95 protein-coding genes and 1 pseudogene (1 of these 96 only partly in view) are annotated in these 115,343 nt (G+C 68.8%); 46 read left to right on the top strand and 50 right to left on the bottom strand.

From position 1 onward, the window contains the following. Positions 1–446: the 5' portion of a GYF domain-containing protein gene (locus E8A74_RS18495; RefSeq protein ID WP_136930341.1), read on the bottom strand. 2,407 nt of this gene lie to the left of the window's left edge; the window shows 446 of its 2,853 coding nt (coding positions 1–446); it begins with the start codon at positions 444–446; its stop codon lies off the left edge, out of view. A gap of 311 nt (positions 447–757) precedes the next feature. Here E8A74_RS18495 and E8A74_RS18490 point away from each other — a divergent pair, with 311 nt between their 5' ends. Beyond that, a complete protein-coding gene (locus E8A74_RS18490) occupies positions 758–1,429 on the top strand; it encodes a ComF family protein (protein ID WP_136930340.1) in 672 nt (223 codons plus the stop codon). On the opposite strand, the gene E8A74_RS18485 is transcribed toward E8A74_RS18490, so the two are convergent. Beyond that, positions 1,426–4,095 carry a serine/threonine protein kinase gene (locus E8A74_RS18485; RefSeq protein WP_269749878.1) on the bottom strand — a complete coding sequence of 890 codons (2,670 nt, stop codon included), beginning with the start codon at positions 4,093–4,095 and terminating at the stop codon, positions 1,426–1,428. The two genes, E8A74_RS18490 and E8A74_RS18485, sit on opposite strands and share 4 nt — an antisense overlap. A gap of 171 nt (positions 4,096–4,266) precedes the next feature. Here E8A74_RS18485 and E8A74_RS18480 point away from each other — a divergent pair, with 171 nt between their 5' ends. The 3 genes from E8A74_RS18480 (at position 4,267) to E8A74_RS18470 (ending at position 6,480) form a co-directional block, all read left to right on the top strand. Next, complete coding sequence (locus E8A74_RS18480) at positions 4,267–5,307, top strand: polysaccharide deacetylase family protein (protein ID WP_136930338.1); 1,041 nt, start codon at positions 4,267–4,269, stop codon at positions 5,305–5,307. A gap of 166 nt (positions 5,308–5,473) precedes the next feature. After that, on the top strand, positions 5,474–6,172 hold the full coding sequence (locus tag E8A74_RS18475) for a hypothetical protein (RefSeq protein ID WP_232379637.1): 699 nt from the start codon (positions 5,474–5,476) through the stop codon (positions 6,170–6,172). Between the two features lie 23 nt (positions 6,173–6,195). Continuing rightward, a complete protein-coding gene (locus tag E8A74_RS18470; protein ID WP_211365388.1) occupies positions 6,196–6,480 on the top strand; it encodes a hypothetical protein in 285 nt (94 codons plus the stop codon). A gap of 3 nt (positions 6,481–6,483) precedes the next feature. Here E8A74_RS18470 and E8A74_RS18465 read toward each other — a convergent pair whose 3' ends face one another. Both E8A74_RS18465 and E8A74_RS18460 read right to left on the bottom strand, forming a co-directional pair. Further along, entirely contained in the window at positions 6,484–7,602 is a 1,119-nt protein-coding gene (locus E8A74_RS18465; RefSeq protein ID WP_136930337.1) for a HupE/UreJ family protein, read from the bottom strand. A 3-nt stretch (positions 7,603–7,605) separates the two neighbouring features. Continuing rightward, entirely contained in the window at positions 7,606–8,979 is a 1,374-nt protein-coding gene (locus tag E8A74_RS18460) for a tetratricopeptide repeat protein (protein WP_232379636.1), read from the bottom strand. 105 nt (positions 8,980–9,084) lie between these two features. Here E8A74_RS18460 and E8A74_RS18455 point away from each other — a divergent pair, with 105 nt between their 5' ends. Further along, the gene (locus E8A74_RS18455) at positions 9,085–10,047 is read left to right on the top strand and encodes a hypothetical protein (RefSeq protein WP_136930336.1); all 963 of its coding nucleotides are present in this window, start codon (positions 9,085–9,087) and stop codon (positions 10,045–10,047) included. A gap of 17 nt (positions 10,048–10,064) precedes the next feature. Here E8A74_RS18455 and E8A74_RS18450 read toward each other — a convergent pair whose 3' ends face one another. Further along, entirely contained in the window at positions 10,065–10,658 is a 594-nt protein-coding gene (locus E8A74_RS18450) for a hypothetical protein (protein ID WP_136930335.1), read from the bottom strand. 81 nt (positions 10,659–10,739) lie between these two features. On the opposite strand from E8A74_RS18450, the gene E8A74_RS18445 reads away from it, so the two are divergent. Beyond that, entirely contained in the window at positions 10,740–11,546 is an 807-nt protein-coding gene (locus tag E8A74_RS18445; protein ID WP_136930334.1) for a hypothetical protein, read from the top strand. A gap of 76 nt (positions 11,547–11,622) precedes the next feature. Here E8A74_RS18445 and E8A74_RS18440 read toward each other — a convergent pair whose 3' ends face one another. Both E8A74_RS18440 and E8A74_RS18435 read right to left on the bottom strand, forming a co-directional pair. Beyond that, a complete protein-coding gene (locus E8A74_RS18440) occupies positions 11,623–13,029 on the bottom strand; it encodes a DUF4331 domain-containing protein (RefSeq protein ID WP_136930333.1) in 1,407 nt (468 codons plus the stop codon). A 34-nt stretch (positions 13,030–13,063) separates the two neighbouring features. Then, the gene (locus E8A74_RS18435) at positions 13,064–14,146 is read right to left on the bottom strand and encodes an SMP-30/gluconolactonase/LRE family protein (protein ID WP_136930332.1); all 1,083 of its coding nucleotides are present in this window, start codon (positions 14,144–14,146) and stop codon (positions 13,064–13,066) included. Positions 14,147–14,407: 261 nt separating this feature from the next. Here E8A74_RS18435 and kbl point away from each other — a divergent pair, with 261 nt between their 5' ends. Then, positions 14,408–15,616, top strand: coding sequence for a glycine C-acetyltransferase (gene kbl / locus E8A74_RS18430; protein WP_136930331.1), 1,209 nt, complete (start codon positions 14,408–14,410; stop codon positions 15,614–15,616). A gap of 66 nt (positions 15,617–15,682) precedes the next feature. Here the strand turns inward: kbl and E8A74_RS18425 are convergent, their stop codons facing one another. From E8A74_RS18425 to E8A74_RS18415, 3 genes are all read right to left on the bottom strand, one after another. After that, on the bottom strand, positions 15,683–16,858 hold the full coding sequence (locus E8A74_RS18425; protein ID WP_136930360.1) for a zinc-binding dehydrogenase: 1,176 nt from the start codon (positions 16,856–16,858) through the stop codon (positions 15,683–15,685). Between the two features lie 95 nt (positions 16,859–16,953). Beyond that, positions 16,954–18,426: a signal peptidase I gene (gene lepB / locus E8A74_RS18420; RefSeq protein WP_136930330.1), complete on the bottom strand. Its 1,473-nt coding sequence runs from the start codon at positions 18,424–18,426 to the stop codon at positions 16,954–16,956. Between the two features lie 60 nt (positions 18,427–18,486). Further along, the gene (locus E8A74_RS18415; RefSeq protein ID WP_136930329.1) at positions 18,487–19,551 is read right to left on the bottom strand and encodes a hypothetical protein; all 1,065 of its coding nucleotides are present in this window, start codon (positions 19,549–19,551) and stop codon (positions 18,487–18,489) included. Positions 19,552–19,659: 108 nt separating this feature from the next. On the opposite strand from E8A74_RS18415, the gene E8A74_RS18410 reads away from it, so the two are divergent. The 4 genes from E8A74_RS18410 to E8A74_RS18395 all read left to right on the top strand — a co-directional run bounded on the left by E8A74_RS18410 (position 19,660) and on the right by E8A74_RS18395 (position 26,575). Next, positions 19,660–20,658, top strand: a complete 999-nt coding sequence (locus E8A74_RS18410) for an NAD(P)H-dependent glycerol-3-phosphate dehydrogenase (RefSeq protein ID WP_136930328.1) — start codon at positions 19,660–19,662, stop codon at positions 20,656–20,658. An 84-nt stretch (positions 20,659–20,742) separates the two neighbouring features. Beyond that, the gene (locus E8A74_RS18405) at positions 20,743–22,140 is read left to right on the top strand and encodes a hypothetical protein (protein WP_136930327.1); all 1,398 of its coding nucleotides are present in this window, start codon (positions 20,743–20,745) and stop codon (positions 22,138–22,140) included. An 88-nt stretch (positions 22,141–22,228) separates the two neighbouring features. Further along, the gene (locus tag E8A74_RS18400) at positions 22,229–24,142 is read left to right on the top strand and encodes a sigma 54-interacting transcriptional regulator (protein ID WP_136930326.1); all 1,914 of its coding nucleotides are present in this window, start codon (positions 22,229–22,231) and stop codon (positions 24,140–24,142) included. Continuing rightward, the gene (locus E8A74_RS18395; RefSeq protein ID WP_136930325.1) at positions 24,143–26,575 is read left to right on the top strand and encodes an endonuclease MutS2; all 2,433 of its coding nucleotides are present in this window, start codon (positions 24,143–24,145) and stop codon (positions 26,573–26,575) included. A 76-nt stretch (positions 26,576–26,651) separates the two neighbouring features. On the opposite strand, the pseudogene nusB reads toward E8A74_RS18395, so the two are convergent. The 9 genes and pseudogenes from nusB to E8A74_RS18350 form a co-directional block, all read right to left on the bottom strand. Further along, positions 26,652–27,071 (bottom strand): annotated as a pseudogene (gene nusB, locus E8A74_RS18390) (transcription antitermination factor NusB); the annotation flags it as partial. Between the two features lie 18 nt (positions 27,072–27,089). Then, the gene (ribH, locus tag E8A74_RS18385) at positions 27,090–27,596 is read right to left on the bottom strand and encodes a 6,7-dimethyl-8-ribityllumazine synthase (protein ID WP_136930323.1); all 507 of its coding nucleotides are present in this window, start codon (positions 27,594–27,596) and stop codon (positions 27,090–27,092) included. 10 nt (positions 27,597–27,606) lie between these two features. Continuing rightward, positions 27,607–28,761: a 3,4-dihydroxy-2-butanone-4-phosphate synthase gene (gene ribB / locus E8A74_RS18380; RefSeq protein ID WP_136930322.1), complete on the bottom strand. Its 1,155-nt coding sequence runs from the start codon at positions 28,759–28,761 to the stop codon at positions 27,607–27,609. A gap of 49 nt (positions 28,762–28,810) precedes the next feature. Next, positions 28,811–29,551 (bottom strand): riboflavin synthase, encoded by a 741-nt coding sequence (locus E8A74_RS18375; protein ID WP_136930321.1) that lies wholly within the window; start codon positions 29,549–29,551, stop codon positions 28,811–28,813. 23 nt (positions 29,552–29,574) lie between these two features. Then, positions 29,575–29,919 carry a PilZ domain-containing protein gene (locus tag E8A74_RS18370; protein ID WP_136930320.1) on the bottom strand — a complete coding sequence of 115 codons (345 nt, stop codon included), beginning with the start codon at positions 29,917–29,919 and terminating at the stop codon, positions 29,575–29,577. A gap of 8 nt (positions 29,920–29,927) precedes the next feature. Beyond that, complete coding sequence (locus E8A74_RS18365) at positions 29,928–32,180, bottom strand: Rne/Rng family ribonuclease (RefSeq protein WP_136930319.1); 2,253 nt, start codon at positions 32,178–32,180, stop codon at positions 29,928–29,930. A 233-nt stretch (positions 32,181–32,413) separates the two neighbouring features. Then, entirely contained in the window at positions 32,414–32,773 is a 360-nt protein-coding gene (locus E8A74_RS18360) for a hypothetical protein (protein ID WP_136930318.1), read from the bottom strand. A gap of 204 nt (positions 32,774–32,977) precedes the next feature. Next, positions 32,978–33,481 carry a hypothetical protein gene (locus tag E8A74_RS52405; RefSeq protein WP_170229213.1) on the bottom strand — a complete coding sequence of 168 codons (504 nt, stop codon included), beginning with the start codon at positions 33,479–33,481 and terminating at the stop codon, positions 32,978–32,980. Positions 33,482–33,825: 344 nt separating this feature from the next. Further along, positions 33,826–35,340 (bottom strand): acyl-CoA carboxylase subunit beta, encoded by a 1,515-nt coding sequence (locus E8A74_RS18350; RefSeq protein ID WP_420814217.1) that lies wholly within the window; start codon positions 35,338–35,340, stop codon positions 33,826–33,828. Between the two features lie 239 nt (positions 35,341–35,579). Here E8A74_RS18350 and E8A74_RS18345 point away from each other — a divergent pair, with 239 nt between their 5' ends. Next, positions 35,580–38,081, top strand: coding sequence for a bifunctional serine/threonine-protein kinase/formylglycine-generating enzyme family protein (locus tag E8A74_RS18345; protein ID WP_136930316.1), 2,502 nt, complete (start codon positions 35,580–35,582; stop codon positions 38,079–38,081). Between the two features lie 18 nt (positions 38,082–38,099). Here E8A74_RS18345 and E8A74_RS18340 read toward each other — a convergent pair whose 3' ends face one another. Next, complete coding sequence (locus tag E8A74_RS18340) at positions 38,100–39,179, bottom strand: peptidyl-prolyl cis-trans isomerase (RefSeq protein ID WP_136930315.1); 1,080 nt, start codon at positions 39,177–39,179, stop codon at positions 38,100–38,102. Between the two features lie 224 nt (positions 39,180–39,403). Between E8A74_RS18340 and pyrH the strand changes: the two genes are divergently transcribed. From pyrH to E8A74_RS18325, 3 genes are all read left to right on the top strand, one after another. Next, positions 39,404–40,096 carry a UMP kinase gene (gene pyrH / locus E8A74_RS18335; protein ID WP_232379640.1) on the top strand — a complete coding sequence of 231 codons (693 nt, stop codon included), beginning with the start codon at positions 39,404–39,406 and terminating at the stop codon, positions 40,094–40,096. Between the two features lie 88 nt (positions 40,097–40,184). Then, the gene (gene rpoZ, locus E8A74_RS18330; RefSeq protein ID WP_136930313.1) at positions 40,185–40,424 is read left to right on the top strand and encodes a DNA-directed RNA polymerase subunit omega; all 240 of its coding nucleotides are present in this window, start codon (positions 40,185–40,187) and stop codon (positions 40,422–40,424) included. Positions 40,425–40,448: 24 nt separating this feature from the next. Continuing rightward, positions 40,449–41,297, top strand: coding sequence for a class I SAM-dependent methyltransferase (locus E8A74_RS18325; RefSeq protein ID WP_136930312.1), 849 nt, complete (start codon positions 40,449–40,451; stop codon positions 41,295–41,297). A gap of 117 nt (positions 41,298–41,414) precedes the next feature. On the opposite strand, the gene E8A74_RS18320 is transcribed toward E8A74_RS18325, so the two are convergent. After that, positions 41,415–42,152: a metallophosphoesterase family protein gene (locus tag E8A74_RS18320; RefSeq protein WP_136930311.1), complete on the bottom strand. Its 738-nt coding sequence runs from the start codon at positions 42,150–42,152 to the stop codon at positions 41,415–41,417. Positions 42,153–42,373: 221 nt separating this feature from the next. Between E8A74_RS18320 and E8A74_RS18315 the strand changes: the two genes are divergently transcribed. Together E8A74_RS18315 and tssM are read left to right on the top strand one after the other, a co-directional pair. Beyond that, positions 42,374–43,168 (top strand): hypothetical protein, encoded by a 795-nt coding sequence (locus tag E8A74_RS18315; RefSeq protein ID WP_232379635.1) that lies wholly within the window; start codon positions 42,374–42,376, stop codon positions 43,166–43,168. An 80-nt stretch (positions 43,169–43,248) separates the two neighbouring features. Beyond that, entirely contained in the window at positions 43,249–46,194 is a 2,946-nt protein-coding gene (tssM, locus tag E8A74_RS18310; protein ID WP_136930310.1) for a type VI secretion system membrane subunit TssM, read from the top strand. 81 nt (positions 46,195–46,275) lie between these two features. Here tssM and rimI read toward each other — a convergent pair whose 3' ends face one another. The 6 genes from rimI to E8A74_RS18280 all read right to left on the bottom strand — a co-directional run bounded on the left by rimI (position 46,276) and on the right by E8A74_RS18280 (position 51,514). Then, positions 46,276–46,746 carry a ribosomal protein S18-alanine N-acetyltransferase gene (gene rimI, locus E8A74_RS18305; RefSeq protein WP_136930309.1) on the bottom strand — a complete coding sequence of 157 codons (471 nt, stop codon included), beginning with the start codon at positions 46,744–46,746 and terminating at the stop codon, positions 46,276–46,278. Continuing rightward, positions 46,743–47,927 carry a vWA domain-containing protein gene (locus E8A74_RS18300; RefSeq protein WP_136930308.1) on the bottom strand — a complete coding sequence of 395 codons (1,185 nt, stop codon included), beginning with the start codon at positions 47,925–47,927 and terminating at the stop codon, positions 46,743–46,745. Before E8A74_RS18300 ends, rimI begins: the two co-directional genes overlap by 4 nt. Positions 47,928–47,969: 42 nt before the next feature. Next, positions 47,970–49,115 (bottom strand): alanine racemase, encoded by a 1,146-nt coding sequence (alr, locus tag E8A74_RS18295; RefSeq protein ID WP_136930307.1) that lies wholly within the window; start codon positions 49,113–49,115, stop codon positions 47,970–47,972. A 172-nt stretch (positions 49,116–49,287) separates the two neighbouring features. Beyond that, a complete protein-coding gene (locus E8A74_RS18290; RefSeq protein ID WP_136930306.1) occupies positions 49,288–49,827 on the bottom strand; it encodes a hypothetical protein in 540 nt (179 codons plus the stop codon). Between the two features lie 602 nt (positions 49,828–50,429). Further along, entirely contained in the window at positions 50,430–51,020 is a 591-nt protein-coding gene (locus E8A74_RS18285; protein ID WP_136930305.1) for a GTP-binding protein, read from the bottom strand. Positions 51,021–51,031: 11 nt separating this feature from the next. After that, a complete protein-coding gene (locus tag E8A74_RS18280; RefSeq protein ID WP_136930304.1) occupies positions 51,032–51,514 on the bottom strand; it encodes a roadblock/LC7 domain-containing protein in 483 nt (160 codons plus the stop codon). A gap of 490 nt (positions 51,515–52,004) precedes the next feature. On the opposite strand from E8A74_RS18280, the gene E8A74_RS18275 reads away from it, so the two are divergent. Further along, positions 52,005–55,745 (top strand): DUF3857 domain-containing protein, encoded by a 3,741-nt coding sequence (locus tag E8A74_RS18275; protein WP_232379634.1) that lies wholly within the window; start codon positions 52,005–52,007, stop codon positions 55,743–55,745. Then, a complete protein-coding gene (locus tag E8A74_RS18270) occupies positions 55,742–56,005 on the top strand; it encodes a hypothetical protein (RefSeq protein WP_136930302.1) in 264 nt (87 codons plus the stop codon). Before E8A74_RS18275 ends, E8A74_RS18270 begins: the two co-directional genes overlap by 4 nt. 39 nt (positions 56,006–56,044) lie before the next feature. Here E8A74_RS18270 and carB read toward each other — a convergent pair whose 3' ends face one another. Together carB and E8A74_RS18260 are read right to left on the bottom strand one after the other, a co-directional pair. After that, complete coding sequence (gene carB / locus E8A74_RS18265) at positions 56,045–59,416, bottom strand: carbamoyl-phosphate synthase large subunit (protein ID WP_136930301.1); 3,372 nt, start codon at positions 59,414–59,416, stop codon at positions 56,045–56,047. Positions 59,417–59,473: 57 nt separating this feature from the next. Continuing rightward, on the bottom strand, positions 59,474–61,009 hold the full coding sequence (locus tag E8A74_RS18260; protein WP_170229212.1) for an ASKHA domain-containing protein: 1,536 nt from the start codon (positions 61,007–61,009) through the stop codon (positions 59,474–59,476). Positions 61,010–61,170: 161 nt separating this feature from the next. On the opposite strand from E8A74_RS18260, the gene rpmI reads away from it, so the two are divergent. The 3 genes from rpmI to pheS are packed head-to-tail and all read left to right on the top strand — an operon-like array spanning position 61,171 to position 62,833. Beyond that, positions 61,171–61,368 (top strand): 50S ribosomal protein L35, encoded by a 198-nt coding sequence (gene rpmI / locus E8A74_RS18255; protein WP_136930299.1) that lies wholly within the window; start codon positions 61,171–61,173, stop codon positions 61,366–61,368. Positions 61,369–61,392: 24 nt separating this feature from the next. Beyond that, a complete protein-coding gene (rplT, locus tag E8A74_RS18250) occupies positions 61,393–61,746 on the top strand; it encodes a 50S ribosomal protein L20 (RefSeq protein WP_136930298.1) in 354 nt (117 codons plus the stop codon). A 16-nt stretch (positions 61,747–61,762) separates the two neighbouring features. Continuing rightward, the gene (gene pheS / locus E8A74_RS18245; protein WP_232379633.1) at positions 61,763–62,833 is read left to right on the top strand and encodes a phenylalanine--tRNA ligase subunit alpha; all 1,071 of its coding nucleotides are present in this window, start codon (positions 61,763–61,765) and stop codon (positions 62,831–62,833) included. Here pheS and E8A74_RS18240 read toward each other — a convergent pair. Further along, positions 62,824–64,191: an ATP-binding cassette domain-containing protein gene (locus tag E8A74_RS18240; RefSeq protein WP_136930297.1), complete on the bottom strand. Its 1,368-nt coding sequence runs from the start codon at positions 64,189–64,191 to the stop codon at positions 62,824–62,826. The genes pheS and E8A74_RS18240 overlap by 10 nt on opposite strands. A gap of 836 nt (positions 64,192–65,027) precedes the next feature. On the opposite strand from E8A74_RS18240, the gene E8A74_RS18235 reads away from it, so the two are divergent. Then, positions 65,028–66,755, top strand: coding sequence for a sigma-70 family RNA polymerase sigma factor (locus tag E8A74_RS18235; RefSeq protein ID WP_170229211.1), 1,728 nt, complete (start codon positions 65,028–65,030; stop codon positions 66,753–66,755). Between the two features lie 151 nt (positions 66,756–66,906). On the opposite strand, the gene dacB is transcribed toward E8A74_RS18235, so the two are convergent. Beyond that, complete coding sequence (gene dacB / locus E8A74_RS18230; RefSeq protein WP_136930295.1) at positions 66,907–68,430, bottom strand: D-alanyl-D-alanine carboxypeptidase/D-alanyl-D-alanine endopeptidase; 1,524 nt, start codon at positions 68,428–68,430, stop codon at positions 66,907–66,909. A 134-nt stretch (positions 68,431–68,564) separates the two neighbouring features. Between dacB and E8A74_RS18225 the strand changes: the two genes are divergently transcribed. Both E8A74_RS18225 and E8A74_RS18220 read left to right on the top strand, forming a co-directional pair. After that, positions 68,565–69,098 carry a hypothetical protein gene (locus E8A74_RS18225; protein ID WP_136930294.1) on the top strand — a complete coding sequence of 178 codons (534 nt, stop codon included), beginning with the start codon at positions 68,565–68,567 and terminating at the stop codon, positions 69,096–69,098. Positions 69,099–69,106: 8 nt separating this feature from the next. Then, entirely contained in the window at positions 69,107–69,601 is a 495-nt protein-coding gene (locus E8A74_RS18220; protein WP_136930293.1) for a hypothetical protein, read from the top strand. Here E8A74_RS18220 and E8A74_RS18215 read toward each other — a convergent pair. Further along, on the bottom strand, positions 69,598–70,506 hold the full coding sequence (locus tag E8A74_RS18215; RefSeq protein ID WP_136930292.1) for a fumarylacetoacetate hydrolase family protein: 909 nt from the start codon (positions 70,504–70,506) through the stop codon (positions 69,598–69,600). The two genes, E8A74_RS18220 and E8A74_RS18215, sit on opposite strands and share 4 nt — an antisense overlap. A 315-nt stretch (positions 70,507–70,821) precedes the next feature. Here E8A74_RS18215 and E8A74_RS18210 point away from each other — a divergent pair, with 315 nt between their 5' ends. Further along, positions 70,822–72,513 (top strand): CTP synthase, encoded by a 1,692-nt coding sequence (locus E8A74_RS18210; RefSeq protein WP_136930291.1) that lies wholly within the window; start codon positions 70,822–70,824, stop codon positions 72,511–72,513. Here E8A74_RS18210 and E8A74_RS18205 read toward each other — a convergent pair. Next, positions 72,506–73,372 carry an acyl-CoA desaturase gene (locus tag E8A74_RS18205; RefSeq protein WP_211365391.1) on the bottom strand — a complete coding sequence of 289 codons (867 nt, stop codon included), beginning with the start codon at positions 73,370–73,372 and terminating at the stop codon, positions 72,506–72,508. The two genes, E8A74_RS18210 and E8A74_RS18205, sit on opposite strands and share 8 nt — an antisense overlap. A gap of 265 nt (positions 73,373–73,637) precedes the next feature. Here E8A74_RS18205 and E8A74_RS18200 point away from each other — a divergent pair, with 265 nt between their 5' ends. Beyond that, positions 73,638–74,285 carry a CBS domain-containing protein gene (locus E8A74_RS18200; RefSeq protein ID WP_170229210.1) on the top strand — a complete coding sequence of 216 codons (648 nt, stop codon included), beginning with the start codon at positions 73,638–73,640 and terminating at the stop codon, positions 74,283–74,285. A gap of 12 nt (positions 74,286–74,297) precedes the next feature. Here the strand turns inward: E8A74_RS18200 and E8A74_RS18195 are convergent, their stop codons facing one another. Continuing rightward, positions 74,298–75,233: a diacylglycerol/lipid kinase family protein gene (locus tag E8A74_RS18195; protein ID WP_136930288.1), complete on the bottom strand. Its 936-nt coding sequence runs from the start codon at positions 75,231–75,233 to the stop codon at positions 74,298–74,300. Positions 75,234–75,423: 190 nt separating this feature from the next. Here E8A74_RS18195 and E8A74_RS18190 point away from each other — a divergent pair, with 190 nt between their 5' ends. Further along, positions 75,424–76,755 (top strand): HEAT repeat domain-containing protein, encoded by a 1,332-nt coding sequence (locus tag E8A74_RS18190; RefSeq protein WP_136930287.1) that lies wholly within the window; start codon positions 75,424–75,426, stop codon positions 76,753–76,755. 12 nt (positions 76,756–76,767) lie between these two features. Here the strand turns inward: E8A74_RS18190 and E8A74_RS18185 are convergent, their stop codons facing one another. The 3 genes from E8A74_RS18185 to E8A74_RS18175 are packed head-to-tail and all read right to left on the bottom strand — an operon-like array spanning position 76,768 to position 80,189. After that, positions 76,768–78,858 carry a DUF6029 family protein gene (locus E8A74_RS18185; protein ID WP_136930286.1) on the bottom strand — a complete coding sequence of 697 codons (2,091 nt, stop codon included), beginning with the start codon at positions 78,856–78,858 and terminating at the stop codon, positions 76,768–76,770. Between the two features lie 34 nt (positions 78,859–78,892). After that, complete coding sequence (locus E8A74_RS18180; protein WP_136930285.1) at positions 78,893–79,420, bottom strand: peroxiredoxin family protein; 528 nt, start codon at positions 79,418–79,420, stop codon at positions 78,893–78,895. A gap of 58 nt (positions 79,421–79,478) precedes the next feature. After that, a complete protein-coding gene (locus E8A74_RS18175) occupies positions 79,479–80,189 on the bottom strand; it encodes a TlpA family protein disulfide reductase (RefSeq protein ID WP_136930284.1) in 711 nt (236 codons plus the stop codon). 187 nt (positions 80,190–80,376) lie between these two features. Between E8A74_RS18175 and E8A74_RS18170 the strand changes: the two genes are divergently transcribed. From E8A74_RS18170 to E8A74_RS18155, 4 genes are all read left to right on the top strand, one after another. Further along, entirely contained in the window at positions 80,377–81,702 is a 1,326-nt protein-coding gene (locus E8A74_RS18170) for a hypothetical protein (RefSeq protein WP_136930283.1), read from the top strand. A 215-nt stretch (positions 81,703–81,917) separates the two neighbouring features. Next, on the top strand, positions 81,918–83,096 hold the full coding sequence (locus tag E8A74_RS18165; protein ID WP_136930282.1) for a hypothetical protein: 1,179 nt from the start codon (positions 81,918–81,920) through the stop codon (positions 83,094–83,096). Between the two features lie 176 nt (positions 83,097–83,272). Continuing rightward, positions 83,273–84,382: an Mrp/NBP35 family ATP-binding protein gene (locus tag E8A74_RS18160; RefSeq protein ID WP_136930281.1), complete on the top strand. Its 1,110-nt coding sequence runs from the start codon at positions 83,273–83,275 to the stop codon at positions 84,380–84,382. A gap of 148 nt (positions 84,383–84,530) precedes the next feature. Continuing rightward, positions 84,531–86,393, top strand: a complete 1,863-nt coding sequence (locus E8A74_RS18155) for a S1 RNA-binding domain-containing protein (RefSeq protein ID WP_136930280.1) — start codon at positions 84,531–84,533, stop codon at positions 86,391–86,393. Positions 86,394–86,467: 74 nt separating this feature from the next. Here the strand turns inward: E8A74_RS18155 and E8A74_RS18150 are convergent, their stop codons facing one another. From E8A74_RS18150 to E8A74_RS18135, 4 genes are read right to left on the bottom strand one after another with little or no spacing between them, the layout of a single operon-like run. Next, positions 86,468–87,697 (bottom strand): ABC transporter permease, encoded by a 1,230-nt coding sequence (locus tag E8A74_RS18150; protein WP_232379631.1) that lies wholly within the window; start codon positions 87,695–87,697, stop codon positions 86,468–86,470. Next, positions 87,694–88,914 carry an ABC transporter permease gene (locus E8A74_RS18145; protein WP_136930279.1) on the bottom strand — a complete coding sequence of 407 codons (1,221 nt, stop codon included), beginning with the start codon at positions 88,912–88,914 and terminating at the stop codon, positions 87,694–87,696. Before E8A74_RS18145 ends, E8A74_RS18150 begins: the two co-directional genes overlap by 4 nt. After that, positions 88,911–89,675 (bottom strand): ABC transporter ATP-binding protein, encoded by a 765-nt coding sequence (locus E8A74_RS18140; protein ID WP_136930278.1) that lies wholly within the window; start codon positions 89,673–89,675, stop codon positions 88,911–88,913. Before E8A74_RS18140 ends, E8A74_RS18145 begins: the two co-directional genes overlap by 4 nt. Positions 89,676–89,687: 12 nt before the next feature. Further along, positions 89,688–90,998 (bottom strand): efflux RND transporter periplasmic adaptor subunit, encoded by a 1,311-nt coding sequence (locus tag E8A74_RS18135; RefSeq protein ID WP_136930277.1) that lies wholly within the window; start codon positions 90,996–90,998, stop codon positions 89,688–89,690. Between the two features lie 104 nt (positions 90,999–91,102). On the opposite strand from E8A74_RS18135, the gene E8A74_RS18130 reads away from it, so the two are divergent. Genes E8A74_RS18130 through E8A74_RS18095 form a run of 8 tightly spaced genes read left to right on the top strand, consistent with a single transcriptional unit; the run spans position 91,103 to position 96,338 of the window. Further along, positions 91,103–91,708: an FKBP-type peptidyl-prolyl cis-trans isomerase gene (locus E8A74_RS18130; protein WP_136930276.1), complete on the top strand. Its 606-nt coding sequence runs from the start codon at positions 91,103–91,105 to the stop codon at positions 91,706–91,708. A 53-nt stretch (positions 91,709–91,761) separates the two neighbouring features. After that, positions 91,762–92,073, top strand: coding sequence for a hypothetical protein (locus E8A74_RS18125; RefSeq protein WP_136930275.1), 312 nt, complete (start codon positions 91,762–91,764; stop codon positions 92,071–92,073). After that, on the top strand, positions 92,070–92,360 hold the full coding sequence (locus E8A74_RS18120) for a DUF1844 domain-containing protein (RefSeq protein ID WP_136930274.1): 291 nt from the start codon (positions 92,070–92,072) through the stop codon (positions 92,358–92,360). Before E8A74_RS18125 ends, E8A74_RS18120 begins: the two co-directional genes overlap by 4 nt. After that, complete coding sequence (locus E8A74_RS18115; protein WP_232379630.1) at positions 92,357–93,547, top strand: S1C family serine protease; 1,191 nt, start codon at positions 92,357–92,359, stop codon at positions 93,545–93,547. The genes E8A74_RS18120 and E8A74_RS18115 overlap by 4 nt, the downstream gene beginning before the upstream one ends. A gap of 42 nt (positions 93,548–93,589) precedes the next feature. Then, positions 93,590–94,426: a sigma-70 family RNA polymerase sigma factor gene (locus E8A74_RS18110; protein WP_232379629.1), complete on the top strand. Its 837-nt coding sequence runs from the start codon at positions 93,590–93,592 to the stop codon at positions 94,424–94,426. Further along, entirely contained in the window at positions 94,423–95,169 is a 747-nt protein-coding gene (locus E8A74_RS18105; RefSeq protein ID WP_136930273.1) for an anti-sigma factor family protein, read from the top strand. The genes E8A74_RS18110 and E8A74_RS18105 overlap by 4 nt, the downstream gene beginning before the upstream one ends. After that, on the top strand, positions 95,166–95,672 hold the full coding sequence (locus E8A74_RS18100; RefSeq protein ID WP_136930272.1) for a hypothetical protein: 507 nt from the start codon (positions 95,166–95,168) through the stop codon (positions 95,670–95,672). The genes E8A74_RS18105 and E8A74_RS18100 overlap by 4 nt, the downstream gene beginning before the upstream one ends. A gap of 21 nt (positions 95,673–95,693) precedes the next feature. Beyond that, positions 95,694–96,338: a M23 family metallopeptidase gene (locus E8A74_RS18095; protein WP_136930271.1), complete on the top strand. Its 645-nt coding sequence runs from the start codon at positions 95,694–95,696 to the stop codon at positions 96,336–96,338. Positions 96,339–96,347: 9 nt separating this feature from the next. Here the strand turns inward: E8A74_RS18095 and E8A74_RS18090 are convergent, their stop codons facing one another. The 7 genes from E8A74_RS18090 to E8A74_RS18060 all read right to left on the bottom strand — a co-directional run bounded on the left by E8A74_RS18090 (position 96,348) and on the right by E8A74_RS18060 (position 107,598). Beyond that, positions 96,348–97,514 (bottom strand): sensor histidine kinase, encoded by a 1,167-nt coding sequence (locus E8A74_RS18090; RefSeq protein ID WP_232379628.1) that lies wholly within the window; start codon positions 97,512–97,514, stop codon positions 96,348–96,350. 69 nt (positions 97,515–97,583) lie between these two features. After that, a complete protein-coding gene (locus E8A74_RS18085; RefSeq protein ID WP_232379627.1) occupies positions 97,584–99,614 on the bottom strand; it encodes a PAS domain S-box protein in 2,031 nt (676 codons plus the stop codon). 56 nt (positions 99,615–99,670) lie between these two features. After that, positions 99,671–100,699, bottom strand: coding sequence for a Holliday junction branch migration DNA helicase RuvB (ruvB, locus tag E8A74_RS18080; RefSeq protein ID WP_136930269.1), 1,029 nt, complete (start codon positions 100,697–100,699; stop codon positions 99,671–99,673). 45 nt (positions 100,700–100,744) lie between these two features. Next, positions 100,745–102,649, bottom strand: a complete 1,905-nt coding sequence (locus tag E8A74_RS18075) for a sensor histidine kinase (protein WP_136930268.1) — start codon at positions 102,647–102,649, stop codon at positions 100,745–100,747. Then, complete coding sequence (locus tag E8A74_RS18070; RefSeq protein WP_232379626.1) at positions 102,646–104,220, bottom strand: sensor histidine kinase; 1,575 nt, start codon at positions 104,218–104,220, stop codon at positions 102,646–102,648. Before E8A74_RS18070 ends, E8A74_RS18075 begins: the two co-directional genes overlap by 4 nt. A gap of 58 nt (positions 104,221–104,278) precedes the next feature. Then, positions 104,279–104,860 (bottom strand): GNAT family N-acetyltransferase, encoded by a 582-nt coding sequence (locus tag E8A74_RS18065; RefSeq protein WP_136930267.1) that lies wholly within the window; start codon positions 104,858–104,860, stop codon positions 104,279–104,281. Positions 104,861–104,865: 5 nt separating this feature from the next. Beyond that, complete coding sequence (locus E8A74_RS18060; RefSeq protein ID WP_136930266.1) at positions 104,866–107,598, bottom strand: serine/threonine protein kinase; 2,733 nt, start codon at positions 107,596–107,598, stop codon at positions 104,866–104,868. 306 nt (positions 107,599–107,904) lie between these two features. On the opposite strand from E8A74_RS18060, the gene E8A74_RS18055 reads away from it, so the two are divergent. The 6 genes from E8A74_RS18055 (at position 107,905) to E8A74_RS18030 (ending at position 113,608) form a co-directional block, all read left to right on the top strand. Next, entirely contained in the window at positions 107,905–108,243 is a 339-nt protein-coding gene (locus E8A74_RS18055; RefSeq protein WP_136930265.1) for a P-II family nitrogen regulator, read from the top strand. Positions 108,244–108,256: 13 nt separating this feature from the next. Next, the gene (glnA, locus tag E8A74_RS18050) at positions 108,257–109,669 is read left to right on the top strand and encodes a type I glutamate--ammonia ligase (protein ID WP_136930264.1); all 1,413 of its coding nucleotides are present in this window, start codon (positions 108,257–108,259) and stop codon (positions 109,667–109,669) included. A gap of 82 nt (positions 109,670–109,751) precedes the next feature. Next, positions 109,752–110,849, top strand: a complete 1,098-nt coding sequence (locus E8A74_RS18045) for a serine/threonine-protein kinase (protein WP_136930263.1) — start codon at positions 109,752–109,754, stop codon at positions 110,847–110,849. Between the two features lie 191 nt (positions 110,850–111,040). Beyond that, entirely contained in the window at positions 111,041–111,763 is a 723-nt protein-coding gene (locus tag E8A74_RS18040) for a hypothetical protein (protein WP_136930262.1), read from the top strand. Between the two features lie 37 nt (positions 111,764–111,800). After that, entirely contained in the window at positions 111,801–112,814 is a 1,014-nt protein-coding gene (locus tag E8A74_RS18035) for an AAA family ATPase (protein ID WP_136930261.1), read from the top strand. Further along, entirely contained in the window at positions 112,811–113,608 is a 798-nt protein-coding gene (locus E8A74_RS18030; protein WP_170229209.1) for a hypothetical protein, read from the top strand. Before E8A74_RS18035 ends, E8A74_RS18030 begins: the two co-directional genes overlap by 4 nt. Here the strand turns inward: E8A74_RS18030 and E8A74_RS18025 are convergent. Together E8A74_RS18025 and E8A74_RS18020 are read right to left on the bottom strand one after the other, a co-directional pair. Continuing rightward, the gene (locus E8A74_RS18025) at positions 113,517–114,542 is read right to left on the bottom strand and encodes an STAS domain-containing protein (RefSeq protein WP_136930259.1); all 1,026 of its coding nucleotides are present in this window, start codon (positions 114,540–114,542) and stop codon (positions 113,517–113,519) included. The two genes, E8A74_RS18030 and E8A74_RS18025, sit on opposite strands and share 92 nt — an antisense overlap. Beyond that, positions 114,530–115,306, bottom strand: a complete 777-nt coding sequence (locus tag E8A74_RS18020; protein ID WP_136930258.1) for a hypothetical protein — start codon at positions 115,304–115,306, stop codon at positions 114,530–114,532. Before E8A74_RS18020 ends, E8A74_RS18025 begins: the two co-directional genes overlap by 13 nt. Between the last annotated feature and the right edge of the window lie 37 nt (positions 115,307–115,343).

Here is a 115,343-nt window from a genome sequence, read left to right as displayed (position 1 = left end):
GCGTTCGGGCTTCGGGGGAGCGCGGCTTCGAACGCGGCGCCGCCGTATTCGGGCCGCAACGTGATCGGCGCGGCGCCCGGGGGCGCGGCGTCGGTGCCTCCTCCCGAGGGCACCACGATCGGCGCGCCTTCGGCGCCCTTTTGCGGCGCGCCGGGGCCCGTGAGCCCGAGCAACGTGCCCATCTGGCCGCGCTTCTCGGGCAGCGCGGCGCCGAAGCGAGACGGCGAAAGGGCGGAGGCCTCCTGCCGCGGCTCCTGCGTGGTGGGCGTGGCGTCGGCGAATTCGGGCACCGTGAAGGCGGGGACCCACGCGTCCATGCCCTCGCGCCAGACGAGGACGGACGGCGGCAGCACGCGGGTCGCGATGGCTTCCCGCAGCTCCTCGGTTCGCACGAGCCGCTGCACGCCTTGCTCGTCGGTCCAGCGCCACTCGTCGCGGCTGGTCACGTGTGCCTCCGGGGGTTTGGGGGCGTAGCTCGGCTTGTCCGAGCGTAGCCCCCAAGCGCGAGCAACGTGCAGGTCGTGCGCGGATCGGGTTCGTGTCGGGCGAGCACCTCGCGCGAATCGTACAGCGACCCCTGCGACGTTGCGCAGAATTTCGTTCGTCGGAGCGACGGTCCGGCGCTCCGGCGAAATCGCGAAGCGAGATCGCCTCGGGGGGTGAATCGGCCGGGCTTTGCCCGGCTGAGAGGGGGACGCGAGACGTCCCCCTCGGGACAAAAGACGCAACTCTGGGCCGCTCGCGTCGATGTTCGGTCATGCCCCACGTGCGTCCCTTCCTCCTCGTGTCCCTCGCCGCGCGCGCGCTCGCCCGCGCCGTCCTCGACACGCTCAGCCCCCCGGCATGCGCGGCTTGCGATGCGCCCGTACGCCGCGACCGTGTCTTTTGCGCGCCCTGCGCCGCGAGCGTGCACCGGACCGCGAACGAGCCCGGCGCGCCGCTCGCGTTCGCGGCCTACGGCGGCGCCGTCGCGGCTGCGCTGCGGCGGTTCAAGTACGGGGAGCGCCCCGATCTCGGACGCCCGCTCGGCCATCTCTTGCGCGGGGTCGTGCGCGAGCAAGCGCCGGAGGTGGACCTCGTCGTGCCGGTTCCGTTGCACCCACGAAAACTCGCGGAGCGCGGCTACAACCAGGCCGCGCTGCTCGCGCAGGCTGCCGCCGACGAGCTCGACGTGCCTCTCGCGGCGCGCGCGCTCGTGCGGCTTCGCGACACCACGCAGCAAGCGTCCCTCGGCCGCGCCGAGCGACACACGAACGTCGCGCGGGCCTTCGTGGCGCGCTCCCCACGCGCCCTGCAAGGCCGCAAGGTGCTGCTCGTCGACGACGTGGCCACGACCGGCGCCACGCTCTCGGCTTGCCGCGACGCGCTCGTTGAAGCAGGCGCGCGGGACGTGATCACGTCGTGCGTCGCCCGTGCAGGCGACGGCTAGCGCCTCTTCTTGCGCGGCACCTGCGGCGCCGGCCTGCCTGGGACGACCTCGATCCGCAGCGTCTCCTGACACGGCACGAGCACCGTCTCCCCGGCCGAGAGCCACTCCGGATACTTCCCCTCGGCCGTGCTCGACACGCGCACGAACTTGCTCCCGCACGGCGCCTGGAACGCCTCGTTCGTGTGGCCGAGCTTCTTGCCGCTGACGTACACGTTTCCTTCCGACGGGAAGGCCACCGTGAGGAGGCCGTATCCCGCGGGAGGCGCGGCGGGCGTGGTGGACGTCGGCGCCACGGCGGTTTCGGTCGGGCCCGTCTCGGGCCCCGCGAGGGCAGGCTTGGCCGAGGACGAGGCCGACGCGCCGACGCTGGGATCCGCGTTCGGATCCGAGCCGCCGGTCAAGAGCACGACGGCCCCCGCGGTGATCAACGCGACCGCGCCCCCGGCGATCGCCAGCGCGACGGGCGGCGGACGCTTCTTGCGGCTCGCCGGTTGCGCGGACGCGACGACGGGATCGGCCGTGGAGCTGGTGGCGGAGACGGCTGCGGGCGCGGCAGGCATGACGGGCGCGGACACGGCGGCCAGCGCGGGCGTCGCCGTGGGCGTGCCGAACCGAGGCGGCACCGGCGGCGCGGCGATCGCCGGCATCGGCGGCGGCGCGAACGCGGGCGGCTTCGTCGCGGCCGGCAGCGGGGCCATCGCGGGCGGCTTCGTCGCGGCCGGCGGCACCGGCGGCGGCGCGAACGCGGGCAACGCTGCGGGCGGCGCCCCGGGCGACGGCGCCGTCTTCAGCGCCATCACCGTGTCCGCGAGCTCCAATCGCTTGTTGCCCACCTTCGATGCAGCCGCGGGATCGAGCACCTCGGGCAAGGTCGGGGGCACGTCCTTGGGTGCCCCGAACCTGAAATCGGCAGGCGGGGGCACGTCCTTGGGCGCCCCGAACCTGAAATCGGCAGGCGGGGGCACGTCCTTGGGCGCCCCGAGCCCGAAATCGACAGGTGAGGCGTCACCTTTCCCCGCTCCGGGCTTGAGCGGGGGAGGAATGGGCGTGAACTTCCCCGCGCCGGACGTGATCTTGGATGGACCGGGGACGACTTTGTCCGCGCCGCTCGTGATCCTCGGCGCCGACGGGATGACCTTCTCCGGACCGGTCATGAGCTTGGCCGGAGGAGGCATCACCTTGCCCGCGCTGGGCGTGGTCTGGGGTGGAGGAGGCGTCACCCTGTCTTTTCGCGCCGGGATCTGATCAGGTTCGGTGATCGCCAGCGCGGCCTTCTCCCGCTCCTCGGCGCCGATACCCATCGCCGTCAGGCTGATGCCCGAACGCGAGGTCGCGTCGTTGAAGAGCTGGTCGAAGAGCTCCTCGTCCGGCACCGACTCCTTCCATTCGCCTTCGGGCACCACGGCTCCGAGCGGCGCCGCGATCGACGGCTTCGACGGCCCTCGCGCCGCGCGCGCCTGGGCCTGCGCCGGTCGCACCGTGGGCGCCTCCGGCTGCACGTCGGCCTCGGCCTCGACCACCGCGAGCGGCAGCCTCGGCGGGCCCGGCACGCGCTCGGCCAGGGCCCGGAGCAGCGGGTACACCGAGGCCGGCCCGGCATCTCCTGGGTCGGCGGGCCGCTCCGACAAACGCACCGGCGGGATCGAGCCCGGCGGCCGCGAAGGCGGCGGCACCGAGAGCCTCTGCTTGCTCGACGGCGGCGGCTTCGCGGGCCGCACCGATTCGAGTGGCACGCGCTTGCGCGGCCCGCCGTCGCCCTCCGTCGCCTTCGTTCGCGGCCCCTTGAGCGGCGCGACCTTCTCTTCGAGGTCCTTCTGCCCGAGCTCGATCCCCGGCGCCTTGTTGAGGACGCGCTCGAGATCCTGACACGACACCTTGCGTTTGTCCGGGGACGGCTCCAGCGCCCCGTCGATCGCGCTCGTCAGCTCCTTCGGCAGATCCGACCGCAGCACCGCGAGCGGCATGGGCCGCGTGCCCACCTCGGGCGGCTTCGCGCCTGCGTAGAGCGACCAGAGCAGGACCGCGAGCCCGTACACGTCCGCCTTTGGCGTCACGCGCTCGCCGCGCGCTTGCTCCGGCGCCATGAACCCCGGCGCGCCTTTGATCACGAACGCCACCGTGTCCGGGCTTCGCCCGAGGATCTTCCCCAGCCCGAACCCCGTCAGCCGCACGTGCCCGTCCCAGCCGATCAGCACGTTCTCGGGGTGCATCGTCCGGTGGATCACGGGCGTCGGCGTCCCCTCCTCGTCCTTCGCCGCGTGCGCGTGCGCGAGCGCGCCGCCGAGCGCGCGGCCGAGGAACGCGATCGTCCTGTCGTCGAGCCTCGACTTGTTCCGCCCGAGCACGTCTTGCAGCCGGTCGAGCGTCACGCCCTCCACGTGCTCCAGCACCAGCACGAGGTGCTTGTCGTGCTCGAAGAAGTCGAACATCCGCTGGATCGACGGATGGTTCAGCACGGCGCAAATCGCCGCCTCGCGCACGAGCTCCTCGCCGAAATGCGCGTCTCCCTCGATCGTGTTCCGGACGAGCTTCAGCGTGCAGAGACGCGAGAAGCCCATCGGGCCTTCCATGCGTCCGACGTACACGTCCGCCGAGCCCGCTCCGGACAACCTTCGGAGCACTTTGTACGCCCCGATACGCTCGGGAACGGGCTCACTCGGGAACATTGGCGCGATCATACCGGAGCCGGGTCCTCTTCCCCAAATCGCAGGCACGCTGTCGGCGGATCCTGTTCGCCGGCCCAGCGCCGGAACGTCACCGGTGGAAAAATCGGTCGAAACGAAGGCAATCGTAGGCACGAGCACATCGTTTAAAGTGTGCTCAACTACATCACCAAGATGCGCCTCAAACCGGTGCGCCCGACGGCGCGGCCTTCCAAGCGTGCGCGGCTCGCGCGCGCGTTCGACTCCCTGGGGATCCTGGATCGGATGCTCTCGCTGCGGGCGAAGCTCACGACACGATCCCTCATGGTGCTGACGTACCACCGGATCGCCGACGCCGCGGAGGTGGGAGAGCTCGACGGCGACGTGCGCGAGACCGACGCGCATGGGCTCTCCGAGCAGATCAAGGTGGTGAAGCAGCACGGCGCGCTCGTGTCGCTGCCCGACGTGCGGCGCTTCCTCCTGGGCGGGCCGCTGCCCTCGAACGCGGTGATGCTGGCGTTCGACGACGGCTACCGCGATTGCCACGACGTCGCCCTGCCCATCCTGAAGACGGCCGGCGCGACGGCGACGTTCTTCGTGCCCACGGCCTACCCCGACGCGGGGCGAATCTTCTGGTGGGATCGCATCGCGCTGCTCCTCGGGCGCTGCCAGAAGCACACGCTCGCGCTCGCGTACCCGTACCCGATCGTGCTCGACCTCGGCCGCGATCCCGTCGGCGCCAAGCGCCTCCTGCTCAGCCTCGTCAAGCGCACGCCGGGGCTCGATCTCGCGCGCTTCTTCGACGAGCTCTCGCGCGCCGCGGACGTCACGCTCGACCCCGCGGAGGAGCGCTCGATCGCAGCGCGCACCATCATGGGCTTCCGCGACGTCCGGGCGCTCGCGGACGCGGGGATGAGCGTCGCCTCGCATTCTCATGAGCACCGCGTGATCGCCACGATGACGCCCGAGGAGGCGCTCTCCGATCTCCATCGATCCCGCCGCGTGCTCTCCGACGTGCTCGAGCAAGACGTGCGCACCGTGGCGTACCCCGTCGGGCACCAGGTCCAGGGGCCCTTCGTGCGTGTCGCGCGCGACGCAGGCTTCGACCTCGGCTTCACGAATGCGACGGGCGTGTGTGTGCGCGAACGAGCGGACTTGCTCAACATCCCCCGCATCGCGATGGGCCCGGAGCTCGAAGGCGCGATGTTCAAAGCGCTGCTGATCGCGGGGCCCTAAGCGCCGTTCAACGCTCGGGGGCTACGCTCGGACACGCCGAGCTACGCCCCCAAACCCCCGTTCACCCCGGACATCCTCGCGTCAGCGGCTCGAATCTGCCCATCGCCGAGGCCCGGTGTTTGCCCCTCTCGACCGTGGGCTTCCGCCCGGGAAGGTCAGGTGGCTCGTGTCACGCAAACTCCGTCGTCGCTCCCTCGGGGCTGCTCTGCTTTCGCTCGCCACGGCCTCCGCCGCCTTCGCGGCCGCCGGTTGTGGCGCGGCGCCGAAGGGAAGTCGGGCCCGCTCGGCCAATCCGAACATCGTGAAGGTCGCGGGAACCACGGAAGACCCGGCCGTCGTGGAGGCGGCGGACGAGCGCGCCGCGCAGCAGATCTGGTGCGAGTACCTCGAAGCGCTCTACCACCGCGCGACGGGCGATAACGAGCGCTGGCCGAGCCGAGACGAGTGCTTCCAGGCGAAGACGATGGCGTCGCCGGAGATGCTGCGACGCACGGCGAGCTGCTCGCGCGCCGCGCTCGACAAGTTCGCCGGAGATCCCTTCACGAGCGCCTACGCGGCCGAGGTGAGCCGCTGCGGCTCGTCCGCGCTCGACGCGGTGGTGGTGAAGGGCGAGGAGATCACGCCGTACGTCACCGCGATCTGCGGGCGGATGGCCCGGTGCGGCGAGGCCACGTACGACGAGTGCCGGGGCGAGCTCGGCAACGGCCTCGCGCCGCACCTCGAGCGCGCCGTCGGCGCGATGAACCGGCGCGGCCGCGTGGCATTCGAGGTTTGCCTGAAAAACCTCTCGTGCGGCGACGTCGGCTCGCAGGTCGTCAGTTGCCTGGAGCCGATCATGGACGGCCTGCTCTGGCTGCCTGGTTGAGGCGTGGGTTATGCTGCGCGGGTATGGGTAAAAACGTCATCGTGTCGGAGGAGACGCTCCGGGATCTCCTGGAGGCGCACGCATCTCTTTCGGCCTGGTATTACGAGCTCTCGGCCGCGCTCGCGACGGCCGGGGCCTCGGCGCGCTCGCCCGACGACGCGAGCCGCGCGGCGTTCGTCGAGGGGATCGGCAAGATGTTCCCCGAGGTCGCGCAGGTCGCCGCCTCGATCCGCGTGCCCCGCCCCTTCGTCCCGCCTCCGCCCCGCATCTCGATCCCCGCGCCGATCACGGACGATCCGAAGCGCTGACGTTCAGCCCTCCGCGTCCACGATGCGGAGGACGAACCACACGAGCCCGAGCGCGGCGATGCCGAGGCTCAAGATCTTCACGCCGCGCTTCTCCAGCCATTTGCGCTTCTGCGCCACGACGAGCAGCGGCACCACGACGGCGAGCACCACGAGCTGACCGGCCTCGACGCCCAGGTTGAACGCGACGAGCGCGCCCGGGATCTGCGGCCTGGGGAGCGCGATTTCCCCGAGCGCGCCCGCGAACCCGAAGCCGTGCACGAGGCCAAACGGGAACGTGACGCGCCAGCGCTTCTCGGCGTCCTTCACGAGCTGGTTCTCGACGCCGACGTACGCGACGGAGAGCGCGATGACAGGCTCGACGATCCGCCCGCTCGGCGCCCAGATCCCGAGCACGGCGAGCCCGAGCGTGATCGAATGCGCCACCGTGAACGCGGTGACGACGAGCAAGAGCGCGCGCAGGCGGCCGCCGACGAGCACGAGGCCGAAGAGGAAAACGAGGTGGTCGTAGCCGAACAGGATGTGCTCGATGCCCATCCGGAAGAAGCCGACGAAGCCTTCGTTTTTGGGCTCGGCTTTTGGCGCCGCGGGGGCCTCGCCGCCGCCGGGCAATCCGGCGATCCCGAGCTCGCGGTTCGCGCCGAAGAGCACGTGCTCGGTGGGCCCGGCGCCCACGTCCGCGCGCGCGACGTGGCGGTGGCCGTACGGGAGCTCGTCGAGCACGTCGAGGCGCACGCGCACCGCGCGGGGAGGCGTGGGGCAGCGGTAGACGGAGCGCAGGGAAAACCCGTCTTCTTCCACGAGGAACGCGTCGTCGAGCGTCCCCGGGCAAACGCCCTCGCCGGCGCGCACGGAGACGCGATCGACCACCGCGCGACCGAGCGCCGCGCGGGCGTGCTGGATCTCCGTGGGTGAAATCGCGCCGTCGCCGTCCTCGTCCAGGCTCCGGACGAGCGAGAGCACCTCGCGCCGCGCGAAGACGAGCTCCGCGGTGATCGTCGCGCCGCTGATCTTGTAGTCGCCCCGGGACAACCCCACCTGATGGGCCGAGGCGACCCGCGGCAGGAGCACGAGGAGCACGCCGAAACACGTGAGCAGCACGGCGAACAGGGCGCGAGGACGCACGCGCTAGCCTCCCTCGCCGAGGAGCTTTTTCGCCTCGGCCGCGGCGTTCGGCTCGAAGTGCGGGTTCATGGCGAGCGCCTCGCGGACGAGCTTTTCGCCCTCTTTTTTCTCGCCCTGCGCGATGCGGATCGCGCCCGCGTGGAAGAGCAACACGGGCTCGCGCGTGCCGTGCGCGCGGGCCGCGTCGCTCTCCTTGCGCGCGGCGGCGAAATCGCCCTTTCGATAGAGCGCCCACGCGAGGACGTCGGTCGTGTGGATGCCCTTGCGCGCCTTCATCTCCTCGCGGATGAGCACGAGCGCCTCGTCGGGATCCTTGTCCTTCGCCGCGAGGAACGCCGCGAGCGTGCGCTTGTCCGTCGCGCGGCCGATCTCCGCGACGCGCTTGTACGCCTCCGCCGCGCCCTTCTCGTCGCCCGCGGCCTTCCGCGCGTCGCCGAGCAGCCACGCCGTCTCGCAGAGCGGGCTCTTCGCGAGCGCGCGCGCGGCGAGCTCGGCGGCGCGCTTTGCATCCCCCTTCGCGAGCGCCACGCGCGCCTTGCCCACGAGCGCAGGCGGGTACTCCGCGACGGCGCTGAGCGCGCGGTCGAAGCCCTTGTCGGCGCCGTCGACGTCGCCCTCGTGCCAGAAGACTTTTGCCGCCTCCACGAGCACCCACGCGAACGGCTCGGGATCCCGCGGGTCGCTCGCGTCCATCGCCGCGCGGTAGTTCTTCTTCGCGGCCGCTGGATCTCCTTGCAGCCAGCGCAAGAGGCCCGCGCGCCCGTAGGCCGGCAGGCTCGGCTTGAGATCCATCAGCCGCTGCGCGGTCGAGAGCGCCGCGTCGAACGCGCCGAGCTCGAGCTCCGCGTCGGCCTTCGTGCCGAGCGCGAGCAGATCGTCCGGATCGTCGGCGAGGATCTGCTCGGCGAGGTCCTTCGCCTCGACGAACGCGTGGCTCTCCAGCAGCACCGCCGCGCGCAGGTTCCGCGCCGGCCGGTTCTTCGGCTCGCGGCCGAGCACGAGATCCGCGACGGCCCCCGCGTTCAAGTAGTAGCCCGGATCCGCCTCGTACCGCGCCTTCCGGACCCACGCGCGCCCGAGCAGGATCCACGGATCGATCGGCTCGGGCGTCTTCTCGATGCGCCGCACGAGGATCTCGATCTCCTTGTCGACCGTGCTCGATCCGCTCGGTTTTTGCAGAGCGAGCGCGCGTGTCGTCCGCGCGGCGTCGTCCTGCACGGACGGCGCCACGGACGCCGATGGAGCGGCCGCAGACGACGCGATCGGCGCGGGTGGCGTTTCCTGCGCGGCCTTGTTGCAGGCGGGGATCACGAGGACGAGCAGGGCGGCGAGGGCACGCCGGCTCGGGGTTCGGGAGATACGCTCGCTCGAGGGCACGATGGCTTCACGCGCTACGCGCGACGGGCCTCTCCGGCCCCGCGAAAACGTATCAAAAAAAGGCCTTGCTGTGCGGGGACCGTGTCTGCGATGCGATGGCTACGCATGAGGCCCGCTTTCCTTCTGCTCTTCGTTTTCGGGGTGTTCGGCGGCTGTACGTGCGGAAAGGACGCGGGGTCCGGGGCCACGCCCTCCGCGAGCGCGCCCGCCTCCGCGGCGCCGAGCGCGAGCGCGCCCGCCGCGAACACGTCGACGCCTGACGACGAGGTGCGGCCCGTGTATCCGAAGACCAACGACCCGCCCGATCCCCTCGCCGAGAAGCTCTGCGACGCGCTGCACGGCGTGCCCACGAAGCGCAGAGCGACGTGTTGCGGACACGCGCCCGGCTTCTCGCTCGCCGCCGAATGCACGCGCACCTTGAGCTACGCGCTGCGGGAAAAGGCCGTCACCGTGGACGCAGCCGCGGCCGACGCGTGCATCGCTGCGATGGAGAAAGCGCACGAGGGATGCGCGTGGGTCGGGCCGACGGGCGCGCCGTTGCCCGCCGCGTGTGACGGCCTCGTGCGTGGCGTGCTCGCCGAGGACAAACCGTGCCGATCGTCGCTCGAATGCGGCGACGGGCTCCGCTGCCTCGGCGTGGGACCGACGGACACGGGCACGTGTCGCAGGCCGCTCCCGACGGGCTTTCCGTGCGGCGTCTCGGTCGACACGCTCGCGGCGCTCACGCGGCAGGACACGTTCGAGGCGCGCCACCCCGAGTGCTCGGGCTACTGCGCGCAGCGCCGCTGCCGCGAGCTCGTGGCCGAGGGCGGCGCATGCAAACTCGACGTCGCGTGCGGCGCGGGGAAGATCTGCGACGACGGCAAATGCCGCGCAGGCGCGCTCCCCGGCGAAGGGCGAACTTGCAAGCTCACCTGCGCCGCCGGGCTCCGCTGCGAGAAAGGACAATGCGTCGGCCCGAAGGAAGAAGGCGCCGCGTGCGAGCGCGACGTCGAGTGCCGCGGCGGTTGCCTGCGCGGCGACGCGGGCAAGGGCGGTACGTGCGGCATGAAGTGCCGCATGTTGTGACGAACGAGCGCGTTCGCTCAGCGCCACTGAAGCATGTCCGCGTCCATCTGCGGCGGCGGCGTCGCGGGCTTCGGCGGCGGCGCGGCCTTGCCCGTATACGGATCCTTCCCGTCGATCGGGCGCAGCAGCGAGAGCTGCACCTTTCCACCGCGCACCGTGACCTTCACCTGGCCCGAATCGAGCAGCGCTTGCACCTTGCGCACCGCGGCCGCTCGCTCCTCGGCCGACCCTTGCTCCGCCGCGCGGCGCGCCGCTGCGATGTCGACCTCGGCCGGCACCTCGTTCTCGTGGATCCGCGACACCATGCCCTCGACGCGCGCCAGCCGGGCGGACATCTCGGCGATGCGCCCGTCGCGCTCGTCGTCCCGGTCCCTGCGCGCGTCGCGGCCATAGCTCGCTTGCGCCATGGCCATCACCATGGCCATCTGCTGCGTGAAGGCGGCTTGCCGCTCCTCCAGCACGCGGAGCTGCGCCTCCCGCGCGGCGGACTCCCGCCGCACGGCGTCGATCTCGGCGAGCGCCCGGTCCTCTCGACCCGGATCGACGCACCCGACCCCGAAGGCGCCGAGGCACGTGATCACGAAGCACCCTGTCACCCAGCGACTGGCCATGCGCACCTCCACCAGAGTCCATCGTATCCCGACCGTCCCGCAGGCGAAATGTCCGCCTTCCCCGGGCGCTGAGGCCCTCCGATGAGCGGGAGCATGTCGGGCGGCCATTTCCTGGGTTTTTATGTCGCCGTGCTCGGGCTCGTGGCGCTCGTCGTCGCCGTCTCCCGCCCGCACATCGCCGCGCGCCTCGGTCGCCGCAGGATCCCCGCCGCCGTCGCCGCGACCCTGCTCCTCGTCGCGCTCGCCATCTTCGGCAGCGGCACCCGCAGGATCACCCTCCGCACGGCCGTCGGACCGAGCGGCGGCCTGCCCGCGCGCCTCTCCCAAGCGCACGTCGACGCGGCGCTCGCCCGCGCCACATCCCCCGCGTTCGTCGCGTACGTCGCGGCGCTCAGCGGCCTCCCGCCGCTCGATCACCCCGATGGGCTCGGCCCGCGGTTGTCCATTCGGCACGTCTCGGGCTTCGACCTTGCGAACGAGGGCCTTCGTGTCTCGCCGCCGCCCAAGGTCGGCGAGCCCTGGATCGTCGTCTCGTACGACGACACCGAAAATGCCCTGCGCGCGGCCTTCGACGGCGGCGAGGGCATGCGCCGCTTGCAGGTCGTGCAGCGCCTCGTGACGGACGTCATGCCCGAGCTGATCGTCATCGAGGCGATCCGCGCGGCGCCCACGGACGCCGAGAGAATCGAAATCCTCCGCGGGCAAACCCTCACCGTGCCCCACACGGCCGAATTCTTGGCGCGCGCGCTCGACGAGATCGCGGCGAACGCCTCGCCCGCGCTGAAAGACGTCCTCGCGTCGAAGCGCGCGTACGTGCAGAAATACCTCGACGACCCCACGATGCGGGGTTTGCCCCCGACCACACGCCTCGCGCCGCCCGCGCCTTGAGTCGCCCCCCAAAAAGCGGAAAGCCCCGCCGAGGCAGGGCTTTCCATGGCAACCCGTTACGATCGACGAGCGGCGATCACTCGCCCTTGCCGCGCGTCGACCCCTCCCAGGGCGGCGCGAGGTACGGGAACCCGTTTTTGAACGTCGCGTCGTTCGTATCCACGCCGTCGGGCACGTTCGCCGCGAGCTTGCAGAGCAAGAGGCTCAGCTCGATGTCGGTCACGTCCTCTTCCTTGTTCGTGCCCTTGTTGACCTTGCGGCCGTTCGGGAACTGCGAGGGAATGCCGAGATCCACGCGCAGCACGTCGCCGATCGCCGTGATGTTGTGCCCGAACATGCCGTTCAGGCTGATGGTGTCGATGATGTCCGTGCGGTTCGACTTGAGGCCCGCCGGCCCCCCCGGGCAGGCCGCGAGCGGGCCGCCGGCCATGTAAAAGCCCGCGAACTCGGCGTCGCGCACGATCACCGGGTTCAGGATGTACGCGCCGAAATTCGCCACGTCGTCCTTCGGGTGCGTCCGGTTGTACTTGTCCTTGTCCTGAATGCCGATCACCGCCTCGTTGATGAGCGGCAGGCCGAGGCGCGAGACCGGGACCCACGGGCCAAAGCCGTCCGCCGATTCCTTCTTGCGCAGAATGCGGGTCTTGCGGCGGCTCGCCGAGGCCCACACGCCGATCGTCTGGTTGTCGTTCGCCGTGCCGGGGACGACGGCCGCGCCGCCGTTCGCCACCGCGAGCGGGATTTCCAGGGCGATCGTGTGCACGTTGTAACCCGACACGTTGTCGTACGGCGTGCCGCCGAGCACGGTCTCGAGGCCGGCGAGATCGAAGATCGCGCCGAGGTCCACGCCAAAGCCGTCATCGCGCGGACCCGCGAAGACGCGGCCCTCGCCGCCATTGAGGTTGCGCACGACGGACGTCGCGCTCTCGTCCACGAAGTACTGCTCGTACGTCTTGCCCGGCGGAATCTGATAGGCGAGCGCGTTCGTCCGCGGACCGACGTTCGGCGGGGCGACCGGCGCGTCGTTCACGACGACCGTCGGGTTGGCACCATTGACGAGCTTCGTCACCGAATACGTCTGCGTCGCGCCGGAGAGCTGCGAAAAGAACTCCTTGCCGCCGCCGACGGGGGCCGCCAGGTCCGCCGGATCGACGGAAGGGTACGCCGTCGACTTGAAGCGGATCTGGTAGGTCAGCGCGTCATTGAGGCTGCTCGGGCCCCGCGCGATGTGGATCTCGTAGAGCACGTCGTCCGAGAACTTGTGGAAGTTCGGGCCAGCGGCGGGCTCTTCGAGGGGGATGTAGTTCGCAAGGATCACGAGGTTCCCGCCCTCGACCCAGGCATACAGATCGGTGTTGTCGGCGCGGGGGTCCTCGCCAATGCCCGGCGCCTCGGCGTGGCTCGAAGCCATCGCCGTGCCCGCCGTCCCGAGAATCGTGAGTGCCGCGAGGGCAGCGCTCGTCCACGTCATTCGCTTCATCATGATGAGGAAAACTCCTTGTTTTGCCCTCTGGCGCTCACGGGAACGTAACGCGAAACACGGTCCCGCCCTTGGCCGTGCTATCGACGAAGGCGAACGTATTGCCGCCCTTTTTCGCGCGATGCAGACCCGCGGCCTCGGTGAACGTGTCGATGTCCTGCGACAGGTACGTCGGCGCGTTCGTCTTGAGATCCACGGAGATCACGACGTCGGTCTGCTTCTCCGTGTCGAGCGCGGAGACGAGCAGGGTCTGGTCGCCGTTCATGAGCGCGACGCCGCAGGGATACCCCACGCGAACCCCCGAAAGGATCACCGTCGCCGTGCCATTCGGCGCGACGGCGAAGATGCTGCCGAGCCCGTCGCCCTGCACGGTATCGCAGGCGTACACCGTGCCTTCGACGGAAATGGCCACGCCGCTGGGATCCTGGAACGGATTGCCCTTGATGACGGTGGACACGCTGCCGCTTCCATCCGCGGCGAGCTTGAAAATGCCGGGCACGCCCTGCGGATCGGTGCCGGCGAAATAAAGGACGTCCTTGCCGCCCTCGTCGCGAATCTCGAGGCCACGCGGCCGATACGCGTCTGCCGCCGTGAGCCCGGTCAGCGCGCCGCCGTCATTGGCGATCGTGAAGATGCGGCCGCGATCCCCGACGGGATCCTCGGCGCCCACATCCGCGACGAAGAGCTTGCCGCCGTCGGTGCTCGTCGCGAGGTTGAGCGGCGCCACGAGCGGAGCGCCCGCGTGGAGCGCCGTCGGAGGCGCGGAGTTGTCGCCCTTCGCCTTGAAAAGGGCCGGCTCGCCGTTCGCGTCGAGCCCCGTGAAATACACGTCGTTGCCCGCCGGATCCGGGGTCGCGTCGAACGGGCGCTGGAACGACGCGTGATTCGAAGCGGTGGAGACGGCGAAATCGCCCGAACCGCCGCTGCCGCCGGTGCCACCCATGCCACCGGTGCCTCCCATCCCCCCCGTGCCCCCCGTCCCGCTGCTGGACGAGCTCGACGACGTCGTCGTGTTTCCGGGCGGCGGTTCGTCGCTGCAACCCTGCGCGGCGATGGCGACGAAAAGCAAGCCGGTCACGGCGATGGGGCGCAGGAGGCGGTGATGCCTCGTTTCCCTCATGCTTCCTCCTTCAAATGGACCTCCCCACCCAGCCGCCGCGCTTGCAGCGCGTGCCACGTTCGATTAAGTGAGTGTCACGCGCCGCTGCGTGGAGGATGCGTGGTTCGACCCGCGATACCCCTTTATCGGGGTTCGCGGGCTACGCCCGAGCAGTGGCCGCGGTTGCGCGCGTTCTGCGCGTTATTCGTGAAATGGCGCGATCTCGTGAGCGAGGTCGCGGGCATCGACCACGAACGACCCTCGATCTAGACTGCGCGCGCCATGTTCGACGTCGCGAAGTCCATCTACGCCCAAACCCTCAGCGAGATACGTTCGGCCGGCCTCTACAAGGACGAGCGCGTCATAACCACGCCGCAGGGCGCGAGCATCCGCACGAGCGGCGGCCCGTCGGGCGCTCTGCCGCGCGAGGTCCTGAACTTCTGCGCCAACAACTACCTCGGCCTCTCCTCGCACCCCGCGGTGATCGAGGCGGCCAAGCACGCCATCGACACGCACGGCTTCGGCCTCTCCAGCGTCCGCTTCATCTGCGGCACGCAGGACCTGCACAAGCAGCTCGAAGGCACCATCAGCCGCTTCTTCGGCACCGACGACACGATCCTCTACTCGTCATGCTTCGACGCGAACGGCGGGCTCTTCGAGACGCTGCTCGGCGAGGAAGACGCGATCATCTCGGACGCACTGAACCACGCCTCGATCATCGACGGCATCCGCCTCTGCAAGGCCGAGCGCCACCGCTACCAGAACGGCGACATGGCCGCGCTCGAAGAGGCGCTGCGCAAGACGCAGGACAAGCGCATCCGCATGATCGCGACCGACGGCGTCTTCTCGATGGACGGCTACCTCGCGAAGCTCGATGTCGTCTGCGATCTCGCGGACAAGTACCGCGCGATGGTGATGGTCGACGACTCGCACGCGACGGGCTTCATCGGGCCGACGGGCCGCGGCACGCCCGAGGAGTGTGGCGTCCTGCACCGCATCGACGTCATGACCTCCACGCTCGGCAAGGCCCTCGGCGGCGCGAGCGGCGGCTTCACCACGGGCCGGCGCGAGATCATCGATCTGCTCCGCCAGCGCTCGCGCCCGTACCTGTTCTCGAACACGGTCGCGCCGCCGATCGCGGGCGCCTCGATCGCGGTCTTCGCGCTGCTCGAACGAGAGCCCGCGCTGCGCGAGCGGCTGATGTCGAACGCGCGCCGCTTCCGCGAGGGCATGACGGCGGCGGGCTTCACCATCAAGCCGGGCATCCACCCGATCGTGCCGATCATGCTGGGCGACGCGCGCCTCGCCGCGGACCTGGCCGCCGCGATGCTGGAGGAAGGCATTTACGTGATCGGCTTCTCGTACCCGGTGGTGCCGAAGGGCGAGGCCCGCATCCGCGTGCAGCTCAGCGCCGCGCACACGCCCGAGCACGTGGAGCAGGCGATCGAGGCATTTACCCGCGTGGGCAAGAAGCTCGGCGTCGTGGCCTGAGCGCCCCTTACCCCCTGCCCCCTCTCCCTGCGGGTCCCTGCGGGGGAGAGGGGGTGAAGGGTCGAATCAGTAGCGGATGACGACCTTCGGGTAGGTCGTGATCGCCTTCTGGAAGTCGCCCGCGTCGTATTCGCGGAAGTCGAACATCGTCCCCTCGCCGCGCTTGAGGATGACCTCCCAGATGAGGTCGTGGATGTTCGGATCCCGCGACTCCAGGAGATGCCGCGTGATGTGCCAGGTCTCGAAGATCCGGCGCCCGATCACGCTGTGCAGGCTGATGCCGTCGACGATCAGCCGATCGAAGTTCTCGATCACCGCGTCGCCGCTCTTCAGGCCGAACAGGATCACATCGCCGCCGCGACGAACCGCGTGGATCGCGTTGTTCACGCTGGAGTTCACGCCGCTCATTTCGAGGGCCACGTCCACGCCGACGCCGTCCGTCAGCTTCCGGATGCGCTCCGTCAGCTCCGGATCGCTCTTGTGCGGCTTGTCCTTCGAACCGTTCTGGAGCTGCGGCCGAAGCACCACGTCCGCGCCGAGCCGCCGCGCCATCTCCGCGTGGCTCTCCATCGGCTCGACGCCGATGATGTAGTTCGCGCCCATCGCCCGCGCGACCGCCACCGCGAAGAGGCCGATCGTCCCGCAGCCGACGATCGCCACGCGCTTGCCGCGCAGGTTCACCTTCGTGCACGCGTGCACCGCGTTGCCGAACGGCTCCTGGATCGCCGCGACCTCCGGCCGGATCTTCGTGATGTCCGTCCGCCACAGGTTCTTGGCGGGCAGCTTCACGAGCTCGGCGAAGCAGCCGTCCTCGCTGATGCCGATGATCTTGTCGTCGGCGCAGACGTGCGTGTCGCCGATGCGGCACTGGTAACAAACGCCGCAGGGGATGTGGCTCTCCGTCGTCACGACGTCGCCCACTTCGAGCCCGTATTGCCGCTTGGCGTCCGTGCCGAGCTCCACCACCCGGCCGAGCAGCTCGTGCCCGATCACGCGCGACGACTTCTTGTCGCGCTCGAGCGACTTGAAGATCATGTCCTTGAAGGCCGAGCGGAACCAGATGCCGCGGTCCGAGCCGCAGAAGCCGGTCATGATCGGCTTGATGAGCACCTGCGACCGGTCGTGGTAGTCGCTCGTCTCGTCGATGCGCGGCTTCTCTACCTCGGTCTTGCGCAGGCCCGTGGAGTTTTCCCACGGATCCGTCTCGCGGTCGTATGTCAGGGCCTGCATCGCGTCGCTCACGTTGTGCGCCTCCTCGAAAGACACGTCGGCCAGTGTCGTCGCGGTACGACGCTACGCAAGTCCCAAGGCGATCGAAGCCTGCTTGACGCGTTGGGTTAACGCAGCTTGCGACCAGGCGGAGGCGTCGTCTGCGAGACGGGCGGGCGCTCGCGCATGCACTTGTCGAGGCCCGCTTGCAGCGAAGCGTCGAGCCCGCCAGGGAGCTTCGGACGGCCCATCACGTTCACGAAGAGCCTGTCCTGCGCGATACCGCCACCCGGCGCGAAGCTCATCCACACGAACATCGCGCGGCCCTTGATGTTCTCGAAGGGCACGCCCGCGCCGAGCCCGCCGCGCCAGCTCCGCGAGTCGTGGCTGTTGTAGCGGTTGTCGCCCATCACCCACACCTCGTTCGCGTTGACCTTGAACGGTGTCGGTGAGCCCTGCAGATGGCCGCAGATCCCTGCCTTGCACGACTGCCCGATCCCGCACTCTTCTTGCCCCTTGCACGTGGGTTCGTCGGGGCCGTTCGGGTGCATGTCGTCGTGCGCGAAGAGCGTGAGGTAGGACTTGTCCTCCAGGAACTCCACGTAGAGCCAGCCGTCGTTCCCGTAGCGCCCCACGTAGCAGTGCGGCACGAGCCAGCCGTTGATGATCGGGCGGCCGTTGATCGCCTCCAGCGTATCGCCGGGAGCCGCGATCACCCGCTTGATGAAGTCTTGCTCCTTGTTCTCCGGGAACTTGAAGACCATCACGTCCCCGCGCGTGGGCGGCAGGCTCGAGAAGAGCCGCTTCTCCGTCCACGGGATCAGCGGGCCGTAGGTCAATTTGTTCACGAAGATGTGATCGCCGATCATCAGGCTCGGGATCATCGAGCCGCTCGGGATCTTGAAGGCCTCGATCACGAACGCCCGCAGGATGAGCGCGACCGCCACCGCCACGCCGATCGACTCGGCGTACTCGCGCATCTCGCCCTTGCGCCAGCGCGACAGGTGCTCGCCGACCGCGCGGTCGGCCCGCGCGTGCGCCGTGTCGAACTCGGCGAGGTCGAACGTCTCGGCGTTCATCACCTTTTCAAGGCCGCTGATGGCCTCGTCGAGGCGCTCACGCTCTGCGGTCCGGAGCCCCTTGGCCACGTCGCGCGCGTTCTGCTTGAGGATACGCCGCGCCTCGTCGACGAGCGCCTGCGCCTCCTCGTACCGCGCCCGCGCTTGCGGCGGGATGTCCTTGCGTCCGACGCCGATCGCGCTCGAGAGCGGGAGCTCGTAGCGGTAGTGCCACGCGAGCATCGCGAAGATCGTGAAGAGCACGATGCCCGCTGGAATCTGCTGCTCCGCGACGAAGACGCGCAGGCCTCCGGCCGAGACGTCCCCGGGCGCCGGGGTCAGCAGCCAGACGGCGAGAATGGCCAGGACAAACGGGAGCGTGACGATCCAGATCGCGTAGAAAAGTCCGCGGAGCCAGGTCGGTCCGGCGCTGCCCGTGTTCGGCCGGTGGGAGGGGGACGGGTCGGATCCCTCCGTCGCGCCGCCTTCTTTGGCGAGGGCGGGCGAGCTCTCGGGAGACCGTTCATCCGGCGTGGTTGCCAAGGGGTTAGCCTTTCTATACGCCGCCCTGGGGCAGGGCAAGGGCGAGAGGCGCCGCGAACTTCAAGGCGCGGCCCCGACTTCGACCGCGTAACTGACGAGAGCGGCCCGGTCGTCACCGGCCGCGCCGGGCGGAGCCGTCCTGCCGGCCGCCGCCGTGTTGTCGAAGACCACGTAGTACTGCCCGGCCGGCAGCGGCAGCGGTCTCCGCCACACCATGCCGGAGGGCACGGGCTCGTCCAGGACGGGGGCCGCGGGCGGAGGCCCGAGCGCGACGTTCGTCGTGTACTGCTGAAGCCACGCATCCCCCACGCCGCGATGCACGACGATCACGTCGACCGCAGGCGCGCCGTCCACGGCCACGCTGAGGTACAGGGCCTGCCCCTTTCCTTTGACCTCGAAGGGTCCCGTGTAATCGCGCTGGTTCTGGTGGACCTCGATGCGCTCGTTCACGAGCACGAGCCGTCCGTTGTCCGCCGTCTTGTACGGCGACCCCGGCCGCTTGCCCTTCTCCACGACGCCGAGGCCGAAGTCGACGCTGCCGTCGGAATCACGGATGACCGTGAAGCCACGGCTGATCTCCTTCTTCAGCACCGCGCCGCCGACTTGATCGAGGAAGCCTTGGGTGGATCCGCCGGGCAGGCCGAAGGCCCCGGGCGCGGGCGGCTGCTCGACGAGGCGCGAGCCGAACGTCGTGGCGCTCGTCGCGCGCTCGCGGAAGTACACGTACATCGTGCTGCCATCCATCAGGAAATCGTGGTCGTACTCGACGGCCGCGCTCGCATCGAAGCCGATGCGCTTCGTGAGGTTCGTCCAGGCGTAACCGTAGCCGCCGAACTGGAGGAAGAGGTTGCCCGAGGCGAGCTCCTGCGCGGCGCAGGAGAGCGGGAAGAAGCGGCCCGTCGCGGGGTCTTCTTCGCGCAGCTTGAGCGGCACGCTGCGCTTCTGCACCTCGCGACAGATCTCGCCGCGCGCGAACGAGAAGATGCCGCGGCGGAGCGTGAGGTTGCCCGGATCGTTCACGACGCCGGGCATCACCGCGAGCGACGTCTGGCCGCAGCTCGCGCCTACGAAGGAGAGCGCGAAAGCGACGGAGAGAAGACGCGCTGTGACGGCACGGAAGGACATGGCGGGGGAGAATAGTGCATACGCACGGCCTCGGGCAGGTTTGGGGCGCAGCTCGGCATGTCCGAGCGGAGCCCCAAGCGTTGAAAGGGGTGATAGCGTTTTGGCCTCATGTCGAAGGTGGCAGTCCTTGGCGCGGGGGCGTGGGGCACGGCGCTCGCAAAGGTCCTCGCAGACAAACAGAACCCGACGTTCCTCTGGTCGCACAGCGCCGATCTCGCGCTCCTGATCAACGAGCGGCGCGTGAACGAGCGGTACCTGCCCTCGGCCCCGCTGCCGCCGACGCTGCGCGCGACAGGCGACATCGAACAGGCGCTCTCCGGCGCCGAGCTCGTCGTGTTCGTCGTGCCCTCGCACGCGATGCGCGAAGTCGTGGCGCGCGCGCGACCGTACCTCCCGCAGCGCGCGCTCCTTTGCAGCGCGACGAAGGGCATCGAGAACGACTCGCTCATGCTGATGAGCGAGGTGCTCATCGACGAGCTCGGGCGCGACGTCGAACCGCGGCTCTCGTATTTGTCGGGGCCGAGCTTCGCGAAGGAGGTCGCCGCGGGGCAACCGACGGCCGTCGTCGTCGCGGGCAAGAGCAACGATGAGACCGTGGCCGTGCAGCACGCGTTCGCCACGGAGCGACTGCGCGTCTACCAATCGGACGACGTCGTCGGCGTGGAGGTCGGCGGGGCGCTGAAGAACGTCGTCGCCATCGCGGCGGGCGCGGTCGACGGGCTCGGCTTCGGCCACAACGCGCGGGCCGGTGTCATCACACGTGGGCTCGCGGAGATCGCCCGGATCGCCATGGTCAAGGGCGGCAGCCCCCTCACGCTCGCGGGCCTCTCGGGGCTCGGCGACCTCGTGCTCACGTGCACCGGCGAGCTCTCGCGCAACCGCACCGTCGGCTACGAGATGGGGCGCGGGCGCACGCTCGACGACGTCCTTTCGCACCTCGGCCACGTCGCCGAGGGCGTCAAGACCGCGAAGAGCGCCTACGATCTCGGGACGAAGCTCGACGTGGACCTGCCCATCACCAGCGAGGTCTACCGCGTGCTCTACGAGCAAAAGACCCCGCTCCAGGCGGTCGTGGACCTCATGAACCGGTCGCTGCGCAAGGAATGACGCGCCCGATCGCGCCTCGCCGACACGGTCCGCTTTGCGCAGAAGAAGGCAGGAGAGCCGGAAAGGTGTAGACTCGGAGGCGCAATGCTACGTGCGCGTTGGTTCGCTCTCCTTGCTGCATGCCTTTCCCTTGGCGCCGCTGCGACGGCCGCGGCGCAGAACCCGGTCCCGGATCCGTCCGGTCAAGCGCCGCCTCCGCAGCCCTTCCCGCTGCCGACGACGCTGCCCACGATCCCGGGCTTGCCGCCGCTCATCCCGCAGCAGCCCTCGACGCAGCCGGATCCGAACCAGCCGCAGCAGCCGCCGCAGCAGCCCACGCTCCCGGGCCTGCCCACGATCCCCGGCCTGCCGCCACTCATCCCGCAGCAGCCCACGCAGACGCAGCCCACGCAGCCCACGCAGCCCACGCAGCCGACCCCCTACGGGCAAACCCAGCCTTATCCGTACGGACAGCAGCCGTATGGACAGCAGCCTTATGGGCAGCAACCTTATGGGCAGCAACCTTATGGGCAGCAACCATATGGCCAACCGTATGGCCAGCAGCCTTGCGTGCAGCAGCCGTACGGCCCTCCGTGCCCGGCGCAGATGCCCGTCCCGCTGATGCAGGATCGGACGAAGCTCGAAATGGGCTACCTCTACGGCGCCTCGATCGCCTGGGGTGTGACCACCGGCATCTGGATCGATCTCGAAGCGGAGACTGAAAACCCCGGCCTCGCGCTCATCGCGCCCGCGCTCTTCGGCGCCGCCGCGCCGACCGCGATGTTCTTCCTCGATCGCCCGAAAATGCCCCTGGGCCGCCCCTCCGCGGTCGCCACCGGCATCCTGCTCGGCTCGGGCGAGGCCGCGCTCATCTGGTCACGCCAGTACACCACGGCGAAATCGGGCGAGGAGTGGGGCCCCAAGCAATATTTCCGCGCCCACGTCATCAGCTCGACCATCGGCGGCGTCGGCGGCTACCTCGCGCATTACGGCCTCAAGTTCCGTCCGCAGACGAGCATGTTCGTCGGCTCGGCGGCGCTCTGGGGATCGATCGCGGGCGGCGCGTTCGGCGGCGGCGGCAGCAACGGATCGTGGAGCGCGTGGGCCAACGACGGCGTCTTCCTCGGCGGCCTGATCGGCTACAACCTCGGCATGGCCGCGGCCGCGGGCGTCTCTGCCGTGTGGACGCCGTCGTGGAACCAGCTCGGGTGGATGTGGGGCGGCTTCGGCGCGGGCGCCGCGGTCTCCGCGCTCGTCTATCCGTTTTACGCGCTCTCGGATGACGCCGATCCGCGCAGCGGCCTGATCTTCCAGGGAGTCCTGTCCCTGCTCGGCGTGGCCGGCGGCGCGCTGATCGGCGCCCCCGAGAGCAGCAGCGCAACGGCCCAGGCCCCCACCCCGGGCATCGGCAATCACCCCAAGTTCGCGCGCATCCTCGGCCCCTCCATCATGCCGGTCCAGGGCCCCGGCGCAGGGATCTCGCTGATCGGCGAGCTTTACTGACGCACGGCGACGTAGCCGAGCCTCCCGACATCGAACGGCGCGCGCCAGGGCCGACGCTCGCGGCAAAAGCGCTATCCTCCGGGTCCCCATGCCGACACTGAAGTACTTCGCCGCCCGCGGCGCGCCTCGGGTGTATGCCGTGCACAAGCCGGTCACGACGATCGGCAAGGCGCTCGGAAACGACGTCGCGCTCGCGGGGACGGGGCTCGCGGACCACCACGCGCAGATCTCCTTCGACGGCCGGGACTTCGTGCTCGAAGAGCTCGACCGGGACGGCGACATCCAGATCAACGGCAAGAAGAAGCGTCGCGCGCGCCTCGTCCACGGCGACCGCGTCACGCTCGGCGCCGTCGAGCTCGGCTTCTCGATGTTCTCCGAGGCCACGAAGGCGCGGAACGACGACGACGAGACCGAGAAGCCCGCGACGCCCGGCGTCTCCGCGGAGCTCGCGGGCGTGCGCAAGCTCTTCGCGTTCAGCGAGAAGCTCATCAACCGGCGCAGCGTCGACGAGCTGCTCGAAGCGATGCTCGACGACATCATCGAGCTGACGCACGCGGACAAGGGTTTTCTCCTGCTCGTCGAGGGCGCCGAGGAGGCCGCGGATCCGGGCAAGGGTGCGCGGCGCGAGGCCCAGGGCGAAGAGCGCAAGCTCGTGGTGCGCGCCTCGCGCAACGTGCGGCGCGAGGCGATGACGGACGCGCAGGGCTCGATCTCGGACAGCATCGCGCGGCAGGTCCTCGCCACGGGCCGCCCGATCATCGTCTCGGACGCGCTCGCGGACACGCAGTTCGGCCGTAGCGAGAGCGTCATCGCGATGAAGCTCTCCAGCGTCATGTGCGCGCCGCTGCGCTCGCAAGGCGAGGTGATCGGCGCGCTCTACGTCGGCAACGACAAGGTCAAGCACCTCTTCGATCGCACGCAACTCGAGCTGCTCGGCATCTTCGCCTCGCAAGCGTCGCTCATCCTGCAAAACGCGATGCTCCTCTCCGCGCTACGGGCCGACAAGGCGAAGCTCGAAGCGGAGCTCAAGGACAAGAAGTTCGGCGAGATCATCGGCGCGTGTCCGAGCATGCTGGAGGTCTTCCGCAAGCTCACGAAGGTCGCGGCGACGGACATCAGCGTGCTCATCACGGGCGAGACCGGGACGGGCAAGGAGCTCATCGCGCGGGAGATCCACCGGCGATCGAACCGCGAGGGCGGGCCGTTCGTCACGATCAACTGCGGCGCGATTCCGGAGACCCTCATCGAGAGCGAACTCTTCGGCCACGTGAAGGGCGCGTTCACCGGCGCCATCGCGAGCCGGCCCGGCAAATTCCAGGTCGCGGACAAGGGCACGCTCTTCCTCGACGAGATCGGCGAGCTGCCGCTGAACTTGCAGGTCAAACTGCTCCGCGCGCTCCAGGAGCGTGTCGTCTTCCGCGTCGGCGACTCGAAGCCGGAGAAGGTCGACATCCGCATCGTCGCCGCGACGAACCGAAACCTCGAAGAGGAGATCCGCGCGAACCACTTCCGCGAAGACCTCTACTACCGGCTCAACGTCGTGAACCTGTGGCTCCCGCCCCTGCGCGAGCGCGGCGACGACGTGCTCATCATCGCGAAGATGCTGCTCTCGAAGTACGCAGACGAGCTCGGCAGCTCGGTGCGCGGCTACAGCCCCGCGGCGCTCGCGGCGGTCAAGAAGTACGGCTGGCCCGGGAACATCCGGCAGCTCGAAAACCGCATCAAGAAGGCGCTCGTGCTCTGCGACAAGACGCTGCTCGGCCCCGAGGATCTCGATCTCGGGCCCGGCGCGGAGACCGCCATCTTGCCGCTCGAAAAAGCGAAAGAAGAATTCCAGCGCAGGTACGTCCTCGAAGTGCTGGAACGCAACAACGGCAACCGCACGCAGACCGCCCGCGACCTCGGCGTCGATCCACGCACCATCTTCCGGTACCTGGAAAAAGAGCAGAACCCGATGCCGAGCGGCGCGGGCGGCACGCCGCGGGATCCTTCCGAAGGCTGAATGGAAAGCACCGAAGCCCGGTCCCTCCCCCACCCCTGTCCCGACAAAACGCGCGCCGATCTCGAATGGGATCGGCTGCTCGCGGCGCTCGCCGATCGCGCGGCGAGCGAAGCCGGCAAGCGCATCGCCCGTGATCTCCCGTTCGCCTCGACGCACGAAGGCGTGCGGGTCGCGCTCGGCGAGGTGAAGGAGGCCGTCGACCTCGATCGCACGGCCGAGCCCTTGCCCGCCGCCGACGTGCCCTGGGTCGAGGCCGCGCTCGATCGCGCGCGCATCGGCGCGACGCTCGCGAACGAGGAGCTGCGCGCCGTCGGCCGTTGCCTCGCGGAGGCCGGCCGGCTGCGGCGTTTCCTCGCGGCGCGCAAGCAAAGGCTGCCGCTGCTCTTCCGCGCGTGCTCGACCGATCCGGGCCTCGACGCGCTCGAGCGCGAGGTGAGCTCTTCCTTCGATCCCGACGGCACGCTCTCCGATCGCGCCTCGCCGCGCCTCGCCGAGCTCCGCGGCGAGCGGCGCAACCTGCGCGATCGCCTCGTCCGCAAGCTCGACGAGATCATGCGCAAGCACGCGGACATCCTGCAGGACACGTACTACACGGAGCGCGACGGCCGGTACGTGCTGCCCGTGCGCGCCGACGCGCACGAGCGGTTCCCGGGGATCGTGCACGCGACGAGCGGGAGCGGCGCGACGCTCTTCGTCGAGCCGCGTGTCGTCGTCGACATGGGCAACCGCCTGAAGATGGTGGAGGCCCTCGTGCAGCACGAAGAGGAGCTCGTCTACGCGGCGCTCAGCGCGAAGATCGGCGAAGAGATCGACGCGGTCGCGGCCGCCGTCTTTGCCCTCGCATACGCGGACGTGCGCGCCGCGGCCGCGCGCCTCGCGAAGGATCTACGCTTCACGTTCCCCGAGGTGCCCGAGGCCGCGTCCGTGGGATCGATCCACCTCGTCGGCGCGCGTCACCCGCTGCTCGCGCTCGACGGCGTCTCCGTCGTCCCGAGTGATCTCGGGATCACGGCGGGCCACGCGATGATCGTCTCGGGCCCGAATGCGGGCGGCAAGACCGTGGCGCTGAAGACGCTCGGCCTCGCCGCGCTTTGCGTCCGCGCAGGCCTGCCCGTGCCGGCCGACGAGGGCTCGCGCGTCGACGTCTTCGAGGTCGTGCTCACGGACGTCGGCGACGATCAGAGCCTGCACAAGAACCTCTCCACGTTCAGCGCGCACGTGCAGAACCTCGCGCACATCCTCGCGGACACGCGGCCCGGCGCTCTGGTCCTGCTCGACGAACTGGCAGGCGGAACCGATCCGCGCGAAGGCGAGGCGCTCGCGTCCGCGGTACTCGACTCGCTCTGCGCGCGCGGCGGCACCGTGGCGACGACGACGCACTACGAGGGCCTCAAAGCGCTCGCGCTCGCCGATCCGCGCTTCGAGAACGCCTCCGTCGGCTTCGACATCGCCACGATGAGCCCGACGTTCCGGCTCTCGATGGGCATCCCCGGCGCGTCGAGCGCGCTCGCCGTGGCGCGCCGCTTCGGCATCCCCGGCACCGTGCTCGATCGCGCCGAGCGCTTCCTCTCGCGCGAGGCCGTGCGCTTCGAGGACATGGTCGCAAAGCTCCAGGCCGAGCGAAACGCGCTCGAAGTCGCGCGCACGTCGGCCGAGCGCGAGGTCGAGATCGCGCGTGACAAACAGCGCGCGCTCGACGAGGAACTCACGCGCCTCCGCGCCGAGGAGCGACGTTTCGTCACCGAGGCCGGCCGCGAGCTGATGGAGTCGATCCGCAAGGCGCGGCAAGACATCCGCGACGCTCAAGCGCGCCTCCGGGCCAAGCCCACGGCCGAGGACCTGCGCGCCGCGGCCCGCGCGATCGACGCCGTCGCCCAGAAGACGAGCACCTTCGGCGAGCTCGAACCGACCGGGCGTGACGAAGGTTTGTCCCGCGGAACCGTCGCGCCGGCCGAGATCCGCGTCGGCACACGCGTCTACGTCCCGCGCCTGCGCGCGGAAGCCGACGTCGTCGAGGTCCTCGCAAACGGCCAGCTCCGCGTCGCTGCCGGTCCCCTCAAGCTCACCACGTCCATCGCGGAGGTGCGCGCGGCGGATGGCGGTTCGTCCGAAAAAACCCGCGCGGGCGGCGGCAAAAAGCGCGTCGATCTCGACGCGGCCGCCGATCCGGACGTCCCCATCCAGACGAGCGAGAACACTGTTGATCTCCGCGGCCTCCGCGCGCACGAGGCCGTCGGCATGGCCGAGCAGTTCCTCGATCGCTCCGTCGGCGCGGGCCGCCGCGTGGCGTTCCTGATCCACGGCCACGGCAAGGGCGCCCTGCGCGATGCCGTGCGGGACGCGATGCGCCAGAGCCCCTACGTCTCCCGCCTCCGCCCCGGCGAACCTCGCGAGGGCGGAGACGGCGTCACGGTCGTCTGGCTCCGCGCTTAGCGGGCCGGTGTCCTCCACCGCCGCCGCCACCGCCACCGCCCTTGCCGCCGGGCGCGGCCGCCTTGCTCGCGGCCGCGCGATCACGATCGACGCGGCCGAGATCCTCGGCGACCCGATCGAGCACGCCGTTCACGAACGCCGACGAGTCCTCGCTGCCGAAGCGCTTGGCGAGCTCCACGGACTCGTCGAGGATGACCGCGCGCGGCACGTCCCCGCCGTTCATGAGCTCCCACGCGCCGAGGCGCAGCACGTTCCGATCGACCCGCGCCATCCGCTCGAGCCGCCAGTTCACGCTCGCCTTGCGGATCGTCTCGTCGACCTTCTTGAGGTCCTTCTCGACGCCTCGCACGATCCGGTCGGCATACTCCCGACCTTCCGGATCCCCCGGCGTCAGACGCCAGTAGTGCATGATCACGCGCTCGGCCGAGCTAGTGCCCTGCTCGAGCGCAAACAACATTTGCAGCGCGGCCTCGCGGCCGGTCGACCGAGCGCCCATGGTCCCGAGAGCTTTCGTTCAGAGCCCGGCGCCGTCGAGGGCCGAGGCGAGCGAGACCATCTCGATCGCGCTCACGGCGGCCTCCCAGCCCTTGTTGCCAGCCTTCGTCCCAGCGCGCTCGACCGCCTGCTCGATCGTGTCCGTCGTCAGGACGCCGAACGTCACGGGCACGCCCGTCTGCAAGGAGACCTGCGCGATCCCCTTCGTCACCTCGGACGCGACGTAATCGAAGTGCGGCGTCGATCCGCGGATCACCGCGCCGAGCGCCACGATCGCGCTCACGCTGCGCTTCTCCGCGAGCCTGCGGACGACGACGGGGATCTCCCACGCGCCCGGCACGCGCACGATCGTCACGTCCGACGTCGAACCACCATGCCGCGCGATCGCGTCGAGCGCGCCTTCGACCAGCCTGTCGACGATGAAGTGGTTGAACCGGCTCACGACGAGGGCGAACTTCGCCCCCGACGGGACGACCAGGTGGCCCTCGACCGTGCGCGGAGCGCCGCGCTCTCCGTTGGTGCTCATCCGAATTTCCTCAAGCCTCGCCCTGCATCGACACGAGCGGCACGCGCTCGACCACCTCGAGCCCGAACCCGTCGAGCCCCGCGATCTTCGTCTGGCTGTTCGTCAGAAGCCGGAGCTTCTGGCAGCCGAGATCGGCGAGCACCTGCGCGCCGAGCCCGAACTCCCGCAGCGCCTGCTGTGGCGCACGCGTCTCTTGCGTCGTCGTGCGGCCCTTCGCTTCGAGCTCGGCCCCGAGATCGAGCCGCGGCGGGATGTAGAGCACCACGCCCTCGCCCGCCTTCTCGATCAGCGAGATCGCCTCGCGCAGGTTCGACCCGCCCTCGAACGGCGTCGAGCTGAAGAGGTCGGCCACGAGCGCGCCCGCGTGCACGCGGCAGAGCGTGGGCTTCGTGCCGTCCACCGTGCCCTTCACGAGCGCGAGGAACTGCCGTGCTTCACCGATGATCTCGTAGACCGCCGCCGTCCACGTCGTGCCCGTCAGATCGAGCCGGATCTGCCGCTCCGACACGCGACGCACGAGCCGCTCGGTCTGAAGGCGGTACTGGATGAGGTCCGCCACCGACAGGATCACGAGCTCGTGCTGCCCGCCGAACCGCTCGAGGTCCGGCATCCGCGCCATCGTGCCGTCGTCGTTCATGATCTCGCAGATCACGCCCGCGGCGCGGAGCCCCGCGAGCCGGGCGAGATCCACGGAGCCCTCGGTTTGTCCCGTCCGAACCAGCACGCCGCCGCGCCGCGCGCGCAGGGGAAACACGTGCCCCGGCGTGACGAGGTCGGTGGGCCGCGCGTCCGGCTGGATCGCGACCTGGATCGTCCTCGCGCGATCGGCCGCGCTGATGCCCGTGGTCACGCCCGTACGCGCCTCGATGCTCACGGTGAACGCCGTCCCGAGGGGCGGACCGCCGCGCCCCGGGGCGCTCATCATCGGCAGCTCGAGCCTATCGACCTGCTCCTCTTCGAGCGTCAGGCAGATGAGGCCACGGCCGTGCTTGGCCATGAAGTTGATCGCCTCCGGCGACACGCGCTCGGCGGCCATGCAGAGGTCGCCCTCGTTCTCGCGGTCCTCGTCGTCGACGAGGATCACCATCCGACCGCTCCGGATCTCGTCGAGCGCGCGGTTCACACGGCTGAGGACGGCAGAGTCGATCGTCAGTCGATGCGGCATGGTGCCCCCGCCCTTCTCGCTCGCGCGTGGGTTGGGAGTGGCGAGCTCATCAAAGGAATCCCCCCGATCGGAGCTTCGCGAGGAGGCGTTCGTCCCTGGATTCGTGGTGGTGGTGCTCATCGTTTTCTGCGACCTTTCCTCCCCACCCCGGCGCCTCTTCCGACGAAGACGTAGCGCGCGCTCCGCTCGCGATCGAAAGCTGGCGCGCCACGTAGCGCGCGAGCACATCGACTTCAAGATTCACGGCTTGCCCCGGCCGAAGATTGCCGAGGTTCGTCCGCCCGAGCGTGTGCGGCACGAGCATGACCTCGAACACGACCCGTGACGAGCGCCCCTGCCCCTGATCCGTCACCCGGTTGATCGTCAGGCTCACGCCGTCGATCGCCACCGAACCCTTGTCGGCCAGGTACGGCGCCAATCCGCCGTCGGCCTCGACCACGAGCCGCGTCGCGTCTCCGCTCGGCGCTCGCTCGCTCACGCGCCCGATGCCGTCCACGTGCCCGAGCACCATGTGCCCGCCCATGCGCCCGCCGAGCTTCATCGCTCGTTCGAGGTGCACCCGCGCGCCCACCACGAGCGCGCCGAGCGTCGTCCGATCGAGCGTCTCCGAGGACATGTCGCACTCGAACCCGGCCTTTCGGATCCGATCCACGGTCAGGCACGCGCCGTTCACGCTGATCGACTCGCCGAGCTCCAGCGGCCCGAGCGAGCACTCGATGAACGCGCGCGCGACGGGGCTGCCGGCCCTCTGCCGGAGGATCCCGATGGTCTCGACGAGGCCTGTGAACATCCTCTTCGGCTCGATCCGAGGGCTTACTCTTTGTTCGCCTGCGCGGCGAGCAGCCGATCGACGATCACCTTCGCCTCGTCGCCGAGCTCCGTGAATACGACGCCCATGCCGGGCGGATCGTCGTGGACGCGCACCACTTCGCCGACGCCCTCGATCGTCTCGATGTCGTCCATGATCACGGTGAAGCGCAGGTTGACCTTCGTGCCGACTTCGAGCGGGGTCTTCGAGCGGACGAACACACCCGTGCGGGAGATGTTCGACACGTACTCGTTGATGAACGAGTCGTAGCTCTCGAACTCCTTGTTGATGGTGACGCGCTCGTCCTTGCGCGGGCCAAGTTCAACAGGAGGACGGTCGCTCTCGCTCATGCGTCACCTCATCTGCCCAGCAGGTCGAACTGTTCGAGGTGGTATTCCTTGCGGGGAACGAGCTCGATCCGACGCGTGAACAGGCGCTCGGCCTCTTGCACGGCGACGCGCTCGTCGTTCTTCAGAAGGTCGACGACCGCCGGGTGCGCGTTGACGATCACCACGTACCCCGGCAGGTTCAAGCGCTCGCGCCGGATCTGCCGCAGGATCTCGTACGCGATGCTCTGCTTCGACTGGAGCTGCCCGGTGCCGTCGCAGTAGAAGCACGGCTCGAGCATGATGCGCCCGAGGCTCTCCCGCGTGCGCTTGCGGGTCATCTCGATGAGCCCGAGCTCCGAGATCCGGTTGAACGTGGTCTTCGCCTTGTCCCGCGACAGGAGCTCCTCCAGGCGCTTGCGCACCTTCTCGCGGTTGCCCGCGCGCTCCATGTCGATGAGGTCGAGGATGATCAGCCCGCCGATGTTCCGGAACCGGAGCTGGTAGGCGATCTCCTCGACCGCCTCCAGGTTCGTCGTGAGGATTGTCTCTTCGAGATCCCGCGATCCTTTGCCCACGAACTTTCCGGTGTTCACGTCGATCGCCGTGAGCGCCTCGGCCTGGTCGATGATCAGGTGGCCGCCCGAAGGCAGCGGGACCTTGCGCGACAAGGCGCGCTGGATCTCGTCCTCGATGCCGTACGCGTCGAAGATCGGCTCCTCGCCCTCGTAGAGCTCCACGGCGTCCACGCGCTCCGGCATGAACATCTCCATGAAGCGCTTCAGCCGCACGTACTCCTCGCGGCTGTCGATCACGATCTTCTCGATGTCGTCCGTGAACAGATCACGCGCCGTCTTCAGCACGAGATCGAGCTCCGTGTAGAGGCACGCCGGCCCCCGCACCACGGTCTCGCGCTTCTTCACGACCTCGCCCCAGAGCCGCACGAGGTAACCGACGTCCGACTTGAGCTGCTTCTTCGTCAGCCCCTCGGCCACCGTGCGCACGATGAGCCCGCCCTGCGGCGGCTTCATCGACTCGATCGCCTCGCGCAACCGCGAGCGCTCCTTCTCCGAGCCGATGCGCTTCGAGATGCCCACGTGATCGACCGTCGGCAGGTACACGACGTAGCGGCCCGGCAGCGAGACGTGGCTCGTCACGCGCGCGCCCTTCGTCCCGATCGGCTCCTTCGAGACCTGCACGAGGACCTCCTGGCCCTCGCGGATCACTTCGCGGATCGGCGTCGTCTTCGAGACGCGCATCGGCTCGTGGTGGCTGCCCTGCGCTCGCTTCGTGGTCGTACGATCGCCTCCGCGATCACGACCTCCGCGGCCTCCATCCCGGCCGCGCCCCTTCTCGCCGCGGTCGCGGCTGCGCCCTTCCTTCGGCGCCCGCGAGGTCTCGCGAGCGGCCTCCTTGGGCGCTTCCTTCACCGCCACGATCACCGCAGCAGCCGCGGCCTCCGGTCGACGATCACGGGTTCGTCCGGACCGACGCACGCGACCACGTTGCCCACGACCACGCCGCGAGCGCCCGCCGCGGGGCTCCGTCGGCGAGGTCTCGGCCGCCTCGCTGCCCGCGCCCTCGACCTTCACCTCGGCCGCCTGCGCCTCCGCGCCTTCCTCGGCATGCGCTGCGTCCTCTTGATCCTCGGGCTCCGCGCTCGCCTCGGTCGCCTCGACGGCTTCGACAGCCTCGACGTCGCCTTCGTCTTCCGACTCCGTCGCGTCGTCCGCTTCTTCCTCGGCGCGCGCCTCGTCCGCGACGGCTTCGTCCGCGGCGAGCTCCTCCGAGGCCGGTTCGTCCGAGGCCGGACCTTCGCTGCTCTGCGCCTCGACGAGTTGTTCGTCCTCGGCCTCTTCGTAGACCTCTTCGCCGCTCGGCTCGGCCATCACGTCGAGCGCGGTCGGCAACGAGATCGACACGTCGCGCTCGGTGCGCACCGGCTCTTCGGGCACGTGCGCCATGATCTCGGGCGGCGCGTGCGCCGGACGTTCTTCTTCTTCGTGTGGCGTGCCGTGCGTGTGCCGACCCGCGAGGTACGCGTCGAAGTCATCCGGACGGATCAGATCCTCGACGTGCAGGAAGGCTGCGCGTTCGAGCCCGATGTCGATGAACGCGGCCTGCATGCCCGGGAGAACACGGCTGACCCTACCGAGGTAGATGTTCCCGAGGGTCCCCTTCTGCGCATCTCGCTCGATGTGCAGCTCGGCGATGATCCCGTTTTCGATGAGGGCGACTCGCGTTTCGCGGATGTCGACGTTGATGACGAGGAGATTCTTACCCATGCCCACTGGAGCGCCCTTACCGCGCTGCGAGCGAAGGGTTACCACGACAAGCCCGGGCCATGAAGCCGATTGGCTCGCCTTTCGTTCAGGGATCGTCCTTCACGACGGACCCGCGCTGCGCCGGTGCCCCCGGCGGCACGACCGAGCGCCGCCGGGACGTGGCGTGGGTCGGGCCGGCCGAACCGCGGAAGTGTAGGAAAAGAGGAAGGTTTCGCCGTGCTGCGAGGCCGATCTCAGGGACAGAAGCTCGCGCTGTCGGAGCAAGAGGTCGCGCAGGAGTCGCAGATGATGCAGGTCACGAGCGCGTTGTACCGCTCGGCGCCGAGGGGGTTTCCCATGGCACACCCGCCCTGACAGCCGACGTCGTCCTCGCAGCCGGCCATGCACATGTTGAATTCAACACAGGATTTGTCGCCGAAGCAGCCCTCGTAGGCCATGACACACGGGCCCTTCACAGCGCAGCCCGTGCAGCCGCGGCTGTAATCGCCGCACAAAACGAGCTCGTCGCAGTTCTTGGGGGGATAGGCCGAAGCATCGGCCCCCGCGTCGCCCTCGCCGCCGGTGCCGACGCTGGCGGCGACCGTGGTCGCCATGCCCCCGGCGCCCCAGCTTCCTTCGGAAAATTCCCCCCCGTCATCGCCGCGCGAGCAGGCCAAGAGGAACACGAGCGCCGCCCCGAAAATGCCGATCCGTTGCGCCATAAGTGCAACGGATCAGCGTACTTCGGGGCGGTTCCCTGCGAAAGGGCGACATTGCCCTACATGGACAATGTCCGTCCGCCCATGCCAGCGGTCAGGTCACGGCGGGCACATGGCGGCTTGCTGGGAGCAGGCGCTCGGGCAGTTGTCACAGATGAGGCAAACGGCGACAGCGTTGTAGGGCGCGAGGCCCGCCTGGTTCATCTGCGCGCAGTTCTGCTGGCACGCGGCGTCCGCGCAGTTCTGGAGGCACTGCGCGAGCGTCGCGCAAGCTTGGTTGGTCTGACACGCCATAATCTGGGTCTGACATCCGCCGCCCATCTGCGTGCAGGTCTGGCAGGTCTGGCAGCTCGCGCCTGCCGTGTCGCAAGCCGGGTTGCCGCCGCCAGCGCCGCTGCCGCCGCTGCCGCCCGCGCCGCCCATGCCGCCGCTGCCGCCCGAGGCGGAGGCCGCCGACGTGGTCTTGCCGCCGCCGTTGCCGCCGTTGCCGCCCCAGTCGTCACCGCCCTCGCCGCCACCACCGCCACTGCCGCTGGTGCCGCTGCTGCTGCACGCCACGAGCGCACCGAGCGACACGAACAAAGCCGCGAACGTCCACTTCATCGGAAACCTCCAAGGATGTGCGACCCCGGCCTCGCAAGAGGTAGAGAGGCCGAGGACAAACGCGTCCGTACACGCGTGGTTGTCCCACGGCAACGAGATCGCGAAGCGATCTCCCTCAAGGGGGTGAATCGGCCGGGCTCTGCCCGGACGAGGGGGGGGACGCGAGGCGTCCCCCTGAGGACTGCCTAGAGCGCCGACCCGTTCGGCGCTCTGCGAGATCGCGAAGCGAGCTCGCCTCGGGGGGTGAATCGACCGGGCTTTGCCCGGTCGAGAGGGGGACGCGAGGCGTCCCCCTCGGGACAAAAGAGCTAGAACATCGAGCGGTTGTCAAACCGATCGATGTTCTAGAGCGGAATGTTGCCGTGTTTCTTCGGCGGGTTCTTGTCGCGCTTGTCGCGAAGAAGCTCGAGCGCGCGATCGAGGCGAACACGGAGCGTCCTCGGATGGATGACCTCGTCGATGAAGCCGAGCTCCGCGGCCTTGTAGGGGTTCGCGAACTTCGCCTTGTACTCCTCGACGAACCGCGCGCGCGCCGCCGCCGGATCCGACGCCGCCTGGATCTCCTTGCGGTAGACGATGTTCACCGCGCCGTCGGGCCCCATGACCGCGATCTCCGCCGTCGGGAAGGCGAGGTTGTAGTCGGCGCGGATGTGCTTCGAGGCCATCACGTCGTACGCGCCGCCGTAGGCCTTGCGCGTGATCACCGTGATCTTCGGGACCGTCGCCTCGGCGAACGCGTAGAGCAGCTTCGCGCCGTGCGTGATGATGCCGCCGTACTCCTGATCGGTCCCGGGCAAGAAGCCGGGTACGTCGACGAACGTGACGAGCGGGATGTTGAAGCAGTCGCAGAACCGCACGAAGCGCGCGCCCTTGATGCTCGCGCGGATGTCGAGGCACCCCGCGAGCACGTTCGGCTGGTTCGCCACGACGCCCACGGTCCGCCCGCCGACGCGCGCGAAGCCGCACACGATGTTCTGCGCATACCGCTCGTGCACCTCGTAGAGGTAGCCGTCGTCGACGACCGCGCGGACGACGTTCTTGATGTCGTACGGCTTCGAAGATTCGCTCGGCACCATGGTGTCGAGCTCCGGCACCTCGCGGTCCGTGGGATCGGTGCACGGCCGCCGCGGCGGATCCTCGGTATTGTTGGAGGGCAAAAAGGCGAGCAGCTCCCGCACGCGGGCGAGCGCCGCGCGATCATCGGGGGCCGTCAGGTGGCAGACGCCGCTCTTCGCTGCGTGCGCCGAGGCGCCGCCGAGGTCCTCCTTGGTCACGTCCTCGTTCGTCACCGTCTTGATGACCTCGGGGCCCGTGATGAACATGTAGCTCGTCCCCTCGACCATCATGATGAAGTCCGTGATCGCCGGCGAATACACGGCGCCGCCCGCGCACGGCCCCATGATGGCGCTGATCTGCGGCACGACGCCGCTCGCCAGCGTGTTGCGCAAGAAGATGTCCGCGTAGCCCGCGAGCGACTCGACCCCCTCCTGGATCCGCGCCCCGCCGGAGTCGTTGAGCCCGATCACGGGCGCACCGATCTTCATCGCGAGATCCATCACCTTGCAGATCTTCTGCGCGTAGGCCCCCGAGAGCGAACCGCCGATCACCGTGAAGTCTTGCGCGAACACGCAGACCTTGCGGCCGTCGACGAGCCCCCAGCCGGTCACCACGCCGTCGCCGAGGACCTTCGACTTGTCCATGTCGAAGTCGTTGCAGCGATGCACGACGAACCGGTCGATCTCGACGAAGGATCCAGGGTCGAGCAAGAGCTCGACGCGCTCGCGCGCGGTGAGCTTGCCGGCCTCGTGTTGCTTTGCGATTCGCGCCGCGCCGCCCCCCTCGAGGGCACGGCGGTTCATGTCGTCGAGTCGTTCGATCGCGTCTTTCGCGCGGGAGCTCTGTTGTTCGGACATCGCGGAGGGCCCCTACCATGGGCGCGCGCGCGCCGCCTCCCTTCGCCGTCCAGCGACCGAACGGGCGTTGCGCGGCGCGCTGCACCAAGTACGATTTCCTGGCCCGAGCGAGCCCGCGCCTGCGCGGAGACGACATGAGCGACGGAAAGTAGAGGGGGGCCGCGCTCGCCTCGGGCAACTCACGCATGAAGCCCGCTCCGACCTGCGAGGCCGGCGCATCGGCACTGCCGAACGCCAAAGGCGATGCATCCCCGTTCGAGGAGACGGAGCCCATCGCCCCCACGCTCCCCGACGGAGGCGCGCGCTACCGCATCGTCGAGCGCCTCGGCACCGGCGGCACGGGCGTCGTCTACGCCGCCGAAGACCTCGCCGCGAGCCGCCTCGTCGCGCTGAAGACGCGCAAAGAGGACAACGACGATCCGCACGGGAACCAAGGCCTCTTCCTCCACGAGGCGCGCGTCGCCGCGCAGCTCGAGCACCCGAACATCGTCCCCGTCTACGACGTCGGCCGCCTGCCCGACGGCCGGCCCTTCTACACGATGCGCATCGTCAAGCAGCAGAGCTTGCACGACGTGCTCATGCAGCCCGAGCTCCACCCGACATGGCCGCTCGCGCGCCTCGTCTCCGCGTTCGTCCAGATCTCGCGCGCCCTCGCCTACGCGCACCGCCGCGGCGTCGTGCACCGCGACATCAAGCCGGAGAACATCCTGCTCGGCGACGAGGGCGAGGTCTACCTGAGCGACTGGGGCAACGCGCGCATGCTCACGGGCATCGAGCCCACCTCACCGCTCTCGCTCCCCGACGACGATCCCTTCTTCATCCGCGGCGAAGGTGGTTATCCGAGCGGTTTGTCCGGGACCCCGGGCTACATCGCCCCCGAGCAGATCCGCGGCGAGCGCGCGAAGATCGATCACCGCGCCGACATCTTCGCGCTCGGCGTCGTGCTCTACGAGATGCTCACGGGCGAGCACCCCTTCGACGCGCCCACCGTGCTCGGCGTGATCCTCGCGACGCAGACGCGGGATCCCAGGCCGCCGCGCGCCGTCGCGCCGAGCTGCCCGCTCGTGCTCGAGGATCTCTGCCTCGCCATGCTCTCGAAAGACCCCGCGAAGAGGCCGCATTGCGCCGCGGCCGTCGCCGGGGGAGCCGAGGCCTTCCTCGAAGGCGCGAAGGAGCGGGATCGTCGCCGCGCCGAGGCGCGATCGCTCTGCGAGCTCGCGCGCGAGCCGGCCCTGCGCGACAAAGCCCTGCGCCTCGAACGCGCGCAGCTCGACGCCGAGGCGCGACGCCTGCGCGCCGACGTGAAGAGCTACGATCCGATCGATCGCAAGCGCCCTGCGTGGGCCCTCGAAGATCGCGCCGCCGCCGTGGAGCGCGAGCGGGCGCGCGCCATGGCCGAGGCGATCGACCTCTACACGAAGGCGCTCGCGTACGACCCCGAGCTCGAAGAGGCGCGCTCGGGCCTCGCCGATCTCTACTGGGCCCGCGCCGTCGCCGCGGGCGCCGAGCGCCGCCACGCGAGCCGCATCTACTACGAGGCCCTCGTCTCCGAGTTCGACGTCGGCAGCTACGCCGCGCTCCTCCGCTCCGACGCGTGCCTCGCGATCGAGACGAACCCGCCCGGCGCGCGTGTCCTCGCGTATCGCTACGTCGAAAAGGATCGTGTCCTCGTCGCGAGCGAAGAGCGCTACCTCGGCCGCACGCCCATCGCCGAGGTCCGCCTCTCGCCGGGCAGCTACCTGCTCGTGCTGCGTCGTCCCGGTTTTCGCGACGTTCGTTACCCCGTCCTGCTCCGCCGCGGCGAGCGCCACGAGGCCATGGTCAACCTCTACACCGAGGAAGAGATCGGCGAGGGCTTCGTCTACATCCCCGGTGGCTCGTTCATCGCCGGCGGCGACGACGACGCGCCCGACGCGCTCGCCCGCGCCGAGCCCGTCGTCGCCGACTTCGCGATCTCGCGCTTCCCCGTCACCTTCCGGCACTACTGCGACTTCCTCGACCGCATCGAGGAGCGCTCCCACGCGCTCGCGCTCATGCGCGCCCCGCGCGACTTCCGCGGCACCGAGGGCTACGTCGTGCGCCGCGGCGAGCACGGGCAGTGGGAGCCCGTGCCCGGCCTCATCGAAGGCGATGCGCGCAAGCAGTTCCCCTACGAAGAGGGCCACCTCCTCGACGTGCCCGTCCTCCTCGTCGACTGGTTCGACGCCGCCGCGTACTGCGCGTTCCACACCGAACACGAGGACTTCGAGATGCGTTTGCCCACGGAGCTCGAATGGGAGAAGGCCGCGCGCGGCACCGACGGCCGCATCCATCCCTGGGGCGATCCTTTTGATCCCACCTTCTGCCTCATGCGCGCCTCGCGCCCCTACCTCCCGCAGCCCGAGCCTGTCGGCACCTTCCCGCTCGACGAATCACCGTACGGCGTGCGCGACATGGCGGGCGGCGTGCGCGAGTGGGTCGGCGACGTGCACGGCGAGCGCACGTGGTCCGAGACGAGCACCGAGCCCGAGCCCGGCGCCGGCGCTTTGCGTGACGCCTCCGAGTGGCGCGTCATCCGCTCGGGCGGTTGGTCCACGACGCCCGAGTACACCCGCAGCGCCGCGCGCACGCGCTTCTTCGCCCTCACCCGCGCGACGCACCTCGGCTTCCGCGTCGCGCATGATCTGCCGCGCCGGCGCTCGGGCTGAAGTTCGTCCTTCCGAACCTTACGGCGCGCCCGCGTCGCCCGCGCCGCCGTCCGCCGCTTCTTGTCCGGGCGGCGTGTATCCGGGCAGCGCCCACGGCCCCGGATCCTTGCCTTCGAAGGGTTTGACGCCTTCGGGCAGCTTCACCTTCGCGAGCGCCGCGTCGTCGATCTCCACGGCGAACTTCTTCTTCAGCTCCGCTTCGAGCGCCTTCTCGCGCTCCTGCATCTTCTGCTGCAGGAGTTTTACGCGGATCGAGCGATCTGCTTCCGGGAGCGTCCGGTTGTGCGCCGCCGTGATGCCGTTCATCCGCACCACGTAAAACCGACCGTCCGCCTCGACGATCTCGTCGAGCACCGACCCCACGCTGCCGATCTTGAACACCGCCGCGCGGATCGACTCGGGGATCTTCGGGTTCTTGCCGCGCGGATCGTCGGGCGCGCCGACCACGCCGAGATCCCCCGCGAGATCCACCGACGCTCCCGGATCCTTCGTTTTCGCCGCCGTCACCGAGTGCTTGAAGAAAAGCTCGCCCCACTCGGCCGCGGTCTTGATCTTCGTCGCGTCCTTCAACACGCGCTCTGCCGTCTTCTTGTCGGACAACACGATCGCCGCGACGCGACGCCGCTCCGGCTCGCGGAACTCCTCTGCGTGCGCCTCGTAGTACGCGCGCACCTCGGTCGCCGGGATCTCGCCCGGCGCGGGCAGGCCTTTCCGCGCGTCAGCGAGGATCGCGTCACGCAGGATCTGCCGGATCGCCTCTTCCGTCTCGGGCTGCTTGTCGAGCCCGCGGCGCCGCGCCTCGGCGGCGAGCAGCTCCACGTCGATGATCTCGTCGAGCAGCTCTTTTCGGCGCTCCTTCGTCTGGTAGCGGAGCCTGTCGAACTGATCCATCCGCTCCAGCGTCGCGGCGAAGTCGCCGAGCGTGATCACCCGATCGCCGACCTTCGCCAGCGTCCGCGCCGCTTGCTCTTGCGAGAGCCCTGCTGCAGGCAGCGCGGCGTCCGCTGCGGACGGCTCCACGGCCTTGTCGTTGCAGCCTGCGGAGAGCGCGACGATTGCCGCGACGAACAGGAACGATTGCGCGCGCCTCACCAGCATCGAGCGGCCGGTCTAGCACTTCTCTGGCGCGTTTGGGGGGCGGTTCTGCGAGGTTTGCGCGCAGCACCTTGCCGCTTCTCCGGCCTTTTGCCGAACGACGCGTTGCGGACGAGGCGAACCGGGGCTACGAGACCCGCGTGACCCGCGACGCGACCCGTCAAGACCGCGACGACTCGACCCTTCCCCCTCCGCCGAGCCCGGCCCCTGGCCTCAAGTACCGCCGCATCGTCCTCAAGATCAGCGGCGAGGCCCTGTGCGGCGAGGGCAACTTCGGCATTCACCCCGATACGCTCCAGCGTGTCGCCGCCGAGATCGCGGAGCTCTCCTCGCTCGGCGTGCAGATCGGCATCGTCGTCGGCGGTGGCAACATCTTCCGCGGCTTGAAGGGCGCGAGCGCCGGCATGGATCGCTCGCAGAGCGACTACATGGGCATGCTCGCGACGGTCATCAACTCGCTCGCGCTCCAGGACGCGCTCGAAAAGCACGGCGTCCCCACGCGCGTGATGACCGCGATCGAGATCCGCCAGGTCGCCGAGCCGTACATCCGGCGCCGCGCGATGCGACACCTCGAGAAGGGCAGCGTGGTCATCTTCGCCGCCGGCACGGGCAACCCGTTCTTCTCGACGGACACCGCGGCGGCGCTCCGGGCCATGGAGATCCAGGCGCAGGCGATCTTCAAGGCCACCAAGGTCGAGGGCATCTACGACCGCGACCCGGCGCGCCACGAGGACGCGCAGATGTTCACGAAGCTCTCGTACGACCGCTTCCTCGTCGACCGGATCGGCGTGATGGACTCGACCGCCGTCACGCTCTGCCGCGAGAACAAGCTCCCCATCCGCGTCTTCAAGTTGACGACGCGCGGGAACATCCTGCGCGTCTGCAAAGGCGAAAACATCGGCACCGTCGTCGAGGCGTGACCTACGCGTTCCCGACGGACGGGCCCTCCCGGTCGGGAACGCAAGTTGCGCGTTTCCCCGAGGACGGCTAACCTCCCGAGTCCCACCTATGGCACGCGTCACCGTTGAAGATTGCCTCGAGCGCGAAGAGAACCGCTTCGCCCTCGTCGTCCTGGCCTCGAACCGCACCCGGCAGCTCATGAAGGGCGCCGAGCCTCTGCTGAAGACGAGGAACAAGCCCGCTGTGACAAGCTTGCGCGAGATCGCGGCTGGCAAGGTGCACTTCCACCGGAACTCCTCGGAAGTCGTGTACGAGTGGCTCCGCCACCAGCACGCCCTCGACCGCTGATCGCGTCGCCGGGCAGCCCCGGACATGTCCTCTCCCCCGAGCAAACGCCCTGCGCGCACGCATACGCGTGTCCGGCGTGATCTCGAGCTCGAGGCTGGCACCTCGGCTCATTACGAAGACCCCGCCTACTACACGAAGACCTACCGCTCGCGGCTCGACGACGTCCGTTTTTACGCGGACTACGCGTCCGAGCGTGGCGGCCCCGTGCTCGAGTACGGCTGCGGCAACGGACGCATCACGCTCCCGATCGCGCGGCTCGGCCTCGACGTCACGGGCGTTGATCTCTCCAGCGAGATGCTCGCGGACCTGCGCGCGCGCCTGCGCGAAGAGCCTGCGGACGTCCGGGCGCGGGTCCGCACGAAGCGCGGCGACATGCGGACGGTCCGCCTTGACCGCCGCTTCCCGCTCGTCTTTTGCCCTTTCAACGCCTTCCTGCACCTCTACACGCGGGTCGACGTCGAGCGCTTCCTCGCGCGCGTGCGAGAGCACCTCGCGCCGCGCGGCGAGCTCGTCTTCGACGTCTCGATCCCCGAGCCTGAAGAGCTCGCGCGGGATCCTGGGCGCGCCTATGCGACGCCGCGCTTCAACTACCCGACGCCCGACGGCAAGGGCATGCCCGTCCGGTACACGGAGCGCTTCGACTACGACAAGCTCCGCCAGATCCTGTTCGTCGCCATGGAGTTCTCGCCGGTCGCAGGCGGGGACGCGTGGATGACACCGCTCGCGCACCGGCAGTTCTACCCGCGCGAGCTCGAAGCGCTCCTCCACTACAACGGCTTCGAGATCCTCGACGCGTGGGGCGACTTCGACCGCTCGCCCCCGACCCGCGACTCGATCACGCTGGTCTTGCGCGCCCGCGCCCGCCGCCGCTGATCAAGCGCAACGCCCCAACTCGAACCCACGGGAAAACCCTTCAGCTCGAACCCGCGGGGGGTGTGGGGGGCAGAGGAAGGCTCGCTTCGCGAGCCGACCGGAGCCCCCCCACCATGACTAAACGCCGATGTACAACCGATGCGCGAAGTTCCGCTCGAGCTTCGCCCGCAGCACCTTCTCGGCTGCGGTCTCGATGTCGTACTCGACTCGTTTGAACTCGAAGCGTTTTACTTCGCTGTCGTAGATCGTGTAGCTCGCGCGGTTGTCGTAATCGCGCGGCTGGCCGACCGATCCGACGCTCACGATGTACTTCCTGTTGGGGTCGAGCGTGAAGTCGACCGCGGGCAGCTCTTCCACGGTCGTCGGCGTCAGCGCGAAGACCTTGCAGAGGTGCGAGTGCCCGATGAGGGTGAGATGCCCGAGCTCGGCGTACATCGGCAGACACTCACGTGCCTGCTCGGGGGCGAAGATGTACTCGAACTCTTCAAGGCGAACCGGCGAACCGTGGCAGAGGTCGACGCCGATATCGGTCAACTTCTCCTGGTACGGCAGGTTCTTGAGCCAGGCGGCGTTCTCGGCAGAGAGCATCGACGCATGGGTGTCGAGTGCCTGACGAGCGGCCTCGTAGTAATACGAGTAGTCCATTCGTCCGGCGACGGCCGCGTCATGATTCCCGAGGATCGTTTTCTTGGCGATCTTCCGGACCAGATCGGCGCATTCGTTCGGGGATCCGCCATAGCCTACCGTGTCGCCGAGACAGTAGTAGACATCGATGCGCTCGCGCCGGTACGCCTCCAGCACAGCACTGAGCGCCTCGTAGTTGGCATGCGTGTCGCTGAAGACTCCAATCCGCATGTGCGTGAGGACCGGAGGGTAGCATGAGGCACCTACCGTTACGGTAGTATTTTCGTCGAAAAAAATTTTCCTTCGGATCAGCCTGTTTCAAAGGGTTTCGTCGCTTAAAACGATGCCCTTCGTTAGAGAACGAACACGAAGATCCAGCGTGTTCTCGCGCCTCACGAGCGCGAAAAAAGCGCTCGTGGCTCCTGCGCCGAAAAGATGGAAGGAAGGCTCGCGTGACAGGGACGAACGGGAAAAGCAACGGCAAAACCAACGGTCACGCGATCCCATCGGCGATGACGCAGGGCACGATCGAACGTTCGAGCGCGCCCCTCACGCCGCCGCCGCCGCGCGCGGTTCAGGATCTCGCGGACTCCTGCGTTCGATTCGTCGAGCGATCCATCGGCTTCAAGCTCGACTTCGAACCCGAGACCTTGCCCGTGCTCGATCACTACATCGAGAAAGCACGCGAGGAGACGCGTGATCGCAAGGAGGCGCGCCCGCTCCTCGCGCAGGCCATCGGCGCCTACCTCGGCGAGATCGCGCGTCGCAAATTCCAGGGCTTCTGGCGCCTCGAAGACGAGCACGATCCGCGCTCGTGGCGCGTCGAGCTCGAGCCCGTTTACCTGATCCTCCGTCCGATCGAGCTCGCCACGCGCGCGCTCGATCTGCCCCCCACGCCCCCGCGTGACGCTTCTCCGATCCAGGGGCGCAAGGGCGACGACGCAGACGAGGACGACGACGAGAACGAGGGCGCGGAGGCGGCCGCGGAGAGCGAGGCGACGCCGGACGAAGTCGTCGTCCCCGATCCCACGGATGACCTCGGCCCTGCGCTCCTCGAGCTCGACGAGGACGACCGAGCGGCCGTCGCCGAGCGCCTCGCCTTGCTCCCGCCCGTCTCCGACGCCGAGTACCACGCCCCGTCGACGCACCTGGAAGTCGTCGAGATCATCGTCGAAGCCATCCGCGCCCGCCGCATGGCCGCGGGGATGGAGGCCGACGCGCACCTCGAGCCCGACGACTACTCCTGAACACACGTCTTCCTGCGAAGACGGCCTCGATCCGAAGGATGCGGAGCGAGGGCGGCCCCTCGTGATAAGGTCGCTCCACCGTGTGGTGGGTTCTATCTGCGCTCCTCGCGCTGATCGTCTGGGCGCTCTGGTACATCCTCAAGCTGCCGCTCTGGCTCCCGATCGTCGGCACGGTGCTCATCGTGCTCGTCTCGGTCGTGCGGCTCCTCTGGAACCGGATCCGGGCAAGCCGCGCCGCCTCCGCGCTCGAGCGCGCCATCGCGCAACAAGGCGCGCAGCAGGCGCTCAACGCGCGGCCCGAGCGGCGCGCCGAGATCCAGGAGCTCCAGAAGCAGGTCCAGGGCGGCATCAACGCCCTCAAGACCTCGAAGCTCGGCAAGAACAAGAAGGGCGGGGCGGCCGCGCTCTACTCGCTGCCCTGGTACGTGATCATCGGCCCTCCGGGCGCCGGCAAGACGACCGCGCTGAAGCACTCCGGCCTCGTCTTCCCCTTCGCCGATCCCCGCGGCGGCGGCGTGCGCGGCGTCGGCGGCACCCGCAACTGCGACTGGTGGTTCACGAACGAGGCGATCCTGCTCGACACCGCGGGCCGCTACACGACGGAGGGCGACGACCACGACGAGTGGATCTCCTTCCTTCAGATGCTCAAGCGCTACCGCAGCCGCAAGCCGATCAACGGCGTGCTCGTGGCCATCAGCATCGCCGAGCTCATCGACGCCTCCGAGCAGCAGATCGAGTCGACCGGCAAGAAGCTACGCGCCCGTATCGACGAGGTCATGACCCAGCTCCAGATGGTCGTGCCCGTCTACGTGCTCTTCACGAAGTGCGACCTCATCGCCGGCTTCATCGAGTTCTTCGGCGACATCCGCAAGAGCGACCGCGCGCAGGCCTGGGGCGCAACGGTCAAGCTCACCGAGAACAAGTCGAACCCCCAGCAGCTCTTCGAGCGCGAGTTCGACACGCTCGTCCAGAAGGTCCACGCCCGCTCGCTGAAGCGCCTCGCGCAGGAGCGAAACCGTGAGGCGCGCGAGCGCATCTACCAGTTCCCGCTCGAGTTCGCGGGCATCAAGCGCAACCTCACCGAGCTCGTGCAGACGATCTTCGCGGTGAACGCCTTCCAGGGCACGCCGCTCTTCCGCGGCTTCTACTTCACGAGCGGCACGCAGGAAGGTCGTCCGCTCGACCGCGTGCTCGCGCGCATGGGCCACGCGATGGGCATCCGCCCGCCGGAGACCGCAGCGCAGCAGGTCACCGAGTCGAAGAGTTACTTCCTCCACGACGTCTTCATGAACGTCGTCTTCCCCGACGGCGACGTCGCCTCGCGCAGCGCGGCCGAGATCAAGCGGCAGAAGATCATGCGCATCGCGGTGAGCGCTGCCGCCTTCACGCTCGGCCTGATCCTCTCCATCCCGAGCATCCGCTCCTTCGCCCAGAACCGCGAGCTCATGTTCTCCACGCAGGAGCGCGTGGAGAACGCGATGAAGATCAACTGGGGCGAAGGCGAGCCGGGTCCGAAGCTCGAGCAGCTCGACCCCGTCTACGCGCGCCTGAAGGAGCTCGACGACTTCCGTACCAACCTGCCGCTCAGCTACGGCTGGGGCATGTACCGCGGCGAGGAGATCTACCGCCCCGCCGTCACCGCGTACGTCGCGCTCTTGCAGACAGGCTTCGTCCTGCCCTGCAAAACGAAGCTCGAGGATCGGCTCAAGAACGCGAAGGGCAAGCAGTACCTCCGCGAGCGCACCGACCTGAAGACGTACCTCATGATGAGCGACGTCGCGAACCTCGACGTCGACTGGGAAACGGGCCGTCTCACGGGCCTCTGGGCCGAACTGCTGAAGGCCACGAACAGCACGATGCCGGAGTACGAGCTCAAGGAGCGGCTCGCCAAGCACGTGCGGTACTACCTGGAGCTCGTCAAAGACAAGAAGGTCCTCCCGCTGCCCGCGGACAAGGCCCTCGTGGAGAACGTCCGCAAGACACTTCAGTCCGTCCCGGTGCAGGACCGTTACTACGAGCTCTTCGTCAACAGCCTGAACGACGAGCGGTACGACGAGGCCGGCGACGATCGCAAAGAGAACCGCAAGTACCCGCCGCTCAGCCTCGCCGACCTCTTCGTCGACCGCCCGAACGCGACGAAGTTCATCCAGAGCGCGCGGTACCAGAAGGACAAACGCTTCAAGGACGTCGAGGGCCCCTACACGGACAAGGGCCACTACATCGTGGTCCTCAACGTGGCGAACGCCGAGGCGCTCCTGCTCAGCGAGCAATGGGTGGCGCCACTCGGGCCCGACGAGGCGATCGACAAGATCCCGACGAACCTGAAGCGCCTCTCGGAGGACTACGACCAGCGCTACATCGAGCAGTGGAGCGACTTCCTCGCCGACATCACGATCACCCCGCCCTCGACCGTGAAAGAGGCGCTCGACCTCTACAACATCCTGCTCAACACGCCCTACCCGTACCTGCAGATCCTGCGCGCGGTCGAGGACCACACGCAGTGGAAGAAGTACAAGAAGGGCGACGGTCCAAGCGTGAACAAGGACGAGTTGAACAAGATGTTCAACACGAAGCTCCAGCAGCAGTTTTCGCAGAAGACCGGCGGCCTGCGCATCACCACGAACGTCGACGTGACGAAGATGGGTGAGCGCCCGAGCACGGTGCCGCCCTCGTTCGCGGCCCTCATCTCGTTCGGCGTGCCGCCCGAGAACACGCGCCCGGGCCAGCCGATCACGGACACGCCGCTGCAGAAGTACCTCGACAGCATCACGGAGCTGCGCCGGGTCATGCAGGACATCCCGGCGCCGCCGACGTCGACGGACATGATCAACCTGAGCGAGCAGCTCTCGGACGTCGCGAAGAAGGTCGAAGCCTTCCTGCAGCCGCTCGACGAGAAGGCGAAGGCGCTCCTGCGGCCGCTGCTCCTGAACCCGCTCAGGATCTCGGGCACGCGCATCGCGGCGCCCGGCGGCGGCAACTACGTCGACAAGCCGAAGGAGCGGTTCCCAAACCCGTTCCGGCGCTAGCGTCTTGTCCCGAGGGGGACGCCTCGCGTCCCCCTCTCGGCCAGGTAGAGCCCGGCCGATTCCCCCCCCGAGGCGAACTCGCTACGCGAGGATGCGCTGCATCTCCAGCGCATCCTCGTCGTTGTCCGCGTAGTACTTCTCCCGCACCCCCGACACGACGAAGCCGAACTTCTCGTAGAGCCGAATCGCAGGCTCGTTCGAGCGCCGCACTTCGAGCAGCACGAGCCGCACGCCGCTCTCCACCGCGAACGCGAGCGCCGTCTCCACGAGCACCGCCCCGATCCCACGCCGCCGGACCTCCGGCGCCGTCGCGACGTTGAGCACGTGAAGCTCGTCCACGACGTGCCACGCGACGAGGAACCCGAGCGCCCGCGGCGCTTCGCTCGGCGCCCCGCCCCGCGCGACCCACACACGCGCCCAGGGACGTTCGAGCTCGTCCACCGGCGAGAACGACGGGCCCGCGAACGCCGCCCGCGCGATGGCCGCGAGCTCCTCCGCGTCCTCGACCTCGCGCTCGATGCGCGTCACCGACACCTGCAGACGCTCGCTCACTTCGGCACTTCCGTCGGGCAACCACTCACGATCTGCACTTGCTTCACTTGCCCGCCCTGCAGCCGCTCGCAAGCCTTGCCGAGCAGCCGCACGCTCGACGGCGGCTTCCAGATCCAGCCATCGGGATCGTTGTACGGCAAGACCTCATCGTCCAGGTACACGTTCGTCATGCCCTCTTCGTCCGGCGGATCCACGATCTCGAACTCGCACGTCACGGCGACCGCCGCGATCTCCGCGAGCACGTCGCCGAGGGATCCGAGCTCGCTCACCGGGTAGTAAAACGGCGCCTTGTCCTTCGTCGATCCGCCCGCGATCGCCATCGCGTCGAGCACACCCGCATACGCCTCGCTGCCCGGGATCCCCACGACGAAGACCTCGATCCCACCCGCACGCAAAGCCTCGATCGCGGCCACGGTCGCGGGTTCGTCCACGCAGAACGTTGGACCCCAAAGCTGTCCGGGCGCGCAGCAGTTCGTCCCCATGGACAGGCATGCCTCGTCGCCCTCGAAGTTCGGCTGGCAGTCCCCGATCTCGCACGACGCCGATTCGTTGCAGTTCGGACCTCCGTCCGTCGCGAGGATCACGTACGTCTTGCCTTCGAGCGCGAGCAGCGTCGGCGTGAGCGCTTCGAGCGTCGGCGAGATCGGCGTCCCTCCGACCGGGTTCGTCGCGGTCGTCAGGCGGATCCCCGTGGTCGTGGGGCCGTCTTCGCCCGTGATCGGATCGCCCTGCGTCACCGGAAAGACCTGCTTCCCCGCCGCACATTGGTCCTGATTCGACCCCTGCGCCGGCAGGAGCGCCGCGCCCACCTTCACGAGCGGCCCGAGCTTGCGCACGAGCCCCACGACCGCGGCCCGCACCGCGCCGTAGCGTGTTCCTCCAGGCACGGACGCGTTCATGCTCCCCGACGCGTCGAGCACGAAGTAGAGGTTCGGCGCGTCGACGATCGCCTGGTGCACATCGTTGCCGCAATAGCCGCCCGCGTCGGGCGCCGGCGGCCCGCCTCCACCGCCGTCGAGGCCGTCTTCGCCGCCCGCGTCGGCCACGGGACGCGGCGGGCGCGGCGGCAAGGCGTCGTCCTTCGTCGAACACCCTCCGATCGCCGACGCTGCCCCCCACGCGCCGAGCAACACCAACGAGGCCACGATCCCCCGAGCCGAACGAAGCGCGCGCGTGTCCATCACACCCGATCGTAGCAGGACCGGGCCAGGCGCTCTCGATCGTCAGGGCTCGCGATAGAACCGCGGGACGCGCCGCGAGATGCTCGTCAGCACCTCCCACGGGATCGTGCCCGTCGTCTCGGCGATCTCCTCCGCCGTGATGACGTCGCGCCCGAGCGCGCCCTCCTGCTGCCCGAGGAACACGACCTCGTCGCTGATGCGCGCGCCCGGGATCTCCGTCATGTCGAGCATCGTCAGGTCCATCGACATCGTGCCCACCATCGGCACGCGCCGCCCGCGCACCAGCGCGTGTCCGCGGTTCGAAAGCTTCCGATCGAGGCCATCCGCGTAGCCCATCGGCACGGTCGCGATCACGCTCCGCCGCGGCGCCCGCCACGTGTACCCGTAGCCGATCGGCTCACCTGCCTCGACCGTACGCAGCGCGACGACCTCCGTCCGCACCCGGATCACCGGCTTGAGCTCCGGCGCGAGCCCGGGCACCGGCGACACGCCGAAGAGCGCGACGCCCGGCCGCACCGCATCGAAGCGCGCCTCCGAGAGCCGCATCGCGCCCGCGCTGTTCGCTGCGTGCACGAACCGCGGCGAAAACCCGCGCGCCCGCACGCGACCTCGCGCCTCCGCGAACCGCGCGAGTTGCTCCATCGTCGGCCCGAGATCGTCGCCGTCCGCGCACGCGAGGTGCGTCATCAGCCCGTCGAGCTGCACCTCCGGCCGACCGTCGAACGCGTCGAGCACGTCGTCGAGCTCCGACATTGTCACGCCGAGCCGCCCCATGCCCGTGTCCACCTTCAGGTGCACGCGCACGGGCCGACCTTCGCTCTCGTACCGCGCGAGCGTCGCGATGCGCTCGATCTGCCCGGCGTCGTAGACGACCGGCACGAGATCGCGCGCGAGGATCTCCTCCAGCCCCTCGCGCCGCGGCCCGTAGTAGCCGCCCATCACCAGGATCGGCACGCGGATCCCCGCGTCCCGGAGCTCGATCGCCTCTTCGAGCAGCGCCACGCACAGGCCCGGCATCCCGGCGCGCTCGAGCGTACGCGCGACGGCCGCCGAGCCGTGCCCGTACGCGTCGGCCTTGAGCACGCCCCAGATCGCCGGCTTCGTCTTGCCGTCGCCGAACATCTTCTCGAGGACGCGGTAGTTGTGCCGCAAGTGCGCGAGGTTCACCTCGGCGCGCGTCGGCCTCACGGCGTCTGCGGGTGCGGCCCTGCGCGGCTTCAACACCCGAATTGCACCTCGCCCCCCCTCATGGGGAGCCACCCCGTCCTCGTATGCGGGCAGCGACGTCATCTCGTTTGCCGATACCCATACGCCTAGCAAAACGTCAACATTCCGGGTCTTTTTGCCGCTGCGTCCGTGCTCAGAAGCACTTGCGCATGCAGCGCTTGTACTGCCCCGTGCATCCGCGCTCGCACGTCGCCGTCGTGCAGCCCGCCTTGCACTCGTTCCACGTCGCTTCGCAGGCCGCCGCGCAGGTGGATCCGGGCGGCGCCGACGACGTGTCCGTCGCTGCATCCGCGGACGCGTCGGCCGCTGGTCCCGACGTCCCTGCGTCCACTGCGAGCATCATCGGCGGCGGCGCGAGCGCGGTCGTCGGCTCGGGCACGGCGGACGCCACGCGCGGCTCCTCCGTGCCGAGGTCCGACTCTTCGAAGTCGCTCGCGCCGCTGAGCTGCTTCATGCGCAGCTTCGCGTACTCCACGCGATCACGCGTCTGTCCGAACGTGTAGAACTTCGTCCACTCTTCCCAGCACGCCTTCCGGATCGTGGGCTTGACGTGCTTCTCCATGTCGAGCGCCATGCAATGCTCGAAGCGCACATCGCCCTCGTACACGGCGTTGATGCTCGCGCCGCACGAGGCCGTCACGAGCGCCAGGACCCCGGCTGCACCGAGACGCACCCGCGTGATCGCCCTGGGCAAAGCCCTGCGGGGACGTGACGGCGTGGGCGATCTCGGCATCGACGGCGAGTCTACCGCGAAGGCCGTCTTTCGCAGACGACCTCGACCTTGCGTGAAAACTTCGCGATCTCGTTTGAACTTCGACCGAACATGGCCTACCTTCCCGCCCTCCCTACAGGAGCGGCCGTCCATCGCGCCGCGCAAGACGAGGAAGTCGGCTCATGTTCCTGATGCTCTCGAAGGGTCCTCGGAAGACCAACCGCAGCAAGTCGAAGCGCTACCGCGCAAAGTTGAAGGCGAAGAACAAGGGTCGCCGCAACCGGATCTACCAGCGCGGGTAAGCCCCCCGGGCTCTGCCCAACGCCAACGGCCGAAGACGTCTCCACGAGAGACCTTCGGCCGTTCGGCATTTTGTCGTCATGGAACGCAAATGCCTCGACTCCCTCACGCATGCAGCGTCGAAGGAGATCGAGGCGTATCAGCAGGCTGTCGAGAAACGCTGCAAACGCCCTGGAGCTAGGGAGGAGGACGCAGGAATACTTCCGTACTCCGAAGACGACGACCCACGATCCAGGGCGCGCAACTAGTTTGTCGGCAGCCTGCTAGGGGCCGCCCTTGCGCAGCTCGGTGAGGACGAGCTTGGCGACGGCCTTCAGCGTGTCGAACACGCCAACGCCGGTACGCGCGACGCCCTCGTAGTCAGGGACGTTCATCGGGTTGAGCTTCTGGCGAAGCTCCTCGACGGTGGCGACCTCGGGCAGGTCCCGCTTGTTGTACTGGATGACGTACGGGATCTTCTCGAGCTTGTAGCCCTGCTCCTCGAGGTTCGTCTTGAGGTTCTCGACGGACTCCTCGTTCGCTTCCATGCGCTCGACCTGCGAGTCGGCCACGAACACGACGCCGTCGACGCCCTTCAAGATGAGCTTGCGGCTCGCGTCGTAGAAGACCTGACCGGGCACCGTGTAGAGGTGGAACCGCGTCTTGAAGCCGCGAATCTCGCCTAGCGCGAGCGGCAGGAAGTCGAAGAAGAGCGTGCGATCCGTCTCGGTCGCAAGCGAGATCATCTTCCCCTTCGCGTCGGGGTTCGTGCGCTCGTAGATGTACTGCAAGTTCGTCGTCTTCCCGCACAAACCCGGGCCGTAATAGACGATCTTGCAGTTGATCTCGCGCGCCATGTAGTTGATGAAGCTCATCGCGCGCGCTCCTAGTCGTTGAAGAGGTTGTCGATGTCTTCGTCGGTGATCTCGGCGAACGGAGAATCGGCGCCGGGATCCGCGACCTTCTTCAAGAGCGCCTCGAAGATGTTGTTCAGCTCCTCGCTCGCCCGGCGAACGCGCAACCGCACGAGGCCCAGGCTGGACTTGGAGTCGAAGATCACCACGAGGATGACGCGGTTGCCGACGAGCTGGATGTGGATGTTCGCCTTCTCGCCCTCGTGGAACTGAGTCGCGAACTCGTTCTCCTTGAGGAGCTTCGCCATCCCGCCGGTGGCCGCGATGTTGCCGGCCGTCAGCGACGCGAGCGACGTGGTGTCGAGGTTGTCCACGTCGCCGCTCGCAGCGATCAGCTGCCCGTTCTTGTCAACGATGAAAACGACCTTCGCATTGGCGTCCTTGACGAGGCGATCCACGACATTCTGGATCTGATTGAACTCCTCCTCGTACATCACCATCTGAGGATTGACCATCGTTCCTCCGCCAGCGCTTCCGCGATGGGGTCTTCGTCTCGTTGCCTAGAGTGCTTTCGTTCCGCCGGATCCGCCGGAGGGCCCCGTCCCCAAATGACGGCGCGGGAGAGCCACCCTCGCGCACCCGCTCGAGCTCTTCGCACGGGCGCACATTCGACGCGTGCAGCGATGGTTCTATCCGAAGCAGGCGTCGCGGAGCAAGGTGGCCTTTCGGAACGAACGCGCAGATTCCTGCCCGACCCCTCCACGAGCGCCAAACCCGGAGCGCCTCCGCACCATGGCCCCCCGTGAGGATCGCGAAGGCTGGTAATGTGGATGACCACCCCATCCCACGCACATCAAGCGTTTCCCGCGACAACTCACAAAAAAGCCTCGAAAAAGCCGCCTTCCACACAGCGCGACGCACCCGCGTCCGCACGGTCGTGAAGCTCGCTGGAGCGGGCCGCGTCCTCCCCTTGACCAGCCGGTCATGGCACGGGATAGCCCGACGATGGCTCGGAAACGTGGTGCTCTCCTGGATCGCGCGACACGCGCGAAGGCACGGTTCGCCCTCGCGTTGACTTTCGCCTGCTGCGCGACCGCCCCGACGCACCCGGCGAGCGCAGAGGGCGGGACGATCCACCCCGACGTGCTCGAAGCGAGCGCCGCGATCGCCTCCGCGAAGGGCCCCGCCGCCTACACGGCGCTGCGTGACCTCTGGCGAACGTGGGATCGCGCGGACCCGACGCACGTCGAGGAGGCGATCGTCGCGGCGACGGAGAACAAGGCGCTCCCCGCGCCCGTGCGTGTCTACGCGGAGCTGCTCGGCGCGTACGCGAGGCGGCGCCGCGGTGACCTCGAAGGCGCGCTCGCGCGCATCGAAAAGCTCGGGTTCGTCGGCCGATACATGACCGTCGGCCCCTTCGACAACGACAACAAGACGGGCTTCGCGCTCGACTACCAGCCCGAAGCGGAGCTCAGCGAGGCGATCCCCGCGGGCCGCGCGTACGAAGGAAAGGAGCGCGCCGTGCGCTGGCGCGTGCCGCCGACGATGTCGTCGTACGGGTGGTTCGACTTCGGCGACATCCTGCGCCCGCGCGAGTCGGTCTGCGGCTACGCGACGACGTTCGTCCGCACGCGCCCCGGCACGAAGGCACGCAAGGCAACGCTGTGGATGGGCTCCGCGGGCGCGTTCAAGCTCTCCTACGACGGCGAGAAGATCCTCGAAGACGGGGCGTATCGCGAGCTCGACATCGACAGGCTCGCGACGACCGTGACGCTGCGCCCGACGTTCAGCCGCATCACGGTGAAGGTTTGCGGCGACGAGGAAGCTCCGAAGTTCGCACTGCGCATCGGCGACGAGACCGGCAAGCCCGACCTCGATGTCGAGGTGCGCGCGGACCTCGAAGCGAGCACCGAAGCCGCCGCCGCGATGAAGGAGCGCGCGAAGACGAAGGAGCCGAAGGAGCAAGGCCGCGGCGTCGTCGGGCCCGTGCAGGCGTTCGAAGCGCTCACATCCGGCAAGAGCCCCGCGCCCGCCGCGCTGGAGCAGTACGCGCGGTACCTCGCGATCACCGGCGGCGATCCGAAGGCCGAGCACAAGGCACGCGACCTCGCGCGCCGCGCCGCCGAGGCCGAGCCGACGGTACCGAGGCTCTTGCTCGCCGGCGAGCTCGCCGAAGATCGAAACCAGCGACGCTCGTGGGTCGAACGCGCGAGCACGCTCGCGAAGACGAACGAGGAGAAGCTCGACGTCCTGCTCTCGGAGGCGCACCTCGCGCGCACGGGAGCGAACTGGCGCGACGCGGTGCCGATCTACGAGCGCATCCTCGCGCTCGACCCGGACAACCTCGGCGGCACGCTCGGCCTGGTGGAGCTCTCCATCGAGGCGGGCCTCAAGCGCACCGCGCTCGGCATGCTCGAGAAGGCGGTGCAGAAGAACCCGCGCTGCGTCTCGCTCCTCTCCGCGCTCGCCGCGCAACTTCGTTCGCTCGGTCGTGACACCGAGGCCGAGGAGGTCGAGGCGCGATATGCCGCGCTGCGCTTCGACGACGCCGAATTCCTGAGCCAGAAGGTGGAGCTCGCGGTGGCGCGCCGTGATGCCGCAGGCGCGGAGCGATGGCTGAACCGCTTCCTCGGCGTCGACGCAGGCTCGGCGTGGGCGCGTGGCCTCGCGGCGCGCACGTACCGCGCGCTCGGCCAGAAGGACCGCGCGCTCGCGACGTATCAGCAGGCGCTCGCGATGGCGCCCGAGGACGTCCAGACGCTGCGCGCGCTCTCCGATCTCTACGGAGAGGAAGGCGATCGCGACAAGCAGCTCGACCTCTTGCGGCAAATCCTCACGATCGTCCCGCAGGCGAAGGAGGTGCGCGAGTACGTCGAGCACATCGAGCCGAAGGCGCCACGCGCCGACGAGGCGTACGCGTGGGCACCCGAGAAGTTCCTGCCGATGCGCAAGGAGCCCGCGCAGGGCTACCCGATGCGCTTCATGCGCAACCTCACGGTGACGACGGTCTACCCGAACGGCCTCGCGAGCCGTTTCCACCAGGTCGTCTTCCAGCCGCTCACCGACGAGAGCGCCGCATCCGCGCGCCAGTACGACTTCGCCTACGAGGCCGACCGCCAGACCGTCGATCTGCGCGCCGCGCGCGTCTACCGCGCGAACGGCAAGATCGACGAGGCGATCGAGAGCGGCGAGGGCGCCGCCGACAACCCCGCGATCTCGATGTACACGTCGCAGCGCGCGTTCGTCGTCCTCTTCCCGCGCCTCAACGCGGGCGACGTCGTCGAGCTGCGCTACCGCGTGGAGGACGTCGCGCCGCGCAACGAGAGGTCCGACTACTTCGGCGAGGTCCAGTACCTCCAGAACGATCACCCCATCGCGAGCAGCGAGTACGTCCTCATCACGCCGAAGGCGCGCCGCTTCTTCATCCGCACCGACCGGCTCCCCGGGCTCGTCGAGGATGTGAAGGAGGACGGCGACAAACGCATCTATCGCTTCACGGGGACGAACGTCCCGGCGCTCGCGCCCGAGCCCAACATGCCGCCGTGGTCCGAGGTGCTCGGCACGGTGCACGTCTCCACGTTCGACACGTGGGACGCGGTGGGCGCGTGGTACTGGGGCCTCGCGCGCGAGCAGTTCGACGTCGACGACGAGGTGCGCAAGCGCGCCCGCGAGCTCACGAAGGGCCTGACCGACGACGCCGCGAAGGTAAAGGCGATCTACAAGTTCGCCACGCAGACGCGCTACGTCGCGCTCGAGTTCGGCATCGAGGGCATCCGGCCGCGCCGCGCCGCGCAGACGCTCGCGCGTGGCTGGGGCGACTGCAAGGACAAGGCGACCTTGATTGTCACGATGCTGCGCGAACTCGGCATCAACTCGACGATCGTCCTGCTCCGCACGCGCATGCGCGGCGACATCGCCCCCGAGCCCGCGAGCCTCGCACCCTTCGATCACGCGATCGTCTACGTGCCGTCGATGGACCTCTACCTCGACGGCACGGCCGAGCACACGGGCTCGATGGAGCTGCCCGTAATGGATCGCGCGGCGATCGGTCTGCTCGTCAACGAGGGCAAACCCAAGCTCGTGCGGCTGCCGCAGCCGCCGCCGGAGCAGTCGCTCACGCGCCGCCACGTCGAGGTGACGCTCGCGGACGGTGGCTCCGCGCAGCTCGTGTCGGACGTGCAGGTGACCGGCGCGTACGCGCCCGACTGGCGCAGGCGGTACCTCGCCGAGGGCACGCGCAACGAACGCGCGTCGCAGGACCTCGCCTCGGACTTCGGCCCGATCGAGCTCGAAAAGGGCCGCGCGGGCGTGGAGACGAGCGACCTCGACGACGTGGAGCAGGCCGTGAAGATCCGCGCCCGCGGCAAGGCCACGAGCTTCGCGCGGCGCGAGGGCGACGCGCTCAGCGTGCCCGCCAGCATCACGCCGCGCCTCGTCGCCGAGCTCGCGCCTTCGTCGAAACGCACGCTCGATGTCACGCTCACGGCGCTCACGAGCCGTGAAGAAGAGTGGGTCATCAAGGTGCCCGCGGGCATGAAGGTCCGCGCAGCGCCCACGGCGCAGAAGCTCGACACGCCGTTCGGCGCGTTCCACGTCACGGTCGAGCAAGCGCCGGGCAAGGTCACCGTGCGGACGGGCTTGTCCTTCAAGAAGGCGCGCGTCACGCCGGCCGAGTACGAGGCGTTCCGCTCCTTCTGCGAGGCCGTCGATCGCGCCTTCGGCCAGCGCATCGTGGTGGGCAAGTGACCGAACGCGCGAGCACGCCGGAGGGGCCGCCGAAGCTACCCGAAGGCGTGCTCGCGGTGCGCCTCGGCCCGGGCGCGAACTGCTCGTCCGCGGGCAGCGCCATCGACATCCTCTTCTACGGGAGCGTCGTCGTCGGCGCGCTCGCCGTGGCCCTCACGGCCGCGCTGACGCCGCGCGAGCGCCGCGAACCGTCGGACGAGACCCACGACGGCGCGAACGACACGAACGAGAACGACACGAACGATCCGAACGGCACGTAGGCCGCCGGCGCATCGAACACCGGCGGCCCTCGCGGCCTCTCAGGACGACGGGTTCCACTCCTGGAGCGAGCGGACTCGGTACGAAGCACGCGCGTCGTGCGCGCTCGCCTCCATGACATCGATCACAGCCATCGCGGCCGCCATCGTCGTGAAGTACGGAACGTTGGCGAGCAAAGCATTCCGCCGGATCGGGTAGCTGTCGCGGATCGACCGCGCGCCGACCGTGGTGTTCACGACGAGCGAGACCTCGCCTGCCTTCATCGCGTCGACGACGTGCGGCGAACCCTCGTTCACTTTGTTGATGAGCGTCGCGGGGATCCGCGCGCGGGCGAGCGCCTGCGCCGTCCCGCTCGTCGCGAGGATCGTGAAGCCGAGCGCGCGCAGCCGCCGCGCGATGACACACGCCGCGGGTTTGTCGTCGTTCTTCACCGAGATGAACGCGCATCCCTTGTTCGGGAGCTGCATGCCCGAGGCCCGCAGCGCCTTGCCGAACGCGTGCGCGAACGTCGGCGCGATGCCCATCACCTCGCCCGTCGATCGCATCTCCGGACCGAGCTGCGTATCGACGCCCGGGAACTTCGCGAACGGGAAGACGGACTCCTTCACGGCCACGTGTTGCGGCATCACGCCGTCCGTGATGCCGAGCTCCGCGAGCGACTTGCCCGCCATCACCTGCGCCGCGATCTTCGCGAGCGGCCGGCCCGTCGCCTTCGACACGAAGGGCACCGTGCGCGACGCGCGCGGGTTCACCTCGAGGACGTAGATCGCCCCGCCCTTCACCGCGAATTGCACGTTCATCAGACCGATGACGCCGAGCTCCAGCGCTAGCTGCCGCGACTGCTCCTCGATCGACGCCACCACCTCGAGCGGCAGCGAATGCGGCGGCAACACACACGACGAGTCGCCCGAGTGGATCCCGGCCTCCTCGATGTGCTGCATCACGCCGCCGATCACGACCTCACGGCCGTCGCCGAGCGCGTCGACGTCCACCTCGATCGCGTCCTTCAAGAACTCGTCCACGAGGATCGTGTGCGTGCCGGCCTCGCGCGCGGCCTCGACCGCCGCGTGGATGTACGCCTCGAGCTCCTTCTCCTCGTGGCAGATCATCATCGCGCGCCCGCCGAGCACGTACGAAGGCCGCACGAGCACGGGGTAGCCGATCGATCGCGCCGCCCCGATCGCCTCCTCGACGCTCGACGCCACCGCCGCGCGCGGACGCTTCAGGCCAAGCTTCGTGAGCAGCGCGTCGAAGCGACCTCGATCCTCTGCGCGATCGATCGCGTCCGCGGGCGTGCCGAGGATCGGGATGCCGGCGCGCGCGAGCGGCACCGAGAGCTTTAGCGGCGTCTGCCCGCCGTACTGCACCACGACGCCGACGAGCTCGCCGTCCTTGCGCTCCTCGTCGCAGATCGAGAGCACGTCCTCGAACGTGAGCGGCTCGAAGTAGAGCCGGTCGGACGTGTCGTAGTCGGTCGAAACCGTCTCCGGGTTGCAGTTGACCATGATGGTCTCGAACCCGAGGTCCCGCAGCGCGAAGGCCGCGTGCACGCAGCAGTAGTCGAACTCGATCCCCTGCCCGATCCGGTTCGGACCGCCGCCCAGGATGATCACCTTGCGCCGTCCGCTCGGCGCGGCTTCGCTCTCGTGCTCGTACGTCGAGTAGAGGTACGGCGTCTTCGCCACAAACTCCGCCGCGCACGTGTCGACACGGCCGAACACCGCGCGCACGCCGAGCGTCATCCGAAGCGCGCGCACCTCGTCCTCCGTCCGCCCGACGTGCCGCGCGATCGCCCGATCCGAGAACCCGAGCCGCTTCGCATCACGCAGCGTGCCCTCGTCGAGCGTGCCCTTCTCCTTCGCGACCTCCGCGAGCATCCGCTCGAACCGCACGAGCCGATCGATCTGCGACAGGAACCAGCGATCGATGCGCGTCGCCTCGTACAGCGACTCCAGCGGGATCCCGAGCCGCACCGCGTCCGCCACGTAGAAGAGGCGATCGGCGACGGGCACGCCGACGATCTTCTCCAGCGCAGCGACCAGATCCTCGTGGCTCGCCGGCGGCATCTCCACGGGCACCGAGGGCTCGCGCGGCGCGTCCATCAACATGTCGCGCGCTTGGTTCGGGTCACTGCCTAGCTGCCGGTAGTCGACCTTGCCGAGCAGCGACTCCAGGCCATCACGCCCGATCTCCAGCGAGCGCGCCGCCTTCTGCAGCGCCTCGGCGAACGTGCGCCCGATCGACATCACCTCGCCGACGCTCTTCATCTGCGGCCCGAGCCGCCGATCCGCGCCGGGGAATTTTTCGAAGGCGAAGCGCGGCCACTTCACGACCACGTAGTCGATCGTCGGCTCGAACGCCGCGCTCGTGCCCGTGATGTCGTTCGTCAGCTCGTCGAGCCGGTAGCCCACGGCGAGCTTCGCCGCGATCTTCGCGATCGGATACCCCGTCGCCTTCGACGCGAGCGCGCTCGATCGCGACACGCGCGGGTTCATCTCGATCACCACGAACCGACCGTCCTCGGGGTTCACCGCGAACTGGACGTTCGATCCGCCCGTCTCCACCCCGATCTCCGTCATCACCGCGCGCGCCGCGTTCCGGAGCCGCTGGTACTCGCGATCGGTCAGCGTCATCGAGGGCGCGCACGTGATCGAGTCGCCCGTGTGCACGCCCATCGGATCGATGTTCTCGATCGAGCAGATCACGATGAAGTTGTCCGCCTTGTCGCGGATCACTTCGAGCTCGAACTCTTTCCAGCCGAGCACGCTCTCCTCGATCAGGGTCTCGTGCGTCGGCGACTGCTCGATCGCCCAGCGCACCTTCGCATCGAGCTCCTCCGGCCGGAACGCGATCCCGCCGCCCGAACCCCCGAGCGTGAAGCTCGGCCGCACGATCACGGGATACCCGAGCGGCGCGCCCCAGGGCCCCGACGTCTCGGCCAGCGCGCGCGCCTCCTCCACGCTCTTCACGTGTCCCGACCTCGGGCACGTGAGCCCGATGCGCTCCATCGCCGCCTTGAACAGCGCGCGATCCTCGGCCTTGCGGATCGCCGCGGGGCTCGCGCCGATGAGCTCGATCCCGAGCCGCGCGAGCACGCCTTCCGCGTCGAGCGCGAGCGCCAGGTTCAAGGCCGTTTGACCCCCAAGCGTCGGCAGAATCGCGTCGGGCCGCTCGTGTTCGAGGATCGCCGTCAACGTCGGTACGTCGAGCGGCTCCACGTACGTGCGGTACGCGAGCTCCGGGTCCGTCATGATCGTCGCCGGGTTCGAATTGACGAGGATGACCTCGTACCCCTCGGCCGCGAGCGCCTTCGCGCCCTGCGTTCCCGAGTAGTCGAACTCGCACGCTTGTCCGATGATGATGGGACCAGAGCCGATCAGCAGGATCTTTCTCAGATCGTCACGGCGCGGCATCGGGCGGGCGAGTTAGCACCGGAACGCGGCACCGTCGATGTGTGCGCGAGCGGTCGCTCAGAAATCGAGGCTCGCTACGAAGACATCCTGGAAATCATCACGGGTGGCGAGCTCCACGTGTCGGACCCGCGACCGGACATCCGCGAGCCTCGCCCGCGCCGCCTCCGGATCCCGCGCGAACACCGTCGCCCCTTCGAGCGAGGCGTTGCCCGCCGCGACGACCGCCGACGGATCCACCTCCGGCAGCATCCCGAGCCGGATCGCCACATCGTGGCGGAGGTGCGTCCCGAACGCGCCCGCCACCGCCACCCGCGCGAGGTCCTTGTCCCGGATTCCCGCCGTCATGCAGAGCAGCTTCGTCGCGGCCCGCAGCGCGCCCTTCGCGAGCTGCAACTCGCGAATGTCCATCTGCAGGAGATCCACGCCCCGCGCGAGCGTGATCCGATCCGCGCCCGACGCGATCGCACCGTCCTTCGCCACGATCCCCGCACGCACGAGCTCGCCCAGCACCTCGAGCAGCCCTGTCCCGCAGATCCCTTTTGCCTTCACCGTCCCGATCGTCGTCGGACGGATGGCCCCGTCGTCTCGCACCTCGATCCGCACGATCGCGCCTGGCTCCGCGCGCATCCCGACGGAGATGTTTCCACCTTCGAACGCTGGCCCCGCGGGCGTCGACGATGCGTAGAGCGAGCCCTCGTGCGCGAGCACGATCTCGGTGTTCGTCCCGATGTCGATGAGCATGCGCGGAGGTCCCGAACGATCGAGATCGGTCGCGAGCACCGCCGCGGCCGTATCACCGCCGACGAACGATCCGAGCAGCGGAAACGTCGTGAGCGTCTCCCCGGACAAACCAAGCTCCGCAGCCGGCCCGGTCCGCTCGTCGAAGAACGGCGGCGTGTACGGCGCTTCGGCCAGGCTCGTCACGTCCGCGCCCCAAAGCAGCGTCGTCATCGCGCTGTTCGCGGCCACGACCCACCGCCGGATCGCGCCGTCCTCCGGGAAGATCCGCCCTCGCGCCGCGCCTTCGAGGAGCCGCAGCGTCTCGCGCGCGTCCTCCGTCAGCTCCTCGCGCGCCTGCTTTCCTTGCAGCGCGTGCGTCAGCCGCGTCATCACGTCGTGGCCACGACGCACCTGCCGGTTCAGCACGCTCGCCTCGCCGAGCACCTCGCCCGTCGCCGGATCGATCGTCCGGAGCTGCACGCTCGTCGACCCGAGATCCACCGCGGCATCCACGATCTTCGGCAGCTCCCCGGCCGCGAGCCGCGTCACGGCAGGCGCCGCGCGCAGATCGAACCGGCTCTGCACCTCCACGGTGACGGGCGTGCGTGGCCGGATCCGGCACGAGAGCCGGAGGCCCTCGCGGAGCATCCCCTCGCTCAGCACCGCGCGGTCTTCCTCGGTCGGCGGCGCGTTCCCGGCGAGCACACGGACGATGCATTTTCCGCACGACCCCCGACCGCCGCAGGGCGCGTTGATCGCGATTCCGCGCGAATGCGCGACTTCCAGGAGCGAATGTCCAGCGTGGAAGCTCACGATGGTACGGACGGGGGATCCGTCGCTGGACGGCTCTTCGAAGGTGGCGCGGACGAGCATGGATGCGGAGGCTAGCTCTTGGGGACCTTCGCGGCCTTGACAACCCCCGCACCCGTCCGCCATAAAGCTCGCCCCGCCGCATCTACCTTGGTTTCGAACGGCGCTCCGACGGTCGGAGCGAGGCCAGGCAGAGCGCACCCTCACGGGAGCGAGAAGGCATCATGCCGAAGATGAAGACGAACCGGGCCGCCGCGAAGCGCTTTCGCGTCACTGGCACGGGCAAGATCCGCCGGAGCAAGGGCGGCTTGAATCACTGCATGCAGGAGAAGAGCAAGAAGCGCCTTCGCCGTCTCCGCAAGAACGACACCGTCGACACCGCGATGGAGGGGCGTGTGAAGCTCCTCCTCCCCTACCGCTGATCCCGAGCAAGAGAGGAGCGCCCAATGCCGAGAGTCAAGCGTGGGTTCAAAGCCCGTCGTCGTCGTAACCGCGTCCTGAACCTGACCGAGGGGTATTTCCTTGGCAGGAAGAACCGCTACCGCCAAGCCGTCGAGGTCCTGCGCCACGCGTGGGAGTACGGCTACGTCAGTCGCAAGCTGAAGAAGCGGGATTTCCGGCGCCTTTGGATCGTCCGCATCAACGCCGGTGCCCGCACGAACGGCACGACGTACTCCCGCCTCATGAGCTCGCTCAAGAAGGCGAACGTCACGCTCGATCGGAAGATCCTGTCCGAGCTCGCCATCCACGATCCGGCGTCGTTCGGCGCGGTCGTGAAGCTCGCGGGCGGAAGCCGCTAGGCAAGGAGGACGGGGCGTGAGCGCCGCGGATCCTGTCCAGGCGATCAAGGCCATCGAGGAGGGCCTGTCCGCGCTCGGCACGCGGTACCGCGACGCGTTCGCGGCCGCGACGAACGAGCAGGCCCTTCGCCTCGAACACGCCCGCGTCCTCGGCAAAAAGGGCGAGCTCACCGCCGTCCTCGCGCTGATGCGCCATGTCCCCGGCGACCAGAAAGCCACGGTCGGCAGCCGGGTCAATTCCTTCAAGGAAGAGGTCGAGGCCGCCTTCGAGGCGCGCCTCAAGGCGATCGCCCGCGCCACTCGCGAGGCCGAGCTGCGCGGACTCCCCTACGACCTCAGCTTGCCGGGCCGGCTCGAGCTCGGCCGTGGCCATTTCCATCCCATCGCGCAGGTTCGTGACGAGCTGCTCGCGATCTTCCGCGACCTCGGCTTCGTCGCCGAGGCTGGGCCCGAGATCGAGCTCGAAGAGAACAACTTCACGAAGCTCGCGTTCCCGCCCGATCACCCCGCGACGGACATGCAGGACAGCTTCTGGCTCGGGCCGGGCCTGCTCCTGCGCACGCACACGACGACGGTCCAGCCGCGTGAGTTTTTGCTCCGCAAGCCGCCGCTCGCCGTAGTGATGGCGGGCTCGGTGTACCGCCGCGACGACGACGTCACGCACTCGCCGATGTTCCACCAGATCGACGGCTTCCTCGTCGACGAGAAGGTGAGCTTCGCGGAGCTGCAGGGCGTCATCACGGCCTTCATCGAGCGCCTCTACGGCCCAGGCCTGCCGGTGCGGTTCCGGCCGAGCTACTTCCCGTTCGTCGAGCCTGGCGCCGAGGTCGATTGCGGCTGTGTCTTCTGCCGACAGGCCGACGGCACCTACGCCGGATGCCGCGTCTGCAAGCACACGGGGTGGCTCGAAGTGCTCGGCTGCGGGATGATCCATCCGGACGTCTTCCGTCAGTGCGGCCTCGATCCCGAGCGGTACAGCGGCTTCGCCTTCGGCATGGGCCTCGATCGTCTGGCGATGCTCCGCTACGGCATCCCGAACATCCGCCTGCTCTTCGAGAGCGATCCGCGCTTCTTGTCTCAGTTCTGAGCCGCGAGCGTCGTGGCCGAGACGGCTGACGCTCCCTCGAACGAGATCACCTCGTCCGCGATCGCGAGCGGCCCCGGCCGATGCGTCACGATCAGGATCGTCCGCGCGCCCCGCTGCGCCGCGAGCGCTGCGAGCACGCGCGCCTCGGCCTCGGCATCGAGCCCCGACGTCGGCTCGTCGAGCAAGAGCACCGGCTGATGGCTCGCGACCGCGCGTGCGATCGCCACGAGCTGCCGCTCCCCGCCCGAGAGCTCGTGCCCTCCGGCCGCCATCCTCGCCCCGCCACGCGCCTCGGCGAGCCCGAGCCCTCCGACGTCGGCGAGCGCGCGCCGGATCTGTGCGGCGGGCGCATCCTTCGCGCCGAGCCCCACGTTCTCCTCGATCGTCCCTGACACGATCGCCGCCTCTTGCGGCACCCACGCGAAGGGCCGTTCGTCCGGACCGACCCCTGCGCGCGTCAGCTCCTCCCCGTCGTACCGAAGCGCTCCTTCCGTCGCGGGCACGAGCCCGAGCAGCCCCCGGAGCAGCGTCGTCTTCCCGCTCCCGGTCGGACCTACGATCGCCACGATCCGCCCTGGCTCGGCCGTGAACTGCACAGCCCGCCCGTTCACGCCGCCCACGTCGAAACGCAGCCCTTCGACCGACAGACACGCCAGCCGAAACCGACTGCGCGCCCCTTGCACACTCGCCGCCTCGGCCGCTTCGAGCGCGGCCTCAGCGCCTCCGACCTGCACGCTTGCTTCGAGCGCCCCGAGCGACGCCGCGCCTCGCTCGATCGCCGTCCGCGCATCCCCGAGGTCGCGCAATGGCCGATACGTTAGAAAAAACACCGCCGCAAATGCGACGAGCGATCCATCGCCGAGGGACGGCTGCGACCGCTCGATCCACACGCACACGAAAAGCAAAGCGGCCGCGGCGAGCACCTCGTTCGCCCCCGAAATCGCGCCTCGGGTCGCTTCCGCCTGCGCGGCGGCGCGCCCGGCCTCGTCCCCTGCCCTTTCCAGCGCTGCATGCACGCGCCGGGCGGCTCCATACGTTCGCCATAGATCCAGATGCCGTACCAGCTCGTCTACAGCGGAATGCAGGCCCTCGGCGAGGCGCGCCGACCGCGCGTGATGCACCCGGACGAACCTCCTCGCGAAGGCCAGGATCAGCGCGAACGGCGCGAGCAGCAGGAGTGCGGCGATCGCGAGGCGCGAGGACAGGCAGAGAAGCGCCACGGCGAGCGGAACGAGGTGTGCAATCGCACGAGCGGCCGCGAGCACGCCTTCATCGGCGCCGCGCTCGACGTCGCGGATACGCACGGTGATCGCGGCGAGAGAGGCGGCGGCCGCGCTCGGCGGTTGCCCTTGAAGCACGATCGCGGCGGTGATCGTACGACGAATTGCGTTCCCGACCTGAAAGACAGCACGCTTCTGGCCGTAGATGGAGAAGGTGCTCGCTGCCGTCTTTACAAGGGACGCCCCGAGACCGATAGAAGCCAGAAAAATCGGATGATGCAGGGCGTCGCGGGGGTCGACAAGGGCGCTGAAGGAAGCAAGTTGCCTACCCATCAGCGCCTGTCCGAGAAGGCCAGCGCACGAAGCCAAGATTCCATGGGCTATCGCCTGCACCAGGGTAGCCCCAGAAAACATCCAACTGTTTCGCCGGTCGCGGCGGAGCTCGTGAACGACACGCACGACGAATGCCCGACTGGACGTGTTCTCAGTCGGCATCATCGACTACAACGGAGCGCGCAAGCATGGGAGCACACCGCCATCGAGGCAGTCCATCGCCCACCGCCTCGCATGACGGGGAGCCGGCCTCCCTGCATGCCTCGTCGGAGGATGCTCCTAGCATGCCGACCGGCGGAAGGCCCGACCCGGGACCGGGAAATTCGGGAACATACACCGATGACGGCATGAAATTTGCAGAATTCATCGAGAAGACGAGCGATCCAGTCTCCAGCATTGCATCCGTGAACGGCGGCCCGAGCCAGCCGATTTCTTCTCGGAGAGGATCCACCGGAATCAAACCGCACAATCCCCCGTTCAGCCCCCTATCGGGCAGCGGGAACAAGGGCCCAGCCATGGCGAGCTTCGAAACCCCGACGAGCCCGGACCGATCCCTCCTTGACCCGGCCGAGAGCTTCCACTCTCGAAAGGGTGATTCCGAAGAAGTGAACGAAAAACCCTCCACCGCAACGAAGAGCAAGATGAGCACGTCGACCGCCCGCCGCCCCGATGCCAACCGCCCCTCCACCAAGGCCGCGATGACGGGCTCCACGACGCGCACCGCCTCGGCCCCCAAGCCCGCCCGCGGGAGCGCGCCCGGCCGCCGCGGTGCCGCCGTCGCGAACGCGCGCCCGGTTCGTCGCAGCGGAACGATCGAGCGCCGGCCGAAGGGCCAGGAGCCCGAGCAAACGCAGGCGCCGGTCGATGACGAGGCGCTCCTCGACGACGCGCGCAGCAAGACGCCCGCCACGCCGCTCGCCAAGGAGCCGCTCGCCGCGTCGGACATCGACATCGGCATGCTGGATGACGAAGGCGCGGCCGCGGAAGAGGCTGCCGCCATCCGCCCGCGGCCCGAGATGCACGATCCGGAGCCGACGACGGCCGAGTTCATCGACCTCGAGTTCACGCCGCTGAGCCGGCCGGATTCTCCCCGGACCAACGCGGACCGCGAGCTCAAGGACATCGAGGAGGGCGGCGGGGACTCCATGCTCGCGCGGTATTTCCGCGACATGGCGCTGCACCCGGTCATGGGCCCCGAGGAGGAGCTCGAGACCGCGCGTGCCGTCGAGCGCACGGAGATCGATCACTGGGTCGCGTTGCTCTCGTACCTGCCCGCGGCCGAGTTCGTGCTCGACGCGCTCGCCGAGGACGTGGCGAAGGCGGGCGAGGACGAGGTGAAGGCGCCGCAGATCGAAGAGCTGCAGAAGCTCGTAAAGATCGCGAAGAAGCAGAAGTACAAGCTCGCGCCGGAGCACGAGAAGGCTTGGAGCCAGCTCACGAACGAGCTCGCGACCGTGATCCGCCTGCCGGACTCCGACCGCCTCTGGATGTCGCGCGCCAGCAGCATCGCGCGGGATCTCGTGCGCGAGCCGGACTTCGAGGAGGACACGATCGCCGACACGGAGGAAGGCGCGCCGATCCGGCCGCCGCGCCCGACGCTGCCGATGTCGCCGTCGTACAAGCGTTACCTCGATCGGGTCGAGAAGACGTTCCAGGCCCAGCACGACGCGAAGAACCGGTTCGTCAAGGCGAACCTCCGTCTCGTCGTGTCGATCGCGCGCCGCTACAACCGCGGCCGGTTGCCGCTGATCGACCTCATCCAGGAGGGCAACATCGGCCTCATGAAGGCGGTCGAGCGCTTCGATCACAACCGCGGCTACCGCTTCTCGACGTACGCGTCGTGGTGGATCCGGCACGCGATCAGCCGCGCCCTCGCCGACAAGGGCCGCGCGGTTCGCATCCCGGTGCACATGCTCGACACGTACAACCGCGTCGCCCGCGCGACCCAGGCGATCATCGCGCGCACGGGCCACGAGCCGACGATCGAGGAGCTCGAGAAGGAGACCGGCGTTCCGCGCGAGAAGCTCGACAAGGTGAAGGACTTCTACGCCGAGACGCCGTTCTCCCTCGATCGCCCGGTCGGCGACGAGGATGGGCGCAAGTTCATCGACTTCCTCCAGGAGGAGAACGCGCTCTCGCCGTTCGATCACCTGGCGAACCGCAAGTGGAGCGACGAAGTCCGGCGGCTGCTCACCACGCTGACGCCGATCGAGTCGCGCATCATCCGCTGGCGTTTCGGCCTCGACGACGAGGACGAGCTCACGCTCAAGGAGATCGGTGACAAGTACAACCTGTCGCGCGAGCGCATCCGCCAGCTCCAGGAGCAGGCGCTCGTGAAGATCCGCAAGCAGATGCGCGACTACTACTGAGGTTCGGCGGGGCAACCCCCCGCACAATCCGCCCCACCGAAGGCCACGTGGAAAAACCCTCCACGTGGCCTTTGGCTTTCGAGGGGGTATGACATTCGTGTCATACACGCACGGCACGGCGTGCGCGATCTGAGCAAGCGATGCTCTCGAGCTACCGGTCCTTCCAGAGGGCGCGCGCGGCCGCCTCGACGACCTTGTCGATCCCGCCACGCGCTTGGCCGACCTTGTCGGGAATGCCGTTCACGTAAATGGAGAACGCGAGCGGCGCGCGGCCCGGAGGCCCGAGCACGTAGCCGGAGAGCGATGCGACGGCGTTCAAGGTGCCGGTCTTGGCGCGGACGATGCCGCGATCCCCGAGGTTCTTGAAGCGCCCGCGGAGCGTGCCGTCGACGCCGCCGACCGCGAGGTGCGCGAGGAACTCGGGGCCCATGGTCACGTCGCGATACGCGGCGCGGAGGAGCGCGGTGGTGCCGAGCGGCGTGATGCGGTTCGCGTCGAAGAGGCCCGAGCCGTTTTTCACGACCATCCCCTCCTCGAACGCGCCGATTTCCTTGAGGTAAGCGGTGATGACCTCGGCCGCGCCCTCGGCCGTGCCCGGGCGCGCCTTCTTCTCGGCACCGACGGCCTTGAAGATCATCTCGGCGTAGAAGTTGTCGCTGTCCTTCCCGAGCAGCGCGAGCAGCTCGCCGAGCGGGCGGGATCGATGCGACGCGAGCAGGCGCTTTTCCTTGGCGCCGCCGAGCTTCACGGGTCCCTCGACCTCGATGCCCGCCGACGCGAGGACCGCGCGCAGCGCATGACCCGGCACGAGGCGCGGATCGTCGAGGCGCCGCCGAACACGCACGACACGCGAGTTCTCGGGCAGATGACCGCCCACGCGCGCGACGAGGCGATCTCCCTTCGGCGAGAGCTCGAGCGTGATCTTCTCCGGATCTCCCTTCTTCGTCGTCCGCACCGTCCCGACGACGTCCACGAACCCGAGCGGATCAACGCGCACCTGCGCGTCCTTGCCCTTCTCCGCCGCGCGCACCGAGAGCGTCACCGTGTTCTCGTCGAGCGCGACCGCGGAGACCGGCGCGCGGAACGGCGCCCATTCGTTCGGCTGCTCCTCGAACGCCGGCGGCACGAAGCGATCGTCGAAGTAACTCTGGTCGACGACGATCGCGCCCACGCGCCGCACGCCCGCGGTCACGAGCTCGCGCACCATGGGCCAGAGCGCCCCGCCGTCGAGCGAAGGATCCCCCTGCCCGCGCAGGACGAGCTCCGGGACACGATCGCCGTCGAGCTTGCCGTAGAGGCCCGTCACGAAACGATGCCCCGGCCCGAGCAGGCGCAGCGCCGCAGCGGCCGTCACGAGCTTCGCGTTCGATGCAGGGTTGAAGGTTGCATGCCCATCGCGCGCGGCGACCGTCTCGCCTGTGCCCACGTCGACGACGGCGACGCCGACGGTCCCGCCCCAGCCCTTTACGTCCGTCGCGAGCTTCTCCATTGCTTGCAGGATCGGCCCTGCCTCGATCGACGCGCGCGGGCGCGCCGGGGCGTCTCCGCTCGGGCGCTCTGCCTGCGCCTGCGCCGGGCTCGCGGCGGGGCTCGGGACCTCCGAGCGCGCCGAGGCGGTGAGGGCGAGGAGCGCGAGGCCGGCGAGCGTGGGGCGGAGACGGCTGCCTTGGTGCATGGGAGCTTCCTACAACGTCCGGGTCGGGCGCGCGCATCCGACGACAGCAGTCGTGGGCTTTCATTGTGCGGACAGCGCGAGACCTTGCTAGGGTCGAGTCAAACTCGATCCTCTCTTTGGGACCGGAGAAGACCGTGGCTCTTCGCACCTCGACCTCGCACCTCACCCTGGGGCTCTTGACCTCCCTCCTGCTCGTGGCCTGCGGCGGCGCTCAGCCGAAGCAAGCCGGCGACGACTCCACGTGGGAAAAACCGCCGGCAAAGGCCACCGACGAGAGCAGCGCGAAGGGCGAACCTCCGTCCGGCGACACCGGCGAGGATACGAAGTGGACCGGCTCGTCCGAGCCGGCGAAGCTCAACGAGGATCAGATCAAGCAGATGGAAATCGCGCTGAAGCGTGGCCAGTCGAAGGCCGCGAACTGCGCGACCGTCGTCGAGAACGGCCCCACGGGCGAGGGCCCGGTGTCGGTCACGTTCGACGGCAAGATCGGTAAGATCACCGATGTCGAGGTCGGCGCACCGTTCGCGGGCACGCCGGTCGAGCAGTGCATCAAGCGCTCGTTCATCGGCGAGTATTGCCTGCCCTTCGATGGGGATCCGAAAGTCGTGAAGTACACGGTGAACCTGCCCGCGAAGGCCGCCCCGGCGACGCCGCCGAAGAAGAAGTGACGAGCGGAATGAAGCGCGCCTCGATCCTCGTCACGCTCGCGCTCCTGCTCGGCTCGTCGCAGAGCTTCGCCGAGGAGACGGATGAAGCCCCGGCGCCGCGGTATCCGCCGTCGTCGGTGCGGCCGAAGCTCATCGGCGGCGGGCTCGCGATCACGGCGATCGCCTACGGCGTCGGCTTCGTGGCCGCGACGAGCTGGCCCGACGCGCCGGGCGCGGAGTCCTTGAAGATCCCGATCGTCGGGCCGTGGATGGCGATCGCCGAGAACAAGTGCGGAGATCCCACGGCAACCGATTGCTCCGGATCGATCTGGATACGCGGACTTCTGACGGGGCTCGGCGGACTCGCGCAGATCGGCGGGCTCGCGCTCATCGCCGAGGGGATCATCATGAAGACCGAGGCGGTCGCGCCGAAGCCCGCGGAGGCGGAGCAGAGCGCGTTCCTCATGCCGGTGCCGATCGTGGCGCCGAACATGACCGGGCTCGGGCTCGTCGGTCGGTTCTAGCTCTTCACGCGACGAAACGGCGGCGGCGCGGGCCCACGCACGGGCCGCGCTGCGACCTTTCCGAGACGATCCACCGCGACTTCGAGCGTCGCGCCAAAGGTGAGGCCGAGGCGCCGCGCGGCCTCGCTGCCGCCTTCGATCGGTGGAGCACCAACGATATCGCCCGGCAGCAGCGTGACGTGGCGGCTGACGAAGGCGAGCGACTCGGCGAACGAGAGCGCCGGCGCCGCGGGACGCGCGAGCTCTTCGATCACGCCGCCCACGCGCAGACGCACGCGCGCGTCGTCGAGCGCGCCGGCTTCGTCCTTCGTGACGAGCACCGGGCCGAGCGTCGCCGCGAAGTCCCGCGCGCGCAAAACTCCGCTCGTTCGCTCCTGTTGTCGCGCGACCCAGCCGAGCAGGATCGTGAAGCCGAGGATCGCTCGCTCGGCTTCGTCTACGGTCGCGGCGCGGAGCTCGTCGCCAAGCAGCGCCGCGATCGAGATCTCGACGTCGGGCCGCAGCTCGGTCGGCGGGAAGGCGACCGATTCTTGGTGCCCCAACAATCCGCGCGGGTTGCCGAGGTGGTAGCGAGGCTCTTCGCCGTCGGCCGTGCCGACGAGCTGCACGAAGAGCGCGCGCTCGGGCAAACAAGGCGGGAGCCAGAGCAATGCGTCGGGCCAGAGCCTCGCTTCCGTGGGGCGATTGCCGGCGCAGAGTCCATCGTCCAGGACATCGAGGCCCGCGCCGCCGACGGAGAAGACGCGCGTGAAAAAATCTTCGGCGACGGACAAGCCCTCGTCCTCGTCGAGGAGCAGCCCTTCACGCATCCGCTCGAGCTCGGCGACGTCGTAGAGGCAGCCGTCACGTTCGAGCGCGATCCGCGGGACCGGCGAGGACGGAAGGAGGACACGGGCAAGACGCATGGGCAGGGCGCCTCGGCACCAGGATCGCCCACGTTAGCATCCCTCGTCGGGTGCGTCGCGGCTTTCACGCGGGAAAAAGGCTGTTATTTCTTCGGCGGCTCGCGCGTTGACGCGCCACCCTGGACGCCTAGACTGCGCCCTGGTTGACGCTTGGGGCGTCACTTCCATCGAGCGGAGTGATGCATCCCCAAACCCCCGTACGTACTCAGGCAGCGTGTTTGCCCCAAGCGGGCAAAGTTGCCCGACAGCGTACGGAAAAACCAACCGAGCGCGGCTCGGAAGAGATGCGCCCACGCGGGGCCGGAGCGGCGGTTCATGAGCAAGCGGACCAAATTCGTCTTCGTCACGGGTGGGGTGGTTTCCTCGATCGGCAAGGGCCTCGGCGCCGCCTCCATCGGCGCGCTGATGGAGGCGCGTGGCCTGCGCGTCACCCACATCAAGCTCGATCCGTACATCAACGTCGATCCCGGGACGATGTCGCCGTACCAGCACGGCGAGGTCTTCGTGACCGATGACGGCGCGGAGACCGACCTCGACCTCGGCCACTACGAGCGCTTCACGCTCGCGCGCATGACGCGCCAGAACAACTTCACGACCGGACGCGTGTACGAGTCGGTCATCTCGAAGGAGCGTCGCGGCGAGTACCTCGGCGCCACCGTGCAGGTGATTCCGCACGTGACCGACGAGATCAAGCACCGCGTCCGCGCGGCCGCCGAGGGAGTGGACATCGCCATCGTCGAGATCGGCGGGACCGTCGGCGACATCGAGTCGCTGCCCTTCCTCGAAGCGATCCGTCAGCTCAAGGTCGAGTGCGGAAGCCAGAACGCGGTCAGCGTGCACGTGACGCTCGTGCCCTTCATCGCGACCGCGGGCGAGCTCAAGACGAAGCCCACGCAGCACGCCGTGAAGGAGATGCGCGAGATCGGCATCCAGCCGGACATCCTGCTCTGCCGTTGCGACCGGCCGCTCTCGCGCGGCATGAAGGAGAAGATATCGCTCTTCTCGAACGTCGAGGTCGACTGCGTGATCGCGGCGGTCGACGTCGGGTGTATCTACGAGCTGCCGATCGTGCTGCACGCCGAGGGCATCGACGAGAAGATCGCCGAGAAGCTCAACATCTGGGCGAGGCAGCCGGATCTCTCGCAGTGGCACTGGGTGGTCGAGCGCTTCAAGCGCCCCACGCGCGGCACGGTGAAGATCGGCGTCGTCGGCAAGTACGTGCACCTGCGCGACGCCTACAAGTCGCTGCACGAGGCGCTCGTGCACGGCGGCCTGCACAACGACGTGCGCGTCGACCTCGAGTACATCGACTCGGAGCAGATCGAGCAGAAGGGCGCGGCGGAGCTGCTCGGCGCGCTCGACGCGATCCTCGTGCCCGGCGGCTTCGGCGACCGCGGCACCGAGGGGAAGATCGAGGCGATCCGCTACGCGCGCGAGCAGAAGGTGCCGTTCTTCGGCATCTGCCTCGGCATGCAGCTCGCCGTGGTCGAGTTCGCGCGGCACATCTGCGGGCTCCACGGCGCGAACTCGGCCGAGTTCGATCGCAACGCGGCCCATCCGGTCATCGACCTGATGCCCGACCAGAAGGGCGTGCTCGACAAGGGCGGCACGATGCGGCTCGGCGCGTATCCGTGTGTCCTCGAGCGTGGCTCGGTCGCGGCCGAGGCGTACGGCGCGACGTCGATCAGCGAGCGTCATCGTCATCGGTACGAGGTGTCGAACAAGTACCGCGACGCGCTCGCGCAGGGCGGCCTCGTGCTCTCGGGGACGTCGCCGGACCAGCGCCTCGTGGAGATGGTCGAGCTCCGGGATCACCCCTACTTCCTGGGCTGCCAGTTCCACCCGGAGTTCAAGAGCCGCCCGCAGGCGGCGCATCCGCTCTTCTCGCGTTTCGTGCGCGCCGCCGTCGAGCGTCAGCGTGAGCAACGCAAGCCGCGGACGGAGAGCGTCAGCGGGGCGCAAGGCACGCTGCCCGGCCCCGCCAAGAGCTCGTCCACCGTCAACTGACGCGCGTCGCCGTGCGAGCGAGCGAAGGCGCGACGTCGTCCTCGCTCGTCGTCTCCTTGCCGAGCAGGAGCGGCGCGCGCTCGCCCACCTCCGCGATGAGATCCTTGCGCAGGATGCGCTCGGGCGGACGGCGCAGATCCCACACGATGCCGAGCTTCTCGAGCGCGCGGAGCACGTAGAAGCTGATGTCGATCTCCCACCAGAAGAAGCCCTGGTTCGCGCTCGACATGTAGTGGTGGTGGTTGTTGTGCCAGCCCTCGCCGAGCGTGAGGAGCGCGAGGAACGCGTTGTTGCGGCTCGTGTCCTTCGTCGCGTACCGGCGTGATCCCCACACGTGCGCGAGCGAGTTGATCGTGAACGTCGCGTGCATGAGCACGACCGTCGAGGCGACGTAGCCCCACAAGAAGCCGTCGAAGCCGAAGGGGATCGTGACCGCGGCGATGAGCGCGGCCGATCCGATCACGTGGTAACGATCGAGCCAGCGGAGCTCGGGATATCCGGCGAGATCAGGGACCAGATCGAGCCGCGTCTCCTGGTGGTCTTTGCCCATCCACCAGCCGAGGTGGGCGTACCAGAAGCCGCGTCGCAGGGGGCTGTGCACGTCGCGCTCGGTGTCGGAGTGCTTGTGGTGAACGCGGTGCGCCGCGGCCCACCAGAGCGGCCCCTTCTGCACGGCCGTCGTGCCGAGGAACGCGAGCACGAGCTGGAAGAGCCGGCTCGTCTTGAAGCTGCGGTGCGAGAAGTAGCGATGGTACGCGGCCGTGATCGCGAACATGCGCACGAGGTAGGTCGCAGCGGCGAGCGCGACGAGGCGCCACGTCGGACCACGCACGAGCGCGATGACGAGGCCCACGTGCATCGCGACGAGCGCGGCCACGTGGGAGAGCTCGGACAGCGACCATTTCGAGGCGGCGACGACCGTGATGGAGGGCTTTGAATCCGGGACGTCCATTTGCACGAGGCCGACTGTCACATGCGCTCTTCAGCCGTCGCCCTGCGTCCCGTCACGATTCGGTCATGCACACGCGTGGCTCGCGAGATGCACACGTGACGCGTGGTGCAGCGCGTCGCGCGTCATCACGTTGTGCAGTGCGCACGGCGCGCGCGGGAACAAGGAGGATCGCGTGAAGGTGCGAGAGATCATGAGCGCGCCCGTCAGCACGCTCGAGCTCGGCGACAACATCCTGTTCGCGGAAGAGCTCATGACCGTCGAGCGCATACGTCACCTGCCCGTGCTGGATGGCGACGTGCTCGTGGGCCTCTTGTCGCACCGCGACATCCTGGAAGCCACGGGCCGCGTCCTCGAGAAGCTGCCGGCGGACGACGCGGCCGAGGCGAAGCGGAAGACGTGCGTCCGCCATGTGATGCGTGGCTCCGTCGACACGATCGGGCCGGACGACGACGCGGCGGACGCAGCGGACGTCATGCTCACGCAGAAGATCGGCTGCTTGCCCGTGGTGGACGAAGACGATCGGCTGCTCGGCATCGTGACCGACACGGACTTCATGGCGATGGCGCGAGACGCGCTTCGCGCCGGGAAGATCACGCAAGCTGCGAAGCGGCCGGCCGCGCGGGCGCCCGCGAGGGCGAGGACGAGGCCGTCGCTCGCGACGGGGACGACGAAGGCTGCGGCGACGAAGACAACTCGAAGCGCGAAGACCATCGCGCCGAAGAAGGGGATGGCGACGAAGATCGTGCCGAAGCTCTCCGTAAAGGCGCAGGCGCGGAAGGGTGCGGCCACGAGGAAGGCTCCGACGCGTCGGAGTGCGTGACGGCCGCGCGGATCAGAACGTGACGACGTCGATGGACGGGCCCGCGGAGACCGTGACCTCCGAGGCGCGCAGCACGTCGCCGTCGAGCACGTAGGGCCCTTCGGGGGAGAAGCGCACGACGAACGAGCGCGCGAGATCATCAAAAGCGCCCGCGCCACCGATGGGCTTTCCGAGGAGGACGAGCGGCGCGCGCGGGCCAAGCGAGCGTGGAGGCAGAGGGCTCGCGACGAGGTGCGGGCGATCGAGGTCTTCGCCCGCGCGGTGGTTGACGCGCATGCCGAGGCCGAGGTCACGCACGACGGAGGCGCACACGAGCGACCAGCGATCGGAGCCGAGGCGATGCCCGTCGACCTCGATCGTGCACGGCATGGGCGTGAGCACCTGCTGTGCATACGGGCCGTCGACGAACGACTCGACGAAGATCCGACCGGCGATCCGCGCCGCGCCGCCGTACCCGCGCGCGCCGTCCGCGTAGTAGAGGTCGAAGAACCGCGCGACGAGGCCGGTGCCGAAGATGAAGCCGATGCGCGTCGTCTCCGCGCCCTCGCGCGCCTCACGCACGCGCAGCGTGGCCCTGCGCCGGGAGGCGAGCGTGCGGGAGGCGAAGAGCCGCGCGAGCAGCCGCGTCGGATCCCCCTGCATGCCGAAGTTCCGCGCGACGGTCGCGACGGTGCCGCCGGGCAGGAGCGCGAGCCGCGGAAGCGAGGCCTCGCCGAAGGCCCGCGCGAGCGCCGTGACGCCGGCCATGAAGCTGCCGTCGCCGCCGGAGAGGATCACGAGGTCTGTGCCGCGCGCCGCGATCCGCGCGCAGACGGCGTCGAGCTCGTCGACCTGCGTGGTGGGATGAACCTCGGCGACACCTGCGCAGATGCGCCTCACGTCGTCGAGGAGGGAGGGCCGCCGGCGGTAGAGGCGAGCCGTGATGTTGGCGATGACGTCGAAACGCATGAACCGAAGGCCCTCGCGACGCCGAGGCCTGTAGGGGCGCGGACGCGATGGGCGTGTTCGGGAGACAAAAGAGCCACCCGAAGCGCGCAGGGTGACGCACCGGAGGCGCGGGGGAAAGGGCCGAGCGCGCGCGGGCCACGGAAGCCTTTGCGAGCAGGAGCGAGGTCAGGTAGCTCGAAAGGAACGCCCGATGATCGCTCGCCGCACGAACCTCCCACGCGCCCTTGGAAGTCTCCTCGTCCTCGCTCTCGCCGCAGGCTGCGGCGGAGGCCCGGCGCTGCGCGCCGCGGAGCAAGGCGATCTCGGCGGAGCGCGGCGCGTGCTCGCGTCCGGCGCCGCGCAGGAGGCCGTCGGCGAGGCCGAGGCGCGGCGCATCGCGCGTGTCGTGCTCGAACAAGAGGTGAAGGCCGCGAAGGGGGACGCCGGCGTGAGCAAGCTCCGGGAGCTACCGTCCTGCGCCGAAGGGCTCGACGACGTGCTCGAAGCGCGCGCCGCGGACAGCGACGAGGTCGCGGCGATCGCAGCGCTCATCCGCTTCGATGCGCGCCTCTGGGATCGCGACGATCTCGCAGAGGCAGCGCGCGCAGCACTCGCGTCGAAGGGCGCATCGAGCGCGTGGCGCGCCGTGGAGGCGCGTGGGCTCGTCGCGTACGCGGACGGCACGCAGCGCAGGAGCCTGTTCACCGACGGGGACCAGGCCGTGCGTCTCGCGGCGCTCAAGGCCGCCTTCGACGCGTTCGATCCGAACGACACCGAGGCGCTGCTCGAAGCGGCGCGGCTCGATCCGCACCCGCCCGCGCGTTTGCAGGCGATCGACGCGGTCGGCAACCTCGGCGGCGAGCGCGTCGTGCTCGCGCTGAAGGATCTCTTCGTGAAGGCCGACGAGGACGAGCGGGTCGCGATCGTGGGCGCGTGGTCCTCGGCGCGCGCGCTGGACGCGGGCGGGCGAGCGCAGCTCGTGCGCGTGTCGCAGGCCGAACGAGGCTTGCCGCAGATCGCGGCAGCGGCCGTGCTCGTCCGTCAGCCCGGGCCCGGCGCGGAGGACGCAGCGGGCATCCTCGCGCGGTCGATCGAGACGGGCTCGACGCGCGAGCGGGTGTTCGCGATCCACGCGGCGACGCTCGCCACGCCGAGCGTGCGCGAGGCCCTCGTGAAAGCTCGGAGCGACGCGGACGAAGACGTCGCGATCGCGGCGCTCGGCCGTGGCCTGGAGATGGCGCCGGCCGAGGGCGAGGGCGCGAAGCCGAAGGAGCGCGCCGAGATCACGCAGAAGCTGCTCGGCATCGCGAAGGGCAAGGGCATCCGCGCGTTGCTCGCGAAAGCGGCGCTCGCGCGTGCGGGTGCGCGCGAGGTGCTCCCGCTCCTCACGGAGGACGCGCGCTCGACGAGCGAGCAGGCGCGCAAGGCCGCGGGCACGTCGCTCGTGGCGCTCGGCGAGCTCGGGCGCGCCGCGCTGCTCGCGGTCGATGCCGACCCGCGCGTGCGCACGGGCGTCGCGTGCGCGATGCTCCGGGCAAAATAACGGTTTGTCCGGCTAGAACCGGGAGACGACCTCGAGCCGCGCGCCTTCGAAGGGTGGGAAGAGGCGGCAGACGCCGGAGACGCAGCGGATCGCGCCGCGCCGCTGCCCGACGAAGAGGTTCACGGTGTTCACGAGCCGCGAGGCCCACGAGTCCGTGCTCCCGGATCGGTATGTGAGGCCGCCGCTCAGGTAGTGGCAAAGCACGACCTTGAACTCGTCGGCACCGGCGAGCTCGGGCTGGCAGCCGGGGCGCGTCGAGTACTCGTAGCCGAAGACCGCCGAGAGGTGCGGCGACCAGTGGAGCGCCGTGTAGTTCTCGCCCTCGTTCCACACCCGACCGTGCGTCGCGGGCAGGTAGCGGTTCCGGTGAAACCCTTGGAGCTGCAACGAAAACGGGCCCTTGATGTGCTTGACGAGGTCGTAGCGGATGTAGCCCTCGTAATAGAGGACGTCCGTCTCGCCCGGCGCTCGCGTGCCGAGCGTGGGCACCGCGCGCTCCGCGATACGCGCGCCGATCCAGGCACGCGCGTGCGATTTGCCCTGCTCGCGGCTCATGTCGATGCCCACGGCCGTGTCCCACGTGTCCGTGCGGAACTGGTCGTCCATCGACTGACAGAGGTCGTTCGTAGGCACCTCGGTCCAGCTCCGGTAACGACCGAGCCAGCCGTAGACCGACGTGTGCTCGTCGTACTTGAAGTTCGCCGTCGCGCGGCCGCCGGTCATGCACACGTTCGGCGACTCGATCGGCTCGATGTAGATCGGCTCCGCCGTCGGCGGCGCGCTGTAGGCGACGACGCTGTACTCGGGGGCGCTGTAGCCCGGCGTCGTCACGTCGATGTTCGAACCGAGCGGGAAGAATTTTCGGTTGTGTTTGCCCTCCAAGGAAAGCTGGAGTTTCCCGAGGCCGAAGTTCGCGTTCGCGTATACCGCGTACCCCGACACGTCCGCTTGCCGCTCTGTCGCCGCGCCTTGCGCGTCGATCGCGCCCACGTGCCCGTCGCGGAGCTGCTGCCCCGCGACCTCCACGTAAAGGTCGCCGATCCCCGCGATCGACGGCACGTTCACCGATCCGCTGAACGTCCGAATCTGGTTGTGCGAGCGGCCTCCGGGCAGGACCGTGAACTCGGGGAACTGCGCGTAGCAGTGATCCACGCACGTCGAGTCGCCCGTCGCGCAGGCGCTCCTGCACGCGAGGTTCTCCTCGGTGAAGGATTTGCGCACCAGCACCGACGCGTTCGCGGCGAACTGGACGGCGTCGATCCCGCCTTCGACGCGGCCGCCGAAGATCGTGTCCTCGAGGTAACTCGGCCTCGCCTCGGCGACGATCGGCTGCCCGTTGATGGCGTACGTCGTCGCGGGCTTTGCGTCCGGAAAGCCGAAAAACAAGGGGGATCCTGCGCCGTGCAGGCGCCGGCCGCTCACCTCGTCGAAGCGCAGCGGGTTCATCTGCCCCGCGAGCAGCGTGGCGCCGATCCGCGCCGGCCCGAGCTTCTTGTCGAAGACCACCTTGCCGCCGCGGATCGTCGTGTCGATCGCGAGCTCGTCGATCTTGCGCACGCTGAGCACGAGGCCACGGCCGAGCTGCGCGTAGAAATCGCCGATCGTGATGTCGAGGCCCGGCTGGTTGTATCCGACGTAGAGTTTGGCCGGGTAGATGCTGTTCAGAAACCGCGTGTTCAGCTCGTTGTAGAAGCGGTTCGCATAGTCGATCGTTTGCGGGACCTGGGCGTTCGGATCCGCCTGCTTCACCGCGTCGATCTGGCGCTGCGCGATCACCTGCGCCTCGGTCCGCTTCGTCGTCAGGTAGTAGAGCGCCGAGTCGAGCCGCACGCCGACGCGGAAGCGCCACCACGTCGCCTGCACGTTCAGGCGGTTGATCCACTCGCCGTAGTCGTCGTCGACGATCGGCCGCGGGTTGAACGCCCTTGGATCGTGGTTGCGATTGTCCCAGCGATAGTCGACGACCGTGGTGTTGGTGACGTCGAGCCCGATCGGCTCACCCGCCGGCCCGGGCAGGTCGAGCGCGCGCGCGGCGGGCGCGATCGCGAGGCTTCCGAGGGTGACGGCCAGCGCAGCAGCGGCGCGACGCGAGGAAGATCTCACGCGCGCCTTCTACCATGACGTGCGCGGCGCCCGATCACTCCGCGAGGGCCTTCTCGACCTCGACAGTGAGCGTTTTCTCGTCACCCGCGGTGTATCCACCACGCTTGTGCACGATCGAACCGTCCTTGCTGATCAGCACCGTGAAGGGCAGCTCGCGCTTCGGATTGTAGCGGGCCGTCACCACGGTCTCCTCGTCGAGCAGGACGGGGAAGACCATGTCCTTCGAGCGCACCACGCTGCTCACCTGTGCACGCGACTCCGGCCCGTCGGCGGAGACGGCGAGCACGACGAAGCCGCGATCCTTGTGCTTTTTGTAAAGATCGACGAGGTGCGGCATCTCGATCATGCAGGGGTCACAGGTGGTCGACCAGAAGTCGATGAGCACCACGCTGTTCCCCTTGTAGTCGGAGAGCCGGACCTGCTTGCCGTCGAGCGACGGCAGCGTGAAGTCGGGTGCCGTCGCGCCGCCGCCGGCCTTCGCGGAGGGCATTTCGCCGCCACACGAGCTGAGGAGAAGGCCGGCGAGCGCCGCGCCGAGGACGTGTGCTTTTTGCGCGTTCATCCGCACATCATGCCGCAAAGGCGGAGAGGCGGCACGCGCGCAAAAGCAGGCGAGAGGGCTACAACGTCCCTGCGATGACCTTCTCGAAGGTCTTCCAGTACGTCGCAGGAGGCGGACCGGCGTACGTCTGAACGATCGCCATCGTCCGCGTGTCGATGATGATGTTCGCCGGGAACGAATCGCTCTCCCATAACGCCGCGAGCTTGCCGCCCGGATCGGTCACCGACGGGTAGTCGATGGCGAACTTCTTCACCCACTTCGTCAGATCCTCGGGCGTCGCCGGCGAGCCGGAGATTCCCTCCGCGAGCGCGAGGAGGAACTCGCCGCCGATCGGGTTGTACTCCGCGCGCAGGCCCGGGAGGACCTCGGCCGCCTCATACTGGCAAGGGCCGCACCACGAAGCAGAGATGATGATCGCGAGCGCCTTCGGCTTCGGCGTGCCCGCAGGGAACACGGAGTTTTCCGGAAAAACCCCGTCGCCCGTCGGATTGTAGAACTCCGCAAAGGAGATGAATCGCACGCCCTCGCCGATCTTTTCCTTCGCGTTCGGAAAACCGATCAGCTCGTAATTCTGCGCTATCGAGCCCTTGCTGATGCCGAAGGGACCTGCGGGATACGGGAGCGCCCACGATCCACGCGGGAGTTGCCCCGTTTGATCTGGGAACCCCGGTGTCACGTTGCCATCGCCCTCGTCACCGCCGCAGCCGATCAAACCGAAAGCTGCCGTCAGACCGAGAACCAAGCACCGAAAGAGCACGTCGTTTCGCATGATGCCACCGCGCCTGGAATGAGGTAGGTCGGAATGGTCCTCGCGGGGGTTCAGGGCGTCAAGCACCCTCCTTGCAAAAGGCCTCGCCCGGACCGGATCCGTTCCCAGGCAAGATGCGTGGAACACGGCACCGTCCCATGCATACCCACACCCGCGGAGGGACGGCCCTCCAAGGTTCGAGGCCATCATGCAGCATTCTCCTGTTCTCCGTTCACGGCAGCCGCGCCTTCGTTTTGCCGCCGCCCTCTCGCTCCTCTCCCTCCTCTTTGGTGGCGCGCTCGGCGCCTGCTCCGAAGAGGAGGTGGTGCCGTTCTGCTTCGGCGGCTTCGTCACCGCAGACGGCAAATGCGAGGGGAAGTGCACCCCCGACAAGTGCCTGCCCGGCAACACGTGCGTGGAGAACCGCTGCGTCCTCGAGTGCGCGGGTCACGCCGATTGCCTCGCCGACGGCACGCAAGACTGCGCGCCCGCGGTCGAGGACGACACGAAGCGTGAAATGTTCTCCTGCCAGCCGAACGAGAAGCCCTTCGGCTTCGGCTTCAAATGCCCCTTCGGCGACGAGTGCAGCAAGACCCTCTCCTGCCCGCAGACGGGATCGCCCTGCTTCCTCGATCAGTGCGGCGGCGCGCCCGACACCTGCAAGCTCGACGAGACCTACTGCTACGGACGTGCGAACTGCCTCGTCGGCAAGTGCCCCGACAACACGCCCTGCACGGTGCTCGCGTGCGCGCCGGGCGAGTGCACGGCGCCGCTCTCCTGCCTCTCGGCCGCCGAGGGGGACGCCGATGCTTTCTGCACCAAGCAAGATTGCCAGAGCGACGCCGAGTGCCCCGGCGGCTTCTACTGCGGCACGACCCGCGAGGCGCGCGCGCTCTGCGGCAGCATGAACCCGTCGAAGGGCAACAACGGCCTCTGCGGTCAGTCGAGCGACCCGTGCATCGAGCCGACCTCGCTCGGGCAGGGCAACACGATGTTCGAGGGACAGCTCTGTGTACTCCGGAAGACGTGCGTCCAGCGCGACACGTGCGCCCCGTGCAACACTGATCTCGACTGTTCACAGATCCCGAACAGCCACTGCATCTCGCTCCCGGACGACACCACGAAGCGCTGCGCCTCCGGGTGCGTGAAGGACGCCGACTGCGGGCGCGCGTTCGAGTGCAAGCCCGTGAGCGATGCCGCGCCGGACGGACCGAAGGCGTGCTTCCACCGCTTCGGCGCCTGCGTCGGCGAGGGCAAATACTGCGAGCCCTGCGTGACCGACGAGGACTGCGGCTCGCTCACCGGCCTCTCCGTCTGCTTCCAGGCCACCGACGGCAGCCGCGGTTGTGTCGACCTCAGCACCTCGAACGGGCCTTGCACGTCGAACAACGACTGCCCGCTCTCGCCGAGCGGCAAGCGCGCCGAGTGCGACCTCAACCCAGGTTCGCAGAACTACCAGAAGTGCCAGCTCTTCCCCTACACGCTCGCCAACCCGGCGAACCCGAACCAGGGCGGCGAGTCGAGCTGCTGGTAACAGGAGCTGGTCACTTCTGATCTCGATCGATCTTTTGCCGCGCAAAGACTTTCGCCACGCGCGGCACGTCTCTTTCGCACCCTCCCGCCGTGATCCGGGGATTCCGCGAGGGACCCGGGGATGGACGGGAGGGTGCTCCGAGCGCACTTCGCATGGCGCAGAAGGTGCACGTGCGCTTCAACGTACCCACCACTTCTTCCAAAGGAGAGCTTCGCATGTCGCAGAAAAACAAGTGGATCCGCCTCGTCGCCGCGCCTGCCTTCGTGCTCGGAGTCGGCCTCACCGCCGGCCTCGGTTGCAGCGACATCGCCGACATCGCCGAGGGATGTGACGAGTTCCGCGCCGACGCGCAGTGGGGCGCGAACCTCGACATCGACTTCCGCGTCAAGTCGTTCATGAGCGCCTCGGGCGCGTTCGTCACGCTCGCCGACAAGATGATCGCCGACGTCACCGCGGCCTGCCAGGGCATCGCCAAGGCGACGAATCGCGACGAAACGAAGTGGTCGTCGCTCGAAGGCTCGGCTCGCCTCGAGGCCGTGTGCAAGGAGGCCGAGCTCGGCTTCGACGAGGTGATCAAGGCCAACGCGAACGTGCAGCTCGTCGCGCTCGTCGAGGGCGGCAAGTGCGAGGCGAGCCTCGATGCCTCCGCCGAGTGCAACGCGCGCTGCGACGTGAGCGGCAAGTGCACGCCGGCGCAGCTCGAAGCCAAGTGCGAGCCCGGCAAGCTCGCGGGCACGTGCAAGGCCGAGTGCAAGGGCGCCTGTACGGCCGACGTCGGCGCCACGGTCGAGTGCCGGGGCTCGTGCAGCGCCGTCTGCAACGGCAAATGCGACGGCCAGTGCTCCACGGGCGACGCGAACAACTGCAACGGCCGCTGCGACGGCACGTGCGAGGGTACCTGCTCGGGTGCGTGCGAGCTCGAAGCCAACGCCGCCGTGCAGTGCGACGGCACCTGCCGCGGCGAGTGCTCCGTCGAGTTCGAGGCCCCGCACTGCGAGGGCAAGATCACGCCGCCCGAGTGCGAGCTCGACGCCGACTGCCAGGCGAGCTGCAACGCGCAGGTCCAGGCGAACGCGTCGTGCACGCCGCCCAAGGTCACGATCGAGCTCGCGGGCGGCGCCACCGCCGATCTCGAAGCGCTCGCGGCTGCGCTCGAAGAGCACCTGCCGAAGCTCATCGTGAACGGCATCGAGCGTGGTCAGGCCGCGCTCGACGCCGGCCAGGTCCTCGTCGAGGTCGGCGGGAACCTGGAGGGCGCGCTCACGTCGAGCGGCAAGGCCTTCGTCTGCGCCACGCAGGCGGCGACCGCCTCGCTCAACGCGAGCGTCGAGGTGAAGGTCTCCGTCGAGGCGAGCGCCAGCGTCGGCGGCAAGGCTGCCGGCTCCGTCAACTGAGCGCCTGATCGACGCGCCGCCCGGCCGCTCTTCGCGCCGGGCGGCGCGTTTTCTTTTTGTTTCGCCCCGGCCGTTTTTCCCGGCGGCAGCGCGCACCTGTGACGGCGGAACGGGTTGACGACACCCGTGGCTGGTCCTAACAGACCGGCTGCCCCGCGCCTGCCCCGAAGGAAATCATGGCAATCACGGTCGAATCCGCGAAAACCGCGCTCGGAAGGGTCGAGGACCCCGAGCTGTCTCGCCCCCTCGCCGACGTCGGCATGCTGGGAGACGTCATCGTCGAAGGCGACGACGTCACCGTCGTCCTCACGCTCACGACGCCGGCGTGCCCGTACAAGGATCGGCTCCAGGACGACGTGACGGCGGCGCTCAAGGCCGCGGGCGCCGCGAACGTGACGATTCGTTGGACCTCAAACGTCCCGGAGCGCAACATCATGGCCGACGATCCTTGCCCGGGCGTGAAGAACATCGTGCTCGTGATGAGCGGCAAAGGCGGCGTCGGAAAGAGCACGGTCGCCGCGAACCTGACGCTCGCGTTGAACCGCCTCGGCTGCCGCGTGGGCCTGCTCGACGCCGACATGTACGGGCCCAGCGTGCCCACGATGCTCGGCGTGATGGGCCGGCCGACCTCGTCGGACGGGCAGCGCTTCCTCCCGCTCGAGCGCTTCGGCGTGAAGCTCATGTCGATCGGCTTCTTGCTCGAAGACGCGCGCCAAGCCGTCGTGTGGCGCGGGCCGATGATCCAGAACGCGCTGCTCCAGTTCATGAAGGACGTCGACTGGGGCACGCTCGACTACCTCATCCTCGACCTGCCTCCCGGCACGGGCGACATCGTGCTCACGATCTCGCAAAAGCTGCGCACCACGGGCGCCGTCGTCGTGACGACGCCGCAGGAGGTCGCGCTCCAGGACGTTTACAAATCGGTCTCGATGGCCCAGAAGGTGGGCATCCCCATCCTCGGCGTCGTCGAGAACGAGAGTTATTTCATCTGTGACGGTTGCTCCGCGCGTCACGAGCTCTTCGGCTCGGGCGGCGGCCAGAAGATCGCCGAGTTCGCGGGCGCCCCGCTGCTCGGCCAGATCCCGCTCGATCCTTCGGTGCGGGAGTGGGGCGACGCAGGTACGCCCGTCGTGCAGGCGGCGCCCGACAGCTCGGTCGGCCGAGCGTTCCTCGAGGTGGCGCAGCGGCTGGCGGCCAAGGTGAGCGTGCAAGACCTCGGTCGCGGGGGCTCCCTCCGCATCGACCGTAGCGGTGGTCAGCAGCGGTTTTTACCCATCGTACGTTGAAAAAGCGTCTCGAAGTTCGAGCGCTGTGCGCGGAGACCTCGCGCCTGTGCACGAGGTACGTTATGTTTTCCGTCCCCTTCCGAGCTACGCGTGTGCGCGATGGTCGTCCCCCGACGACGCGCGCCGCGAGCGGGGCCCGAGATCCCGGATGAACACGGACAACAACATCACCGAGGCGGCAGAGGTCCAGACGGACGCCGCGGCGCCCGAGGCGCAGCCGCAGAATCAAACGCCCGAGGCGAGCACCGAGGCCCAGGCCCCCTCGCCCACCGCCGCTCCATCCCGCGAAGAGTGGGAGGATGAGCAGCCGGGAGACGACATTGGCAACCGCTTGCCGGGTGCCGGCGGAAGGCCGCAGGCGAGCCCTGCGGCGACGGCCGAGGGCCCAGGCGGCGACGCGAAGAAGCGCAAGCGCCGCAGGAAGCGCAAGGGTCCCCCGGGCGCGCAAGGCCCGACGGCGGAAGGCGCGACCGAAGGCGCCGAGGCGAGCGACGGCGAGGACGCGGAAGGCGAGGACGCGGAGGCCGGCGAGGCTTCCGAGGCCCAAGCCGGAGGCGAAGCGCCGCAAGGCAAGCGCAAGGATCGCCGCAAGGACAAACAGGCCGCAGCGGCGGCCGCGGCCCAGCGCGAGCGCCCTGCGTTCAGCGTGGGCGAAGAGGTCTTCGGCAAGGTCTGCAAGGTGACGGACCAGGCGATCTGGATCGACATCGCAGGCAAGGCGACGGGCCTCTTCGATCGGCAAGAGCTCGGCGACGAGGAAGTGCCGGCCGAGGGCGATCAGTTCATCGCGAGCGTGCAAAGCACGGGCGTTCGCGGCGGCATGCTGGTGCTCTGCAAGGGGCAACCGAAGCCGCTCGACGACCTGAAGACGCAGCTCGAAGCCGCGTCGCAGAGCGGCGAGCCGGTCTTCGGCTTCGTGACGGGCGCGGTGAAGGGCGGCCTCGAGGTCGATCTCGGTGGCCTCCGGGCGTTCGCACCGGCCTCGCACGTGGACCTGCGCCACGGCGCGGATCTCTCGCACCTCGTCGGTCAGCGTCTCGACTTCGTCGTCGCGCAGTACGCGAAGAAGGGCCGCGACATCGTGGTCTCGCGCAAGCGCATGCTCGAAGAGGACGCGCGTCGCCTGCGCACCGAGGCGCTCAGCAAGGTCACGCCCGGCAGCGTGCACAAGGGCATCGTGCGCAAGGTCGTGGCGTGGGGCGTCTTCGTCGCGCTGCCCGAGGCGGGCAACGTCGAAGGCCTCATCCACATGACCGAGGCGAGCCACGATCGCAGCGCGCGGCTCGGCGACCTCTTCCGTCCGGGTACGGAGATCGACGTCAAGATCATCCGCATCGACGACAAGGGCAAGCTGTGGCTCAGCCACAAGGCCACGACCGCGGATCCGTGGGACACGGTGAAGGAGAAGTACGCGGTCGGCACGAAGCACAAGGGCAAGATCGCGCGCCTGCAGCCGTTCGGCGCGTTCATCGAGCTCGAGCCCGGAATCGACGGCCTCTGCCACACGGCGGACATCGCGTTCAAGCAGGTCGAGCACCCGAGCGAGGTGGTGAAGGTCGGCGACGAGATTGACGTCGTCGTCGCGAGCTGCGATCCGGGCGCGCACAAGATCGGCCTGCACCCCGCGCTGCCGAGCGGCGAGGAGGAAGAGCCGCGTCAGCGCGTGCAGCAGTACAAGGCCGTAAAGGTCGCCGTCGTGCAGGCCGTCGAGGGAGGACTCTCGGTCCGCGTCCTCGGCGTCACCGGTCGCGCGGCGCGCGGCTTCATCCCGGCGGGCCACACGGGCACGGCGCGCGGCACCGATCTCCGCAAGGAGTTCCCCGTGGGCACGAAGCTCGACGCGAAGGTCCTCGAGGTCGACCCGCGCCGCGGCGAGGCGAAGCTCTCGATCCGCGCGCTCAAGGAGGACGCCGAGAAGCAGGCGTACCAGTCGTACCGCGCAGGCGTCGCCCGCGAAGCGAAGTTCGGCACCTTCGCCGACCTCATGAAGAAGAGCCAATCGAGCCACTGATCTGATTGGCCGAACGATCACGCGCCCCGCGGCCGAGAGGCCCGGGGCGCGTGACATTTTGTGGTCAAATCATTTTACTCGCGGCCGAGCGCTTGCACCGGGTCCATCCGCGCGGCCCTGCGCGCCGGGAAGAACCCGAAGACGAGCCCGATCGCCGTGCTCGTCCCGAGCGCCACCGCGAGCGCTTGGGGCGCGAGCTTCATCGGCAGATCGAGCGCCGCGCCGAGGCCGACGATCGCGGCGTAGCCGATCGTCGTCCCCACGAGCCCGCCGAGCGTCGCGAGCACGAGCGACTCGACGAGGAACTGCACGAGGATGTCCATCTCGCGCGCGCCGATCGCCATGCGGATGCCGATCTCGCGCGTCCGCTCCGTCACGCTGACGAGCATGATGTTCATCACGCCGATGCCGCCCACGACGAGCGACACGGCCGCGATCCCGACAAGCAGGAGGGACAGCACCCCGTAGATGTTGTCCTGCATCTGCTGGAACTCGGCCTGCGAGCGGATGAGGAAGTCGTCCTCGTCTCCCTCGCGGATGCGGTGCCTTTGGCGGAGGATCTCCTCAGCTTGCTTCTTCGCGCGGTCGGTCGTCTCCGGGCTCGTGGCGCTCATCATGATGGCGTCCGTCTCGCCCGGCCGCGTGAAGCGCACGTGAGATCGCATCGTGGTGATCGGCATGAGCACGACGTCGTCCTGGCTGCGACCGAAGGGCGAAGGGCCCTTCTCTTCGAGCACGCCGAGCACGCGGTACGGATGCCGGCCGATTCGAATCCATCGGCCCACGGGATCGGCCGTGCCGAAGAGATCCTTCGCCGTCCCCGCGCCGATGACCGCGACCTTCTCGGAGACGTTCTCGGCCGACGTCGTCCACGGCTCGCCGCGCTGGAGCTCCCAGTTGCGCACCTTGAGGTAGCCGATGCGCGAGCCGATCACCTCGGCCTTCGCGTTTTGCCCTTCGTAGACGACCTGCGCCGACGCACGCAGGAACGGCACAGCGGCCTTGATGCTCGTCGACTCGCGTTCGAGCGCCTGACAGTCGGACTCCGAGAGCTTCGAGCCTCCCGTCGTACGCGCGCCCGAGGCCCGCGCCGACTGCGGAAAGACGATCAGCGCGTTCGAGCCGAGGTTCGTGATCTGCCCGTTGATCTTGGCGCGCGCGCCGTCGCCGAGCGCGGTCATCGTCACGACGGCCGCGATGCCGATGGTGATGCCGAGGATCGTCAGCGCCGCGCGCAGCTTGTTGCGCAGGACCGCCCGCATGGCGATCGCGATCGCGGAGAAGACACGCGCGAGGCCGATCACTCTTGCCGCAGCGCGACGATGGGATCCATCAGCGCCGCCCTCCTCGCGGGGAAAAACCCGAACACGATCCCGATCACGGCGCTCGTCCCCATCGCCGCGACGACCGCGGGGATCGGGAGCTGGAGCGACCATCCGAGCGCGCCGCCGAGCGCCTTGATCACGCCAGCGCCGATCCCGAGCCCGAACACGCCGCCGATCACGCTCAGCACGATCGCCTCGACGAGGAACTGCGTCATGATGTCCGCCGCCGAGGCGCCGATCGCCATGCGGATGCCGATCTCGCGCGTCCGCTCCGTCACGCTGACGAGCATGATGTTCATCACGCCGATCCCGCCGACGAGCAACGAGACGGCGGCGATCGACGAGAGCAGCACGGTCAACGTGCCTACGATCTCCTCGGAGGATTTGCGAAACTCCGCCTGCGTGCGGATCCCGAAGTCCGGATCCTGATCGGGCGCGATTCCGTGCCGTTGACGCAGGATCGCTTCGATCTGCGCGACGGCGCGATCGACGGTCCGCTCGTCCGTCGCGGAGGCGATGAGCTGCTGCACGCGCCCCGGAGGGCTCGGCACCACGCGCGCGCGGAAGCTGCCGATGGGCATGAGCACGCGATCGTCTTGATCCTCGCCGAAGGGTGACTGCCCCTTCGGCGTGAGCAGACCGACGACGCGATACGGATACCGACCGATGCGCACGTACTGCCCGATCGGATCCCCGGGTCCGAAGAGCTTTTCGCGCACCGTCTCGCCGATGATCACGACCTTCGCTTTGAGCAGCTCCTCCGACTCCGTGAACATCTCGCCCTTGCCCACGGAGAAGCCGCGCACCGGGAAGTAGGTGCGCGAGACGCCCATCACCTGCGTCACCGCGTTGCGATCGCCAGCGATCACCTGCGCTCCCGTGGAGCTGAAGGGCGCGACGTTCGCGATGCTCGTCGCCTCCGCCACGAGCGCGCGTCCGTCGGCCTCCGTGAGGCGATTGACGTCGGAGCTGCGTACGCCCGAGGTCTGCGTCGACTGCGGGAAGATAAAGATGACGTTCGCGCCGAGGTTCGAGATCTGCCCGACGACCTGCTGCTGCACGCCCGTGCCGAGCGCGACCACGATCACCACCGCCGCGACGCCGATCAGGATGCCGAGCACCGTCAAGGTCGAGCGCAGCTTCGAGCGCACGATGGCGCGCATGGCGAGCCGGATCGCGGCGAGGATCGCCGTCACGAAGTGGCCCCGTGTTCGTCCTGGACCGGCAGCTCCGCGAGCGCGCGCCCCGCGTCCGTTGGCCTCTCGTTCACGATGTCGCGCCGCACCGAGCCGTCGCGCATCTCGACCACGCGCCCTGCGCAGTCGGCGATGTCGCGCTCGTGCGTGACCAGCACGATCGTGATGCCTTGCTCCCGGTTGAGCCGTTGCAGCAGATCGAGCACCTCGTAACTCGTGCGCGTATCGAGGTTGCCCGTGGGCTCGTCGGCGAGCAGGAGCGGCGGCTGCGTCACGAGGGCGCGCGCGATCGCGACGCGCTGCTGCTGACCGCCGGAGAGCTGGTTCGGCGTGTGGTGCAGGCGCGCGCCGAGACCGACGGCGGAGAGCGAGGCGAGCGCGCGTTTCCTTCGCTCCGCGGCGGCGACACCTCGGTACACGAGGGGCAACTCGACGTTCTCCAGCGCGGTCGTGCGGGGCAGCAGGTTGAAGCCCTGGAACACAAAGCCGATGAGGTGGTTTCGCACGATGGCGCGCGCGTCGTTGCTCCGCGCGCCCACGTCGATCCCATCGAGGATGTACTGGCCGCGCGTCGGACGATCGAGGCAGCCGATGATGTTCATCATCGTGCTCTTGCCCGAGCCGCTCTGCCCGATGATCGCGACGAACTCACCCTTCCGGATCGTCAGATTCACGCCTCGGAGCGCGCGCACGACGACCGCCTCCGTGACGTAGTCCTTGTGAATCTCGACGAACTCGATGATCGGCGGGGCGTCCTTCATCACGTCCCTCGCCTAGAACGGCCTGCGACCGCCGCGACCGCCCTTGGCCCCTTCGTCGGTCTCTTCGGTGACGACCTTCAAGGTGCCGATGTCCGTGCGCAGCACCGTGTGGACGCCGTCCGTGATGCCGATGTCGACCTCGCGCATCTCGATCTGCTCGGCGCCCTGGGTCTCGTTGGTGAGCACGTAGATGCGCCCTTTGCCTGCGGGCAGCGGCGGCAGCGGATCCTGCGGGATCGGCTTGCCCTCCTTCGTCATCGGCGGCGAGGGCTTGAAGCGCAGCGCTGCGTTCGGCAGGCGCTTGATGCCCTTGGCCTCGGCCGAGTGGATCGTCGCCGTCGCCGTCATCCCGGGGCGCAGCTTGATGTCGGGGTTCTCGACCTCGATCACCGCGGCGTACGTCACGACGCCCGCCTGATTCACGGGGCTGTACCGCACCTGGCTCACGAGCCCCTTGAACGACTCGCCCGGGAACGCGTCGACGCGGATGTCGGCCGTCATGCCCTCCTTCAAGCGCCCCACGTCCGCCTCGTCGATGTCCGCGAGCACGCGCATCTTGCGGAGGTCCTGGGCGATCACGAAGAGCGTGGGCGTCTGGAAGCCGGCGGCGATCGTCTGTCCGGGATCGACCGCGCGGTTGATCACGACGCCCTCGATGGGCGAGAAGATCTTGGTGAAGGCGAGGTTCGTATTCGAGCGCCGCAGCGTGGCGTTGAGCTGCGCGACCTGCGCCTTGGAGGCCGTGACGTCGGCGAGCGCGATGTCGTAACTGCCTTGCGCGGCGTCGAGATCCGCCTGCGATCCCACGCCTTCCTTGAAAACCTTACGCGCTCGTTCGAGCCGCACCTTCGCCGTCTCGAGGTTCGCCTCGGCACGCTTGACGCTCGCGTTCCCCGCGGCAACCTGCGCCGCGTTCGCGTCGATCTCCGCGCCGAGGAGCTGCGTATCGATCTCCGCGAGCAGATCCCCAGCCTTCACGTGTGTGTTGAAATCGACGTGGACCTTCGTGATGCGCCCGGAGACCTGCGCGCCGATCTGCACCTCGGTGACCGGCTTGATCTGCCCGGTCGACTGGATCGTCTCGAAGACATCGCCCTGCGTGAGGGCCGTGCTCACGTATCGCGCGGGCGGCGGCGGCTTCGTCTTCTGCAGATAAAGCATCCCGCCCGCCGCGACCCCTGCGAGGACGATCAGGATGATGAACCAGCGGAGCCATTTCCCCCGGCCTTCGACACGAGACAGCGCCTTGTTCAGGTCGGGCCGCTCGGCCACATTGTTCCGAGCCTGTCCGCCCGCATCGAGGTGCACTCCCGGATTGGCCATGACGGACCCCGTGATAGCACGGAGGAGCCTTCGGGCGCGGCCGTGCCAAAGGATCTCCGGCAAGGCTTGAAGGGGCGACGCCTACGTGGCACATCCACGGGCCCATGTCCCAGCCTGCCATTGGCCCCGATACGCGCGTCTCGCTCTCGTACGTCCTCTTCGATGAGGACGGAGATACGGTCGATCGCGCGACCGAGAAAGAGCCACTCGAATACGTTCACGGTTACGCGCAGATCCTCCCGGGCCTCGAGCGGGCGGTCGAGGGCATGCGGGCGGGCGAGCGCCGCGAGATCATCGTCGAGGCTGCGGATGCCTTCGGCGAGCACGACGACGAGGGCGTCTTCGAAGTCGACAAGACCGACTTCCCCGACAGCGAGCACGTGACGCCCGGCGACGAGTTCATCGCGCAGGCCCCCGACGGCGAATCCATCGCGATGCGCGTGGTCGAGGTGCTCCCGGACGCGTTCGTCGTGGATACGAACCACCCGCTCGCGGGGCAGAAGATCCGCTTCGAGGTCGTCGTGCACGACGTGCGCGCGGCGAGCGACGACGAGATCGCGGAAGCACAGGCCGAGCTCGAAGAGCGCGCCCTCGGCGACGAGGAAGGCGGCGGCTGCTGCGATCACGACCATGATCACGACCACGACCATGATCATGGCCACGCGGCCGAGGGCGGCGGACATCTCGTCCAGCTCTCGCGCAAGCGCTGAGAGGTTTGCACCCGGGGGGGAGCAAGTCCGACCAAGGGAGACACGACGAACCGATGAAAGCTGCTTCCGATCAGGGTTACTTCTCCGCGCTTGCCCATGATCTCCGGGTGCGCGAGCGCCTCCTCGCCGCGGGCGTGATCACGCAGGCGGACATCGACAGTTACCTCGCCGGGCTCTCCGAGCTGGAGACGGAGGCCGAGGGGCTCGGCATTCCGCAGCCTGCGCTCGTCTCCGCGTCCTCGGCTGCGGCCCCGGCGCCGCAGCCCATCGCGGCGGCTCCGGCTCCGGCTCCGGCCGTGAGCAGCGCGGCGGTCGACGTCGAGGATGACATCGACGACGCAGCCGACGAGGCAGGCGAGGCGTGAGCAGCCCGGGCGATCGCGACGCGCCGCCCACGGGGCAGCTCCCGAAGCTCGACTTCTCGATCTTCGTGATGTCCATCATCGGCTCGGCACACGTCCACCTCGGCGACATGCCCGGCCCGGATGGGCACGCGGAGCGCAGCCTCGACCTCGCCCAGCAGAACATCGAGCTCCTCACGCTGCTCGAGGAGAAGACGAAGGGAAACCTCACGGGCGAAGAAGAGCGGCTCCTCACGCAGGCCCTCGACGAGTTGCGCGAACGCCTCGCAGAGGTATCGAAAGAAACGTGAACTCACGTCGTCCGCTGCTCTCGCGCATCGTCCTGATCTCGTGGCTCCTCGTGGCCGCGTCGGCGTGTGGCAAGGGCGGCGGAGCGTCGAGCGGTTCGTCCCCGCCGGGCGAGGGCACCTCGTCGCTCCCGCCCGGCGCCATCGCGCTTCCGAGCAGCACTGCGTCCACGGGGCCTCCGGCGCTCGCGCAAACCGGGCTCTCCGCGCCGGCGGTCGTGACGGCCGAGGGCGCGCCGATCTCCTTCGCGCCGCTCGCGAAAAAGGCTGATCCGGCCGTGGCGACGGTGAAGGCGCGCGTCGAGAAGGAGACCTCGTCGGGCCGCCGGCGCGCCGTCTCCGAGGGCCTCGGCACCGCGTTCGTCTATGACCCCGAGGGGTTCATGCTGACGAACAACCACGTCATCGAGGACGCGACGGACATCGTCGTCGGCTTCGTCGATGGCCGTGAAATGCGGGCGACGGTCGTCGGCCGGGACAAGCACACGGACATCGCGGTCTTGCGCGTCGACGAGCGAGGGCTCCCGTCGCTTTCGCTCGGCGACTCGGATGGGATCGACGTCGGCGACTGGGTCGTCGCCATCGGCAACCCGTTCGGCCTCTCGCATACGGTCTCTGCGGGCATCCTCTCGGCGAAGGGCCGCACGCGCGACGATGTCAAAGGCCTCGATCCCAGCGGTTACTTCAACTTCCTCCAGACGGACGCCAGCATCAACCCGGGCAACTCGGGCGGCCCGCTGCTCAGCATGCGCGGCGAGGTCGTGGGCATCAACGCGGCCGTCCGCGCGAATGCGAACAACATCGGCTTCGCGATCCCGATCAACATGGTCAAGCAGCTCCTGCCCATGTTGCTACGGGACGGGAAGATCCGGCGCAGCGCGCTCGGGGTCTTCGTCGACGCGCTGAACCCGATCGAGGCGGGGCGCCTGCGCCGGCCGGATCGCAAGGGCGCGTGGGTGCAGAAGGTGATCGCGGGTGGGCCGGCTGATCGTGCTGGGCTCTCGCCCGACGACGTCATCGTCGCCTTCGACGGCAAGTCCGTCGCGGATCCCAACGAGCTGCGGTGGCTCGCGAGCATCGCGGGCGTCAACAAGACGGTGACCTTGCGGATCGCGCGCCTCGAGCGGGTCTTCGACGTCCGCGTAACGCTCAGCGAGCTCGAGCCGATCGACGACCGTGAGGAGCCTTGACCTTTCGGCCGGAAGGCCGATCGCCTAGAGTATCACCTCGCCGTGCCCCCCATTCCCACGCCCCCCGACGAGTCCCTCCGGCCCGAGCCGGCCGACCCGACGGACGACCAGACTGAAGGCGCCCTGGGGCTGCCGGATGATCTCCCTGACGCCCCGCCGCTCCCCGAAGCCGCGATCGGCCGTCTCGGCCGCGTGAATAGGTCTTCGCAGGAGGCGTCCAACAAAGAGGCCCGAAGGCGGGAGGCAGAGGAAGATCGTGAGCTCATCCTTCGGGCACAGAAGGGGGACCAGGCGGCGTTCAGGCGGCTCGTGGAGCGCCACCAGCGCCGCGCCTTCGCGATCGCGATGGGTCTCGTCCGGGACGAGAACGACGCGCGCGAGCTGGTTCAGGATGCTTTTTTGCGGGTTTACCGCAATCTCAACTCCTTCCAGGGTGGATCGTCGTTTTTCACCTGGCTCTACCGGATCGTCACGAACCTCGCGATCGACCTCATGCGCAAGCCTGGGCGTCGGGATGCCGAGCTCGTCGACGGGCAAGCCGCTTCGGAGGAGCCGACGGAGTTTCCGCTGGTCTCTCGCATCGATGGCGCCGACCCGATCGACGTCATGCGCCGCCGGGAGATCGCGGGCCGCATCCAGGCCGCCCTCGATGCCCTGCCCCCCTACCACCGAGGCGTGATTCTGATGCGTGAAGTCGAAGGCATGTCGTACGAAGAAATGGCCGTGGCCATGGGCGTCTCGAAAGGGACGATCATGAGCCGGCTGTTCCACGCCCGGCAGAAGCTCCAGCGCGCGCTCGCGGATTGCTACGCGGAGGAAGGGCGTTCGCGAAGCGGCACGACGGACGAGATCCCAGCCGAGCCGGAGGAGGCGCCGTGACCACGAAGATGATGAACGGAGAAGCGCACGAGACGCGCACGAAGCGGCCGCCGACGGACCTCGAGCTGATGATGTACGTGGACGGCGAGCTCGAAGGCGAGCGGCTGCGCGAGGTTCGTCAGGCTCTTTCGCGGGACAGCGCGTTGCGAAACAAGGTCGCCGCGCTCTCGCTCTCGGCCTCGATCGTCCGGGAGAACGCCGAGAGCGCCGCGGCCATCGACCTGACCGACGGCATCATGGCCCGCATCGCGGCCGACAAGAGCCCGACGCGCGACGCGAGGGACGCCGCGCCCGCGCTCGAAGCGCCGTCCGAGCGCAAGGACGCCGAGGTGAAACCGCTGCTTCGGCCGGGCCTCGACAAGGCGGCTGCGAAGTCGACCCCGTCGAACGACAACTCGCGCGGGATCTTCGCGCTCGCGGCGGTCGCGGTCGCGGCGGCGGCGGGGCTCATGATCTGGGGCCGGATGGATGTCGGTACGCCGCATTCGCAAGGCGCGCCGGTGGCCGCGATCACGACACCCGCGGAGCCGCCCGCGGCGCCTGCCCCGACGACCGCAGAGGCGGCGCGTGTGGCCGACACGGACGCGCAGGACGGTGATACCGAGCCGGGCGTGGCCGTCGCGGCCGTCGACTTCGGCACCAAAATCGGCACGATCTTTTACGTGCCGGCGGAGGCTGCCACGTCGAACCACACCACCACTGTCGTGTGGCTGGCCGACGATTCCGCTGGAGGAGAACAATGAGGCTCCCGCTGTTTGCTTTGCTCGTGGCTGCGTTCGGGCTGTCGCTCGGACACGTCCCCTCCGTGGCGCATGCCCAGGACGCCGCCGCCGCTCAGGCGGACGCATCCGTTTCAATGGAGATCGTGGTCCTCCACGGCACGAACGACGGCACGGGCATCGACTCCAAGATCGGCAAGATGCCCGAACTCGCGAAGCCGCCGTTCTCCTCGTACAACAGCTACAAGCTGCTCGATCGCTCGAAGCAGACCTCGTCCAAGGCGAGCCCCTCCACGCTGAAGCTCCCGAACGACAGGGTGCTCCAGATCTCGCTGAAGGACGTCGTCCAGCCGGCGAAAAAGGGCGAGCCGAAGCGCTACGTCATCAGCGCCAGCATCCAGAACCCCGGCGGCAAAACCTTCCTCCCGCTGCTCGAGGTCAACGCGAAGGCCGGCGAGACCTTCTTCGTGGCCGGCCAGAACCACAAGGGCGGCGTCCTCGTCATCGGAATCAAGGTCAATCCCTGAACTCGGTATAGTGAAGAGCGGATGCTCCCCCGCTCGTCTTTCTTCGCTCCCCTCCTCGTCGCCGGAAGCCTCCTGCTCTCTGCCTGCGGCGGAAGCGCTCCTCCTCCGAACATGCCGCGTTATGCGCCCGGGACGGTGCTCTACCGGCTCCCCGTCGTCGGCCAGTGGCGCGTCTACCGCACGCATTACGGTGCGAACAACGACCAGGCGTACGCGCTCGATCTCGTGATCGACGACAACATGCCAAAGTCGCAGCGCAACGAGGACCATCCCTCGTACAACCAGCCCATCGTGGCCGACGCGCCCGGTGTCGTGGTGGTCGCGGTCGACGGCGTCCCCGACAACGTCCCGGGGCGCGCGAACAAGTACGACATGCACGGCAACTTCGTCGTGCTCGATCATCAGAACGGCGAGTACTCGCTCTTCGCGCACTTCATCCCGGGCAGCGTGCGCGTGCGCAAAGGCATGTTCGTCCCGGCCGGCACCGAGCTCGGTCGATGCGGCAACTCGGGGCACTCGTTCGCGCCCCACCTGCACTGGCAGATCATGACGGACGCGGACGCGAGCTCCGCGCGCGGCGTCCCGCCTCGGTACACGCCCTACGAGCGCAACGGCGCGATGTCGGTCGAGCTCCCGCAGAAGGGCGATCGCCTCCTCGCGAAGTAGAGCGCGCCGTCAGCGCTCCGGTGGCTCGCTCGGAGATGCGGCGAGCGGAAGATCGAGCACGAAGACCGTGCCCTTCTCCGCGTGGGCGTATGCGCGGATCTTGCCGCCGTGCGACGCCACGATGTTCCGCACGATGCTGAGCCCGAGGCCCGAGCCCGTGCCGTCGGTCTTCGTCGTGAAGAACGGCTCGAAGATCTTCTCGAGGTGCGCAGCGTCGATGCCGTGGCCCTCGTCCTGGATCGTGATGCGTACCGCGTCGCCGACGTCGGACATCGCGGTCTTGATGATCAGGCGTCCGCCCTGCTCACGCATCGCGTGCGCGGCGTTCGTGAAGAGGTTGACGAAGACCTGCGCGAGCTGACCGGCGACGCCACGCACGAGGCGCACGTCGCCGAACTGGCGCTCGACCTCGACGTGCATCTCGCCGAGCACGTGATCACAGAACACGAGCGCGCGCTCGATCGTGTCGTGGATGGCGACGGGCGCGGGCACGGACGCGGTGGGGCGCGAGTACGCCATGAGGTCGCGCGAGAAACGCAGGATGCGCTCGGCGGCCTCGTTGATGCGCGCGAGGCGCTCGACGTCGGCGGGATCCGCCTCCGTGCGCAGCGCCTTTTTGTGGAGGTAGTCCGAGTACGCGACGATCGACGTGAGCGGGTTGTTGAGCTCGTGCACGATGCCGGCGGCGATCTGCCCCAGCGAGGCGAGCTTGCCGGCCTGGATCACCTGGGCTTCGAGCTCCTTCACCTCGGTGCCGTGCGCGCGCGCCGCGCGATGAATGCGCGCGTTGCGGAGAGCTGCGCCGAGCGCGAGCGCGAGACGATCGACGAACGCATCCATCGAACCCGTGCCGGCGAAGCGCGCTTCGTCGTCGGAGGCGAGGTGCAACGTCGAGCCCTCGTCGGCGTTGATGACGACGACACGCTCGAACGCGTACTCGGGGAAGAGCCGCGTCGGATCGGGGGACTCCGCGCCTTCGCTGCGCGCGCCTCGGCGCACGACGACCTGCCCTTCGCTCCCGCCCGGCACGCAGACGCCGATCGCGGAGTCGGGCAGCGCTTCGAATGCTGCGACGACGAGCGACGTGGCGGCTTCCTCCGCGCTCGCATTGGGCGGAATTTCGCAGGAGGCGACGAGCAGGGCGTCGAGCCACTCCACAGGGAGATCGCGGCGCATCGCTTTCCTTTGCGTGATCGGGATTTGAGATTCCCGCATCGGAGCTTCGAGACCTTCGGCACCCATCTCTCACCCGAGCGCTCGGTTGGGGTCCTCTTCGCTGGACCGGTCCAGGTCGATGATCTTCGCTGCCCCCACGTACGCCTTGGTTTCGTAGCGCGTGATCTTGCCGATCTTCCGGACGATCTCGGCCATTCGTTCCGCCTCCCCGAGGATCGTCGACGCTGCGGAGCGGACGGACGCCGGGTCCTCCGCCCTCCGGTTGATGAGCTCTGCGTAGCCGAGCACGCTCGTGAGCGGCTGGTTCAGCTCGTGTGCGGCCGCGCCCGCGAGCTCCGCGATGAGCGCCTGTTTTTCGCGGGCACGGAGCTCCTCTTGCGCCTTCGTCAACTTTGCCTCCATGCGCAGGCGCTCGCGAAGGTCCGTGAAAAGACCCACGGAGCCGTCGGGCCGATCGTCCTCGACGATCAACGCGGCCGAGAGGAGCACCGGGATCAGCGTACCGTCCTTCGCGAGCGCGTCCGTCCGGTAGCCTTCGAGCCTCCCGGGGCCTCCGTGCTCCGGCGACTTGATGAGCCGCATGATCTGCGAGGCGCGGTTCGGCGCGTAGAGGTCGCGCACGTTCATCGCGCCGATCACTTCATTCGCGCGGTAGCCGTAGATGCGCTCCGCGGCGCGATTGAAGAGGCGAATCACGCCCTCGTTGTCGGCCGAGATGATCGCGTCGACCGAGCTCTCGATGACGCGCTCGAGGAACTCCTTCGTCTTCTTCAGCTCGGCGGCCATCGCGCGATCGTCGGTCACGTCGCGCAGGCTCACGAGGATCGCGCCGCCGTCCTCGCGCAGCACCGAGCTCGAGCTCACGCTGATGATGCGGCGCTCGCAGGCGATCTCGCTCGAACGGCGGATCGTGATGTCGACCATGTGCGGGAAGACGTTGCGCTTGAAGCTCCTGCGGATGCGGTTGAGCGTCGGGAGGTCCTTCGGATCGACGACGTCGGCGAGGCGGCTCGCGGCGAGCTGCTCCTCCGTGAGGCCCGTGATCTCGCGTGCGCGCGCGTTCGAGAAGAGGATCCGGCCGTCCACGTCGACGACCACGATGCCGTCCGCGGCTGAGTGGAAGAAGTCGGCGTACCGTTCGAGCGCGGCGAGGCGGCGCTCGGCCTCGAATCGGGCGACGTTGATCTCCTGCGTCTGATCTCGGAGCGACTGCAGGATCTTCGCGTTGCGCAGCGCGATGGCCGTCGCGTTCGCCACCGTGCGCGCGAGCGAGAGCTCGTGATCACGCATCGTCCCTGGCTGCCGCGCGCGCAGGAAGAGTACGCCCATGGGTTTGTCGTCGTAGACGATCGGGACGAGCGCGAGCGAGCGAAAGGAGTTCTGCGGCAGATCCGCGCGCACGACCTCGAAGAGCGGGTGCGTCGCGGCATCCTCGATCACGAGGACCTCGCCTGTCTCCAGGGTCCGCCGGATCTCCGGGTACTTGTCGAGGACGATGGGCAGATCGCGCAGCTCCCGATCGTCGCTCGCGGCCACGACGTACCCCGTATCGACGTTGTCGCCGACGAGCACGATGCTGCATCGATCGACCCGCGCCACTTCGGCGATGCGACGTACGACCGTGAAGAGGATGTCGCGGAAGTCGAGCGTAGATGAGAGCGCCTGCGTGAGCTCCAGGACGACGCGCGCGTCGCGCTCACGACGCCAGAGCGCGTCGACGTACTCGCGCATGCGGAGCTGGCCGCGGATGCGCGCGAGGAGCTCGGCCGGGCGGAACGGCTTGCGGACGAAGTCGTCAGCGCCCGCGTCGAAGGCGCGCGTGATGTCGTCGTCAGTGTCGAGCGCCGTCAGCACCACGACGGGGACATCCCCGATGCGCGTGTCTTCACGCAGGTGGCGAAGCACCTCGAAGCCGTCGGGCGGAGCCATGACGAGGTCGAGCAGGACGAGCGACGCGTCTCGCTCGGCGAGCCACGCGAGCGCCTCGGTGCCGGACGCCGCGGTGGCCACGGGGATGCCGGCGCCCGCGAGCGCCTGCGTCAGCACATGTCGGCTGACGGCATCGTCGTCGACGACGAGCACAGGGAGCGCGGGGAGCACGGAACGAGATTATCCGTGGTCGTGCAGGAAGGGAAACGTGCAGCCGCTCTTCCGCTTCAGGAGAACAGATCGCCCTGGGGTGTTCCCTTCACCGGCATCGGCTTGCCCAGGTGCTCGTAGGCCTTTCGCGTGGCGATGCGCCCGCGCGGCGTGCGGCCGAGGAAACCCTGCTGGAGGAGGTAAGGCTCGTAGACGTCCTCGATCGTGTCGCGCGGCTCGCTCAGCGCGGCGGCGATCGTGTCGATGCCGACAGGACCTCCGTCGTAGTGATCGATGATCACCATGAGCAGGCGCCGATCCATCTCGTCGAGGCCCGCGGCGTCGATCTCCAGGCGCTCGGCGGTCATGCTGGCGATCTTCACGGTGATGCGGCCCGTACCGAGGACCTCGGCGAAGTCGCGCGCGCGCCGCAAGAGGCGGTTCGCCACGCGCGGCGTGCCACGTGCGCGCGCGGCGAGCTCACGGGCGCCGGCGTCGTCGATCGGCACCTCGATGAGCCGCGCGCTCCGCGTGATGATGCGCTGGAGATCCTCGACGGGATAAAAGTCGAGGCGCACGACGTAGCCGAAACGCGAGAGAAGCGGCGCCGTGAGCAGGCCCGTGCGGGTCGTCGCGCCGATCAGCGTGAAAGGCTTGAGCGCGAGCTGGATCGTCGTCGCGTACGGGCCGTCGCCCGTCATGATGTCGATCTTGAACGCCTCGATCGCAGGGTAGAGGCTCTCCTCGACGGCCGGCGTGAGCCGATGGATCTCGTCGATGAAGAGCACGTCGCGCGCTTCGAGCTTCGTGAGCAGACCGGCGAGCGCGCCCTTGTGCTCGATGGCCGGGCCGCTCGTGGCGTGCAGGTTCACGCCCATCTCGCGCGCCACGATGTGCGCGAGCGTCGTCTTGCCGAGGCCGGGCGGGCCGCAGAAGAGGGTGTGATCGACCGGCTCGCGCCGACGCTTCGCGGCCTCGACGAAGACCTTGAGGTTCTGCCGGTGTTTGTCCTGCCCGACGTACTCGTCGAGCGAGTCCGGCCGGAAGAGCCGATCGAAGCGGTCGTCGTCCGCGGTGGACGCCGGAGAGATCACGCGCTCGGACATGCGGCAGGACGTAGCCCGTACGAAGGGAGGAGGGAAGGCGCCGGTTCAGCCGAGCGCGGGCTTCGAGGAGAGCCGCGGGCGGCTGCCCGGGATCACGAGGGGGAGCCAGCACTGTATGACGGGCGCGCCGTCGGGGGTGTCCTCCACCTTCACGGAGCCGCCGTGCAGCTCCATGATCGACTGCGCGAGGCTCAAGCCGAGGGTGAGGCCGCGGCCGCGCGAGGTGGCGCGGCGGGCGAAGAGGGCTTCGAGCTCGGCGCGCGTAGTGTTGCGGCTGCCGAGCTCGACGTCGATTCGCACGGCCTGGTTTGGTTCGGCAGGACGGAGGGCGCGCACACGCACCGCGCGAGAGGCCGCGTCGACCGCCGACGTCCGGATCGCATGCGCGACAACGACGGCGATCGCGCGCGCCGTGTACGCAGGATCCACCGGGATCGTCGGCAGCCCCTCGGCGACCTCGAGGACGACGTCGTTCTGCGTGTCGCCCGCGAGCTCGCGCGCCTTGCGCACGGCGTCCGTCGCGAGGATCGCGACCTCGGTCGCGCGCGGCATGAGCGTGAGCTGTCCGGCCTCGACGCGCGCCGTGTCCAGGATCGACTCGATCAGGCCAAGCAACTCGCGGCCGCGGTTCGCGATGAGCGCGAGGCTCTCGCGCTGGCTCACGGTGAGCTCCTCGCGACCGACGAGCTCCGCGAAGCCGAGGATCGCGTTGAGCGGGCTCTTCAGGTCGTGGCTCACGCTCGCGAAGAGCAGGCCTCGCATGCGCTGCGCGGCCTCCTGCGCTTCGAGCGCGCGCTCCTGCGCGCCTGCAAAGATGCGGAAGCGCTCGGCGAGCACCTCGATCGCCCGACCGAGCCGCGCCACGAGCTCGAAGCGCGCAGGCCGCGCGATCTGCGTCGCGCCGCGCAGCACGCTCTCGGTACCGAGCAGGCGCACGCGGTGCGTGGCGAGCTTGAGGTCGGCCGTGAGGGCCTGACCGATCAACACGCCGAGCAGCGCCGCGAGGAGGACGAACGCGAGGGCGATCGCCACGCCCTCCGTCGTCACGGCGGGGTCGAGCTCGGCCGTGAAGCGTACGTCGGCCTGGCCGTCTTCGAGCGGCACGCTGAGCACGAGCTCGCCGTCGACCTCACGCCGGAACGTCGGATCTCCGTCGCGCCGCGGGCCGGTGATCCTCGCGAGGAAGCCGTGCTCCGCAGCCGCGGCCACGGCGTCCTCGCGCGCGTTCTTGTTGCCCTGCACCGGCCCTGGATCGAGCGCGATCTTCGCGAGGAGCAGCGCGGTGTTTTTCCGGCTCTGCTCGGTGAGCGTACGCATGTGCGCGTGCGTCGTGAGCACCGCGCCCACACCTACGAGCGCGACGGGCGCGACGACCGCGATCAAGAACTTCTGGAGGAGCCTTCGGCGCGGGATCTGGTGCAGCTCCTGCGACTCGAGCAGCGTGGTGATGGGCTCGATCGGCACGAGCTCGAGCAGGCGCACCGTGGCCGCGCGGATGAACACGTACTGGATGAGCGACGCGGCGCCGACGATGGTGATCGTGAGACAGAGCAGGCTGATGGCGCGGCCCTGATCGAGCTTCTCCGGACGGACCCCGGGCGCGATGCCAGCGAAGGAGACGATCGAGCCGACGACGAAGGTCCGCAGCGTGATCGCGCTCGGCAGCGACGCGAGAGCACCGAAGTCCTGCGCGCGTACCGTCGCGGTGCCCCCCGAGAGCACATGCAGAAGCGCGCGATGCTTGTGGACCCGGAGCACCGTCACGAGCAAGCACAGCCCAAACGCGACGATCATGAGCGCGGCGCCGGTGACGAGGACGTTCTTCGTCATCGTCCAGTCGAGCACGATGAGGTTCGGCGCGAGCAGCGCGATCGCGCAGAAGCCCCCGAAGCCCGTGAGGAGCTGGCGGACCAGGATGTTGCGCGTGAAGGTGCGGGCGACGTCCTTCATCCCTCCCCCTTCCTCGGCGGCAACGGCATCGGCGGCGGCGTCATCGAGTCGAGCAGGCGCGCCGGACGCGGCGGCGGATCCGAGGACAGATCGATCACGCGCGAGTCACTCGACGACTCCACGATCGTGCCCGGATCCGCGAGGTGCGGCAGGGTCGCGGTGAACGTCGAGCCGCGCCCCATCTCGCTGCTCACGTCGATCGTGCCGCCGTGCATGTGCACGAGCCGCTTCGTGATCGCGAGGCCGAGCCCCGTGCCCCTCCGGCGCGACTGCACGTCGCCGAGCTGCCTGTATTCCTCGAAGATCGCCGCCGTCTGCTCGCGCGGGATGCCCGGCCCCGTGTCGCGCACGACGATCGCCACGAACGACCCGCGCGCCTCGATCGTCACGGTCACCGATCCCCGCGTCGTGAACTTCACCGCGTTCGAGACGAGGTTCGTGATGATCTGCCGCACGCGCCGTTTGTCCGCGTACGCGTAGAGGCGGCTCTCGCCCGTTACTTCGAGCCCCAACGGTTTTTTCTTGATGGTCGCAGTCGCCTCGCGCACGACCTGCTCGGCGATCTGGCGGACGTCCACGGGCCCACGCGAGAGCTGCAGCGTGCCCGTCTCCAGCGCGGACAGCTCGAGGATGTCGTCGATGAGCTGGCGCAGGTGCTCGCCGCTCGTCCGGATCACCGCCAGCGACTCGCGCGCCTCGTCGCTGAGCGGACCATCGACCTCGCTCTCGAGCACGTGCGCGAAGCCGAGGATCGCGTTCAGCGGCGTGCGCAACTCGTGGCTGAGCCCCGCGAGGAACGCCGAGCGCTCCTTGTCCATCTCCGAGGCCTGCAGCAGATCCGCGCGGTAGCTGCGCTCGGCGGCCGCGAAGCGCGTGACGAGCAGGTTGAACGCGGCCGTCAGCACGCCGACCTGATCGAGCGAGCGGAGCGGGATCGGCTGCCCGGTCGGCGCTGCGTCCGGCCGGGCCATGTCCACGATGCGCTCACGCACGTACTCGACGTCGTCGCGGAGCTGCTTCGTGAACGCGACCGCGACGGAGACCGCCACGCCGAGCAGGAGCACGGTCAACGCCGCGACCGCATTCACGAGCGGCACGTAGCCCGGCGGCGGGCTCGGCGCCGAGACGAACGCGAGCACCGCGATCCCATCGAGCGGCGGGTCCAGCGGTCGCGCGGCGAACCGCACGCGACCGAGCGCCGTGCGTGTCTCGCCGCTGCCGGCCGCGAGCAGCCGCTGCACCTCGGCCTTGTTCGGCGGACCGAAGCTCTCGTCGACGAGGATCTGCCCACCCTGCTCGACGAGCAGGAGCTCCGTGCCGCTGCGCCTCGCCGCGCGCCCCACGATCTCGGGCCGCTCCTCCACCGCCGCGACGCGCATCCGCGCAGCGAGCGTCCTGGCGATCGCGGCGGCGCGCAGGGACGATGCATCGTCGCTGATCCGACGAAGTTGCGCGATGCCGAGCAGCGCGATCGCGAACGCCGTCGCGATGCCGATCACCAGCACCAGCACCGGCGCCACCGGCAAGAGCGGGAGGCTGCCGCGGAACAGTCGAAACGGGATGCGCCGCACGTTCGTCTCGCCTGCGGACGAGCATCATCCGCCCGCGTACGGCCTTCAAGGGGAAGGCTCAGGTCGGACGCGGATCCGTCGCGAGAAGCGAGAAGACCGCGTGATCGAGCCAGCGGTTCTCACACCACTCGGCTTGCCGCGCGATGCCCTCGAAGCGGAAGCCGAGCCGCCCGATCACCCGCAACGAGGCGTGGTTGTCCGTCGCGGCCGCGACCCGCACGCGATGCGCGCCCATGTACCGGAACGCGAACTCCACCGCCGCGCGCGCCGCCTCCGTCATCAGCCCGCGCCGCATGCTCTCCTTGCGCAGCCAGTATCCAAGCTCGCACGAGCGATGCATGTGCACGCACGACTCGAGCCCCACCACACCGGCGAACGTGCGCCCCGCGCGCTCTCGGATCGCGAAGCGCACCGCGCGCCCTTGATCCCAGTCGGCCACACACGCCTCCGTGAAGCGCACGCTCGACGCGGGCTCCGTGTAGTACTGCACCCACGGCAGCCACTTCGAAAGCAGCGGCCGCGACCCGTTCACCGCGAGCCACACCTCGGGCGAGTCCGCCGGATCGACGGGCGCGAGCAGGAGACGCGGCGTCTCGATGGGCTGGGCACGAAGGTCGGCGCGCGGCGGGATGACCAGCATGCGCGTCACTTGCAGACGAAGCGCGCCGCGTAGGGTTCGAGCTGCCCCGCTTCGAAGTCGAGCCACGCGATGAACCACTCGCCGGGCGCCTTGCCCGTGATGATCGCGGGGCTCGGCTGCGCGCCGCTCACGCGGGCGATCTTCGTGGAAGGACCCACGCCATCGCGGCTGATCGGCGCGGTCATCACGCCGCCCTTCTCGAACCACACGATGCGCGCGTTGCCCGACGCGTCGACGCCGACCGACGGGTGACCGCCCACCTTGCTGAAGCGTTTGTCCCGCCAGAGCGGCTGCGCGTTCGCCGCGTCGAGGTACGCCGCCGACACGCCCGAGTTGCTCTCGCCGTCCCACACGAGGAAGCACGCGTCCTTGCTGCACGCGATCCCCGTCATGTCGGCCTTCGACTTGTCGGTGTTCACCACGATCGTGTCGCCGATCCAGCGATCGTTGCGGTCGCCCTTCTTACGCGCCTCCACGCCCTTGCCCACGTCGGCGAGCGGCAGGCGCATGTGATACGCGACCTGGTTCGGCGTGCGCTCCAGCCGGAACGAGACATGCGCGGCGTCGCCCGCGATGCCGACCATCGGCGAACGCACGCGTGGCTTCTGCGGGCCGGTGGGCACAAAGTCCGTCGCGCGCACGGCCTCGCCTTGAGGTTCGAGCTTCGGCGACAGCTTCCGCAGGAAGAGCTCGTCGTTGCCCGTCTCGGTCTCGGCTGTCCAGGCCACGACGAAGGTGCCGTCCGCCGCGCGCTGCATCGACGTGCCCGAGCTCGGCCCGCGCAGCGGCGCGATGTTCACCATCGGCCCGCCGATCCGGCCGTCCGGATCGAGCAAGCGCGCGTGCACGCCCGCCTCGGCCCCGTGCCCGTCCGCGTAGAGCAGCACGAGCTGATCGTCGAACGCCGTCACCACCGGCCGCGTCACCGCGCCGGCCTCCGGCGTCACGTCGATCGGATCCGAGAGCGGCCGCAGCGCCTCGTCGAGCGCGACGGCGAAGGCGTGCTCTGGCCCCTCGTGCGTGTCGGTCCAGACCATGATCGGCCCGCGTGGCCCGAGCGCGATCCATGGCCGCCCCGCGGCGACGCGACGCGGCTGCGCCGAACCGAGATCGTACGAGCGCGGCCGCGCGAGACCCGTGAGCGTGCACGGCGACTTCGACGCGTCGCCCGAGATCGCCACCTGCACGTGCTCGAGCATCGTGCGCGGCACGCCGTGACCACCTTTGTCGAACGCGTCCTTGAGGAGCTTCAGCGCGCCCTTGTGATCGCCCGTCGCGAGCGTCGCTTGTGCATCCGCGACGAGCGGCCTCCACGGCAGCAACGACGAGGACGGCGACACCTCCGACGACGACACCGGACGCACGCTCGACGACGCCGACACATGCGGCGCCACGGCGCTGGCGCTCCCGCTCGGCATCGCCGACGAGGAGGTCTCGACCTCACCGCCCTTCGAGGCCGGCCCGAACTTCGACCAGGCCGCGTATCCACCGCCCACGAGCGCGACCAGCACGAGCACCGTCACGATCCCGAGCGCGGCCGTCCTCGGCCGCGGCGGCGCCTGCGACAACCCCGGGCCGAGCGGCTCCAGCGTGCCCGGCGGCGCCTCGAACGTCGACTTCGTGTGCCGCGGCGATCCGCCCTCCGACGTCGGCCCTCCACGCACGGACGGGGGCGGCATCGATCCAAACGGGTTCGGCATCGTCGACGACGGCGGCGCCATCGACACCATCGGCAGATCACTCCCCGTCGCGGTCAGGCCCGCCTTCGAGGGCGGCGGCGCGGGGACGGTCCTGCCGAGCGAGCTCAACTGATCGGTGGGGAAGAGACCCGAGAACTCGGGCCGCACCGTCTCGAACGCGGCCGAAAGCTCCTCCGCGAACTCGCGCGCCGTCTGGAAGCGATGATCGATCTTGCGGTCGAGCGCCTTGTCGAACCAGGCCTTGAAGCTCGGCGGCAGATCGGGCCGGTAGACGAGCGGATCGGGCGGCTGCGCGCTCGCGATCTGCGCGAACGTCATCGCCACGCCTTGCTCCGTCTGCCACACGGTCCGACCCGTGAAGCACTCGTAGACGATGCACGCGAGGGCCCAGAGATCGGCGCGATGATCCACGGCGCCTTGCCCGCGGACCTGCTCGGGGCTCATGTACGCGGGGGTCCCGAACACCGCGCCTTCACGCGTCAGCCGTGCTTGTTGCGGCCCGCCCGATCCGTCGAGCGGCGTGTAGAACTTCGCGAGTCCGAAATCGAGGATCTTCGCGAGGAGCTGTCCATCCTCGTCCTTGCCGAGGAAGATGTTCTCGGGCTTGAGATCGCGGTGGACGATGTTCGCGGCGTGCGCCTTCGTGAGGCCACGACAGACCTGCGTGATGATCGCCAGCGTCGTCGGGACGTCGAAGTACCGCACCTTCGTCATCCGCTCGTAGAGCGACTCGCCTTCGAGCAGCTCGAGCACGAGGAAGGGCGGACCGTCTTCGAGGCGGCCCGAGTCGTACACGTCACAGATGTACGGACTGCGGATCGCGGCGGCGGCGCGCGCTTCTCGGAAGAAGCGCTCGACGACCACCATCGACGTGGTCAACTCCTGCGCGAGGACCTTGATCGCAATCCGCTTGCCGATGTCGATGTTCTCGGCCTCGTAGACGGCCGCCATCCCACCACGGCCGATCTCGCGGGTGATCTTGTACTTCCCCGACAGGATGGTACCTACCGGTAGCTTCGTCGAGGTCGGTGAGGCCATCAGGTCATCGGCGACGAACGGAAAAGGGCGAACTCGCCCGCGAGGGTAGGCGAGGTGGAACCCGCCGACAACTCTACGACGTAGGCGGATGCCGATTGCCCTCGGAACACGCGGAAGAGCGGCCCTCGGCGAACGCCTCCCCGTGGTCTCTTCCACGCCGAGGCGGGATCTTGGCGACGAAGGTCACCAAATTTCCGTCCTCCACGCCGGGGGCTCGGAAATTCTCGCCCCGCGCGTGACCTGAAACCTTCCCGAAACCGAGGGGGCCGTAGACCACGACCGGCCCCCCGAGCGAGAGGTCGAGAGATGAAGAAGGTCGAGGCGATCATCAAGCCGTTCAAGCTCGACGAGGTCAAGGATGCCCTCGCAGAGGTCGGCATCCAGGGGATGACCGTGACCGAGGTGAAGGGCTTCGGTCGCACCGGCGGCAAGAAAGAGGTCTACCGCGGCTCGGCGTACGTCGTCGACTTCGTCCCGAAGGTGAAGCTCGACATCGTCGTCCCGGACCACATGGTCCAGAGCGTCATCGACGCCATCGAGAAGAGCGCGAAGACCGGTCGCATCGGCGATGGAAAGATCTTCGTCGTCCCGGTCGACGAAGCCGTCCGCATCCGCACCGGGGAGCGCGGCGAGGACGCGATCTGACGGAGAAGAAAGTATGAAGCCGAAAGACGTCATTCAATTCGCGAAAGATCACGACTGCAAGTTCGTCGATCTCAAGTTCATCGACCTGCCGGGCATCTGGCAGCACACGACGATCCCGGCGAGCCGGCTGACCGAAGACATGTTCGAAGAGGGCATCGGCTTCGACGGCTCCTCGGTGCGCGGTTGGCAGCCGATCAACGCGTCGGACATGTCGATGACGCCCGATCCGACGACGGCGAAGATCGACCCGTTCCACGCGCAGAAGACGCTCTCGCTCATCTGCAAGATCTCCGACCCCGTCACCGGCCAGCCCTACGGCCGCGACCCGCGGTACATCGCGCAGAAGGCGGAGAACCACGTCCGCGCGACGGGCATCGCCGACACCACGTTCTTCGGCCCCGAGGCGGAGTTCTTCGTCTTCGACTCGGTCCGTTACGACAACTCCCCGCGCGGCGCCTTCTACGAGATCGACTCCGACGAGGCCGTGTGGAACACGGGCAAGGCGGGCCCGAACCTCGGGCACAAGATCCGCCACAAGGAAGGTTATTTCCCGGTCTCGCCCACGGACTCGCTCGGCGACGTGCGTGGCGACATGATGACCACGCTCATCGAGAGCGGCGTCTCCGTCGAGGTCGGCCACCACGAGGTCGCGAGCGCGGGCCAGTGCGAGATCGGCGTGCGCTTCGACAAGCTCACGACGATGGCCGACACGCTCATGTGGTTCAAATACGTCGTGAAGAACGTGGCCAAGCGCCACAACAAGACCGCGACGTTCATGCCGAAGCCGCTCTTCGGCGACAACGGCAGCGGCATGCACTGCCATCAGTCGCTCTGGAAGGACGGCAAGCCGCTCTTCGCGGGCGACGGCTACGCGGGCCTCTCGGACATCGGCCTCTGGTACATCGGCGGCATCCTCAAGCACGCGAAGGCGCTCGCGGCCCTCACGAACCCGACGACGAACAGCTACCGCCGCCTCGTCCCGGGCTACGAGGCGCCCGTCAACCTCGCGTACTCCAGCCGCAACCGCTCGGCCGCGATCCGCATCCCGGTCGCCGCTGGCAACTCGCCGAAGGGCCGCCGCATCGAGGTCCGCTTCCCGGACGCCTCGTGCAACCCCTATCTCGCCTTCGCCGCGATGATGATGGCGGGCCTCGACGGCATCCAGAACCGGATCGACCCGGGTGATCCGCTCGACAAGGACATCTACGCGCTCTCGCCCGAGGAGCTCAAAGAGGTGCCGAAGTGCCCTGGCTCGCTCGACGAGGCGCTCACGGCCCTCGAGCGCGATCACGAGTTCCTCCTCCGGGGCGACGTCTTCACGCGGGACATCATCCACACGTGGATCGAGTACAAGCGCGAGCGCGAGCTCGACGCCGTGCGCCTCCGCCCCGTCCCCTACGAGTTCTTCCTCTACTACGACACCTGATTCCGCAGACCGAGCTCGGCACGCTCGCGGCGCGTCTCTCAGCTACGCCGACGGGCCGAGCTTTGGTATCCTCCTCAGCCGGTTGAACCCTGGCGATCTCATCCAATCTCGATACCGCCTCGTCCGGATGCTCGGCTCCGGCGCGAGCGGCACCGTTTGGGCTGCAAAGAACGAGCTCATCGACCGCGAGGTCGCGCTCAAGATCCTGCACCCCGACGTCGCGGCCGACGCCGTGTCGTTGCAGCGTTTCTTCAACGAGGCGAAGGCGAGCGGCCGCGTACGCAGCCCGAGCATCGTCGAGATCATCGATCTTGGGCAGGCCGAGGACGGCTCGCCCTTCCTCGTCTTCGAGCTCCTCCACGGCGAGGGGCTCGACGCGTGGATCGCGCGCGAGCGCATGCTCGACCCGGCGATGCTCACCGAGCTCTTCGTCGGCGTGGTGCGCGCGCTCGACAGCGCGCACCAGCAGGGCATCATCCACCGCGACCTCAAGCCCGCGAACCTCTACGCGCACCGCGCGGCGACGGGCGAGCCCGTGCTCAAGATCCTCGACTTCGGCATCAGCAAGATGCTCGAAGGCAACCCCGAGCACCTCACGCTCACGCGCACGGGCACCGTCGTCGGATCACCCGCGTACATGAGCCCGGAGCAGGCCGCGGGCCGCGACGACATCGACGGCCGCGCCGACGTCTGGTCGCTCGGCGTCGTCATGCACGAGGCGCTCACGGCCACGCTCCCGCACGAGGCGCCGAACTACAACGCGCTCATGGTCCGCATCATGACGCGCGACGCGGACCCGGTGGCCTCACGCCGGCCGGACCTTCCTCCCGCGCTCGCCTCGATCATCGACGACTGCCTGCGCCGCGATCGGGATCGCCGTCCGACGGCCGGCGTGCTCGCGGCGCGCCTCGAAGCGGCCCTGCACGACATGCAACCGATGCGTTACGCCTCGCAGGCAAACCCGCACGGCGGCATGCGCCTGCCGAGCGTGCCGCAGAGCATGCCGCGACCGAACCTCCCCTCGGCGCCGGCGTCGCATGCGTCGCCCTCGCCGATGGCTCCCCTGGCCGCGCCGGGCAGCGCATCGAACGGCCGCGGCGTGCTGCTCCTCGCCGCGGGCGTGGGCGTCGCGCTCGGGATGATCGCGCTGTTCGTCCTCAGCCGGTTTTTGCTGCACTAGCCATCTACGTCGGCCCCTCGCCGCCGCGCTGACCCTTCAGCGACGCCTCGGACGCCTCCTCCCCGCCTCCCTGACCCTCCTGCAACGGAGTGTCCGCCTCCTCCACTCCGCCTTGACGCTCCCGCCTCGCTTTCGTTAGCGTCCTTCCCGCCGCCTCGTACATCCCCCAACCTTCCCGGAGCGTCCTCCCCATGCGCCTGCCCAACGAGACAGCTTCCTCCTGGGTTCTCCTCACGTTTGCATCCTTCACGTGGTCTTCCCTCTGCGCCTGGGCAGAAATTCCGGACCTCAAGCCCAGCGATCGGGCCGAGATCGAGAAGCTCGCGCACGCCCTCAAGATCCACATCGACTCCCTCCTCAAGGAGGCGCGCGACACGCAGGAGGCCCAGCTCTTCGGCCGCCCCTCCGCGCAGGCCAAGCAAAACGCGACGCTCGTCTTGCTCAAGCGCAGGGTCGACGAGGCGCTCGCCCTCGTCACGATCCGCCTTGGCGGAGGCTCGAAGAAGCACCCGGCCGTCACCTCCTTCCTACCTGGCCTGCTCACCGGTTTTTCGCGCGCGCCGATCGACAAGCGTCCCAAGCTCGCGAACGAGGCGGCCGGGCGCCTCGAAGCCGGCGAAGACTTCGGCGAGCGCGCGGGCCTCGTGGGCAAGCTGAAGGAAGGTGCGGAACGCGCGCAGCAGGCGATCCACGCCAATGACGGCGCGCAGACGGGCTGGTCGAAGGAGCGCTCCGAGGAGCTCGTCGCGAAGGGTCGGTTGCGGCTGGAGCTGGAGCGCGTGCACCGCTCGCTCGGCGCGCTCTTCCCGGGGCAACGCGACTTCGTGGAGTCGTTCTTCCTGAAGGGCGAGAGGCCGAGCGAAGGGACGAGCGAAGACGAGGCGACCGGGACGAACGAGGACGCGGAGGCGTGATCCGAGGGCACCGCGCCGACGTGGTAGAAGTCGGACCATGATCGAGTCGCTCCGGCTCCAGAACTTCAAGGGTCACCGGGACACGACGATCGAGTTCGGTCGGCTCACGGTGCTCGTGGGGCCGAATGGGTCGGGGAAGACGAGCGTGATCCAGGCGCTCGGCGTGCTCACGAGGCTCCTCGACGAAGCTCCGGAGCACGTGTTCCGCGACCGCCTAGCACCCCAAGTCCTCCGGACCCGCAAGAGACCTGGTCCTGTCCTGCTCTACGCTGCGGGGCGCGTCGCTCGAGCCCCATGGCACGTCGATGTGACTGCCACGGAAGAGACCCATGCGTGGGCGTACGTGACCGGCCGTGAGGGCCCTTTGGATGATCTTCGCGCCACGACGAGCTTTCGTTTCGACGCCGAGCACATCGCTGCCCCCGCCTACGACGAGGACGCGCAAGGACGGGTACAGCCGGACGGAAGGAATACCGCGACAGCTCTGGCTGCGCTCAAGCTCGGCAATGACGCGGCATTCGAAGCCGTCGTACGAGCGATACGTTCGTTCGTCCCTGCGATCGAACGCATCCGCCTCAGGCCTGCAAAGGTGACCATCGACAGCTCTCGTCAGGTGAGCGGTTACGAGATCGTCTTCGACTTCAAAAACGCCCCCGATCTCCCGGCTCACGCGGCCAGCGAAGGCACGCTCGTCCTCCTCGCGTTGCTCACGGCGCTCTACGCCAACGGCCCGAGTGGCCTCGTCCTCATCGACGACATCGAGCACTCGCTGCACCCAACGGCCCAGATCGAGCTGATGAAGCACCTCCGTGGCCTGCTCGACCAGATGCCCAATCTCCAGATCATCGCGACCACCCACTCGCCCTACATCCTCGACGGCGTCGACCCTGCCGACGTCCGCGTCTTCTACCCGCGCGACGACGGCACCATCGTCACGAAGCGCCTCAGCGATCACCCGGACGCCCAGCGCGTGAAGGGCATGCTTTCGAGTGGCGAGTTGTGGAGCGCCGAGTCCGAGGCATGGGTGCTCGCCGAGGACGCTGCGCAGTGACGCTCGGGCTGCTCGTCGTTTGCGAGGCTCCGGAAGACTTCGCCGTCGCGACCTGCATCATCGATCGCACCCTGCGCGAGACGGAGACGGACTGGCTCCGCGATCTCTTCGAGCACTCGCTCGACGAGCAACGGAGCTGGGTCCCGCTCGAACCTGACCGCCCCTTCCTCGACTGGCATCACCTCGACGTGACGGCAAAGAGGCTCGACGTGCGCCCGCAACGCGGCCACTTCGGAGGTCGACCCGGCGCCCCCGACGCGCTCGCGACGCGCAAAGCGCTGGCCATCCTCCAAGCGCTCCGCAAGCAGGGACGCCCCATCTCCGTCGCCGTGTTGATGCGCGACATCGACAAACAGCCGGAGCGCGCCGACGGCATCAAGCAGGCCTGCGAAGAAGCAGCCGCGTGGGATCCCGACTTGTGTGTCGTGCTCGGCTTGCCGGATCCAGAACTCGAAGCCTGGCTCCTCGCCGGATTCGATCCCGCAGACACCGCCGAAGAAACGCGCCTCGCCCACTGCAAGCGAGACCTCGGCCTCGATCCCCGCACCTCGGCCCACGCCCTTCGAGCCACCCACGATCAGGATCGTCGCAGCGTGAAATACGTGCTCGCGCAACTCACGGGAGACGACCACGAACGAAGGGCAAAGTGTTACGAGGCCGCGCCTCTCTCCACCTTGATGAAGCGCGGCCGAAGCTCCGGCCTCACGACGTTCCTGGACGAGATCCGTTCGAAGCTGCTGCCCCTGTTCCTGCGCTCGCCGCCGCCTCCTGCTTCCACCGCATGCACGCCTTGAGGCCGTGCTTCAAATTGCGGAGCGTCACCAGCTTCCCGAACGAGACCCCGAGCTCGACCAACGTCTGCGCGACGGAGGGCCTCACGCCGCTGAGCACGCAGCGCGTCCCGAGCAGCTCCACGGCGCGCACGATCTTCAGCAGGTGATCGGCCGTCGCCGTGTCGAGCACCTCCACGCCGGTCACGTCGAGGATCACGTACCGCCCCTTCCTCTGCACCACCGACTCCAGCAGCGTCTCCATCACCTGGGCCGACCGCTTCGAGTCGACGACGCCGATGAGCGGCAACGCAAGCACGCCGTCCCATACCTCGAGGATCGGCGTCGACAGCTCCTGCACGGCGATCCGCAGCCGCTCCAGCGTCTCGTTTTTCTCCCGCTCGGTCACGAGCTGCTGCGCCATCTCTCGCTCGTGCCGCCTGCGCTCGGTGATGTCGCGGAAGACCACCACGGCGCCGAGCCGCTCCCCTCGCTCGTCGCGGATGGTCCGTGCGCTCGTCTCGAGGAGGATGCCTAGCGGCTTGTTTGGGCTTCGGATGAACATCTCTGCGCGATCGACCGGCTCGCCGCGCGCCGCGCGATAAAGCGGGATCTCCTCCCTCGGGTACGGCGTCACGCCGTCCGCGTCGAAGATTCCGTAGGTGGCCTCCCAGTCTTCGACGGGGACGCCACCGGGCTTGCTCGCCCCCATGATCGACGCCGCGGCCTCGTTCACGTGCGTGATGCGACCCGCCGTGTCGCACACGACCACCCCGTCGACGATGCTCCGCAACGTCGCCTCGAAGACCTGCGCGCGCGCCGAGAGATCCGCGACGAGCTGCTCCATCCGCTGCACGCGCTCCGCCGCGGCCCGCTCGTGCTCCGCCAGCAACGCTTCGAGTGTCGCCACCCGCGCCCGGAGGACCGCGGTCTCGCTGTCGAGGGTCACGGGCCGCACGCGATCACCTCCTCTCGCATCACGCGTAGCGCCTCGCTCAGCGCGTTGTCCTCTTGCTCGGCGAAGGACCACGGCAGGATCGCGAGCTTGATCGCGAGCGCGAGCGGCCGGAAGAGCTGCGCCGTCGCCGGCGTCACGTGCACCTTCGAGAACAGGAGCACGGCGAACATCTGCCCGCTCGGCAGGACACCCCCACAACCGACGACCGAGCGGATCCCGTGACGCTCCACGAAGCTCGCCTTCGCGGGCACGTACGGGCTCGTGGCGGCGTGCTCCACGTGGAACACGTCGTACGTCTGCTCGGCCTTCTCCGTGAACCAGGACGGCCGCAGCACCGAGCCCGTCGGGATTCCGAGCTGCGTGCAGAGCTGCGCGATCATCGGCATTTGCGCGAGCGCCTCCTCGCTCGGCAGAGGAATCGCGAGGTGCCCGGCCGACGCCCGCGGATCGTTCCACGCCGGCTCGTCGCCGGCGCTCGCCAGCAATTGCAAGCACGTCGTGTCCGGCGCGAGCGCGTCACAGGCGGCCATCCGCAGCGCGAACCTCCGCCGCTCCGCCGGGAGCGCGTCGAATCGTTCGGTCTCGAAGAACCTCACGAGCGCGCACGAACGCGCGCCCGTCGCGGGGCGCCCGAGGTTCTCGTAGAGCGCGCGCACGACACGCCCGGCCGTGTCTTCCATGCTCCGGGCGCCTTCTCCAAGGCCGCGCAGCATTGCGCCGAAGCTGATCATGTCGTCGAGCGAGAACGTCGAAAGGTCGTGCATCGAAACATCCCCCCGGAGTCTCCGCACCCGTCGCCTT

This window comes from Polyangium fumosum (assembly GCF_005144585.1).
GTDB lineage: Bacteria > Myxococcota_A > Polyangia > Polyangiales > Polyangiaceae > Polyangium > Polyangium fumosum.
This window is presented reverse-complemented; position numbering and strand designations above follow the sequence as displayed.

What these genes read in the sequence shown, in the direction of transcription:
- E8A74_RS18490 (WP_136930340.1), top strand. Translation starts at nt 758, where the DNA reads ATGCCCCACGTGCGTCCCTTCCTCCTCGTGTCCCTCGCCGCGCGCGCG.
- E8A74_RS18485 (WP_269749878.1), bottom strand. Translation starts at nt 4,095, where the DNA reads ATGTTCCCGAGTGAGCCCGTTCCCGAGCGTATCGGGGCGTACAAAGTG.
- E8A74_RS18480 (WP_136930338.1), top strand. Translation starts at nt 4,267, where the DNA reads ATGCGCCTCAAACCGGTGCGCCCGACGGCGCGGCCTTCCAAGCGTGCG.
- E8A74_RS18470 (WP_211365388.1), top strand. Translation starts at nt 6,196, where the DNA reads ATGGGTAAAAACGTCATCGTGTCGGAGGAGACGCTCCGGGATCTCCTG.
- E8A74_RS18455 (WP_136930336.1), top strand. Translation starts at nt 9,085, where the DNA reads ATGAGGCCCGCTTTCCTTCTGCTCTTCGTTTTCGGGGTGTTCGGCGGC.
- E8A74_RS18450 (WP_136930335.1), bottom strand. Translation starts at nt 10,658, where the DNA reads ATGGCCAGTCGCTGGGTGACAGGGTGCTTCGTGATCACGTGCCTCGGC.
- E8A74_RS18445 (WP_136930334.1), top strand. Translation starts at nt 10,740, where the DNA reads ATGAGCGGGAGCATGTCGGGCGGCCATTTCCTGGGTTTTTATGTCGCC.
- E8A74_RS18440 (WP_136930333.1), bottom strand. Translation starts at nt 13,029, where the DNA reads ATGATGAAGCGAATGACGTGGACGAGCGCTGCCCTCGCGGCACTCACG.
- E8A74_RS18435 (WP_136930332.1), bottom strand. Translation starts at nt 14,146, where the DNA reads ATGAGGGAAACGAGGCATCACCGCCTCCTGCGCCCCATCGCCGTGACC.
- kbl (WP_136930331.1), top strand. Translation starts at nt 14,408, where the DNA reads ATGTTCGACGTCGCGAAGTCCATCTACGCCCAAACCCTCAGCGAGATA.
- E8A74_RS18415 (WP_136930329.1), bottom strand. Translation starts at nt 19,551, where the DNA reads ATGTCCTTCCGTGCCGTCACAGCGCGTCTTCTCTCCGTCGCTTTCGCG.
- E8A74_RS18410 (WP_136930328.1), top strand. Translation starts at nt 19,660, where the DNA reads ATGTCGAAGGTGGCAGTCCTTGGCGCGGGGGCGTGGGGCACGGCGCTC.
- E8A74_RS18405 (WP_136930327.1), top strand. Translation starts at nt 20,743, where the DNA reads ATGCTACGTGCGCGTTGGTTCGCTCTCCTTGCTGCATGCCTTTCCCTT.
- E8A74_RS18400 (WP_136930326.1), top strand. Translation starts at nt 22,229, where the DNA reads ATGCCGACACTGAAGTACTTCGCCGCCCGCGGCGCGCCTCGGGTGTAT.
- E8A74_RS18395 (WP_136930325.1), top strand. Translation starts at nt 24,143, where the DNA reads ATGGAAAGCACCGAAGCCCGGTCCCTCCCCCACCCCTGTCCCGACAAA.
- ribH (WP_136930323.1), bottom strand. Translation starts at nt 27,596, where the DNA reads ATGAGCACCAACGGAGAGCGCGGCGCTCCGCGCACGGTCGAGGGCCAC.
- ribB (WP_136930322.1), bottom strand. Translation starts at nt 28,761, where the DNA reads ATGCCGCATCGACTGACGATCGACTCTGCCGTCCTCAGCCGTGTGAAC.
- E8A74_RS18375 (WP_136930321.1), bottom strand. Translation starts at nt 29,551, where the DNA reads ATGTTCACAGGCCTCGTCGAGACCATCGGGATCCTCCGGCAGAGGGCC.
- E8A74_RS18370 (WP_136930320.1), bottom strand. Translation starts at nt 29,919, where the DNA reads ATGAGCGAGAGCGACCGTCCTCCTGTTGAACTTGGCCCGCGCAAGGAC.
- E8A74_RS18365 (WP_136930319.1), bottom strand. Translation starts at nt 32,180, where the DNA reads ATGGGTAAGAATCTCCTCGTCATCAACGTCGACATCCGCGAAACGCGA.
- E8A74_RS18360 (WP_136930318.1), bottom strand. Translation starts at nt 32,773, where the DNA reads ATGGCGACCACGGTCGCCGCCAGCGTCGGCACCGGCGGCGAGGGCGAC.
- E8A74_RS52405 (WP_170229213.1), bottom strand. Translation starts at nt 33,481, where the DNA reads ATGAAGTGGACGTTCGCGGCTTTGTTCGTGTCGCTCGGTGCGCTCGTG.
- E8A74_RS18350 (WP_420814217.1), bottom strand. Translation starts at nt 35,340, where the DNA reads ATGAACCGCCGTGCCCTCGAGGGGGGCGGCGCGGCGCGAATCGCAAAG.
- E8A74_RS18345 (WP_136930316.1), top strand. Translation starts at nt 35,580, where the DNA reads ATGAAGCCCGCTCCGACCTGCGAGGCCGGCGCATCGGCACTGCCGAAC.
- E8A74_RS18340 (WP_136930315.1), bottom strand. Translation starts at nt 39,179, where the DNA reads ATGCTGGTGAGGCGCGCGCAATCGTTCCTGTTCGTCGCGGCAATCGTC.
- rpoZ (WP_136930313.1), top strand. Translation starts at nt 40,185, where the DNA reads ATGGCACGCGTCACCGTTGAAGATTGCCTCGAGCGCGAAGAGAACCGC.
- E8A74_RS18325 (WP_136930312.1), top strand. Translation starts at nt 40,449, where the DNA reads ATGTCCTCTCCCCCGAGCAAACGCCCTGCGCGCACGCATACGCGTGTC.
- E8A74_RS18320 (WP_136930311.1), bottom strand. Translation starts at nt 42,152, where the DNA reads ATGCGGATTGGAGTCTTCAGCGACACGCATGCCAACTACGAGGCGCTC.
- E8A74_RS18300 (WP_136930308.1), bottom strand. Translation starts at nt 47,927, where the DNA reads ATGGACACGCGCGCGCTTCGTTCGGCTCGGGGGATCGTGGCCTCGTTG.
- E8A74_RS18285 (WP_136930305.1), bottom strand. Translation starts at nt 51,020, where the DNA reads ATGAGCTTCATCAACTACATGGCGCGCGAGATCAACTGCAAGATCGTC.
- E8A74_RS18280 (WP_136930304.1), bottom strand. Translation starts at nt 51,514, where the DNA reads ATGGTCAATCCTCAGATGGTGATGTACGAGGAGGAGTTCAATCAGATC.
- E8A74_RS18275 (WP_232379634.1), top strand. Translation starts at nt 52,005, where the DNA reads ATGGCTCGGAAACGTGGTGCTCTCCTGGATCGCGCGACACGCGCGAAG.
- carB (WP_136930301.1), bottom strand. Translation starts at nt 59,416, where the DNA reads ATGCCGCGCCGTGACGATCTGAGAAAGATCCTGCTGATCGGCTCTGGT.
- E8A74_RS18260 (WP_170229212.1), bottom strand. Translation starts at nt 61,009, where the DNA reads ATGCTCGTCCGCGCCACCTTCGAAGAGCCGTCCAGCGACGGATCCCCC.
- rpmI (WP_136930299.1), top strand. Translation starts at nt 61,171, where the DNA reads ATGCCGAAGATGAAGACGAACCGGGCCGCCGCGAAGCGCTTTCGCGTC.
- rplT (WP_136930298.1), top strand. Translation starts at nt 61,393, where the DNA reads ATGCCGAGAGTCAAGCGTGGGTTCAAAGCCCGTCGTCGTCGTAACCGC.
- E8A74_RS18235 (WP_170229211.1), top strand. Translation starts at nt 65,028, where the DNA reads ATGAGCACGTCGACCGCCCGCCGCCCCGATGCCAACCGCCCCTCCACC.
- dacB (WP_136930295.1), bottom strand. Translation starts at nt 68,430, where the DNA reads ATGCACCAAGGCAGCCGTCTCCGCCCCACGCTCGCCGGCCTCGCGCTC.
- E8A74_RS18220 (WP_136930293.1), top strand. Translation starts at nt 69,107, where the DNA reads ATGAAGCGCGCCTCGATCCTCGTCACGCTCGCGCTCCTGCTCGGCTCG.
- E8A74_RS18215 (WP_136930292.1), bottom strand. Translation starts at nt 70,506, where the DNA reads ATGCGTCTTGCCCGTGTCCTCCTTCCGTCCTCGCCGGTCCCGCGGATC.
- E8A74_RS18210 (WP_136930291.1), top strand. Translation starts at nt 70,822, where the DNA reads ATGAGCAAGCGGACCAAATTCGTCTTCGTCACGGGTGGGGTGGTTTCC.
- E8A74_RS18205 (WP_211365391.1), bottom strand. Translation starts at nt 73,372, where the DNA reads ATGCACGTGGGCCTCGTCATCGCGCTCGTGCGTGGTCCGACGTGGCGC.
- E8A74_RS18195 (WP_136930288.1), bottom strand. Translation starts at nt 75,233, where the DNA reads ATGCGTTTCGACGTCATCGCCAACATCACGGCTCGCCTCTACCGCCGG.
- E8A74_RS18190 (WP_136930287.1), top strand. Translation starts at nt 75,424, where the DNA reads ATGATCGCTCGCCGCACGAACCTCCCACGCGCCCTTGGAAGTCTCCTC.
- E8A74_RS18180 (WP_136930285.1), bottom strand. Translation starts at nt 79,420, where the DNA reads ATGAACGCGCAAAAAGCACACGTCCTCGGCGCGGCGCTCGCCGGCCTT.
- E8A74_RS18175 (WP_136930284.1), bottom strand. Translation starts at nt 80,189, where the DNA reads ATGCGAAACGACGTGCTCTTTCGGTGCTTGGTTCTCGGTCTGACGGCA.
- E8A74_RS18170 (WP_136930283.1), top strand. Translation starts at nt 80,377, where the DNA reads ATGCAGCATTCTCCTGTTCTCCGTTCACGGCAGCCGCGCCTTCGTTTT.
- E8A74_RS18165 (WP_136930282.1), top strand. Translation starts at nt 81,918, where the DNA reads ATGTCGCAGAAAAACAAGTGGATCCGCCTCGTCGCCGCGCCTGCCTTC.
- E8A74_RS18160 (WP_136930281.1), top strand. Translation starts at nt 83,273, where the DNA reads ATGGCAATCACGGTCGAATCCGCGAAAACCGCGCTCGGAAGGGTCGAG.
- E8A74_RS18155 (WP_136930280.1), top strand. Translation starts at nt 84,531, where the DNA reads ATGAACACGGACAACAACATCACCGAGGCGGCAGAGGTCCAGACGGAC.
- E8A74_RS18140 (WP_136930278.1), bottom strand. Translation starts at nt 89,675, where the DNA reads ATGAAGGACGCCCCGCCGATCATCGAGTTCGTCGAGATTCACAAGGAC.
- E8A74_RS18135 (WP_136930277.1), bottom strand. Translation starts at nt 90,998, where the DNA reads ATGGCCAATCCGGGAGTGCACCTCGATGCGGGCGGACAGGCTCGGAAC.
- E8A74_RS18130 (WP_136930276.1), top strand. Translation starts at nt 91,103, where the DNA reads ATGTCCCAGCCTGCCATTGGCCCCGATACGCGCGTCTCGCTCTCGTAC.
- E8A74_RS18125 (WP_136930275.1), top strand. Translation starts at nt 91,762, where the DNA reads ATGAAAGCTGCTTCCGATCAGGGTTACTTCTCCGCGCTTGCCCATGAT.
- E8A74_RS18100 (WP_136930272.1), top strand. Translation starts at nt 95,166, where the DNA reads ATGAGGCTCCCGCTGTTTGCTTTGCTCGTGGCTGCGTTCGGGCTGTCG.
- E8A74_RS18095 (WP_136930271.1), top strand. Translation starts at nt 95,694, where the DNA reads ATGCTCCCCCGCTCGTCTTTCTTCGCTCCCCTCCTCGTCGCCGGAAGC.
- E8A74_RS18090 (WP_232379628.1), bottom strand. Translation starts at nt 97,514, where the DNA reads ATGCGCCGCGATCTCCCTGTGGAGTGGCTCGACGCCCTGCTCGTCGCC.
- ruvB (WP_136930269.1), bottom strand. Translation starts at nt 100,699, where the DNA reads ATGTCCGAGCGCGTGATCTCTCCGGCGTCCACCGCGGACGACGACCGC.
- E8A74_RS18075 (WP_136930268.1), bottom strand. Translation starts at nt 102,649, where the DNA reads ATGAAGGACGTCGCCCGCACCTTCACGCGCAACATCCTGGTCCGCCAG.
- E8A74_RS18065 (WP_136930267.1), bottom strand. Translation starts at nt 104,860, where the DNA reads ATGCTGGTCATCCCGCCGCGCGCCGACCTTCGTGCCCAGCCCATCGAG.
- E8A74_RS18060 (WP_136930266.1), bottom strand. Translation starts at nt 107,598, where the DNA reads ATGGCCTCACCGACCTCGACGAAGCTACCGGTAGGTACCATCCTGTCG.
- E8A74_RS18055 (WP_136930265.1), top strand. Translation starts at nt 107,905, where the DNA reads ATGAAGAAGGTCGAGGCGATCATCAAGCCGTTCAAGCTCGACGAGGTC.
- glnA (WP_136930264.1), top strand. Translation starts at nt 108,257, where the DNA reads ATGAAGCCGAAAGACGTCATTCAATTCGCGAAAGATCACGACTGCAAG.
- E8A74_RS18040 (WP_136930262.1), top strand. Translation starts at nt 111,041, where the DNA reads ATGCGCCTGCCCAACGAGACAGCTTCCTCCTGGGTTCTCCTCACGTTT.
- E8A74_RS18035 (WP_136930261.1), top strand. Translation starts at nt 111,801, where the DNA reads ATGATCGAGTCGCTCCGGCTCCAGAACTTCAAGGGTCACCGGGACACG.
- E8A74_RS18020 (WP_136930258.1), bottom strand. Translation starts at nt 115,306, where the DNA reads ATGCACGACCTTTCGACGTTCTCGCTCGACGACATGATCAGCTTCGGC.